At 62.8% G+C, this 115,343-nt stretch carries 100 protein-coding genes and 1 pseudogene (2 of these 101 only partly in view); 28 read left to right on the forward strand and 73 right to left on the reverse strand.

Features of this window, described 5'->3' with window-relative positions; translation table 11 throughout:
• Together gmtZ and gmtX are read left to right on the forward strand one after the other, a co-directional pair.
• Positions 1 to 1,186 carry the final stretch of a gamma-mobile-trio integrase GmtZ gene (gene gmtZ / locus PQU96_RS05350; protein ID WP_272771212.1) on the forward strand. 1,412 nt of this gene lie to the left of the window's left edge, so the window shows 1,186 of its 2,598 coding nt (coding positions 1,413-2,598); its start codon lies off the left edge, out of view; the stop codon is at positions 1,184 to 1,186.
• The gene (gene gmtX, locus PQU96_RS05355) at positions 1,183 to 1,845 is read left to right on the forward strand and encodes a gamma-mobile-trio protein GmtX (RefSeq protein ID WP_272771213.1); all 663 of its coding nucleotides are present in this window, start codon (positions 1,183 to 1,185) and stop codon (positions 1,843 to 1,845) included. Before gmtZ ends, gmtX begins: the two co-directional genes overlap by 4 nt.
• Positions 1,846 to 2,200: 355 nt before the next feature.
• Here gmtX and PQU96_RS05360 read toward each other — a convergent pair whose 3' ends face one another.
• A complete protein-coding gene (locus tag PQU96_RS05360) occupies positions 2,201 to 3,442 on the reverse strand; it encodes an MFS transporter (RefSeq protein WP_272771214.1) in 1,242 nt (413 codons plus the stop codon).
• A gap of 184 nt (positions 3,443 to 3,626) precedes the next feature.
• Positions 3,627 to 4,796, reverse strand: coding sequence for a M20 aminoacylase family protein (locus tag PQU96_RS05365; protein ID WP_189372341.1), 1,170 nt, complete (start codon positions 4,794 to 4,796; stop codon positions 3,627 to 3,629).
• Between the two features lie 125 nt (positions 4,797 to 4,921).
• Between PQU96_RS05365 and PQU96_RS05370 the strand changes: the two genes are divergently transcribed.
• Positions 4,922 to 5,875 carry a LysR substrate-binding domain-containing protein gene (locus PQU96_RS05370; RefSeq protein ID WP_272771215.1) on the forward strand — a complete coding sequence of 318 codons (954 nt, stop codon included), beginning with the start codon at positions 4,922 to 4,924 and terminating at the stop codon, positions 5,873 to 5,875.
• An 83-nt stretch (positions 5,876 to 5,958) separates the two neighbouring features.
• Here PQU96_RS05370 and PQU96_RS05375 read toward each other — a convergent pair whose 3' ends face one another.
• The 20 genes from PQU96_RS05375 to uvrB form a co-directional block, all read right to left on the reverse strand.
• On the reverse strand, positions 5,959 to 6,366 hold the full coding sequence (locus PQU96_RS05375) for a peroxidase family protein (RefSeq protein ID WP_272771216.1): 408 nt from the start codon (positions 6,364 to 6,366) through the stop codon (positions 5,959 to 5,961).
• Positions 6,367 to 6,867: 501 nt separating this feature from the next.
• A complete protein-coding gene (locus PQU96_RS05380) occupies positions 6,868 to 7,593 on the reverse strand; it encodes a YebC/PmpR family DNA-binding transcriptional regulator (RefSeq protein ID WP_272771217.1) in 726 nt (241 codons plus the stop codon).
• A 90-nt stretch (positions 7,594 to 7,683) separates the two neighbouring features.
• On the reverse strand, positions 7,684 to 8,460 hold the full coding sequence (fliR, locus tag PQU96_RS05385) for a flagellar biosynthetic protein FliR (RefSeq protein ID WP_272771218.1): 777 nt from the start codon (positions 8,458 to 8,460) through the stop codon (positions 7,684 to 7,686).
• Between the two features lies 1 nt (position 8,461).
• Positions 8,462 to 8,731, reverse strand: coding sequence for a flagellar biosynthesis protein FliQ (gene fliQ / locus PQU96_RS05390; protein ID WP_272771219.1), 270 nt, complete (start codon positions 8,729 to 8,731; stop codon positions 8,462 to 8,464).
• A 3-nt stretch (positions 8,732 to 8,734) separates the two neighbouring features.
• On the reverse strand, positions 8,735 to 9,478 hold the full coding sequence (fliP, locus tag PQU96_RS05395; RefSeq protein WP_272771220.1) for a flagellar type III secretion system pore protein FliP: 744 nt from the start codon (positions 9,476 to 9,478) through the stop codon (positions 8,735 to 8,737).
• Positions 9,475 to 9,915 carry a flagellar biosynthetic protein FliO gene (gene fliO, locus PQU96_RS05400; RefSeq protein ID WP_272771221.1) on the reverse strand — a complete coding sequence of 147 codons (441 nt, stop codon included), beginning with the start codon at positions 9,913 to 9,915 and terminating at the stop codon, positions 9,475 to 9,477. The genes fliP and fliO overlap by 4 nt, the downstream gene beginning before the upstream one ends.
• Positions 9,912 to 10,358, reverse strand: coding sequence for a flagellar motor switch protein FliN (gene fliN / locus PQU96_RS05405; protein ID WP_272771222.1), 447 nt, complete (start codon positions 10,356 to 10,358; stop codon positions 9,912 to 9,914). Before fliN ends, fliO begins: the two co-directional genes overlap by 4 nt.
• Positions 10,351 to 11,364, reverse strand: coding sequence for a flagellar motor switch protein FliM (gene fliM, locus PQU96_RS05410; RefSeq protein ID WP_272771223.1), 1,014 nt, complete (start codon positions 11,362 to 11,364; stop codon positions 10,351 to 10,353). The genes fliN and fliM overlap by 8 nt, the downstream gene beginning before the upstream one ends.
• A gap of 2 nt (positions 11,365 to 11,366) precedes the next feature.
• Positions 11,367 to 11,900, reverse strand: a complete 534-nt coding sequence (locus PQU96_RS05415; RefSeq protein WP_272771224.1) for a flagellar basal body-associated FliL family protein — start codon at positions 11,898 to 11,900, stop codon at positions 11,367 to 11,369.
• A gap of 153 nt (positions 11,901 to 12,053) precedes the next feature.
• Positions 12,054 to 13,148: a flagellar hook-length control protein FliK gene (locus PQU96_RS05420; protein ID WP_272771225.1), complete on the reverse strand. Its 1,095-nt coding sequence runs from the start codon at positions 13,146 to 13,148 to the stop codon at positions 12,054 to 12,056.
• Positions 13,149 to 13,212: 64 nt separating this feature from the next.
• Positions 13,213 to 13,650, reverse strand: a complete 438-nt coding sequence (gene fliJ, locus PQU96_RS05425) for a flagellar export protein FliJ (RefSeq protein WP_272771226.1) — start codon at positions 13,648 to 13,650, stop codon at positions 13,213 to 13,215.
• A gap of 9 nt (positions 13,651 to 13,659) precedes the next feature.
• Entirely contained in the window at positions 13,660 to 15,054 is a 1,395-nt protein-coding gene (gene fliI / locus PQU96_RS05430) for a flagellar protein export ATPase FliI (protein ID WP_373316271.1), read from the reverse strand.
• Positions 15,038 to 15,637 (reverse strand): FliH/SctL family protein, encoded by a 600-nt coding sequence (locus PQU96_RS05435; protein ID WP_272771227.1) that lies wholly within the window; start codon positions 15,635 to 15,637, stop codon positions 15,038 to 15,040. The genes fliI and PQU96_RS05435 overlap by 17 nt, the downstream gene beginning before the upstream one ends.
• A 193-nt stretch (positions 15,638 to 15,830) precedes the next feature.
• Entirely contained in the window at positions 15,831 to 16,829 is a 999-nt protein-coding gene (gene fliG, locus PQU96_RS05440) for a flagellar motor switch protein FliG (protein WP_189353190.1), read from the reverse strand.
• Complete coding sequence (gene fliF / locus PQU96_RS05445; protein WP_272771228.1) at positions 16,822 to 18,540, reverse strand: flagellar basal-body MS-ring/collar protein FliF; 1,719 nt, start codon at positions 18,538 to 18,540, stop codon at positions 16,822 to 16,824. The genes fliG and fliF overlap by 8 nt, the downstream gene beginning before the upstream one ends.
• Before the next feature lie 60 nt (positions 18,541 to 18,600).
• Positions 18,601 to 18,921, reverse strand: a complete 321-nt coding sequence (gene fliE, locus PQU96_RS05450; RefSeq protein ID WP_272771229.1) for a flagellar hook-basal body complex protein FliE — start codon at positions 18,919 to 18,921, stop codon at positions 18,601 to 18,603.
• Positions 18,922 to 18,950: 29 nt separating this feature from the next.
• A complete protein-coding gene (locus tag PQU96_RS05455; RefSeq protein WP_272771230.1) occupies positions 18,951 to 20,279 on the reverse strand; it encodes a sigma-54-dependent transcriptional regulator in 1,329 nt (442 codons plus the stop codon).
• Positions 20,280 to 20,330: 51 nt separating this feature from the next.
• Positions 20,331 to 21,020 (reverse strand): chemotaxis protein CheB, encoded by a 690-nt coding sequence (locus PQU96_RS05460; RefSeq protein ID WP_272771231.1) that lies wholly within the window; start codon positions 21,018 to 21,020, stop codon positions 20,331 to 20,333.
• 49 nt (positions 21,021 to 21,069) lie between these two features.
• Positions 21,070 to 21,558, reverse strand: coding sequence for a low molecular weight protein-tyrosine-phosphatase (locus PQU96_RS05465; protein WP_272771232.1), 489 nt, complete (start codon positions 21,556 to 21,558; stop codon positions 21,070 to 21,072).
• Positions 21,559 to 21,560: 2 nt separating this feature from the next.
• Positions 21,561 to 23,573 (reverse strand): excinuclease ABC subunit UvrB, encoded by a 2,013-nt coding sequence (uvrB, locus tag PQU96_RS05470; RefSeq protein WP_272771233.1) that lies wholly within the window; start codon positions 23,571 to 23,573, stop codon positions 21,561 to 21,563.
• Between the two features lie 204 nt (positions 23,574 to 23,777).
• Between uvrB and PQU96_RS05475 the strand changes: the two genes are divergently transcribed.
• Positions 23,778 to 24,578: a serine hydrolase gene (locus PQU96_RS05475; RefSeq protein ID WP_272771234.1), complete on the forward strand. Its 801-nt coding sequence runs from the start codon at positions 23,778 to 23,780 to the stop codon at positions 24,576 to 24,578.
• A gap of 63 nt (positions 24,579 to 24,641) precedes the next feature.
• On the opposite strand, the gene PQU96_RS05480 is transcribed toward PQU96_RS05475, so the two are convergent.
• The 5 genes from PQU96_RS05480 to PQU96_RS05500 all read right to left on the reverse strand — a co-directional run bounded on the left by PQU96_RS05480 (position 24,642) and on the right by PQU96_RS05500 (position 30,611).
• The gene (locus PQU96_RS05480) at positions 24,642 to 25,685 is read right to left on the reverse strand and encodes an ABC transporter ATP-binding protein (RefSeq protein ID WP_272771235.1); all 1,044 of its coding nucleotides are present in this window, start codon (positions 25,683 to 25,685) and stop codon (positions 24,642 to 24,644) included.
• The gene (locus PQU96_RS05485) at positions 25,685 to 27,295 is read right to left on the reverse strand and encodes an ABC transporter permease (protein WP_272771236.1); all 1,611 of its coding nucleotides are present in this window, start codon (positions 27,293 to 27,295) and stop codon (positions 25,685 to 25,687) included. Before PQU96_RS05485 ends, PQU96_RS05480 begins: the two co-directional genes overlap by 1 nt.
• Before the next feature lie 127 nt (positions 27,296 to 27,422).
• Positions 27,423 to 28,415: an extracellular solute-binding protein gene (locus PQU96_RS05490; RefSeq protein WP_272771237.1), complete on the reverse strand. Its 993-nt coding sequence runs from the start codon at positions 28,413 to 28,415 to the stop codon at positions 27,423 to 27,425.
• A gap of 199 nt (positions 28,416 to 28,614) precedes the next feature.
• Positions 28,615 to 29,904: a flagellar assembly protein T N-terminal domain-containing protein gene (locus tag PQU96_RS05495; protein WP_272771238.1), complete on the reverse strand. Its 1,290-nt coding sequence runs from the start codon at positions 29,902 to 29,904 to the stop codon at positions 28,615 to 28,617.
• Between the two features lie 8 nt (positions 29,905 to 29,912).
• On the reverse strand, positions 29,913 to 30,611 hold the full coding sequence (locus tag PQU96_RS05500; RefSeq protein WP_272771239.1) for an LPP20 family lipoprotein: 699 nt from the start codon (positions 30,609 to 30,611) through the stop codon (positions 29,913 to 29,915).
• Positions 30,612 to 30,776: 165 nt separating this feature from the next.
• Between PQU96_RS05500 and PQU96_RS05505 the strand changes: the two genes are divergently transcribed.
• The 7 genes from PQU96_RS05505 (at position 30,777) to PQU96_RS05535 (ending at position 38,029) form a co-directional block, all read left to right on the forward strand.
• Positions 30,777 to 31,340 (forward strand): peptidylprolyl isomerase, encoded by a 564-nt coding sequence (locus tag PQU96_RS05505; RefSeq protein ID WP_272771240.1) that lies wholly within the window; start codon positions 30,777 to 30,779, stop codon positions 31,338 to 31,340.
• A gap of 16 nt (positions 31,341 to 31,356) precedes the next feature.
• Entirely contained in the window at positions 31,357 to 31,857 is a 501-nt protein-coding gene (locus tag PQU96_RS05510; RefSeq protein ID WP_272771241.1) for a peptidylprolyl isomerase, read from the forward strand.
• 58 nt (positions 31,858 to 31,915) lie between these two features.
• Positions 31,916 to 32,638 carry a UDP-2,3-diacylglucosamine diphosphatase gene (locus PQU96_RS05515; protein ID WP_272771242.1) on the forward strand — a complete coding sequence of 241 codons (723 nt, stop codon included), beginning with the start codon at positions 31,916 to 31,918 and terminating at the stop codon, positions 32,636 to 32,638.
• A gap of 241 nt (positions 32,639 to 32,879) precedes the next feature.
• Positions 32,880 to 34,547 (forward strand): L-lactate permease, encoded by a 1,668-nt coding sequence (locus PQU96_RS05520; RefSeq protein WP_272771243.1) that lies wholly within the window; start codon positions 32,880 to 32,882, stop codon positions 34,545 to 34,547.
• Positions 34,548 to 34,847: 300 nt separating this feature from the next.
• A complete protein-coding gene (locus tag PQU96_RS05525; RefSeq protein ID WP_272771244.1) occupies positions 34,848 to 37,523 on the forward strand; it encodes an intermembrane phospholipid transport protein YdbH family protein in 2,676 nt (891 codons plus the stop codon).
• Positions 37,520 to 37,696, forward strand: a complete 177-nt coding sequence (locus tag PQU96_RS05530) for a YnbE family lipoprotein (protein ID WP_189372412.1) — start codon at positions 37,520 to 37,522, stop codon at positions 37,694 to 37,696. Before PQU96_RS05525 ends, PQU96_RS05530 begins: the two co-directional genes overlap by 4 nt.
• Before the next feature lie 30 nt (positions 37,697 to 37,726).
• Positions 37,727 to 38,029 carry a YdbL family probable chaperone protein gene (locus tag PQU96_RS05535; protein WP_272771245.1) on the forward strand — a complete coding sequence of 101 codons (303 nt, stop codon included), beginning with the start codon at positions 37,727 to 37,729 and terminating at the stop codon, positions 38,027 to 38,029.
• 223 nt (positions 38,030 to 38,252) lie between these two features.
• Here PQU96_RS05535 and PQU96_RS05540 read toward each other — a convergent pair whose 3' ends face one another.
• From PQU96_RS05540 to PQU96_RS05555, 4 genes are all read right to left on the reverse strand, one after another.
• On the reverse strand, positions 38,253 to 39,596 hold the full coding sequence (locus PQU96_RS05540) for an HD-GYP domain-containing protein (RefSeq protein WP_272771246.1): 1,344 nt from the start codon (positions 39,594 to 39,596) through the stop codon (positions 38,253 to 38,255).
• Positions 39,597 to 39,788: 192 nt separating this feature from the next.
• The gene (locus PQU96_RS05545; RefSeq protein WP_272771247.1) at positions 39,789 to 40,967 is read right to left on the reverse strand and encodes a M20 aminoacylase family protein; all 1,179 of its coding nucleotides are present in this window, start codon (positions 40,965 to 40,967) and stop codon (positions 39,789 to 39,791) included.
• A 22-nt stretch (positions 40,968 to 40,989) separates the two neighbouring features.
• Complete coding sequence (locus PQU96_RS05550; protein WP_272771248.1) at positions 40,990 to 42,210, reverse strand: diaminopropionate ammonia-lyase; 1,221 nt, start codon at positions 42,208 to 42,210, stop codon at positions 40,990 to 40,992.
• A gap of 45 nt (positions 42,211 to 42,255) precedes the next feature.
• The gene (locus PQU96_RS05555) at positions 42,256 to 43,512 is read right to left on the reverse strand and encodes a Zn-dependent hydrolase (RefSeq protein ID WP_272771249.1); all 1,257 of its coding nucleotides are present in this window, start codon (positions 43,510 to 43,512) and stop codon (positions 42,256 to 42,258) included.
• A 143-nt stretch (positions 43,513 to 43,655) separates the two neighbouring features.
• Here PQU96_RS05555 and PQU96_RS05560 point away from each other — a divergent pair, with 143 nt between their 5' ends.
• Entirely contained in the window at positions 43,656 to 44,129 is a 474-nt protein-coding gene (locus PQU96_RS05560) for an Lrp/AsnC family transcriptional regulator (protein ID WP_272771250.1), read from the forward strand.
• 37 nt (positions 44,130 to 44,166) lie between these two features.
• Here the strand turns inward: PQU96_RS05560 and PQU96_RS05565 are convergent, their stop codons facing one another.
• Genes PQU96_RS05565 through PQU96_RS05580 form a run of 4 tightly spaced genes read right to left on the reverse strand, consistent with a single transcriptional unit; the run spans position 44,167 to position 47,718 of the window.
• A complete protein-coding gene (locus PQU96_RS05565) occupies positions 44,167 to 45,003 on the reverse strand; it encodes a sugar phosphate isomerase/epimerase family protein (RefSeq protein WP_272771251.1) in 837 nt (278 codons plus the stop codon).
• Positions 44,996 to 46,243 (reverse strand): NAD(P)/FAD-dependent oxidoreductase, encoded by a 1,248-nt coding sequence (locus PQU96_RS05570; protein WP_272771252.1) that lies wholly within the window; start codon positions 46,241 to 46,243, stop codon positions 44,996 to 44,998. The genes PQU96_RS05565 and PQU96_RS05570 overlap by 8 nt, the downstream gene beginning before the upstream one ends.
• Positions 46,244 to 46,256: 13 nt before the next feature.
• Positions 46,257 to 46,577 (reverse strand): MocE family 2Fe-2S type ferredoxin, encoded by a 321-nt coding sequence (locus tag PQU96_RS05575; RefSeq protein ID WP_272771253.1) that lies wholly within the window; start codon positions 46,575 to 46,577, stop codon positions 46,257 to 46,259.
• Positions 46,578 to 46,632: 55 nt separating this feature from the next.
• On the reverse strand, positions 46,633 to 47,718 hold the full coding sequence (locus tag PQU96_RS05580; RefSeq protein ID WP_272771254.1) for a fatty acid desaturase: 1,086 nt from the start codon (positions 47,716 to 47,718) through the stop codon (positions 46,633 to 46,635).
• A 207-nt stretch (positions 47,719 to 47,925) separates the two neighbouring features.
• On the opposite strand from PQU96_RS05580, the gene PQU96_RS05585 reads away from it, so the two are divergent.
• Positions 47,926 to 48,939, forward strand: a complete 1,014-nt coding sequence (locus tag PQU96_RS05585; protein ID WP_272771255.1) for a LacI family DNA-binding transcriptional regulator — start codon at positions 47,926 to 47,928, stop codon at positions 48,937 to 48,939.
• Positions 48,940 to 49,130: 191 nt separating this feature from the next.
• Here PQU96_RS05585 and PQU96_RS05590 read toward each other — a convergent pair whose 3' ends face one another.
• The 3 genes from PQU96_RS05590 to PQU96_RS05600 all read right to left on the reverse strand — a co-directional run bounded on the left by PQU96_RS05590 (position 49,131) and on the right by PQU96_RS05600 (position 52,119).
• Positions 49,131 to 50,069: a sugar ABC transporter substrate-binding protein gene (locus PQU96_RS05590; protein WP_272771256.1), complete on the reverse strand. Its 939-nt coding sequence runs from the start codon at positions 50,067 to 50,069 to the stop codon at positions 49,131 to 49,133.
• Positions 50,070 to 50,217: 148 nt separating this feature from the next.
• On the reverse strand, positions 50,218 to 51,267 hold the full coding sequence (locus PQU96_RS05595) for a Gfo/Idh/MocA family oxidoreductase (RefSeq protein WP_272771257.1): 1,050 nt from the start codon (positions 51,265 to 51,267) through the stop codon (positions 50,218 to 50,220).
• 42 nt (positions 51,268 to 51,309) lie between these two features.
• The gene (locus tag PQU96_RS05600) at positions 51,310 to 52,119 is read right to left on the reverse strand and encodes a TIM barrel protein (RefSeq protein WP_272771258.1); all 810 of its coding nucleotides are present in this window, start codon (positions 52,117 to 52,119) and stop codon (positions 51,310 to 51,312) included.
• A 355-nt stretch (positions 52,120 to 52,474) separates the two neighbouring features.
• On the opposite strand from PQU96_RS05600, the gene PQU96_RS05605 reads away from it, so the two are divergent.
• Complete coding sequence (locus tag PQU96_RS05605) at positions 52,475 to 53,476, forward strand: LacI family DNA-binding transcriptional regulator (protein WP_272771259.1); 1,002 nt, start codon at positions 52,475 to 52,477, stop codon at positions 53,474 to 53,476.
• A gap of 40 nt (positions 53,477 to 53,516) precedes the next feature.
• Here PQU96_RS05605 and PQU96_RS05610 read toward each other — a convergent pair whose 3' ends face one another.
• The 5 genes from PQU96_RS05610 to PQU96_RS05630 form a co-directional block, all read right to left on the reverse strand.
• Complete coding sequence (locus PQU96_RS05610) at positions 53,517 to 54,254, reverse strand: sulfite exporter TauE/SafE family protein (RefSeq protein WP_272771260.1); 738 nt, start codon at positions 54,252 to 54,254, stop codon at positions 53,517 to 53,519.
• Between the two features lie 155 nt (positions 54,255 to 54,409).
• Positions 54,410 to 55,906, reverse strand: a complete 1,497-nt coding sequence (locus PQU96_RS05615) for a CoA-acylating methylmalonate-semialdehyde dehydrogenase (protein WP_272771261.1) — start codon at positions 55,904 to 55,906, stop codon at positions 54,410 to 54,412.
• A 93-nt stretch (positions 55,907 to 55,999) separates the two neighbouring features.
• Positions 56,000 to 56,797 (reverse strand): 5-deoxy-glucuronate isomerase, encoded by a 798-nt coding sequence (gene iolB / locus PQU96_RS05620; RefSeq protein ID WP_272771262.1) that lies wholly within the window; start codon positions 56,795 to 56,797, stop codon positions 56,000 to 56,002.
• An 11-nt stretch (positions 56,798 to 56,808) separates the two neighbouring features.
• Entirely contained in the window at positions 56,809 to 57,708 is a 900-nt protein-coding gene (iolE, locus tag PQU96_RS05625) for a myo-inosose-2 dehydratase (RefSeq protein WP_272771263.1), read from the reverse strand.
• A gap of 53 nt (positions 57,709 to 57,761) precedes the next feature.
• Entirely contained in the window at positions 57,762 to 59,705 is a 1,944-nt protein-coding gene (locus PQU96_RS05630; protein WP_272771264.1) for a bifunctional 5-dehydro-2-deoxygluconokinase/5-dehydro-2-deoxyphosphogluconate aldolase, read from the reverse strand.
• A 258-nt stretch (positions 59,706 to 59,963) separates the two neighbouring features.
• On the opposite strand from PQU96_RS05630, the gene PQU96_RS05635 reads away from it, so the two are divergent.
• Entirely contained in the window at positions 59,964 to 60,800 is an 837-nt protein-coding gene (locus PQU96_RS05635; protein ID WP_272771265.1) for a MurR/RpiR family transcriptional regulator, read from the forward strand.
• On the opposite strand, the gene PQU96_RS05640 is transcribed toward PQU96_RS05635, so the two are convergent.
• From PQU96_RS05640 to PQU96_RS05665, 6 genes are all read right to left on the reverse strand, one after another.
• Positions 60,730 to 61,647: a DMT family transporter gene (locus PQU96_RS05640; RefSeq protein ID WP_272771266.1), complete on the reverse strand. Its 918-nt coding sequence runs from the start codon at positions 61,645 to 61,647 to the stop codon at positions 60,730 to 60,732. The genes PQU96_RS05635 and PQU96_RS05640 overlap by 71 nt on opposite strands.
• Before the next feature lie 112 nt (positions 61,648 to 61,759).
• Positions 61,760 to 62,785: an ABC transporter permease gene (locus tag PQU96_RS05645; protein ID WP_272771267.1), complete on the reverse strand. Its 1,026-nt coding sequence runs from the start codon at positions 62,783 to 62,785 to the stop codon at positions 61,760 to 61,762.
• Positions 62,786 to 62,867: 82 nt separating this feature from the next.
• Positions 62,868 to 64,421 carry a sugar ABC transporter ATP-binding protein gene (locus tag PQU96_RS05650; RefSeq protein ID WP_272771268.1) on the reverse strand — a complete coding sequence of 518 codons (1,554 nt, stop codon included), beginning with the start codon at positions 64,419 to 64,421 and terminating at the stop codon, positions 62,868 to 62,870.
• Positions 64,422 to 64,483: 62 nt separating this feature from the next.
• The gene (locus tag PQU96_RS05655; protein ID WP_272771269.1) at positions 64,484 to 65,422 is read right to left on the reverse strand and encodes a sugar ABC transporter substrate-binding protein; all 939 of its coding nucleotides are present in this window, start codon (positions 65,420 to 65,422) and stop codon (positions 64,484 to 64,486) included.
• A 388-nt stretch (positions 65,423 to 65,810) separates the two neighbouring features.
• Entirely contained in the window at positions 65,811 to 67,667 is a 1,857-nt protein-coding gene (gene iolD, locus PQU96_RS05660) for a 3D-(3,5/4)-trihydroxycyclohexane-1,2-dione acylhydrolase (decyclizing) (RefSeq protein WP_272771270.1), read from the reverse strand.
• A 162-nt stretch (positions 67,668 to 67,829) separates the two neighbouring features.
• Positions 67,830 to 68,882 carry a LacI family DNA-binding transcriptional regulator gene (locus PQU96_RS05665; protein WP_272771271.1) on the reverse strand — a complete coding sequence of 351 codons (1,053 nt, stop codon included), beginning with the start codon at positions 68,880 to 68,882 and terminating at the stop codon, positions 67,830 to 67,832.
• 254 nt (positions 68,883 to 69,136) lie between these two features.
• Here PQU96_RS05665 and PQU96_RS05670 point away from each other — a divergent pair, with 254 nt between their 5' ends.
• The 5 genes from PQU96_RS05670 (at position 69,137) to PQU96_RS05690 (ending at position 74,512) form a co-directional block, all read left to right on the forward strand.
• Complete coding sequence (locus PQU96_RS05670) at positions 69,137 to 70,036, forward strand: sugar phosphate isomerase/epimerase family protein (RefSeq protein ID WP_272771272.1); 900 nt, start codon at positions 69,137 to 69,139, stop codon at positions 70,034 to 70,036.
• Positions 70,037 to 70,221: 185 nt separating this feature from the next.
• Positions 70,222 to 71,040: a TIM barrel protein gene (locus PQU96_RS05675; RefSeq protein ID WP_272771273.1), complete on the forward strand. Its 819-nt coding sequence runs from the start codon at positions 70,222 to 70,224 to the stop codon at positions 71,038 to 71,040.
• A gap of 89 nt (positions 71,041 to 71,129) precedes the next feature.
• Complete coding sequence (gene iolG / locus PQU96_RS05680; protein ID WP_272771274.1) at positions 71,130 to 72,143, forward strand: bifunctional inositol 2-dehydrogenase/D-chiro-inositol 1-dehydrogenase; 1,014 nt, start codon at positions 71,130 to 71,132, stop codon at positions 72,141 to 72,143.
• Positions 72,144 to 72,367: 224 nt separating this feature from the next.
• A complete protein-coding gene (iolG, locus tag PQU96_RS05685) occupies positions 72,368 to 73,354 on the forward strand; it encodes an inositol 2-dehydrogenase (protein WP_272771275.1) in 987 nt (328 codons plus the stop codon).
• Positions 73,355 to 73,498: 144 nt separating this feature from the next.
• Positions 73,499 to 74,512, forward strand: a complete 1,014-nt coding sequence (locus tag PQU96_RS05690; protein ID WP_272771276.1) for a Gfo/Idh/MocA family oxidoreductase — start codon at positions 73,499 to 73,501, stop codon at positions 74,510 to 74,512.
• A 396-nt stretch (positions 74,513 to 74,908) separates the two neighbouring features.
• Here the strand turns inward: PQU96_RS05690 and PQU96_RS05695 are convergent, their stop codons facing one another.
• The gene (locus tag PQU96_RS05695; protein WP_272771277.1) at positions 74,909 to 75,826 is read right to left on the reverse strand and encodes a LysR family transcriptional regulator; all 918 of its coding nucleotides are present in this window, start codon (positions 75,824 to 75,826) and stop codon (positions 74,909 to 74,911) included.
• A gap of 103 nt (positions 75,827 to 75,929) precedes the next feature.
• On the opposite strand from PQU96_RS05695, the gene aptA reads away from it, so the two are divergent.
• Positions 75,930 to 77,270, forward strand: coding sequence for an omega-aminotransferase AptA (gene aptA, locus PQU96_RS05700; RefSeq protein WP_272771278.1), 1,341 nt, complete (start codon positions 75,930 to 75,932; stop codon positions 77,268 to 77,270).
• Positions 77,271 to 77,327: 57 nt separating this feature from the next.
• Positions 77,328 to 78,821 (forward strand): CoA-acylating methylmalonate-semialdehyde dehydrogenase, encoded by a 1,494-nt coding sequence (locus tag PQU96_RS05705; protein WP_272771279.1) that lies wholly within the window; start codon positions 77,328 to 77,330, stop codon positions 78,819 to 78,821.
• 240 nt (positions 78,822 to 79,061) lie between these two features.
• Here PQU96_RS05705 and PQU96_RS05710 read toward each other — a convergent pair whose 3' ends face one another.
• The 6 genes from PQU96_RS05710 to PQU96_RS05735 all read right to left on the reverse strand — a co-directional run bounded on the left by PQU96_RS05710 (position 79,062) and on the right by PQU96_RS05735 (position 92,530).
• The gene (locus PQU96_RS05710; protein ID WP_272771280.1) at positions 79,062 to 81,191 is read right to left on the reverse strand and encodes an SLC26A/SulP transporter family protein; all 2,130 of its coding nucleotides are present in this window, start codon (positions 81,189 to 81,191) and stop codon (positions 79,062 to 79,064) included.
• A gap of 141 nt (positions 81,192 to 81,332) precedes the next feature.
• Positions 81,333 to 82,013 carry a 3',5'-cyclic-nucleotide phosphodiesterase gene (locus tag PQU96_RS05715; protein WP_272771281.1) on the reverse strand — a complete coding sequence of 227 codons (681 nt, stop codon included), beginning with the start codon at positions 82,011 to 82,013 and terminating at the stop codon, positions 81,333 to 81,335.
• Positions 81,994 to 84,168, reverse strand: a complete 2,175-nt coding sequence (locus PQU96_RS05720) for a CHASE2 domain-containing protein (RefSeq protein WP_272771282.1) — start codon at positions 84,166 to 84,168, stop codon at positions 81,994 to 81,996. Before PQU96_RS05720 ends, PQU96_RS05715 begins: the two co-directional genes overlap by 20 nt.
• On the reverse strand, positions 84,165 to 89,609 hold the full coding sequence (locus PQU96_RS05725; RefSeq protein WP_272771283.1) for a two-partner secretion domain-containing protein: 5,445 nt from the start codon (positions 89,607 to 89,609) through the stop codon (positions 84,165 to 84,167). Before PQU96_RS05725 ends, PQU96_RS05720 begins: the two co-directional genes overlap by 4 nt.
• Before the next feature lie 12 nt (positions 89,610 to 89,621).
• A complete protein-coding gene (locus PQU96_RS05730; protein WP_272771284.1) occupies positions 89,622 to 91,157 on the reverse strand; it encodes a ShlB/FhaC/HecB family hemolysin secretion/activation protein in 1,536 nt (511 codons plus the stop codon).
• 2 nt (positions 91,158 to 91,159) lie between these two features.
• A complete protein-coding gene (locus PQU96_RS05735; protein WP_272771285.1) occupies positions 91,160 to 92,530 on the reverse strand; it encodes a FecR family protein in 1,371 nt (456 codons plus the stop codon).
• Positions 92,531 to 92,743: 213 nt separating this feature from the next.
• On the opposite strand from PQU96_RS05735, the pseudogene PQU96_RS05740 reads away from it, so the two are divergent.
• Together PQU96_RS05740 and PQU96_RS05745 are read left to right on the forward strand one after the other, a co-directional pair.
• A pseudogene (locus tag PQU96_RS05740) lies at positions 92,744 to 92,881 on the forward strand (IS256 family transposase); the annotation flags it as partial.
• A 31-nt stretch (positions 92,882 to 92,912) separates the two neighbouring features.
• Positions 92,913 to 93,185: an MDR/zinc-dependent alcohol dehydrogenase-like family protein gene (locus PQU96_RS05745; protein ID WP_272771286.1), complete on the forward strand. Its 273-nt coding sequence runs from the start codon at positions 92,913 to 92,915 to the stop codon at positions 93,183 to 93,185.
• A gap of 171 nt (positions 93,186 to 93,356) precedes the next feature.
• Here PQU96_RS05745 and PQU96_RS05750 read toward each other — a convergent pair whose 3' ends face one another.
• The 11 genes from PQU96_RS05750 to PQU96_RS05800 all read right to left on the reverse strand — a co-directional run bounded on the left by PQU96_RS05750 (position 93,357) and on the right by PQU96_RS05800 (position 106,630).
• Positions 93,357 to 96,797, reverse strand: coding sequence for a pyruvate carboxylase (locus tag PQU96_RS05750; RefSeq protein ID WP_272771287.1), 3,441 nt, complete (start codon positions 96,795 to 96,797; stop codon positions 93,357 to 93,359).
• Positions 96,798 to 96,926: 129 nt separating this feature from the next.
• A complete protein-coding gene (locus tag PQU96_RS05755) occupies positions 96,927 to 97,976 on the reverse strand; it encodes a proline racemase family protein (protein ID WP_272771288.1) in 1,050 nt (349 codons plus the stop codon).
• Entirely contained in the window at positions 97,973 to 99,451 is a 1,479-nt protein-coding gene (locus PQU96_RS05760) for an aldehyde dehydrogenase family protein (protein WP_272771289.1), read from the reverse strand. Before PQU96_RS05760 ends, PQU96_RS05755 begins: the two co-directional genes overlap by 4 nt.
• A gap of 34 nt (positions 99,452 to 99,485) precedes the next feature.
• Positions 99,486 to 100,217, reverse strand: a complete 732-nt coding sequence (locus PQU96_RS05765; protein WP_272771290.1) for an SDR family oxidoreductase — start codon at positions 100,215 to 100,217, stop codon at positions 99,486 to 99,488.
• Positions 100,218 to 100,234: 17 nt separating this feature from the next.
• Positions 100,235 to 101,473: an NAD(P)/FAD-dependent oxidoreductase gene (locus tag PQU96_RS05770; RefSeq protein ID WP_272771291.1), complete on the reverse strand. Its 1,239-nt coding sequence runs from the start codon at positions 101,471 to 101,473 to the stop codon at positions 100,235 to 100,237.
• A 35-nt stretch (positions 101,474 to 101,508) separates the two neighbouring features.
• Positions 101,509 to 102,510, reverse strand: coding sequence for a 4-hydroxyproline epimerase (locus tag PQU96_RS05775; protein WP_272771292.1), 1,002 nt, complete (start codon positions 102,508 to 102,510; stop codon positions 101,509 to 101,511).
• Between the two features lie 54 nt (positions 102,511 to 102,564).
• Positions 102,565 to 103,440, reverse strand: coding sequence for a 4-hydroxy-tetrahydrodipicolinate synthase (gene dapA / locus PQU96_RS05780; protein ID WP_272771293.1), 876 nt, complete (start codon positions 103,438 to 103,440; stop codon positions 102,565 to 102,567).
• Between the two features lie 66 nt (positions 103,441 to 103,506).
• Complete coding sequence (locus PQU96_RS05785) at positions 103,507 to 104,172, reverse strand: amino acid ABC transporter permease (RefSeq protein WP_272771294.1); 666 nt, start codon at positions 104,170 to 104,172, stop codon at positions 103,507 to 103,509.
• 12 nt (positions 104,173 to 104,184) lie between these two features.
• Positions 104,185 to 104,853, reverse strand: coding sequence for an amino acid ABC transporter permease (locus PQU96_RS05790; RefSeq protein ID WP_272771295.1), 669 nt, complete (start codon positions 104,851 to 104,853; stop codon positions 104,185 to 104,187).
• Positions 104,854 to 104,871: 18 nt separating this feature from the next.
• Positions 104,872 to 105,717 (reverse strand): amino acid ABC transporter ATP-binding protein, encoded by an 846-nt coding sequence (locus PQU96_RS05795; protein WP_272771296.1) that lies wholly within the window; start codon positions 105,715 to 105,717, stop codon positions 104,872 to 104,874.
• Positions 105,718 to 105,787: 70 nt separating this feature from the next.
• Complete coding sequence (locus PQU96_RS05800) at positions 105,788 to 106,630, reverse strand: substrate-binding periplasmic protein (RefSeq protein WP_272771297.1); 843 nt, start codon at positions 106,628 to 106,630, stop codon at positions 105,788 to 105,790.
• Between the two features lie 257 nt (positions 106,631 to 106,887).
• On the opposite strand from PQU96_RS05800, the gene PQU96_RS05805 reads away from it, so the two are divergent.
• The 4 genes from PQU96_RS05805 to PQU96_RS05820 all read left to right on the forward strand — a co-directional run bounded on the left by PQU96_RS05805 (position 106,888) and on the right by PQU96_RS05820 (position 109,755).
• Positions 106,888 to 107,613 carry a GntR family transcriptional regulator gene (locus PQU96_RS05805; protein ID WP_272771298.1) on the forward strand — a complete coding sequence of 242 codons (726 nt, stop codon included), beginning with the start codon at positions 106,888 to 106,890 and terminating at the stop codon, positions 107,611 to 107,613.
• Positions 107,614 to 107,634: 21 nt separating this feature from the next.
• Positions 107,635 to 108,345, forward strand: a complete 711-nt coding sequence (locus tag PQU96_RS05810) for an AzlC family ABC transporter permease (protein WP_272771299.1) — start codon at positions 107,635 to 107,637, stop codon at positions 108,343 to 108,345.
• On the forward strand, positions 108,335 to 108,658 hold the full coding sequence (locus PQU96_RS05815; protein ID WP_272771300.1) for an AzlD domain-containing protein: 324 nt from the start codon (positions 108,335 to 108,337) through the stop codon (positions 108,656 to 108,658). Before PQU96_RS05810 ends, PQU96_RS05815 begins: the two co-directional genes overlap by 11 nt.
• 338 nt (positions 108,659 to 108,996) lie before the next feature.
• Positions 108,997 to 109,755 carry an SDR family NAD(P)-dependent oxidoreductase gene (locus PQU96_RS05820; protein WP_272771301.1) on the forward strand — a complete coding sequence of 253 codons (759 nt, stop codon included), beginning with the start codon at positions 108,997 to 108,999 and terminating at the stop codon, positions 109,753 to 109,755.
• Between the two features lie 81 nt (positions 109,756 to 109,836).
• On the opposite strand, the gene PQU96_RS05825 is transcribed toward PQU96_RS05820, so the two are convergent.
• From PQU96_RS05825 to PQU96_RS05850, 6 genes are all read right to left on the reverse strand, one after another.
• Positions 109,837 to 110,574: a GntR family transcriptional regulator gene (locus PQU96_RS05825; RefSeq protein WP_272771302.1), complete on the reverse strand. Its 738-nt coding sequence runs from the start codon at positions 110,572 to 110,574 to the stop codon at positions 109,837 to 109,839.
• A gap of 15 nt (positions 110,575 to 110,589) precedes the next feature.
• Positions 110,590 to 112,038, reverse strand: a complete 1,449-nt coding sequence (locus PQU96_RS05830; protein ID WP_272771418.1) for an NAD-dependent succinate-semialdehyde dehydrogenase — start codon at positions 112,036 to 112,038, stop codon at positions 110,590 to 110,592.
• Between the two features lie 49 nt (positions 112,039 to 112,087).
• A complete protein-coding gene (locus PQU96_RS05835) occupies positions 112,088 to 113,155 on the reverse strand; it encodes an ABC transporter ATP-binding protein (RefSeq protein ID WP_272771303.1) in 1,068 nt (355 codons plus the stop codon).
• Positions 113,152 to 113,952, reverse strand: a complete 801-nt coding sequence (locus PQU96_RS05840; protein WP_272771304.1) for an ABC transporter permease — start codon at positions 113,950 to 113,952, stop codon at positions 113,152 to 113,154. The genes PQU96_RS05835 and PQU96_RS05840 overlap by 4 nt, the downstream gene beginning before the upstream one ends.
• Before the next feature lies 1 nt (position 113,953).
• Positions 113,954 to 114,838: an ABC transporter permease gene (locus tag PQU96_RS05845; RefSeq protein WP_272771305.1), complete on the reverse strand. Its 885-nt coding sequence runs from the start codon at positions 114,836 to 114,838 to the stop codon at positions 113,954 to 113,956.
• 77 nt (positions 114,839 to 114,915) lie between these two features.
• On the reverse strand, positions 114,916 to 115,343 hold the 3' end of the coding sequence (locus tag PQU96_RS05850; RefSeq protein ID WP_272771306.1) for an ABC transporter substrate-binding protein. It continues 595 nt past the right edge of the window; 428 of the gene's 1,023 nt are visible here — the last part of the coding sequence; its start codon lies beyond the right edge, outside the window; the stop codon is at positions 114,916 to 114,918.

Here is a 115,343-nt window from a genome sequence, read left to right on the forward strand (position 1 = left end):
ATTGGCGCTCGAAGGTCAGGTGCCGTTTCCCATCCTGCAAAAGCTGGTTGGCCACAGCCGCCTGCTGATGACGCTCTACTACACCAAGCCCGGCGCGACGCATGTCCGCGACGTACTGCTTGGTGCCGCCGAGCGACTGGAGGCGGCCAAGGACGCAAGCATCCAGAACTTCTTGCTCGACACCGAGCACAAGGTCCTGCTGGAGCAGGCCATCTGCAACAGCGTACCCTCACTCGCGGCTGCCATTCCGCAGCATCCGGCGGCGCGTAACCCGGTGGGTTGGATGCCGATGCACCACGGACTCTGTCTGGTTGGTGGCAATACCAGCGAGGCTGAAGACAACAGTTGCGTGGGCGGCTGCTACAACGGCGGGCCAAACCTTGGCTCAGCTTCAGCCCCCAAATACGGGCCGGTGCCGGGCGGTAGCCGTAATTGCGTGCGATGCCGCTGGTTTGTGACCGCGCCGCATTACCTGCCGGCACTGGCCGCCCACTTCAACACGCTCGGCTACCACTTCGACGAGGCGCGCAACGCCTGCCTGGCCCGTGAAAATGACCTACAGGCCCTGAAGAAGGACAAAGTCGATGCGGAAGAGGCCGGTCAGCCCTTCGCCCGGCTGGATGCCTACCGGCAGGCTGAGCGGCTGTGGGAGAGCGCGATGAAGCGCTTTAGCGACCTGGCTGAAGACCTGGTGGCCTGTTGGCGCCTCATCGAACGCTGTAAGGCGGCACTCGAAGCACGCAATAGTGACGGCATGCAATTGGTGGCCGCCGGCACCCTCTGCGATGTGCAGACAGTCTTCGAGGAAACCGAGTCGGAGTTGCTGCAACTCGCTGGCGTCTGCGAAAACGTCGAAATCTACCCTGACCTAGAGCCGGGCAAGGCGGTGTTTCGCCGCAGCCAGCTCCTTGATGCCGTCCTCTATCGCGACGATTTGCCACCTGTGTTTATGCTGCTGAGTGAAGACGAGCAGCTACGCGTCGGTAATGCCTTCATGCGCCATCTCGCTACACAGATGAATCCGCAGAACCCTGCGCTTGGCCAGCGTGAAGTGATTGGCCTGATGGATGCGGGCGTGCGCCTCAGTGAGCACTTTGACCTCGACCTTGCCACGCTGCTGCCCGCGTCCAATCGTGCACAAGCGTTCCCGCTCGGGCGCCAGACCCTTCTTGGGAGTGATGAATGAGTAGTAGAACTGATATCCACCCGGATGCGGTACTGGAGTCGCTGCTTTCAAAGGCCGAGCGCTCGAACCGCCGCAACAATCTGACGAGAATGCACGAGCTTTGCCGCAAGCAAAATGAAGCGGGTTCGCGCGACTTCTCGCTATCGGCTATCGGCCGCTTGGTCGAGGCCGAAGGCATCATGAAGGGCCGGGCCCTCTACAACGCCCAGTCTGCCGACTACAAAGCGCTCATCGAAGCCTGGGCAGCCTACGCTGGGCCGCCAGCCCCCAAGCCGACCAAGACACTGGCGAGTCATGATTACTTAATGCGTATCGAGGACCCCGCCATTCGCTCCATCATGCAGGCCATCATCAGCGAGCGAGACAAGCTGAAGGCGCAGCTCAACACCCTCAAAGCCAACACACAGGTGACCGTGGACCGACGCCCGCTGGGTGCCACAGTTTCTGCTGCGCCCGGAATGCAGCCGGTGACCGTGCTCGCGCTATCAGCACAGCTAACACCCTCCGAACGCGAAGCCTTGCAGAAGGCAGTTTCCCCAGCCTATCTGGAAGAACGTGGCCTGCGGGAAGGCAGCCATGGCGAAATCGTTAACGAGCGCGGTCGGACGGTGTTCGAGGTCGGCTTTGCTCGAGCAATTCGCAAGGTGCTGGGTGACTGAAATGATGGCAACTGCCTCCAGGCGAATGCAGGTCTGGGGGGCCCTTTTGGCTGCACGGCTAGTAGTTGCCGTTCAGCAGATTGGCAGAGCAGTCATTTGAACAGCAGCTGCACTCTGATACCTGACGGAAGCCTTACGCGTACAACTCGGCCAAAGCAGACGGTCACAGACATTGTGACTACGTCCGCTTCAGACTTCAAACGGCTGTTCAAAAGAAAAAAGACCGGCGTTGCTTCTCGTGCGTAGACTGAGTACCAAATATTTGCGCGATTAAAGAAGACTCCGCTCTTTAGCCTGTTGCTACAGCCGGTTTACCATCACATCGCTTTAACTGTGAGTCAGCGCGGGCTGCGGCTTACTCGATCGGTCGACCGGCTGTTTCGCGCACCATCGCCCAGCCAATCAGCGACAGCAGCCCGCAGCCGATGACATACAGCGCCGGTGCATTCGGGTTGTCAGTCAGGCGGATCAGTCCGGTGGCGATGAACTGTGCGAAGCCGCCGAACAGCAGCACCCCGATACAGTAAACCAGTGACATGCCGGTAGCGCGTACCCGCCGCGGGAACAACTCGGGCAGGATGACGACCGAAGGCACAGTGTGTAGCACTTGTATCAGCGCCAGGCCGGCAGTGACTGTCAGTAGGGTTGGTAGTGTGGGATGGGCATTCAACAGCACGAATGCCGGATAAATGATCGCCAGCAGGGCCAGGCGGGGCCACAGGATGGACGGTTTGCGCCCGATGCGATCGGAAAGTATGCCTGCCAGTGGTGCCATCAGCATCGATACCACCGCGCCGGTCAGCCCGGCCCACATTGCCAGCTTGAGCGGCATGCCCAGCACCGTGGCGGCATAGTTGGTCAGGTAGTTGAGGATGATGTAATTAGCGGCGGTGCCGCCAATCACCAGCAGGACGCCGGCTACCAGCTGGCGGCGATACGGCCCGAAGACTTCCGCTACGCTACCCAGTCCTTCGGATGCATTGGAGGTATCGGCGGTTTCGTGCAGATGCCGCCGGATGTACAGGCCGGCCGGTACCACCAGCATGCCCAGTACAAACGGAATCCGCCAGCCCCAGCTTTCCAGCGCCTCGGTTGACAGGAAGTTCGTCAGCGCCAGCCCGCACACCGAGCCCAGCAGAATGCTCAGCGACTGGCTGAATAGCTGCCAGCTGCCGTAGTAGCCGCGGGAGTTGTCGTCGGCATATTCGAGCAGCAGCGATGTCGAGGCGCCAAGTTCGCCGCCAATGGCGAAGCCTTGCAGCAGCCGGCCGACCACAATCAGCACCGGTGCCGCCAGCCCGATCTGTGCATAGCTCGGGGTCACCACGAAAATAGCGGAGCCAAGCGCCATCAGCCAGAGCGTCAGCATGAGCGCCGGTTTGCGCCCGGCACGGTCGGCATAGGCGCCGATAACGATACCGCCCAAAGGGCGTGCAGCGAAGCCGACGCCGAACGTCGCCAGAGACAGCATCAGCTGGCCAAAGGCGGAGTCAACCGGGAAGTACAGCCGGCCGATCAGGGTGGCAAAAAAGGTGTAGACGGTGAAGTCGAAGAACTCCAGGCCATTACCCAGGGTAATGGCGGCGATGGAGCGCACGCTGGCGCGCTTTTTGCCCGGGCGGTCGAGTGTGCGTCCGACGGCTTGAGCCGGCGTAGTGAGGCTGGTAGACATGATGGTAAGTTTCTCTTGGTTGACTTGGGGTCACTGCATTCAGGTGCTTTGTAATTGTTATGGTTGACCGGTCGCGGCTCTTTGGCTGATCCGGTCGGGGTAAAACTGATCAGGCCAGAAACTGCTGGGTGAGCTTGACCCAGTAGGTCGCGCCCAGCGGCAGGATTTCATCGTTGAAGTCGTAACCCGGGTTATGCACCATGCAGCCCCCTTTGCCGTCGCCATTGCCGACAATCAGGTAGCAGCCGGGACATTGCTGCAGCAGGTAAGCGAAATCCTCGCTGCCGGTGAGCTGTGTCATGTTGTCGATCAGGCCGTCTTCGCCCAGCCAGTCGCGTGCCACGGCTTTGGCCAGTTCAGTCTCGGCGGCAGTGTTGACCAGCACCGGATAGCGCCGCTGGTAGTCGACCTCTGCCTGTGCGCCGAAGCTGGCGGCCTGGGCTTCGGCCAGGGCGGTAATGCGCTGTTGCAGCAGTTCGCGCACCGCCGGGTTGAGCGAGCGGATCGACAGCCGCATTTCGGCGTTATCCGGAATCACGTTCGGTGCCTGCCCGGCGACGATCGCACCCACGGTGACGATGGCGGTTTCCAGCGGCGGCACATTGCGTGCCACCACGCTTTGCAGCGCCATGGTCAGCGAGGCGCAGACCACAACCGGGTCCACCGCTTCATGCGGCATGGCGCCGTGTCCGCCACAGCCCTTGATTTTGATGATGGCGCTATCCGACGAGGCCATGAAGGCGCCGGGCAGAAAGCCGAAGCGTCCGGTCGGGTAGCCCGGCATATTGTGCAGGGCAAAGACCGCATCGCACGGGAAGCGGTCGAATAGCCCGTCTTCCAGCATTTTCTGGGCACCGGCCAGGCCTTCTTCCGCCGGCTGGAAAATCAGATTGAGCGTGCCGTTGAAATCACGGTTGGCCGCAAGATACTTGGCGGCGGCCAGCAGGGTGGCGGTATGGCCATCATGGCCGCAGGCGTGCATCTTGCCGGCATGGCGGCTGGCGTAGGGCAGCCCGGTGGCCTCGTCAATCGGCAGCGCGTCCATGTCGGCGCGCAAGCCCAGCCGTTTGTCACCATTACCGTTTTTTAGCGTAGCGACCACGCCGGTGCCACCCAGGCCGCGGTGTACCTGGTAACCCCAGGCACTCAGACATTCGGCGACTAGATCGCTGGTGGCAAACTCCTCGAAACCGAGCTCGGGGTGGGCGTGGATCTGATGGCGCAGTTCGACCATCTCTTTTTCGATGGCACGGATGCCTGGCAGGACCGGGTCTGTCATGTTGTGTCTCCTCGTTGCCGCCACAGGAAAGCGGGGCTGCTGAAAATCATCTTAATTGACGATTTTTTGTTTCGGGAGAACCAGTTTTGTTATCTTGATTACCTAAGGTTGTCAGGGGGGGCGAGATGAAACTTCATCAACTGCAGGCATTGGTGGCGATTGCCGATTGCGGCAGTATCCGTGGCGCGGCGCGCCGGCTTGGCCTGTCGCAGGCGGCGCTGACCAAAGCCGTGCGCGAGCTGGAGGCGCAGCAGCAGTTGCCGCTGCTGATCCGGCATGTCAGCGGTGTGACTTTCACGGAGTTTGGTGCGGCGCTGCTTAGCCATGCCCGGCTTGTCGTCGGCCAGCTGGAGCGGGCCGAGGCAGAGCTGTCGCTGCTGCGCGGCCATGCCGAAGGGCGCTTGAGCGTCGGTGTCACCCCCTTTATCGAGCTGACTTTTCTGCCCGCTGTGGTGCGCCGCTTTCGCGCCAAGATGCCGCATGTGCGGCTGGAGCTGTTCGAAGGCTTGTCGGCGGTGTCGCTGCCCAGGCTGCGCAACGGGGAGCTGGATTTTGTCGTCGCGCCCCACATTCCCGCCATGCCGGCACAGGAGTTCGAGTGCGAAGACTTGCTGCTGTACCAGAATGTGGTGATCGCCCGGCAAGGGCACCCGCTGGAAAACAGCAGCTCGCTGCACCAACTGCTGGAAGCGGACTGGGTGGTGAACTACAGCCCGACTTCCTACGAGCCGTTCATGCACAACCTGTTCTGGCAGCATGGCGCGCAGATCGATGAGCAGCGGCTGGTCAGGGCGCATTCCTTGACCCTGCTGCTATCGCTGGTGCGCCATGCCGACATGTTCAGTTACTGCCCCGAGCCGCTGCTGGTGGCGGAGCCGATGCTGGAGTGGATCCGGGTGATGACGCTGGAGCAGCAGTTCGAAACCGGCAAGCTCGGCATCATCAGCCGGCGCGATACCACCCGCAGTGTGGCGGCAAAATGCTTTGTCGATTGTCTGATCCAGGAAATACGACGCTGCGCGCGCTCCGCAAGCGCGGTCGATTGCCGGCTCAGCGAGAAGCTGACGTTGCTGATCTGACGGGGATCTGCCCGGAGAAAAAACAGGGCAAACCATGACCGGGTTTGCCCTGTTCGTTGCAGGTTGGCCGCAGGCGGCGCGGCTTATGCCAGCTCGAAGCGATCCAGGTGCATGACCTTGTTCCAGGCGGCGACAAAGTCGCTGACAAATTTCTGCCCGGCATCGCTGCTGGCGTACACCTCGGCCAGCGCCCGCAGTTGCGAGTTGGAGCCGAACAACAGATCCACTACCGTTGCCGTCCACTTCAACTCGCCGCTGTGGCGATCGCGCCCTTCCAGTACGCCGGCGGTGCTGCCCGGCTGCCACTTGGTGCCCATGTCGAGCAGGTTGACGAAGAAGTCATTGCTCAGCGTTTCCGGCCGCTTGGTCAGAAGGCCATGCGGGGTCTGGCCGCTGTTGGCGTTCAGCGCGCGCAGGCCGCCGATCAACACTGTCATCTCCGGCGCGTTCAGCATCAGCAGCTGTGCCTTGTCGAGCAACAACTCGCCCATGACGCCTTCCAGTCCTGGTGCCGCATAGTTGCGGAAACCGTCGGTCTTGGGTTCCAGTACCGGATACTTTTACGGCTGCTTTCAATATGAAAGCAGTCGTCTTTATTTGGGTAAGCGAAAGACAGCTATGGCCGATGTGCTGCCGCTCAGATAAATCACTGAGCGGCAGCTTTGCTTTCAAAAGGACACGCGTCTGTCGGTGAAGTTGTGCCCGCAGTAGGTCGGTAACGGTCTTGCATCATCAATGTCCAGATGACTGCTTCGGGTCGGCTCGAGACATCCCCTTACAACCCACTTGTCTGGATAAGCGTACGCTGTAATGAAAAGGGCCAGAGTTTCCTCCGGCCCATAAAGTTTGTATGTATTAGGATGTATTCATACATACAGCGCTACACCACCAAGAACGCAGTGTTTACATGGAGCCTAGCTGCTCGCTAGCCTGAATATGTGCCATTAGGGTATAAGACTTCGATAGCAGGTCTTTTTCAATGAGGCACGGGATTACTCGTCCATCACCGCCGAGGTGTAGACATCCTGCACGTCGTCGAGGTCTTCCAGCGCGTCGAGCAGCTTCTGCATGCGCACCGCGTCGTCGCCGGTCAGTTCGGTCTCGTTCTGCGGGCGCATGGTCACCTCGCCCATTTCCGACTTGTAGCCGGCCTTTTCCAGTGCCGCCTTGATGGCACTGAATTCGTAAGGGCCGGTGATCACTTCCAGCGAACCGTCGTCGTTGGTGATCACGTCGTCGGCGCCGGCTTCCAGCGCCGCTTCCATCAGGCCGTCCTCGTCCACGCCCGGCGCAAACACCAGATAGCCGCAGTGCGTGAACTGGAAGGCCACGCAGCCGTCGGTGCCCATATTGCCGCCGTACTTGGAGAAGGCGTGACGCACGTCGGCCACGGTGCGGGTCTTGTTGTCGGTCAGGCAGTCCACCATCACCGCCGCCCCGCCGATACCGTAGCCTTCGTAACGGCACTCGATGTAGTCGACGCCTTCCAGCGTGCCGGCGCCACGGTCAATCGCGCGCTGCACGTTGTCCTTCGGCATGTTGGCATCCCAGGCCTTGTCCACCGCCAGGCGCAGGCGCGGGTTGGAATCCAGGTCCGGGCCGCCCATTCTGGCCGCCACCGTGATCTCCTTGATCAGGCGGGTAAAAATTTTGCCGCGCTTGGCGTCAGCGCGTTCTTTCTTGTGCTTGATGTTCGCCCATTTGCTGTGACCAGCCATAGCAGCCTCAATCGAGTAAAAGTCGGCGGCGTACCGCGTGCACGCCGCAAAATGAATCGGATAACGCAGGGTGCCGATTTTAGCAAAAAGCTAGGGCGCGATCAGCAGCTTGCTGATAAAGCCGAAACCGTCGCGGTAAATCTGCGAGATCGCCGGCTCCAGCAACGGCAGCACCAGGTACAGCGCGATGAAGCCGATCATCAGCGTCAGCGGAAAACCGAAGGAAAACACGTTGAACTGCGGCGCCGCCCGCGTCATCACGCCGATGGCGAGGTTGGTCACCAGCAGGCTGCCGACCACCGGCAGTGACAACCACAGCCCCCACAGAAACAGGTGACTCCCCCACTCCGCCAGCAGGCGCAGCGACAGCGCCGGCACGCTGACGCCGATCGGCATCTTGTCGAAGCTGTCCATCAGCGCGGTGAGCAGGATGTGGTGGCCATCGAAGGCCAAAAACAGCAGCGTGGTGAGGACGGTCAACACCCGCGACACCGCAGGCACCTGCGCCGCGTGCTGCGGATCGAAGAACATCGCGAAGCCGAGGCCCATCTGCGTCGCCATGATGAAGCCGGCCAGCTCCACCGCAGTGATCACGATGCGCATCACGAAGCCGATGATGATGCCGATCAGCAACTGCTGCAGCACGATCAGCACACCGGCCGCCGACACCAGCGGCACTGTCGGCAGCGGCGGCAGCAGCGGCGCCACCAGCAGCGTCAGCAGCAGCGCAAAACCGGCCTTGAAGCGGCGCGGAATGCTGCGCGAGGCGAACAGCGGATCGGCCAGCAGTACGCCGAGAATGCGCGAGAACGGCCAGATGAAATAGGCAACCAGCAGGTTGATCTGGGCATCGCTGATGGCGAACATGTCAGCCGATGGCCAGTGGAATGTTCTGGAACAGCTGCGTGGTGTAGTCCATCAGCGTGGTCAGCATCCACGGCCCAGCCAGCACCAGCACCAGGAACATGGCGATCAGCTTGGGGATGAAGGTCAGCGTCATCTCGTTGATCTGGGTGGCCGCCTGCAGGATGCTGACCAGCAGGCCGACCAGCAGCGACACAGCCAGCGGCGGCGCGGCGACGATGATCAGGATAAACAGCGCATTCTGGATCAGGGTGATGACCGATTCTGGCGTCATGGCCTACCTCCCGCCAAAGCTCTGCACCAGCGAGCCGAGCAGCAGCGTCCAGCCATCGACCAGCACGAACAGCATGATCTTGAACGGCAGGGAGATGATCACCGGCGACACCATCATCATCCCCATCGCCATCAGGATGCTGGCCACCACCAGGTCGATGATCAGGAACGGGATGAACACCATGAAACCGATCTGGAACGCGGTTTTCAGTTCGCTGATCACGAAGGCCGGGATCAGCGTCTTCAGCGATACCTCGGCCGGGGTCGCCGGTGCCGGCGAGCGCGAGATCTCGATGAAGAAGGCCAGATCCTTCTCCCGCGTCTGTGTCAGCATGAACGCCTTCATCGGCTTGGCCGCCTCGGTCGCGGCCTGCTCGAACGACATCCGGTTCTCCGACAGCGGCACCCAGGCATTGGTGTACACCTGGTCCAGCGTCGGCGACATGATGAAGATGGTGAGGAACAGGCTGAGCCCGATCAGCACCTGGTTCGGCGGCGATTGCATGGTCCCCATCGCCTGACGCAGCAGCGACAGCACGATGATAATGCGCGTGAACGAGGTCATCATCAGTACCATCGCCGGAATGAAGCTCAGCGCGGTCATGAACAGCAGCATCTGCAGACTCAGCGAGTAGCTTTGCCCGCCAGCCGCATCCGGCGAACTAGTCATCATCGGCAGGCCGGCAGCATGAGCGCCCAGCGGCAGCATCAGCAGTGCCAGCATGCCCAATCGTTGGTATTTGCTCATGGCGTATCGTTGGATGAAGGTCGGCGGTGTTTGGCCACGGCTGCGGCCAACCATTCGGCAAATGGTGGCGTGGTCGCCGGCGCGGCGGCAGCGTTGGCCGCACTTTCCGGCCGTGCCATGCTGGTCAGCAGGTTGACCTGCTTCGCCGTCACGCCCAGCACCAGCCACTGGCCCTCCAGCTCGACGATCACGACCCGCTCATGCGGGCCGACCATCACGCCACTGACCACCTTGGCCGGCTGCCAGCGCCCGAGCATGCCGCCCATGCTGACACGGCGGAACAGCCACGCGGCACCGACGATCAGCGCCAGCACCAGGCCCAGCGCCAGCATCACCTGCACCAGGCCCCACAAAGGCGAAGTGCCCGCGGCAGCGGCGGGCACGGCAGCGCTGACGGACAGCGGCAGCAACAGCAATACAATCGGCAATCGTTTCATTTCTGCAACCGGCGGATACGCTCGACAGGCGTAATAATATCGGTCAGTCGGATACCAAAACGGTCGTTGACCACCACCACCTCGCCCTGTGCGATCAGGCAGCCGTTGACCAGCACGTCCATCGGCTCGCCGGCCAGACCGTCCAGCTCCACCACCGAGCCCTGCGCCAGCTGCAACAGGTTGCGGATCGCGATCTTGGTTCGCCCAAGCTCGACGGTCAGCTGCACCGGGATATCCAGAATCATGTCCAGATTCTGCGGCGCCGCCTGGCTCTGGCTGCTGCCTGACAGATCCTGGAACAGATTGGTGGCCGGTTTTACCTCGGCGGCAGTGGCTTCCGCCACTTCCTGCTCGGCCATGGCAGCCGCCCAGTCGTCCATGGACACTTCTTCGTCAACCGCTCCGGCAACCGAATCCGGATCAAAACCCTGCTGTTCACTCATCTTCTTGCTCTCCACTCGGCGGCGGCTCAAACAGCTCCTGCGCCCCGGACAGTATCGTTTCCACTTTCAATGCGTAATTGCCGGACACCGTGCCGTAGCTGCACTCCAGCACCGGAATGCCCGACACGTCGGCTACCACCTTCTCCGCCACATCCACCATCACCACATCGCCGACCTTGAGATTGAGGATGTCACCCAAGGTCACCTTGGTCTGTGCCAGAGTCGCGACCAGCTCCACCTCGGCAGCCTGCACCTGATGCTGCATCAGGTTGATCCATCGGTTATCGACCTCGGTACGGTCGGCCTGCATGCTGCTGGCCAACAAGTCGCGCAGCGGCTCGATCATCGAGTACGGCAGGCAGACGTGGAAATCGCCGCCGCCGGCCCCCAGCTCGATATGGAAGGTCGCGGCGACCACCACCTCGGTCGGGGTGGCGATGTTGGCGAACTGGGTATTCATCTCCGAACGCAGGTAGACAAACTCGATCGGGTACACCGGCTCCCACGCCTTCTGGTACTCGGCAAACACCACCTCCAGCATCTTGCGGATAATGCGCTGCTCGGTCGGGGTAAAGTCGCGACCTTCCACCCGCACGTGAAAGCGGCCATCGCTGCCAAACAGGTTGTCGACCACCAGGAACACCAGGTCCGGGTCGAAAATCAGCAAGCCAGTGCCACGCAAGGGCTTGACGTGCACCAGGTTGAGGTTGGTCGGCACCACCAGGTTACGGATGAACTCGCTGTACTTCAGCACCCGCACCGGGCCGACCGAAATCTCGGCATTTCGGCGCAGGAAGTTGAAAAAGCCGATACGGAGGTTGCGCGCGAAACGCTCGTTGATGATCTCGAGCGTCGGCATCCGGCCGCGGACAATGCGTTCCTGGCGGCCGATATCATAGGCTCGCACGCCACCGTTGTCGCTGTCCGCACCGTCGTTGTCCTCTTCCCCGGTCACACCGCGCAATAGCGCGTCGACCTCTTCCTGGGACAGGATCTCGTCAGCCATGATTACTGCAACTGAATGATGAAAGAGGTGAAGAGCACGTTTTCAACCGGTTCTTCTGCCCCGGCATCCATCGACTCGTTGATGATTTTCTTGATCTGCGCCTTCAGCTTGACCTTGCCGTCCGCCGATTGCAGTTCTTCTTCGGTCTTGGCCGACAGCAGCAGGATCAGCGCGCTGCGGACTTTGGGCAGATAGGACTTGAGCGTTTCCTTGGCATGCTCGTCAGCCAGCTCGGCCTGCAGCTCGATCTGCAGCATCGACGAGCCGCCGCTCAGGTTGACGACAAACGGTTCCAGCTTCTCGAACACCGGCGGACCTTCTTTTTTCTCTTTCTTTTCCGGCGCATGCTCGGCCGTGGCATGACTGGCATCGGCACCGGCGGCCGACTTGTTGCTCAGGAACACATAGGCGGCCAGACCGCCCACCGCGGCCAGTACCAGCACCAGCAACACGATGACAACCAAGAGTAGTTTGTTATTGCCCCCTGCCGCGGGTTTGGCTTCTTTAACGTCTTCTTTTTTATCTTTTTCGGCCATGACAATACCTGCTCTCGTTTAAAAGAAATGCTTAAGCCCTATTTTCTCCATTTCTTGTCGAGTTGAACAGCCATTTAGTAGATTTCCGGGGAAACCGCAAGCTGCCTCCTGCTTGCGGCCAACCCTGGGTCAGACTGCGACACGGCCGGCCAATCAGGCCGTTACACTCAGCCCGGACACTGTCGGCGCGGCGGACTCCAGCTCAGCCAGCGGCAATATCGCCTCGGGCTGGCTGCGGCCGCGCTGCTGCTGCGCCTGCTGACCATGCTGTTGCTGACCCTGCTGCTGCGAGGAAACCTGCGCATCGGCCAGCTGCAGGCCGGCCTGCTCCATCATCCGTGACAGCGCCGGCAGGTGACTCTCGATGATGTCCTTGGCCATCAGGTTGGAGGTGGTCACCACGATCTGTGCCTGCTCCTTGTTCATGGAAATCTGGACCTCGATCGGTCCCAGCTTCTCCGGGGTGACATGGAAGCGCGCGGAGTCCAGCTGCCGCTCGACCGCCTTCACCACCTGCTGACCAAAGGCTTCGCCCCACTGCTTGCTGCGATCCATGGTGCCGCCCAGCAGCACCTCCTTCAGCTCCTTGCCCGCGCCGGTGGCCGACAGGTCGGTCGGCAATTCCTGCCGCCCGGCGGCAAGCGCCGGCGGCAAGGTTTTCACTTCGGAGCCGGCCTCGGCTTCGCGCATGGCCAGCCGCACCGCCACCGCGGCGGACAGGCCGTCATCCTTCAACGCGCGCAAAGCCCGCTTGTCGCTGCCGGCGGCGGTCAGCAGACCCGGCAACGGCGGCGCTTTTTCTTGCGCCGCCTCACCGGTCAAGGATGCCAACTCCGTCAGGGCGCCGGCCGTTTCCACGCCCTTGCCTGCCTTGCCCTTGCTGGCGACCTGTGCGGCCAACTCTTCCGCCGCCAGCGCTTCGCCGATGGCAGCAGGATCGGACAACGCGGCGAACGACGCATCACCCTTGCCGGTCATGCCGGCGGACGGATTAACCGCAGCGCCGCCCGGCATGAACAGCCCCCCCAGCAGCGAGGCCGCATCTTGCGTTGCGCGCGGAAGCTGGCCGATGTCGTCCGGCAGCGTTCGGTCGCCAGCTGGCACCACACCCGGCTGACCGAAGGCAAACGCCTGCAGCTGATTGGCAAAGAACATGGCAAACGGGGAGTCCGGCGTGTTGACATAACCCTGACTCGGGGTCGCTGTGCTATCGCTCAGGTTTAAAACGGACTGGACGGTAATGGCCATTTAGACATGCTCCTTGTGGTCGTCGCCTGACAAAAGCATGAATTGTGCCAATCAGGCGGCCGAGCTATTCGTCCTTGCCACGGGCACCGATACGGGCGGCAAATTCGTCCATCTGTTTCTGCTCGGCCTTACGCTGGCGCACGCACAGACGCTCCGCCTCGCGCTCCTGCAGCACCTGGTAGGACTTCAACTGCTTGCGCAGGCCAAGCCAGGCCTGCTTCTCCAGCAAGAAACGCTGCACGCAGCGATCCAGCTCGTGCTGCTGCTGCTGCCGCGCCTCTTCCAGCTTGAGCAGAAACAGGCGCGCATCACGCCACTGCCCGACGCCGAGGCCACGCTGCGCCATGTGCAGCACCCGCTGCTGGTAGTCGGCCAGAAAGGTGTCCACCTGCCGCAGCGTCGCCTCCGCCTGCGCTTGTGCCTGCTGTGCCTGTTTCATGCGCTTGGCAGCCTCGTCCAGCTTGTCTTGGGCCAGCCGGATCAACAGGTCGAATTTGCTCATGGCCTAGCCTTAAGCAGTCAGCACTTGCTCAAGCTGCGTCAGGCAGGAGGCAAAGTCGTGGTATTCGTTCATCGGCTGGGTCAGGAAACCGACCAGCTGCAGATGGCGGCGCATCGCCTCGTCCAGCAAGGGATCGGAGCCGGGCACATAGGCGCCGACGTTGATCAGGTCGCGGCTGCGCTGGTAACGCGAGAACAGCTGCTTGAAGCGGCGCGCCAGGTTGACGTGATGCGGGGTGGTGACGTCGACCATCACCCGCGAAATGGACTGCTCGATGTCGATCGCCGGGTAGTGACCGGACTCGGCCAGCTCGCGGGTCAGCACGAAGTGGCCGTCGAGAATGGCGCGCGCCGAATCGGCGACCGGATCCTGCTGGTCGTCCCCCTCGGACAGCACCGTATAGAACGCGGTAATGGAGCCGGCGCCGGCTTCGGCATTACCGGCGCGCTCGATCAGTTGCGGCAGCTTGGCGAACACCGACGGCGGATAGCCCTTGCTGACCGGAGGCTCGCCGATGGCGAGGGCGATTTCACGCTGCGCCATCGCATAACGGGTCACCGAGTCCATCAGCAGCAGCACGTCCAGGCCCTGGTCGCGGTAGTACTCGGCCAGCGCGGTCGCGTAGGCGGCGCCGTGCAGGCGCATCAATGGCGGTGAATCCGCCGGTGCCGCCACCACCACCGAGCGCGCGAGGCCTTCAGCACCAAGGATGTGCTCGATGAAGTCCTTCACCTCGCGTCCCCGCTCGCCGATCAGGCCGACCACCACCACATCGGCACGGGTGAAGCGCGCCATCATGCCCAGCAGCACCGACTTGCCGACACCGGAGCCGGCAAACAGGCCCAAACGTTGGCCGCGCCCCACCGTCAGCAGGCCGTTGATCGCGCGCACACCGACATCCAGCACATCGCGCACCGGCGAGCGTCGCAGCGGATTCAGCGGCTGACTGTATAGCGGATACAGCGCCTCGGCCAGCGGCTCGGCACCGCCGTCCAGCGGCCGGCCCAGCGAATCCACCACCCGCCCCAGCAGCGACATGCCCACCGGCACCTTGCGCCCCAGCATGCGTACCGTGCCGCCGCTATCGGCCGGCTCGTCATACAGTGGCGGCCGGATCTCGGGCACCGCGCACACGGCAAGCCCCGGCTGCAGGCCGTGCACATTGCTTAGCGGCATCAGGTACAGGCGGTCACCGGCAAAGCCGACCACTTCCGCCTCAGCCTGATAGTCGTCCGACACCATGATCTGGCAGGCACTACCGACCGGCAAACGCAGGCCAACCGCCTCCATCACCAGGCCGGTCACCCGCGTCAGGCGCCCTTCCGTCTGCCACGCCGGCAGCGGCCGCAGCGCCTGCTCGCAACGGCGCAAGAAATCGCGCTGCCGCTCAATCAGCATGCTCATCCGCCAGCCCCAAGCCCTTGCGTAGCAGCTGCAGGCGACTTTCCAGCGTCAGGTCGATGGACGCAGACGGTGTTTCGATACGGCAACCACCGCGCGTGAGCGAGGCATCGGCCTGCCACTGCATGCGCCACTGCGGATACTGCTCCCCCAGAAAAGCCTGCAAGGTCGCCAGCTCATCCGGATGCGCCTGCACTTTCACCTGCGCCACGCTATCGGCCAAGGTATCCAGTGCCTCGGTCAGCAGTGGACGCAACACCGCCGGATCGTGCCGCACCACCTCGCCTATCATTTTTTCAGCAAAGCTGACCGCCAGCGACAATACCTCCTGCGACAGCTGCGCGCCCAGCAGCGACAGTTCCTGCTCGAACGACTGCTGCAACGCGGCCAACGGTTGCCAGTACTGCTGGAACTGCTGCTGCGCCTCGAGCAGTGCCCGCTCGGCGCCTTCGGCTCGGCCACGTTCTTCGCCAGCCTGCATGCCTGCCTGTGTCCCCGCCTGCAAGCCGGCATCGTAGCCGGCCTGCCACGCCTCCTGATGAATCGCCTCCAGCTCGGCTGCGGTCGGGTAAGCGGTCGCGGCCATGGTTTCTAGTGCCGACGTCTCCTCGGACGCCTCCGCCATAATGAGCGAAGCCCCCTCGACAGGGGGCTCCTCCGGCTGAGGCGCGGGCTCCGCCCCGGGCGGCGCCGCGATGTCGGGCGCGGTCGCAGCAGTCCCCAACTCGCTCATGGTCCAGCTGCGCCACTGCCCCAGCGATTCGGCAGGAATGACGTTGTTATTCGACAAGGCCTTCGTCTCCACCTTTGCTTGCAATCACGATCTGGCCTTCGTCGGCCAGCTTGCGCACGATCTTGAGGATTTCCTTCTGCTCGGCCTCGACTTCGGACAGCTTGACCGGGCCTTTCGACTCCAGGTCGTCCCGCAGCATCTCGGCCGCGCGCGACGACATATTGCGGAAGATCTTGTCCTTCAGCTCCTGGCTGGTGCCTTTCAGCGCCACGACCAGCGAGTTGGACTGCACTTCGCGCAGGATGGTCTGGATCGAACGGTCGTCGATCTCGAGAATATTCTCGAACACGAACATCTTGTCCTGGATGCGCTGCGCCAACTCCGGATCGTACTCGCGGATATAGGACAGCGCCGAGGCTTCGACGTTGGAGCCGAGGAAGTTGAGGATTTCGGCTGTCATGCCAACACCGCCGGCCGCGCTCTTCTTGACACGATCGGCGCCGGACAGGAGCTGCGTCAGCACGTCGTTCAGCTCGCGCAATGCCTGCGGCTGCACACCCTCCAGCGTCGCGGTACGGATCAGCACTTCGTTGCGCACCCGCTCCGGGAAGTAGGCCAGGATGGCACTGGACAGGTCCGGGTCCAGGTGCACCATGATGGTGGCGATGATCTGCGGGTGCTCGTTGCGGATCAGGTCGGCCGCGGAGGACGGATCCATCCACTTCAGGCTCTCGATACCGCTGTGGTCGTTGCCCTGCAAGATCTTGTCCAGCAGGTTGGCCGCCTTGTCCGGTCCCAGCGCCTCGACCAGCACGTTGCGCAGGTACTCGTCGGTCGCGCCGAAGTTGGCGCGGGCCGCGCATTCCTCCTGGAATTGCGACACCACCTTTTCCACTTCCTCGTGGCTCAGGTTATTGAGCCCGGCCATGGCCAGGCTGAGTTTCTGCACTTCCTTGGGGCCGAGATACTTGAAGACCTCGATCGCTTCCGCCTGGCCAAGGCTGAACAGCAGTACCGAACTGCGGCGAACACCGACATCACTCATCAGAGCTGATCCATTCCTTGATAATCTGCGCGGCCATGCGAGGGTCAGACTTCACCAGCTCGCGAACATTTTGCATATTAGCCTCGAACACACGGCGCTGGAGCTCTTTTGGCGATGGGTTGTCGCTGTCTTCCTCCGACTCGCTCTCCTCACCCTCTTCGCCCGCAACCGCCAGCAGACGGCCACTGCCGGCCGCGGCCTCAGGTTCACCCACCGGCTCAGGCGGTGGCGGGTTCACCACGTCGCGCATGATAGGCCGCACCACCCCGAACAGCAGATACAGGACAGCCAGCAGCAGCAAGCCGTACTTGAGCAAATCGGCGGCATTGTTGCTGGCGAAGTCCAGCACCTTGTCCTGCACCGTCAGCACCGGTACCGCATCGGCAAAGCTGGCGTTGACCACGTTGACCGAATCGCCGCGCTCGGCATTGAAGCCGACCGCCTCCTTGACCAGATTGTTGATCTGCCCGAATTCTTTTTCCGTCAGCGGCGTGGCCTTCAGCACCCCCTGGTTGTCGGGCACCATCTTGTAGTTCACCACCACCGCCGCAGTCAGGCGCTTGATCACGCCCTTCTGTGCCTTGGTGTGCTGGATGGTCTTGTCGACTTCGTAGTTGGTGGTGATTTCGCGACTCAAGGAACCGGAGGCGGTCCCCATCGGCAAGCCCGACAGCGTGGCTGTACCGGGCGCGGCACCGGGAGGTAGCGTCAGCGGCGCCGACGCCGGCGATGGTGGCTGGTTGGTCAACGCCCCGGGCACGCCGGACGGCAGGTTGGCGTCACGCCCCAGCGTCTCGCTGATCTGCTGACTGCGGGTGGCGGAAGGATTGGGCGTCGAATTGGGACGGAAGCTCTCCGAGGTCTGCTCCGACTCGGAAAAGTCCACGTTGGCCGTCACCTGTGCACGGGCATTGCCCTTGCCGAAAATCGGTTCGAGTATGGTTTCGACCCGCTTGGTGTAGTCGGCCTCTATCTGGCGTACATAGTCCAGCTGCCGGCGATCAAGCGAGCCGTTATTCTGGTCCGGCACCGTGGACAGCAAATTACCGTCCTGATCGACGATAGACACATTGCGCAGCGGCAGGTTGGGCACCGAGCTGGACACCAGGTGCATGATGCCGGCAATCTGCCCGCCGTCCAGGATCCGCCCCGGTCGCAGGGTCAGCATCACCGATGCCGTCGGCTGCTGCTGGTCGCGCACGAATACCGACTGCTTCGGCATCGCCAGATGCACGCGCGCACTCTCCACCACGGCAACCGCCTCGATGGTGCGCGCCAGTTCGCCCTCGATCGAGCGCTGGTAATTGACCTGCTCGGCAAACTGGCTGATGCCGAACTTCTGCTTGTCCATCAGTTCGAAACCGACGCCGCCGGCCTTGGGCAAACCTTGCGTCGCCAGCTTCAGGCGGGTTTCGTAAACGCGCTCGCTCGGCACCGAGATCACCCCACCGTCACCCAGCTGGTAGGGCACATTCATCTGCTGCAGCGCGGCGGTGACCTGGCCACCATCACTATCGGCCAGACCGGTAAACAGTACTTTGTAGGGAGGTTCGCGATTGAACACCAGCAAGGCAAGCGCGATGGACAACACTGCGGCGATGGCAGTGAAGAACAGGATTTTCTTGTTATTGGGAAGGGCATTGAAACGAGCCAACGCTTCGTTGGCACGCCCCTTCCAGGCAGGCGCAGTTTGATCGACCAATTCAGCCATACAGTGGTTATTTCATTATTGATCTTACCGCCGCAGGCCCGAAGCTCGAAACGAACGGCGCTACACTTGCGTATTCATGATTTCCTGATAGGCCGAAACCAGCTTGTTGCGGGCCTGAACCATGGTCTGGAAGCTCAGACTTGCTTTTTGCATCGACACCATGACGTCCTGGATGTTAACGCCGTCCTCACCCAGTTCAAACTGCTTTTGCAGCTCAAGCGAAGTGCTCTGCACCTGGTTGACCTGCTCCAGCGTGCTCTTGAGTACATCGGAAAAATCGACTTCGGGAGCGGTCTTGTCTACCGCAGGCGCCTGACCCGCGGCCAGCGACGACATGGCGCGCAGTTCACCCAATAGCTGATTGATACCCTGCGTGGACATAGTAACCTCTTGCAGTGAGGCCGGTGGCGTCAGGCCGGACCGGCGTCTTCTTCACGATAACGTTGCAGCTTGTAGCGCAACGTCCTTTCGCTAATGCCAAGGCGTTCTGCAGCCAGTTTCTTGACGCCGCCGCACGCCTGCAGCGCATCAAGAATGTGACGCTTTTCTACCGCTTTCATGTCCAGATCGGACGCTTCGGCGACGCTGCCGCTTACCTCTGGCAGCACCACTGTCGATGGCGACAGCATCAGATCGACGGCAGAAACTTCCGGCCCGGCGGCAAGAATTGCCGCCCGTTGCATCACATTATCCAGCTCGCGGATGTTACCTTCCCAACTATAGGCCGTCAATTCACGCTCCGCGTCCTTGCCCAGGGTCAGGCGCGACTTGGAAACGGCATTAGCATACTTATCCAGCAATTTTCGCGCCAGCGGCAAGATGTCTTCGGTGCGGTCGCCCAGCGCCGGCACTGCCAGCGGAAATACGTTGAGGCGGAAAAACAGGTCTTCGCGGAAGCGACCGGCCGCGACTTCCTCCTGCACGTCACGGTTGCTGGTGGCCAGCACGCGGATGTCCAGCTTGATGGTGCGCGTGCCGCCGACACGCTCCACCTCGCGCTCCTGCAGCACACGCAACAGCTTGGCCTGCAATAACAGCGGCATTTCGGTGATTTCGTCGAGCAGGATGGTGCCGCCCTGCGCCTGCTCGAACTTGCCAGGCAGCACGTTGGCCGCACCGGTGAAGGCGCCCTTCTCGTGACCGAACAGGGTCGACTCCAGCAGATTGTCGGGAATCGCCGCGCAATTGACGGCGACAAACGGCGCCCCGCCACGCCGCGAATGGCGGTGAATGAAGCGGGCCAGCACTTCCTTACCGGCGCCGCTGGGGCCGCTGATCAGCACGCTGGCGTCGCTGGGCGCCACCTGCCGCGCGATGGCCAGCAAGCGCTTCATCGGCGCGGAATAGGCCAGCAGCTCTTCGTCGCCTTCGGGCTCCGGCAGCAGATATTTTTCCACTTCCGCAATCAGCTGCTGCGGCTCGAACGGTTTCAGCAGGTAGTGGCTGGCGCCGGCGCGCAGCAGGTCGATCGCGCGCTCGATCACGCCATAGGCGGTCATCAGCACGAAGGGCAAAGCCGGATAGGTGGCCTTGACCTGCTGGAACAGGGTGTAACCGTCCATCGGCTGCATCTGGGCGTCCGACACCACCAGGCCGACCGCGTTGTCGCGCAACACCTGCAAGGCGGACTGGCCGTCCGCCGCCTCCAGCACCGCGTAACCGGACAGCACCAGGGTATCGACCAGCGCTTCGCGCAGGTCGGCATCATCTTCCACAACCAGGACAGGCAAATATTTCATGGGTAACCGAATACTATTCAAGACAGGAAGGCACAAGGAGCGGATAACGACTCAATCATGATGCTGGCGCTGCCCGCACAGCGCCACCAGGCGCGCGGCAATATTATTGAGCGGCAATACCTCGTGTGCGGCGCCGAGTGCAATCGCCTCCTTGGGCATGCCGAACACCACGCAGGACGCCTCGTCCTGCGCGATATTGTGGGCGCCGGCCTCTTTCAGCTCGCCCATGCCGGAGGCGCCATCGCGCCCCATGCCGGTCAGGATCACGCCGATGGCATTGCGGCCGACAACGTTGGCCGCAGCACGGAACATCACGTCTACCGATGGCTTGTGACGGTTGACCGGCGGCCCCTGGTGCAAACCGATCGCGTAGCCGATGGTACCGGCCGGTTTGAGCAGCAGATGGGAGTGCCCCGGCGCGATATAGACCACGCCCGGCAGCAGGCGCTCGCCGTCTTCCGCCTCCTTGACCCGCAGCTTGCACAGCGAATCCAGCCGTGCGGCGAAGGACTTGGTGAACATTTCCGGCATGTGCTGGGTGATGATGATAGGCGGCATCTGCTCCGGCAGCGCGCTCAGCAGCACCCGCAGCGCTTCGGTGCCGCCGGTGGACGATCCGATGGCGATGACCGCCTGGCGCCCCAGCGCCGCCCGTCCAGGCTGGCGCGGCAAGATGGCGTCGGCACTGTGACTGGGTGCGACTTCCAGCGGTTTGAAATCCAGCCCTTCCCTACGCGGCATGACCATGTTTTCCCCTTGTGGCGGCGCCAAAGCGCGGCGTCAGGTTTTGTTATATTGCAGACAACTGCGCGCTGGCCTTGTCCAGCCAGCCGCGCGACGCCTGCTCCAGCAGGGCGAATACTGTGTCAAAACCGGCCTCCCCACCATAGTAGGGGTCCGGCACCTCGGCATCCGCCAGCATCAGCGCCAGCTCGCCCGGCCAGTCCGCCGGCATCAGCCGCCGCAATTGAGCCAAGTGATCGTAACCGGCGACCAGGATCAGATCAAACTGCTGCCAGTCTTGCAGCTGGAACGGCCGCGCCCGCAAGGCGCGCATGTCGACACCGTGACGCAGCGCCGCCGCCACCGTGCGCGGGTCCGCCGTTTCGCCGGCATGCCAGGCCGAGGTACCGGCGGAATCAATCTCGATCTGCGCCGCCAGGCCGGCGCGGCCAACGTCACGCGCAAAGATGGCGTGCGCGGTCGGCGAGCGGCAGATGTTGCCGGTACAGATGAACAGCACCCGGAAACGGGCGGATGACAGGACTTTGTTTTTCATGATTACAACGGATTGATCCACGCTTGCTCTTTTAATACTTTCAACTGATCACGCAGGCTGGCGGCTTTTTCGAATTCGAGATTGCGCGCCGCTTCCAGCATTTCCTTTTCGAGGCGCTTGATTTCCTTGGCCAGCGCTTTTTCATCGAGTATCACCGTGGACAGCGCGCTCTTGCGTTTCGAGATACCGGCATTATCGCCGTAAACGCCGTCGATCAGGTCGCGCACTTTCTTGTTGATACCCTGCGGCACAATACCGTTGGCCGCATTAAATGCCAATTGTTTATTTCGGCGGCGCTCGGTTTCATCGATGGCCCGCCTCATGCTATTGGTAATTTTATCAGCATAAAGAATGGCGCGACCCTGCAAATTACGCGCTGCACGGCCGATGGTTTGAATCAGGCTGCGCTCGCTACGCAAAAAACCTTCTTTATCGGCATCCAGAATCGCCACCAGCGACACCTCCGGAATATCCAGCCCCTCGCGCAGCAGGTTGATGCCGATCAGCACGTCGAACATGCCCAGGCGCAGGTCGCGGATGATCTCCACCCGTTCCACGGTGTCGATATCGGAGTGCAGGTAGCGCACTTTCAGCCCGTGCTCGGTGTAGTAGTCGGCCAGCTGCTCGGCCATGCGCTTGGTCAGCGTGGTCACCAGCACCCGCTCGTCGCGCTCCATCCGCAGGCGGATTTCCGACAGCAGGTCGTCGACCTGCGTCGCCACCGGCCGGATCTCGATCTCCGGATCCACCAGCCCGGTTGGCCGCACCACCTGCTCCACCACCTGGCCGGCGTGCGTGGTCTCGTAGTCGGCCGGCGTGGCGGACACGAAGATAGTCTGCGGCAGCAGGCGTTCGAACTCGTGGAATTTCAGCGGCCGGTTGTCCGCCGCCGACGGCAGGCGGAAGCCGTACTCGACCAGGTTCTGCTTGCGCGCGGCGTCGCCCTTGTACATCGCGCCGACCTGCGACACGGTGACGTGGCTCTCGTCGATGAACATCAGCGCGTTCTTCGGCAGGTAGTCGATCAGCGTCGGCGGCGCATCGCCCGGCGCGCGGCCGGAGAAGTGGCGCGAGTAGTTTTCGATGCCCTTGCAAAAGCCCATCTCGTACAGCATTTCCAGGTCGAAGCGGGTGCGCTGCTCGATGCGCTGCGCCTCCACCAGTTTGCCCTCCTTCTGGTACCACTCGATGCGCTCGCGCAGCTCCAGCTTGATCTGCTCGCAGGCGCGCAGCACGGTGTCGCGCGGCGTCACGTAGTGGCTGCCGGGATAGACGGTAAAGCGGCCGACACGCTGCTTGGTGGCGCCGGTCAGCGGGTCGAACAGGGTCAGCGTTTCGATCTCGTCGTCGAACATGCTGACACGCACCGCCAGCTCGGCGCTCTCCGCCGGGAAGATGTCGATCACGTCACCGCGCACGCGGAAGCCGCCGCGCGAGAAATCGACGTCGGCGCGGTCGTACTGCATGGTCACCAGCCGCGCGATAATGTCGCGCTGCGCGATGGTCTCGCCCTCCTTCAGGTGCAGGATCATCTGGTGGTATTCGGACGGGTCGCCGATACCGTAGATCGCCGACACGGTGGCGACGATGATGCAGTCCGGCCGCTCCAGGATGGATTTGGTCGCCGACAGCCGCATCTGCTCGATGTGCTCGTTGATGCTGGAATCCTTCTCGATGAACAGGTCGCGGCTCGGTACATAGGCTTCCGGCTGGTAGTAATCGTAGTAGGACACGAAATACTCGACCGCATTCTCGGGGAAGAACTCGCGCATTTCCGCGTACAGCTGTGCGGCCAACGTTTTGTTGTGCGCCATGATGATGGCCGGGCGGCCGGTGCGGGCGATGACATTGGCCATGGTGAAGGTCTTGCCGGAACCCGTCACCCCCAGCAGGGTCTGGAATGACAGACCGTCCTCCAGCCCCTCCACCAGCGATGCAATCGCCGTCGGCTGGTCACCGGCCGGCGGAAATGGCTGGTGCAAACGGAACGGACTTTCCGGAAAAACAATATTCATCGACATTCACCCATTCGTCACGCCAATGATGGCTGGTCCAATTGTTTTTCATGGCATAAACAGAAAATCAATCCGGACAAATCCACTCTGGCGATTTAAAATAAAATCTGTTTTATTGCGTCACTCACCACGCATCGGAGCCACAAAAAGATGCTAAAGAATTTATTTGTTGCTTGCGTGCTGGCGCTTGGCAGCGGTGCTGTCATGGCCGCCCAGCCGACAAGCTATCATCCGTCGGAAGCCGCACAGCCGCAATTGAGCTCGCACTCGGTCGCCATCGTCGACGGCCGTACCGGGCAGATGGTATTCGAAAAGAATGCCCGGCAAAAGTTGCCGATCGCCTCCATCACCAAGCTGATGACCGCAATGGTGGTGCTAGACGCCGGCCTGCCGCTGGACACGCCGATGACCATCGGCGAAGAGGAACTCGACCGCCTGAAGAACACCGGCTCGCGCTTGGCCGTCGGCTCCACGCTGACGCGTCGCGAAATGCTGCTGCTGGCGCTGATGTCGTCAGAAAACCGTGCCGCGGCCGCGCTGTCGCGCTACTACCCCGGCGGCCGTCCGGCGTTCATCGAACGCATGAACCAGAAAGCGCGCGCCATCGGCATGCAGAACGCCAGCTTCTACGACTCGACCGGGCTGGACGTGCGCAACAGCGCCACGGCGATGGATCTGGTGCGCATGGTCAAGGCTGCCAATCAGTATCCGCTGATCCGCCAGTTCACCACCATGACCGAGTACACGGCGCAGCCTACCCCCACTCGCACCCTGCACTACAAGAACAGCAATGCGCTGGTACGTGAAGGGCAGTGGCAGATCGATCTGTCCAAGACCGGTTTCATCAACGAAGCCGGCGGTTGCTTGGTGATGGAAGCCGAAGTCGGCAGCCAGAAGCTGGTCTTCGTGCTGCTGGCCGCCAACAGCTCGGCGGCGCGGGTGCGCGACGCGCGCTCGATCAAGAACTGGCTGGAATCCAATCCGCAAACCTGGCTCGCGGGCTGAACCGCACCAAGGTTGGCCGCAAGCAAAAACCCGGTGCCTGGCACCGGGTTTTTTCATGGCCGTTCAGCGCGCAAAGGCAATCAGGTGGTCCAGCTCCAGGCGGATGCCGATCGCCTCGCCGATGGCGTGGTTGTGATGGCTGGGCACCTGCGCCAGCACCTGCTGCCCGGACGGCAGCTGCAGCGTGTACATGAACTCGGAGCCCATGAACACCTTGCCCCTGACGGTGGCGGTCAGCGCGCTGTGGTCGTCGTGCACCACGTCGTCCGGACGCAGCAGCACGTCCACCTCTGCGCCGACCTGGTAGGCCAGCGGCGTCAGGCTGCAATACTCGCCCACCTCCAGCGTCACGCACTGCGGCCCGCTGATCACCGCCGGCACGAAGGCGCCCTGGCCGATGAAATCGGCGACGTAGCGGCTGACCGGCTCGTGGTACAGCTGGTAGGGCGACGCCCACTGCTGCAGGTGTCCCTCATGCATCACGCCGACCTTGTCGGCCATCGCGAACGCCTCCTGCTGGTCGTGCGTCACCATGATCGCGGTCATGCCCTGCTCTTTCAGGATGCCGCGCACCTCGTGCGACAGGCGCTGGCGCAGGTCGACGTCGAGGTTGGAAAACGGCTCGTCCAGCAGCAAGAGCCGCGGTCGCGGCGCCAGCGCGCGTGCCAGCGCCACCCGCTGCTGCTGACCGCCGGACAGCTCGTGCGGATAGGCACCGGCCAGTGCAGACAGGCCGACCACCTCCAGCATCAGCCCGACGCGCGCCTTGCGCTCGGTGTCGGCGAGGCCGCGCAGGCCGAAGCCAACGTTGGCCGCAACGTCCAGATGCGGAAACAGCGCATAGTCCTGGAACACCATCCCCACCGCGCGCAGATGCGCCGGCTTGCTGTACCCCGGGGCGGCGATACGCTCGCCGTTGAGGCGGATCTCGCCGCCGCGCAGCGGCTCGAAACCGGCGATGCAGCGCAGCACCGTGGTCTTGCCGCAGCCGGAGCTGCCCAGCAGGCAGGCGATCTCGCCCTCCGCCAGCTGGAACGACATGTTATCGATCACCGGCTTGCCGGCGTAGGCCTGGCTGACCGCATGCAACTGAAGCAAAGCATCCATCAAGCAACATCCTTTTGACGTGACAACAGCAAGGTGGGAATCAGACCGACCAGCACCAGCACCACCGCCGGCAACGCCGCCTGGTCAAACACCCCTTCCGACGTCAAACCGTAAATCCTGACCGCCAGCGTGTCCCAGCCGAACGGGCGGGTCATCATGGTGATCGGCATCTCTTTCATCACATCGACAAACACCATCAGCACCCCGGTCAGCAGGCCGCCCTGCAGCAGCGGCAGGTGCACGTGGCGCAGCAGCGTGAAGCCGGAATAGCCGAGGTTGCGCGCCGCCTCTTCCTGGCTGCGCGTGATGCGGTTCATCGCCGCGTCCACCGCCGAGTAGCCGACGGCGAGAAAGCGCGACACGTAGGCCAGCAGCATCACCGCCAGCGTGCCCTTGAGCACCGCGGTGACATCCTGGCCAGCGAAGAAGTGCTCGATCAGCACATTGTCCAGCCAGGCAATCGGCACGAAGATGCCGACCGCCAGCACGGTGCCCGGTACCGCGTAGCCCAGCGTCGCCACCCGCGCCAGCAGCCGTACCAGCGCACCACCGTCACGGCGGCGGGCATAGGACAGCAGCAGAGCGATGCCGACGATGATCAGCGCCGCCATCATCGACAGCATCACCGAGCGCAGCGCGTAGCCGAACAGCGCCTCGTTCCACTCCTGTTCCAGCGCGCCCCACGACCACACCAGGAGCTGGCCGAAGGGCAGCACGAAGGCCAGCACCAGCACCAGCAGCGCGTAGCCGCTGGCCAGCCAGGCCCGCGCGCCGGCCAGCCGCAGGCGCGGCAGTGGCGCGGCGCGGCCGGCCTGCACATAGGCGCGACGGCCGCGCGCATACTGCTCCAGCGCCACCATCACAAAGATCAGCGCCACCAGCAGCGACGCCAGCTGTTTGGCGGTATCCAGCGAGAACAGCGAGAACCACGCCTTGTAGATGGCGGTGGTGAAGGCATCGAAGTTGAAGATCGACACGGTGCCGAAATCGGCCAGCGTTTCCATCAGCGCCAGGATCAGGCCGCCCATGATCCACGGCCGCGCCATCGGCAGCGCGATGCGCCAGAAACCGGCGCTGCGCGACAGGCCCAGCGTCTGCCCCACTTCCAGCGCACGGCGGCCCATGGTGGAGAAGGCGTTGCGCGCCAGAAGGTAGACGTAGGGATAGAAGGCGAGGCTCATCACCAGCACCAGGCCACCGGTGGAACGGATGGGCGGAAACCAGCGCGTATTGTCGAAGTGCTCGCGCAGCAGGGTCTGCACCGGGCCGGAAAAATCGAACAGCCCGACCTGGGCGAAGGCCATCACGTAGGCCGGCATCGCCAGCGGCAGCATCAGCGCCCAGTTGAACTGCTTGCGGCCCGGAAAATCGTACACCGCCACCAGCCAGGCCAGCGGCACGCCGAGCAGCAGCACGCCGGCGGCCACGCCCAGTACCAGCCACAGCGTGTTGTTCAGCAGTTCCGGCAACGCGTAGTCGAGCAGGTGCTGCCAGATCACCGGATCCGGCGTCAGCGACGAGAACACGATCACGGCAAGGGGAATCAGCGTCAGCAGGCTGACCAACAGGGCGACAAGCGGCCAGCGCCAGCGTCGGAAAACGGATGGCATAGAAAAGGACAGGCGAAAATCAAAAGGCGGATTATCCGCCTTTAGCCCCTGTGGCTCAAACGGCATGCACGGACCTCGCAAAGAAAAAAGGGCGCCACGGCGCCCCCGGTTTCACCCCGCGACGGGATTACTTGTAGCCGACGCGGTCCATCAGCATCACGGCTTCGGCCTGTTTCGAGCCGGCCACCTTGACGTTGATCAGGTTGTGCTTGAAGTTGCCCCACGACGCCACCAGTGCATCGGCCTTCACTTTCGGGTTGGCCGGATACTCGTAGTTGACGTCGGCGAACATGTTCTGCGCCTTGTCGGACGACAGCCACTCCAGCAGTTTCACTGCACCCTTCACGTTCTTGGCATAGCGCACGACACCGGCGCCGGACACGTTGACGTGGGTGCCCTTGCCAGCCTGGTTGGCCCAGAACGGGCTGACCGGGAAGCCCGGGTTCTTGGCCACGATGCGGCCGTAGTAGTAGGTGTTGGCCAAGCCGACATCACACTGGCCGGCGGCAATCGCCTCCAGCACCGCGGTGTCGTTGCCGAACGGGGCAGTCGCCAGGTTGTTGACCCAGCCCTTGACCATGCGCTCGGTGGCTACCGGGCCGATATCGGCGATCATGGTGGCGATCAGCGACTGGTTGTAGACGTTCTTCGAGCTGCGCAGGCACAGTTTGCCCTTCCATTTCGGGCTGGCCAGGTCTTCGTAGGACGCCAGCTGCGCCGGCTTGACAGTGTTCTTGTTGTAGAAAATGGTACGGGCACGGACCGACAGGCCGAACCAGTTGTTGTCCGGGTCGCGCAGGTTGGCCGGAATGTTGGCGCTCAACACCGCCGACTTGACCGGCTGCAGCAGGCGCATGTCGTCGGCTTTCCACAGGTTGCCGGCGTCCGTGGTCATGAAGATGTCGGCCGGGGAGTTGCTCCCTTCTGCCTTCAGGCGCTCCATCAGCGGGCCTTCCTTGTCGGAAATGACCTTGATCGCAACACCGGTTTCCTTGCTGTACGCGTCGAACAGCGGCTTGATCAGCTGCTCGGCACGGGAGCTGTACACCACGATTTCTTCCGCGGCGGCGGATCCGGCGAAGACAGCCAGCAGCGAGGCAAGCAATACCTTTTTGTTCACAGTCACACTCCTTTAAAGCCCGTTGTCAGGCATGGCATCGATGACCGGGATTGTAATAAAGACAAGAATCGTTATCAACATCAATTTGCAACGGGCTTGATTCAGGTCAGGGGGCACAGAGGGCGGGCACCGCCGGGTCAGACCAAGGTTGGCCGCAATGCAGCGGCTTGCGGCCAACCTTGGCGGCATGCGGCGCGGCTCAGCGCCGCACCGGGAAGCGCACCCAGTCGCCGGTCTCCACCGTGCCGCGGGCATTGCGCAGCAGCGCCACCGCCAGCCGCGGCTGCACCTGCAGCAGCTCGATATCGCCGATCACCCGCTCCGGCAGCCCCAGCACCACGCCGTCGCCACGGCGAATCTCGGTCCGCGGCTGCTGCTTGTAGACGATGAGACGATCGGCACTGGCCAGCCCGTCCAGCGTGCCGGCGCCCAGGTAGACGCGGTCGCCATCCACCCGCACCACCCGCGCCGCAAACGGCAGGCAGTGCATGGTATTCGCCAGCTTGCCGGCAATCCCGTCCAGCAGCGTCGCCACGCTGCGACCGTAGTCGTTCTGCTGGAAGCGGCTGAGATCGAAGACACGCAGCGAGCTGTCGTGCACCGCGCCGTGCGCCGTCGTTTCCGCTGTGGCCGTGGCCAGCACGCCGCCGGTCAGCGCGTCGTACAGCCAGTATTCGACGGCGAAGCGGCGCTCCACCGGCACCACCCGTGCCGAGGCGCCGAACAGGCCGGCCAGCGGCCCGTTGTAATACACCCCGGCCTCGCTGCCGCTGGCGCCACCAAACGCGCCCAGCCGCGGCTCCTTGCGGGTGACGGCGGTATCGAGCACCCGCCCGGCCAGCACGAACTGCACCTCCTCGCGACGGCCGATGTCGCGCACGGCGTCGCTGGCCTGCCACGGCTCCTGCACCTTGCCGCCGGGGAACAGAGACACGTTGCCGGCATCCAGCGCGCGCACGTCGCGCAGCGCATTCAGCCGCCGCGACAGCTCGGTCGGCAGCCAGGTCGCGAGATTTCCGAGGTCGCCGGCATCCTGCGGCTGCGGCACCTCGAAATAGGTGCTGACCAGCCGCCGGGTCAGGAAACGCCCGGCCGGTGTCGCCGGACGGGCGCAGGCCTGGCTGGCGGCGGAAGCGGCAGCCGGTTCGGCAACGGACACCGGCTCCGCGGTATCGACCTCCACCGTGACAAACAGTAGCCCGTCGCGCTGGCTTTCCTGCAACACGCGCGGCGTGCCCGGCAGCGTCAGCGGGCCGGTCATGCTCGATTCGGTCAGCTCGCCGTTATCGAGTCGCGACGTAGCCTGCAGCGTGCCGGCGTGGGTCATCGCCATTTGCCGCACCGCGTCCTCGATCGCCTGCTGCCGCGCCACGACGCGGCCGGACTCCAGCGAGGCGACGCCTTCGGCACGATACACCTCGGCCACCGCCGGCCCCGCCAACAAAAACGCCGCCCACAGGGCGGCGTAACAGAATGGTTTAGTCTTCATCTGCGCCGTCAATGCGAAACATAGTAGTCGCCACCGTAGACACAACCGCTGTCGGTACAGCCCAGCTTGCTGCCGTCGGCGGCAGGCAGCACCCGCGCCGCGGTCGCCACGTTGCCGGTGGTCACCAGCGCGCTACGATAAGCCTTGAAGAAGCCTTCGTCCAATACCACCTCGCCGATGGTCTCGCTGCTGCCGTCGGCCTTGAACTCGGTGGACAGCAGCCGCACGCCGCGCAGGTAGGCATCGACGAACACGCGGTAGCTGTCGTTGGCCGCAATCATGTTGCCGACGGTACTGCTACCGGACAGCTTGAAGCCCTGCACCTGCTCTGCCACTGCGCGATAGGCATCCAGCTGCGAGGCGCGCATCGCCAGCAGGCGACGCTGCACCGGCGACAGGGTACGGCTGGCCGGCGGCGCGCCGTAGCCGACCACGCGGATGCGCAGTGCATTGTACTTTTCCGCCTCCTTGGCGGCCGGCTCGGCCAGCGGGCCGACATAGCCGCCGCCCATCATCACGCCGCCCTGGGTCATCACCGGCTGCCGGGAGATGCCCGGCTGCTCGTGGCTACCCGCCACCGCAGGCGCATCGGCAACCACCATCCAGCCTTCGCCGCCCGCCTCCTGCGCCACCGGCGCCGCGGACGAGGCGCAGGCCGTCAGGGACACCAGAGCCAGCAGACTTGTTGCCATAACCGTTTTTTTCATTACGTTCTCCGCCTACTGATTACATTGCATGTCGTGTTATTGCGTCATCGGTTTATCGGCCGCTGCCGCACAATCTTTAATGCATGGCTGCCGTCCGCGCCGGCTGGCACATCGCCGCCGGCCTCATGGTAAACTGCGCGCCTCAACTCTCCGGAAACCATGGCCATGAAGAAGATTGCCGCCCTCGCCCTGCTGTTGCTGCCGCTGCTGGCCAGCGCCGCGCCGAAAGTGGAGCTGCAGACCAACAAGGGTCTGATCACCGTCGAGCTGGCGCCGCAAAGCGCGCCCAAGACCGTCGACAACTTCACCCGCTACGTCAAGGCCGGCCATTACGACAACACGGTGTTCCACCGCGTGATCGACGGCTTCATGATCCAGGGTGGCGGTTTTACCATCGACGGCGGGGCGCTGTCACAAAAACCGACACGCGCACCGATCGCCAACGAGGCGGACAACGGCCTGAAGAACGTGATCGGCAGCATCGCCATGGCGCGCACCAACGATCCGCACTCGGCGACCTCGCAATTCTTCATCAACCTGGTCAACAACGACTTCCTGGACTTCCGCAGCAAGACGCCACAAGGCTGGGGCTACACCGTGTTCGGCAAGGTGACCGCCGGCATGGATGTCGTCAACCGCATTGCCAAGTCGCGTACCGGCTACATCGGCGGCATGCAGGATGTGCCGATGGAACCCATCGTGATCCAGAAAGCCACTTACAAACCCTGATCCCCAAGGACCCATCATGATCAAACTGACTACCAACTTCGGCGACATCACGCTGGAACTGTTTGCCGACAAGGCCCCGAAAACCGTCGCCAACTTCGAACAGTACGTACTGGACGGCCACTACGACGGCACCATCTTCCACCGCGTGATCAACGGCTTCATGATCCAGGGCGGCGGTTTCACTGCCGACATGAAACAGAAAGACACCCGCGACACCATCGAGAACGAGGCCAACAACGGCCTGTCGAACAAGACCTACACCGTGGCCATGGCGCGCACCCCGGATCCGCACTCCGCCAGCGCCCAGTTCTTCATCAACGTGTCGGACAACGATTTCCTCGACTTCCGCAGCGAAACCATGCAGGGCTGGGGCTACGCCGTATTCGGCCAGGTAGTGGCCGGCCAGGACGTGGTTGACCGCATCAAGGGCGTGAAAACCGGCCGTGCCGGTGGTCACCAGGACGTGCCGGTCGAGCCGGTGATCGTCGAAAAAGCCGAGATCGTGGCTGCCGCCTGATCCCGTTCACGCAAGACCCGGGGCCGCTGCGTGCGGCCCTTATTCATGGTGCCGCACGATGGCCATACACCTGATCTCCGATCTGCACCTGCACGCCGACGCGCCGTGGCTGGGCGAATTGTTCCGGCGCACGCTGCGGCAGTGGGCCGGCCATATCGACGCGCTGTACATCCTGGGCGACCTGTTCGAGTACTGGGTCGGCGACGACGATGACGACGCCTTCGCGCTGGACATGGTCGCGGCGATGCGCGAGTTCAGCCGCCACACACCGCTGTACGTGATGCACGGTAACCGCGACTTCCTGCTCGGCGCCGGCTTTGCCGCGGCCAGCGGCGCCACGCTGCTGCCCGATCCGCACCCGCTGCAGGCCTGCGGCCATCGCTACCTGCTCAGCCACGGAGACGCACTGTGCGGCGACGACACTGCTTACCAGCAGTTCCGCGCCATGGTGCGGCAGCCGGCCTGGCAGCAGGCCTTTTTGCACAAGCCGCTGGCGGAGCGCCACGCCATCGCCCGCCACATTCGCGAACAGAGCGAATCGCTCAAGCAGCAGGATGGCCCGAGCGAAATCAGCGACGTGACCGACGACGCCGTCGTCGCCCTGCTTGCGGCCAACCCTGGCTGCACGCTGATTCACGGCCACACCCACCGTCCTGCCGTCCACCGCCATGCGCTGCCTGACGGCGAGCGTATGCGCTGGGTAATCCAGGACTGGCACGACGGCCGCGCCGGCTACCTGCGCCTGGACGAGCACGGCGTCTCCGCCCACCCGCTGTCGTAAACCCCGCCTGCCACAAGGTTGGCCGCAACGTCTGTCCGGCGTTGCGGCCAATTTTTTGTCTTTCCCTTTGTTTTCAGCGACTTGACAACGTTCTTGAGGGTTAACCCGCAAGGGCAAGCCCCCAATGACACGGCTTGACGGCTGCCGCTAAAGTTCGCGCACGGCACATAGAGTCTCGCGCAAGCGCCTGCCATCAGGCAGCCGCCTCAGGACCGCGCATCACAATAAGGAGAGTTACAACATGTGGTCACACGTTTACGATCCGCTAGGCAACCCGTGGCTATCCACGCTGGCCGCCAGCATCCCGGTCATCGTCCTCCTGGGCGCGCTGGGCATTTTCCACGTCAAGGCGCACAAGGCCGCGCTGCTGGGCCTCGCCACCTCCTTGTTGGTGGCAGTCGGCATCTTCGGCATGCCGGCGGACATGGCGGCCAGCGCCACGCTGCTGGGTGCGGCCAACGGTCTGCTGCCGATCGGCTGGATCATCCTCAACGTGATCTTTCTGTACCAGCTCACCGAGCGCAAAGGCCAGTTCGCCATCCTGCGCGAGTCGATCTCCGGCATCACCACCGACCGCCGCCTGCAGCTCTTGCTGATCGCGTTCTGCTTTGGCGCCTTCTTTGAAGGCGCCGGCGGCTTCGGCACCCCGGTCGCGGTAACCGGTGCCATGCTGATCGGTCTGGGCTTCTCGCCGCTGGCTGCCTCCGGCCTGTCGCTGATCGCCAACACCGCGCCGGTTGCCTACGGCGCGCTGGGCACCCCGATCACCACCCTGGCCAAGGTCACCGGCCTGGACGTGCTGCAGGTGTCGGCCATGGTTGGCCGCCAGATGACCATCTTCGCCATCATCGTGCCGTTCTGGCTGCTGATCGCCTTCTGCGGCTGGCGCAACACCCTGCGCATCTGGCCAGCCGTGCTGGTGGCCGGCCTGTCGTTCGCCATTCCGCAGCTGATCGTGTCCAACACCATGGGGCCGGAGCTGGTGGCGGTGATCGCCTCAGTTTGCTCCATCGCCACGCTGGTGGGCTTCCTGAAAGTGTGGAAGCCGAAGGAGATCTACACCTCCACCGCCGGCACCATGGGCGGCGAAGCGGCCAACGGTGCCAAGGCCATCATCGCCGACAAGCATCACGGCTACAGCAGCGGCGAGGTGATCCGCGCCTGGCTGCCGTGGCTGATCCTGTCGGTGGCGGTGTTCGCCTTCGGTTCGCCGTCGGTGAAAAAACTGCTGGACAGCATCTTCACCCTGGAAATCCAGTGGCCGGGCCTGCATAACCTGATCTACAAGATGCCGCCGGTCGTGACCGAGCCGCACCTGGAAGCCGCCATCTACAAGTTCAACCTGCTGTCCACCACCGGCACCGGCATTCTGGTTGCCGCGCTGATCTCGGCGCTGATCATGGGCTACCGCCCGCTGCAGATGCTGAAGGTGTACAAGGAGACCTTCTGGTCGCTGCGCTACTCGCTGATCACCATCGTGGCGATGCTGGCACTGGGTTACGTGACCCGCTTCTCCGGCGTGGACATCACCCTCGGTCTCGCGTTCTCGCACACCGGCGTGTTCTACCCGTTCTTCGGCACCCTGCTGGGCTGGCTGGGCGTGGCGCTGACCGGCTCCGACACCGCGGCCAACGTGCTGTTCGGCGGTCTGCAGAAAGCCTCGGCGCAGCAGCTGGGCCTGTCGCCGATCCTGATGACGGCGGCCAACTCCTCCGGCGGCGTGATGGGCAAGATGATCGACGCGCAGTCCATCGTGGTGGCCTCCACCGCCACCCAGTACTACGGCAAGGAAGGCATCATCCTGCGCTTTGTATTCTTCCATTCCCTCGCCCTGGCCTGCCTGGTCGGCCTGGTCGTCACCGCCATGGCCTACCTGCCACCGTTCACGGCCCTGGTCATCCACCCGTAAACGCCATGCTGGCGACACGGTAGCGGGCAACACGCCGCTACCCCGCACGACAACCACCTGCGCCCTTGCCGCAGGTGGTTTTTTTTCGCGTATAGCGCATCGGCCACGGCCCCGCCGCGATCGCGCCCTTGCCTCAGCCACACATGGCGGTTCAGCCGCGGCAACGGTGCCGTATATACTCCAGTCATTAATGCTTCACGGCATACGCCCGGTCATGGCCCGGCCAATTGCCGGACCATTCCGCCGCCGCCCTCCCCGGGGTGGCCGCAACAGCAGACCAGCCCCACCGCCAGCCCGAACATGACCGACACAGCCACCACGCCGCCCACCGCTCCCGCCACCCACCGCTGGCGCCGCCGCCTGCTGCTTGCCTTGCTGCTACTGGCAGCACTGATCGCCGCAGCAGTGACCGGCTCCCGCTGGTGGCTGCAGCAACAGGGGATACAGCTGCAGGGACTGGGCTGGCAAGACGGCGGTGCCACCGTCGTGCAATGGCAATGGCGGCAGCAGGACTGCGTCGCCGTAGAGGGTCGCGGCCTGCGCATCGCGCGCTGGCAGCCGCTCACCATCAGCCTGCAGCAGCTGAAACTGCGATCCTGCGCCCCACCCGGCCCGCGCCAGCTGCCGACGCCGCCCCCCGCCGGGCTGCCGCCGTTCACCCTGCGCATCGCCAGCCTGCAGGCCCCGGCCTTGCCGGCGCTGACCATCGCCGTCACCCAGCAAAACGAGCGCTGGCAGGCCCAGCTTCAACAGGGCGCCGACAAGCTGGCGCTGGGCTACCGCCGCGACAGCGGCCAGTGGCAGGCACAGGGCACGTTGGCCGCAGCGCGGCTGGCGCCACAGCTGCTGGGGTACTGGCAGCTACAGGCCCGTGGCCGCTGGCTGCCTGGCCAGCTGCAAGCCCGCGTGCAGGCCGATGGCAAGCAGCTGGGCTATCAGGGCGAGGCCCGCCGAGGTGACGCCCGGCTGCTGGCCACGCTGCACAACCGCCAGTGGCAGCTGGATGCCACGCTGCCGCAGGCGCTGCCGCTGGCTGCCGGCTGGCTGCTGCAACCGCGCCGCGCGCTGCGGGCCAGCGGCGATCTGGACGGCGTGCACAGCCTGCAGGCCGACCTGCTGGCCAGCGGGCCGCAGGGCAAGCTGCGGCTGCAACTCACGCCGCAGGATCACAGCCTGCAACGCGGCAGCGGCCTGCTGCAGCTGGATGGCAAGAACCTGCACGCCCGCATTCCGCTGCAATGGGCCAAGCGCCAATTGACGCTGGCCGCCGGTGAGGCCCGCCTGCCGCAGGGCGTGCGCCTGAGTTGGCCGCAAGCGTGGCAACTGCCGCTGAGCGCCAGCGGCAGCAGCCGCCTGCCGTTCCGCCTCGATTACCAGCAGCTGCAACTGGCCAGCAACGACGGCACGCTGCTCTGGGGCGATGGCCGCTGGCAGTGGCAAGGCGGGCTGGCGCTCTCCGGCCGCCATGCTGGCTTGCGGCTGGCCGGCCAGTGGCGCGGCCAGCTCGATCCACAAGGCGCGCACGGCGCCCCGCTGCAACTGAACGTCAGCAAACCGCAGCTGACACTGGCGATCAGCCTGCCGGTCAACAGCATCGACCCGCGCCAGCCGCGACTGAACGCGAGCTTCGCCGGCCACTACCAGGACTGGCCGCTCAAGGGCACCTTGGCCGCACAGCAACAGGGCAATGGCTGGCAAGGCAGCCTCGCCGCCAGCAGCCGCCTGCCGTTCTACAGCAAAGGCGGCGCGCTGCAACTGGCGGCCAACTGGCGCGGCAGCGACGGCAAGTGGCAGCTGGATGGCGGCAGCAAGCTGGACATCGCCGAGGGTATCGTCGGCAACGTGCTGCTCAAGCCGCTGAGCCTGCAAACCGCCAGCGCGCTGCTGACTGACGGCAACAGCGCCCACGGCCAGCTGACGCTGAACAGCGGCGGCGCCGTGGCCAGCCGCTGGACGCTGCCGGCCGCCAGCGGCACCCTGCAGCTGGATGGCGAACGGGCCAGCGCGCAGCTGCAACTGCCGGCCTGGCGCAGCAAGCTGCAGCTGACAGCAAACCGCCACGGTGCAGGGGGCAGCGGCAGCGTACAGCTGGATACGCCGCTCACTGCCGCCATGAGCCGCGGCCTGGGCGTTACCCTGCAGCAGGGACAAGTGGCCGGCAAGCTGCAATGGCAGTGGCAGAAACAATGGCAGCTGGACGGCGACGTACAGCTGAACGACGTGGCGCTGGACTGGGGTGGCATTCTCGCCAACGGCGGCCATGGCCGGCTGACGTTGGCCGCACGCCCGGACCGGTTGCAACTACAGAGCGACGGCCCGCTGCAGCTGGCGCAGCTCGATGTCGGCACCCTGCTGCAGGAGGTGTCGCTCACCCTGCGCTCTGACCTGAAAGACTGGCAGCTGGGCTCCGTGCACGCCAAGCTGCTGGGCGGCAGCCTGCAGGCCGACAGCCTGCACTGGCCATCCAGCGCCTTCCAGCCGGTTACCGTGCAGCAGCTGGACCTGGCCGCCGTGGCCGCGCTGCAGAACGATCCGCAGCCCACGGTACAGCTCACCGGCCGCGTCGGCGGCACCCTGCCAGTACAGCTGCTGCCCAGCGGCATCGCGCTGCAGGATGGCCTGCTGCGCAACGAGGGCGAGCTGACCCTGCGCGTGCCGGCCAGCGCCGGCGTCAATGCCATGGCACAATCCAACCGTGCCGTGCAGCTGGCACTGGACATGCTCAGCGAGCTGGACGTCAACGACTTCCAGGCCCGGCTGGCCATGCAGCAAAGCGGACTACTGGATGCCCGGGTGACGCTGAAAGGGGTCAATCCCAAACAAAACCGCCAGCCGGTTGTTCTGAATTACAGCCACAGTGAAAATGTGCTGGAACTGTTACGCAGCCTGCGTATCGGAGATGAAATATCCCGCCGTGTACTCAGCCGCAAACAAGCGGCCGCCACGCGCAACCCCACACCGGAGACTTCGCCATGAAACCCGTCTGGCTGATACCGCTCCTGGCACTGGCCGCCTGCACCCCGCGGGTAGCGCTGGAAGTGCCCAAGGAGCCCATTACCATCAACCTCAACGTGAAGATCGATCACGAAATCCGCCTCAAGGTGGAAAAAGACATCGACAACCTCACCACCGACAGCGGACTGTTCTAGGAGCACAGCATGAAAACGGCAGCAAGATGGATGGCAATTGGCCTGCTGGTCTGCAGCAGCCTGGCAATGGCACTGGACGTGGGCGGCGCCAAGGCGCAAGGCCTGGTCGGCGAACAGCCGGATGGTTACCTGGGCGTGGTGAAGGCCACCCCGGAAGCGGTCTCGCTGGCGGCGGACATCAACGCCAAGCGCCGCGAGGCCTATGACGCCATCGCCAAGAAAAACGGCACCACGCTGGATCAGGTCGCCACCCTGGCCGGCCAGAAAGCCATCGAAAAAACCCCACCCGGCAGCTACGTCAAGGCGCCCAACGGCCAGTGGGTGAAGAAGTAAGCCCCACTCCACCCGGCGGACATCAGGCCGCTCACCCGGATCACTACCATGGCCGCAAGCGCCGGTTCCCTGCCCTTACGCAGGGTACTGGTATTTGCGGCCAACCTTTGGGGCTGTTGATCCCCATTGCACGGGGAACGGCCCACACGAATAAGGTGTTGCTACCCGTACAGCCGCCCGAAAAAACCAAGCGGCACGCCCGCAACGGCGCACCGCGCGTCACTCAGACAGCCCCCTCGGCGCGCAGCACCCGCTCCAGCGCGGCAAAGCACTCCGCGTCGATGGCGCTGTGCAGGTGCTGGCGCATGATGTCCAGCGTTTTAGCCACCGGCGTGGCCGGGTGGTAGGGGCGCTCGGCGTTGATGGCGTCGAAGATGTCGGCGGTGGTGATGATGCGGGTTTCCAGCGTGATCTGCTCCGCTCGTAGCCCGCGCGGGTAGCCGCTGCCGTCCAGTTTTTCGTGATGCGCGCCGGCCACCTGCGCCAGCTCGGCAAACTGCGTGATGCGACGCAGGATATCCTCGGTGTAGCCGGCATGGCGCTGCACCGCCGCCCATTCGTCGCCATCCAGCCGCCCCGGCTTGTCGAGAATGGTATTGCTCACCCCAAGCTTGCCCACGTCGTGCAGCAGCGCGCCACGCTTCAGCCAGCGCCGGCGCGCGGCATCCATGCCCAGCTCGGCGGCAATGCGGTCGGCGTAATGCCCCACGCGCTGGCTGTGGCCAGCGGTGAACGGGCTCTTGGAGTCCACCACCTGGCCAAAGCCTTCGGCGATTTCGTCCAGATAATCCTCGTCCAGCGGCACCATGCAATGCGCCGGTTCCAGCGCCAGCACCGCCGTATCGATATCGTCGGCCTCCAGCTGCTGCCAGAACGCCGCGTTGTCGCGCAGGCTATGCACCACGCGCACCAGCGCGGGGTCGAACCAGCCACTCGCGCGCGTCGCCACCTCGGCCAGCGCCGCCTGGCGGCCGTGGGTGATGTGGAACACATCCAGCACCTGCGCCAGCAGCGCGATGCGGGCATTCAGCGGAATCGCCTCGCCCTGCAGGCCCAGCGGGCGGCCGGAGCCGTCCCAGTGCTCGTCCAGCGACTGGATGCCGCGCGCCACGTTTTCATTGAAGCGCAGCTGGCGGGCGATATCGGCCCCGCGGTGGCAGCGGGTGTTGATCAGCTCGTCCGCCATCTCCTTGCCGTGGCGCAGCACATTGAGGATGGATTTCACACGCTGCGGCCAACTGCCGGCATGGGTGCCGGTGTTGCTGAACACGAAGCCCAGCATCTGCGGCAGGCTGGCGCCCACCAGTTTGAAATCCTGCTTGAACTGCCGATCGTCGGTGAGATACAGCTCGCAGATGCGCGACGCATTGCTGCTGCAGCCCAGGTCTTTCAGCAGGATGGCGTAGTACAGCTCCCACAGCTGCTGCTCGTTCAGGCCGATGGCGGTGCCGATGTGCATGCCGATCCAGCAGCTGCGGATGCAATGCCCTTCCGGCTGGCCTTCGGTGATGTCCAGCGCGTAACTGAGCGAGCTGATGAGTTCCGACAGTTTCAGGGTGGTGGCCATGCGGTTTCCGGATGAAAGGAGTCGGTCGCTGCGGCCAACGTTGGCCGCACGACAATGCCGTGCAGGATGCGATAAAAACGGCAGCGGCGATAGCCATCGGCAAGCCGGCTTCCATAGAAAACCCGTAATGCATCAAACACAACCGCCATCTGCCGGACATCCGCAACGGCACGACAGACGGTGCCGCGCCGACTAAACACCCGCCACGCCGGCCTCCCCCGCCAGCGCCAGCCTGGCCAGCTCGGCAAAGTAACGGGCGCCGGTGGTCAGGATGGCATCGTTAAAGTCGTAGCCCGCGTTGTGCAGCGGCGTCGCGCCCGCCTCGCCGGCGATGCCGTTGCCGATGAAGATGAAATTGCCCGACACCTGCTGCAGGAAGGCACCGAAGTCTTCGGAAATCATCATCGGCGTCACGTTGTCGTCCACCTGCCGGCTGACTGTTTTCGCCGCCGCTACCGCCAGCGCCACGTACTCGGGCGAGTTCACGGTCGGGGCAAATTCGTGGGTGTAGCTGAATTCGCAGAGGGCGCCGTGGGCGCGGCAGATGCCTTCGGCCAGCTCCCGCATGCGTCTGGCGAGCAGCGCCTGGATGTCCGGGCTGTAGCTGCGCGTGTCGCCGCGAATCACCACCTCGGACGGAATCACATTGCGCAGGCCGTCGGTGACGAACTCGGTGCAGGACACCACCGCCGGCTGGCTGGGGTCCACGTTGCGCGATACCACCGTCTGCAGTGCCAGCACGATTTCGGCACCGATCACCAGCGGGTCGATGCCCATGTGCGGCCGCGCGGCGTGCGTGCCGCGGCCGTGGACGCGGATAACGAAATTGTCCTCGCTGGCCATGATGCCACCAGCGCGGGTGGCGAAGCTGCCGGCCGGCATGCCCGGCATATTGTGGGCGCCGAAGATGGCGTCCACCGGAAAGCGCTCAAACAGCCCGTCCGCCATCATTGCCTTGGCGCCGCGACCGTGCTCCTCAGCCGGCTGGAAGATGAAGCGCACGGTGCCGTTGAAGTCGCGCTGCTCGCTCAGCAGCCGCGCCGCGCCCAGCACCATGGCCATGTGGCCGTCGTGGCCGCAGGCGTGCATCTTGCCGGCGGTGCAGGAGGCATGCGCGCGTTCGGGCACGTTCTCCTGGATGTGCAGCGCGTCCATGTCGGCACGCAGGCCGATCACCGCCGCGCCGTCGCCGGCCCTGAGGTTGGCGACAATGCCGGTGCCGCCGATGCCGGTGTGCACCTCCAGCCCCATGTCGCGCAGCTGCTGGGCGACAAAGGCGGCGGTGTTCACCTCCTCGAAACCGGTTTCCGGGTGCCGGTGCAGATGGTGGCGCCAGGCCACCAGCTGTTGTGACAGTGCTTGTTCGGACATGTTGTCTCCTCCGGTAAGCGGCTTACTGTGCATGATCGGCCAGCCAGCGTGCCTGGCGTTTGGCCACACTGCTGGCCGACTCCCCGACCAGCGCCTCGTACACGCCGGGTGCGGTGGCGCCTTCGGTGTTGACCACCAGCACCCGCGACTGAGCATTCAGCCCGACCGCCGTACGCCGGGCCGGGTCCGCGGCCAGCACCTGCAGTCCGGCCAGACCGGCGGCGCCGGATTCGCCGGCGACGACGGGCACGTCGCGCGGCGAGCCTGCGGCCAACGTTTGCATCGCGCGCACCGCGTCGTCGTCATGGATGGTGAGGAAATCGTCGATCGCCTGCTCCAGCACCCGCCATGCCAGCGGCGAGGTCTCGCCGCAGGCAAGGCCGGCCATCACCGAATCCACCGAGCCGGCGGCGCGGGCGGCGCCCCCCTGCAGCGCACTCTGGTACAGGCAATCGGCCTGCTCCGGCTCCACCACGATGAAGCGCGGGCGCTGCTCGCCGTAGTGCTGCCACAGGTAGCTGGCCAGCCCCGCCGCCATGCCGCCGACCCCGCCCTGCAGCAGCACATGGGTGAACGGCTCGGCCTGCTGCACGTCCAGCTGCTCGATGATCTCGGCGGCGATGGTGCCGTAGCCCTGCATCACGTCGCGCGGGATGGCCTCGTAGCCGTCGTAGGAAGTATCGGACACCACGTGCCAGCCGTGCGCTGCGGCCAACCTCGCCGCCTCGGTCACCGATTCGTCGTAGTTGCCGCTGATGCGCACGATACGCGCCCCGTAGGCGGCGATGGCGTCTTCGCGCTCCGCGCTGACGTGAGCGTGCAGCACGATCACGCACTGGCAGCCCACGGTCTGGGCGGCGGCGGCCAGCGCGCGGCCGTGGTTGCCGTCGGTGGCGCTGATCACGGTGATGCCGCTGACCTGGCCGCGATTATTGCCGCTCAACAGCTGCGCCGGGTCCAGCGCCGGATTCAACCGTGCCAGCAGGCGGATCAGCGCGGCCGGCGCGCCCAGCGCCTTGAAGCTGCCAAGCTCCGAGCGGAAGGATTCGTCCTTGACCGCCAGTTGTGCGATGCCCAGGCGGCCGGCCAGCTCCGGCAGCCGCCACAGCGGCGTGGCCTCGCGGCTCAGACGCTGCCACGGCGCCAGCCAGCGGCGGCTCTCATCGGCGGCGCGGATATTGAGGATGGTTTGCAACGAGTCGGGGTAGGCACCGTGATTGGCCTTGGGGTTGTGGGTCAGCATATGCAGGGTCTCCGGGGCAATGGTCGGAATGAATGGGATAGCGGGTCAGGCAAGCAGGCGCTTGAGCACGACATCGAGCAGCACCTGCGCCCCCTGCAGCAGCTGGGCGTCGTCGGTGTGTTCGCGCGGGTTGTGGCTGATGCCACCGTGACTGGGGACAAAAATCATCGCGGCGGGCGCGATGCGGGCGATCATCTGCGCGTCGTGGCCGGCGCCGGAGGTCATGCGCAGGCAGCTCAGGCCACGGGCGGCGGCAGCCTGCTCGACCTCGGCCACCAGCGGCTCGGCAAACGGCACCGGCTCGAAACGGGCCAGCCGTTCGCTATGGATACGAACCTGTTCCTGCTGCTCCAGCTCCACGAGGTAGTCGCGCAGCGCCTGCTCGGCCGCCTGCAGCCGGCTTTCGTCCGGGTCGCGCAGGTCTACCGTCAGCTGTGCCTTGCGCGGAATCACGTTGATCAGGTCCGGCTCGAAGTGCAGCGAGCCGACGGTGGCCAGCGTGGTACCGGACTGCACCGCCAGCTGGCGCACGAAGGTAACGATGGCAGCAGCGGCGAAGCCCGCATCGTGGCGCAGGTGCATCGGCGTGGTGCCGGCATGGTTGGCCTTGCCCTGGATGGTCAGCTGCTGCCAGGAGATGCCCTGCAGGTTGGCCACCGCGCCAATCTGCACGCCTTCGGCCTCGAGCACCGGCCCCTGCTCGATATGCAGCTCCAGGTATTCGTGCGGCACGATGCTGCCCGTGGCCAGCTCGCCGGCGTAGCCGATGCGTAGCAACTCGTCGCCCAGGCGCGTGCCATCGGTGCCGATGCTGTCCAGCGCCGCCTGCAGCGGCAGGCCACCGGCGTGCACCAGCGAGCCCATCATGTCCGGCTGGTAGCGCACGCCCTCCTCGTTAGTGAAGGCGGCCACGGTGATCGGACGGGACGGCAGCACGCCCGCCTGGCGGAAGGCGCGCACCACGGCCAGACCGGCCAGCACGCCGTAGCAGCCGTCCAGCGCACCTGCGCTTTTTACCGTATCGATGTGCGAGCCCAGCATCAGCGGCCGGGCATCCGCACCAACGTTGGCCGCAAGCAGGGTGCCGAAGATATTGCCGATCTGGTCGATCTGGACGATGAGTTCTAGTTCCTGCATCCAGCGCACCAGCTGGTCGCGGCCGGCTTTTTCGGCATCGGTCAGCGCGATACGGGTGCGACCGCCCGATTCCGGCTCGGCACCAATCTCGCCTAGCGCCCGGATCTGGCGCAGCAGGGTGTCGCCATCGAGGGGCAGTGTGTCCATCCGTGGGGTCAGCAGCATGTTTCGTCTCCAGAGGGCCAGCATAAGGGCGGGCCAGTAGCGAAATAATATTGCTGAACAGCCGTGAATTTTTCTTGATAATTGGGGATTGATAGCAAAAATATTGCGTTTATGTACAGACAGCTGCAAACGGGAGCAAAGCAATGAACAACCAGCTAGATAGCTATGATCTGAGACTGCTGGCGGCGATCCAGCAAGACGCGCGCACGCCGCAGAACGAGCTGGGCGAAGCGGTGAACCTTTCCACCGCCGCGGTGAACCGCCGCCTCAAGCGGCTGGGAGAGGAAGGCGTGATCGAGCGCTACACCGCGGTGATCGCACCGGATGCCGTGGGCTACGGGCTGACCATCATCGCCACGGTGGAAGTGGAAAGCGAGCAGATCGACCAGCTGGACGCGACCCGCCGCACTTTCACCGCCTGCCCGCACGTGCAGCAGTGCTACTACACCGCCGGCGAGTGGGACTTCGTGCTGGTTTTCGTGGTGCAGCACATGGAGCAGTACAACGAGCTAACCCGCAAACTGTTTTTCGGCAACGCCAACGTGAAGCGCTTCAAGACCCTGGTGGCAATGAGCCGCGACAAGGTGGGCCTGACGCTGCCGCTAGGAGAGGACTGATCGTGGCGGCGGTTCACGCCGGCATTGGACTGCCCCACTACACCGTCACCTCCCCCCACAGCTGCTCGACGATCGCTTTCAGCTGCAGCGACTCCTGCCAGCGGTCGGTGATGTCCAGCCCGTCGGCGCCGGTGATGGCATACGGCGCCGGCCCCAGCTCGCAGGTGAAGCTCAGCGTATCGTCCGCTAGCGCGCGGGCGCGCCAGCTGTGCATGCCGTAGCGCCACCAGTGCTGGAATTGCTGCAGCCACGGCTGGTGCTGGGCAAAGCGCAGCGGCACCTGCACCTGATGACCGTTGGACACCCGGCCGTGAAACCCCCAGCTGTGATCCAGAATGGTGTGCATCTGTTGCTGGTCTAGCGCCGCCGGCGGCAGCGGCAGTTCGCGCGCCACCACGTAGTGCGACAGGTCGGCCAGCAGCTTGAGGTTGGGCAGCTGCTGCAGCACGTCCAGCGTGAACAGCAGGTCGTTGGTCAGCCGGTAGCGGTGGGTTTCCACCAGTACCGGAAAATCCACCTGCTCCGCCAGCCGCTGCCAGCCTTCCAGCACGCGGATCGCCTCGCGCAGCGTGCGCGGGCGCAGGTCGGCCTGGATGGTGATGTGGTGGCAGCCGAATTCGCTGCCCAGCTCCAGCGCCGGCTGCAGGCCGTCGATGTCGGTCGGGAACACCTGGCCTTCGGCCTGCAGACCCAGCTCTCTGGCAGTCGCCGCCAGCCGCTGTACGTGCGCGCGCTGGTAGTAGTGGTCGGTAAAGCCATCGAAGCCGGCGGCGGCCAGCTGCTGCAGGTTGTCCTCCACGCTGGCGGTGTGGCCGTGGGGATGGATGCGCTCCATCGCCCACATCGATTGAAAGATCAGCAACTGCTTAGACACTGGCCACTCCTTTGAGCAGGGATTTCAGGCTGCTGGCCGGGTCGGCCAGCGCGGCGGCGGGCAGCGGCTTGCCGCTGCGGATCAGCATCTCCGCCAGCTTGATGTCGCGGGCGATGCTGTTGTCGGCGCCCCAGCCGCAGGCGCCCTGCAGCCGCTCCGCCGCATCGAGGTAGAACAGCAGCAGGCCGTCATCCGGCAGCGCGCGGGTCACACAGTTGGCCGCAGCCTGCAGCTGGCCGGCCAGTTGCAGGCTGTGGTCGAACTGGTCGGACCAGAACCACGGCAGCGCGGCATAGGCGTCGTCGGCGCCCAGCAGGCTGCGCGCCACGTGGCGGCCCTGTTCCTCGGCATTGCGCCAGGTTTCCAGCCGCTGCGGCTGGCCACTGACGGGGCAGGGAAACTCGCAGGCATCGCCCACCGCGTAGATGTGCGCATCGCTGCTCTGCAGTCGGCTGTCGACGCGGATGCCGTTGCCCACCGCCAGCCCGGCGGCGGCGGCCAGCTCGGTGTTGGGCTGGATGCCGATGCCCACTACCACCGTGTCGCAGGCCAGCAGCTCGCCATCGGCCAGCTCCACCGCGCTGACGCTGCCATCGCCGCGAAAGGCCGCGATCTGGCAGCCAAGGCGCACTTCCACGCCGCGCGCCCGGTGCAGCGCCAGCAGCTTGGCGGAAATCAGCGGTGGCAGCGCGCGTGCGGCCAACCTGTCGCCGGCTTCCAGCACGGTGACCTGGCAGCCCTGCTGACGCGCACTGGCGGCCACTTCCAGGCCGATGAAACCGCCGCCGACCACCACCAGCCGCTGGCCGGCCTGCAGCCGTGGCCGCAGTGCGGCGGCATCGTCCAGCGTGCGCAGCAGCTGCACGCCGGCGAGATCGGCACCCGGCAAGCTGGCCTGGCGTGCACGACCGCCGGTGGCCAGCAGCAGCTGGTGATAGGGCAGCGTGCGGCCATCGTGCAGGGTGATCTGGCGCTTGGCCGGGGCAATGGCGCTGACACGGGTGGCGCTCAGCCGCTCGATGGCCAGCGTCTGGTACTGCTCGGCGCTGCCGATGTGGCAGGCGTCCGCCGGCTGGCTGTCCAGCAGCAGTTGCTTGGACAGCGCCGGACGTTCATACGGCAGGTGCGGCTCGTCGCCGATCAGCAGCAGCTGCCCGGCGTAACCCTGTTCGCGCAGGGCCAGCGCGGCGCGGCCGCCGGCATGGCCGGCGCCGACGATGATGATGGGGGCGGTATTCATGGCGCGGCTCCGTTCAGGCGTCGGCCAGCGCAATCCACACCCGGCCGCCTTCCAGCTTCACCGGGTAGGTCTGCAGGTTCACGCATACCGGCGCGCCCAGCGCCTTGCCGCTGCGGTAGTCGAAGCGGCCGTTGTGCTTGGGGCATTCGATGATGTGGTCCATCACCAGGCCGTCGGCCAGATGCACCTTCTCGTGGGTGCAGGTGCCGGCGGTGGCGTAGAACTGGTCGTCCGGCGCGCGGTAGATGGCATAGGTGCGGCCGGCGTGGTCGAAGCGCAGCACGTCTTCCTGCTCGATGTCGTCGACATCACAGGCGTTGATCCATTGGCTCATGATGGGGCTCCTCTGTGTTGGCGGCGCCGGCGCTGGCCGGCACGGTTGTCTGGGGTCAGGCGTAGCTGCGGACGGCTTCAGGGTTGGCCGCAACGTTGTGGCTGGCCGGCAGTGGCGGCAGCTGGCGCGGGATGGTGTAGCCGGGGTCGCTGCGCTGGCGCCACAGCGCCGGGATGATCTCGCGGTAGGCGTGCAGCAGGCCGGGGTGGGCCGGCGGGCATTGCTCCTGGATCAGCGCGTGCAGCTTGGGCAGGTTGTAGAACGGCACCATCGGGAACATGTGGTGCTCCACGTGGTAGTTCATCTTCATGTACAGGAAGGCGAACAGCGGGTTGAAGATCACGGTGCGGGTGTTCAGGCGGTGGTCCAGCACGTCCTCGGCGAGGCCAGCGTGCTGGGTGATGTTGAACACCTGGGTCAGCGGCGAGCCGTAGAAGCGCGGCAGCACCACGAACATGGCCGGCAGGATGCTGCCGCTGTAGATGCAGGCGGCGATGGTGGCGGCAAAGATCAGCGTGTGCACCTGGCTGGAGCGGATCATGCGGCCGATTTCCGACGCCGGCACGAAGGAGCGGGTGGCGCTGCTCACGCTGCCAAAGGCGTGGCGCACGGTGCGCGCCAGCTCGATGCTGCCGGACTTGAGGAAGAAGAAATCGGCCAACAGCCCGGCCAGTTTTAACGGGCGCGGAAAGGCGATTTCGCGGTCGTTGCCGACGATGATGGTGTCGGTGTGGTGGCGGGCGTGGCTCCAGCGCCAGAACACGGTTTCATGCAGAGCCAGGAAGGAGGTGAGCTGGAAGAAGAAGGTATTCAGCCAGCCGGTGCGGAACGGCGTGCCGTGCGACAGCTCGTGCGAGCCGTGCTCGCCGGCGGCATACAGCAGGCCGTACAGCAGGAAGGCCGGCACCGCCCACGGCGTGCCCCAGGCGTGAAAGGCCAGCACGCCGCTGCCGATCAAGAGCGCCAGCCAGCTGCCCAGGTATTTCAGCGCCTGCCAGTCGTCGCGCTGCATCAGCTGTTTCATGGTCTTGCGGTCTACCTGGCAGGCAAACCACTGTGCCGATACCAGGCCGCGCGCGGCGGCCTGCTGGCCGCAGGGGCCATCGAGACTGTAGTCCCGGATTTGCTTGTTATCCATCATTTTCTATCATTCTCCGATGTGTGGTGTCGTGATGCACCTGCTGGCGGTTGCTTGTTGGCAATCAAGTGGCTGCAGGGTGTAATCGAGTATAATCAGCCAGCGCCAGCGTACAATCCTGCCGCTTCACTTGGCATCAATAGCTCTCATTGGCTGCTGGAAAGTGAATGATAGAAACTATCAAGATAAGGCAAGAAAATGGGACCGACAATGACGGATGTGGCCCGCGAGGCCGGGGTGGGGGTAGCCACGGTGGACCGGGTGATCAACAAGCGCGCCAGCGTCAGCCAGGAGACGGCGGAACGTGTACTGGCGGCGGCGGAGAAGCTGGGCTTTCGCCGCACCGGGCTGATCCGCGATCGCATCGACGAGCGCACCGCCGGCTACCGGCTGGGCTTTATCCTGCAAAAGAGCAGCACCCATTTCTACAGCGAGCTGGGCAGCGTGCTGGAGGTGGCAACCCGGACGCAGATGCAGCCTGCGGGCAAGGCGTTGGTGGCGTTTCTGGACGAGCTGACGCCGGAGCAGGTGGTGGCCAAGCTGTACGAGCTGAGCAAGAAGGTGGACGCCATCGCGCTGGTGGCGGCCGATCACCCGCTGGTCAGCCAGGCCATTGACGACATCAGCGCGCGCGGCATCCCGGTGTTCGCGTTGATTTCCGATCTCACCGCCGACAGCTGCAGCGGCTATGTCGGTATCGACCACCGCAAGGTTGGCCGCACCGCGGCGTGGGCGATTGCCGAGCTGGCGCCGGCGCCGGGCAAGGTGGGGGTGATCGTCGGCAGCCACCGCTACCTGTGCCAGGAACAGAGCGAGATGAGCTTCCGTTCCTACTTCCGCGAGTTTGCGCCGCAGTTCCAGCTGCTGGACACGCTGATCAGCCTGGAAGACATCCACCTGGCGCAGTCGGCGACGCTGGAATTGCTGAAGCGGCACCCGGACCTGACCGGTATCTATATCGCCGGCGGCGGTATCGAGGGCGTGCTGCAGGCGCTGAAGGACGGCAACCCGCCGCCGGGGCTGGTGACGGTGTGCCTGGATCTGACTGCGGTGACGCGGCAGGCGCTGATCGAGCGCCGCGTCAACATGGTGCTGTCGCATCCGCAGGAGTGGCTGGCCAGCCGGCTGGTGGAGGTGATGGTGGCAGCGATTCAGAGCAAGGCCACCCGTGGCTCGCTGCAGAGCAGCCTGCCGTTCATCACCTACACCCCGGCCAACGTGTAGCGGCCCCGTCCGCCGGTCTTGCCCGCGGATGGCCGCCACAGTGCGACGTTCGACAGCCACAAAAAAGGGCACCCAACGGGGTGCCCAAGCTTACCAAGCGGGAGACAACAACTGCTGACGACCGCGCCACACCCGCCACTACGCAACAATGCGTTGCCGCATTGCCGCGCGGGCGGTCATGGCGCCGCTCGTCAATTACGACTCTGGTAGTTCTTGTAGTTGGCCGCGGTCACCAGCTCGTACGGCACCCAGATCATGCTGGGCACCTTCTCGCCGGCGGCCAGCCGCAATGCCGCATTCACCGCGCCCTTACCCTGCGCCGCGGCGTCCTGGAACACCGTCACCTTCATCTCGCCGGCCTTCATCGCACTCAGCGCATCCTGGGTGGCGTCGATGCCGGCCACCACCATCTTGTCCAGCTTGCCGGAAGACTTCAGCGCCTGGATCGCGCCCAGCGCCATCTCGTCATTGTTGGCCACCACGGCATCGAACTTCAGGCCGGCGGTCATCCAGTTCATCACCAGGTCGCGGCCTTCGGTGCGCGACCACTTGGCGGTCTGCTTTTCCACCACCTTGATGCCGTTGCACGGCGCCTTGGACATCACTTCTTCCGCATACTTGGTGCGCAGGCGGGCCTCCTGGGTAGCCAGGTCGCCCATCATGATCACCACACTGCCCTTGCCGTTCAGCTGGCGGCACACCTCTTTCATCTGGATGGTGCCGGACACCGAATCATCGGAGCCGACAAACGCCACTTTCGGCGGCAGGGTCTTGTCGGTGGGCATGCGGTTGACGAACACCAGCGGGATGCCGGCCGCCTGCGCCAGCTTGGTGATCTTCGGCGTAGTACTGGTATCCACCGCGCTGACCACGATGGCATCCACCTTCTGCGCGATGAAGTTCTGCACCTGGCTGATCTGGCGGCCAACGTCGTTCTGCGCGTCTTCCAGCTGCAGGTTCACCCCCTTCTGGCTGGCGGCATAACTCTTCATGTTGTTGCGCAGGATGGTGAGAAAATTATTGTCGAAAGTGGCCATGGTCACCCCCAGACGGGCGGCGGAGGCCGGCATGGCCTGCATGGCGAGGGAAACCAGTACCACCGAACCTGCATGCTTGATGAAACGTTTCATTGGTGTATCTCCTGTGTTTTATTAATACCACCGCTACCTGCCGCCTTCCCGCAGGAAGACCGCCGGCAAATGACGCTGTTTCAGACTGCTGTTGCCTTACCCGCCGCGGCACGGCACTTGCTGTACGCCCGCCACGGCCGGTTGTTCATCACTGCTGGATTGCTGCCGCCTGGCCGCGGATCTCGGCCAGCGCCACCGGACGGCGCTCGGTCACCGAGGCGATGCAGGCCAACGCAATTTCCAGCGCCGCCTTGGCATCCGTCCCGTCCGGGCCGCTGTTGCGGCCGCTGCGCACCGAGGCAACAAAGGCGTGCAGCTCGGCGGTGTAGCCGTCGATGAAATGGTCGGTGTCCAGCCGCCAGGTATCGTTGGACACGCCATCCTTGTCGAACAGCGTCATGCTGGAGCGGCGCACGTCGCCCATGCTGATCATGCCACCGGAGCCGAACACCTCACCGCGGATGTCGTAGCCGTACGACGCGCAGAAGTTGGCCTCTGCCACCGCCACCGCGCCGTTGTCGAAGCGGATGGTGACCACCGCGGTATCCAGAAAGCCCTTGTCCCGGAAGTCCGGACGCACCAGCGCGTCGGCCACCGCGTACACCTCGGTCGCCCGGGCGCCGGCATTCAGCCACAGCAGGGTGTCGAAGTCGTGGATCAGGGTTTCGAAGAACACGGTCCACGGCGGAATGCGTGCCGGGTCGCCCCCGAACGGGCCCGGGTCGCGGGTCAGCGAGCGCAGCAGCTGCGGCGTGCCCACCTTGCCGGCCGCGATCGCTGCCTTGCCGTCGGCAAAGGCGCGGTCCCAGCGGCGGTTGAAGCCTACCTGTAGCGGCACGCCGGCCTCGCGCGCCGCGGCGATGGCCAGCTCGGCATCCGCCAGCGTCAGTGCCATCGGCTTTTCGCAGAACACCGCCTTGCCGGCGCGGGCGGCGGCCACGGCCAGGTTGGTATGGAAACGTGCCGGCGAAGCGATGATCACCGCCTCGATCTCCGGGTTGGCCAGCAGTTCATCGACATCGGTATAGGTCAGCGGGCATTCCAGCTGGTCGGCCAGCCTGGCGGCGGCACCCGGTGCCGGGTCGGCAATGGCGGCCAGGGTGGCGTTCTTCAGGCGACGGGCAACGATCTCGGCATGCGAGGCGCCGATGCGGCCGGCGCCAATCAGCGCCACGGCTACAGGTTTGGTGGAAGACATGTCTCACTCCTTGTTTTGTGGGGGATGAATGCAGCAGCCAGCTCAGAGCGGCAGCGTGAAGGCGTCGCGGAAGCGGCGCAGCGCCAGCTCGTCGTCGCCGGAGGCAAACGCTTCCAGGCCGATGCTGCCGCGGTAACCCAGCGCGTGCAGCGCCCGGGCAATGGCCGGATAGTTGATCTCGCCGGTCCCCGGCTCGCAGCGGCCGGGCACGTCGGCGACCTGGATTTCGCCGATATGCGGCAGCGCCTTGCCCAGCAGTTCGATCAGGTTGCCCTCGCCGATCTGCGCGTGATACAGGTCCAGCATCAGCTTGAGGCCGGGGCGGTTCACCGCCGCCACCAGCGCCAGGCAGTCCTCGGCGCGGGCAAACGGCACCCCCGGGTGATCCACCGCGGTGTTGAGGTTTTCCAGCACGAAGGTCACCCCTTCGCGCTCGCCCAGCTCGGCCAGTTGCGCCAGGGTGTCGCGCGCCTGCAGCCACATGGCACCGCTGACGTGGTGCGCCGGCTGCACCGGCAGGCCCTTGTTATCCAGCCCGGTGCCGTGCAGGTTCAGCCGGGGAATGCCCAGCGCCTTGGCCACCGGGATCGACTCGCGCGCAGTGTGCAGCAGCTGCTCGGCGCCGGCGGCATCGGCCAGCGTGCCGCGGATATAGCCGGTCATCGAAGAGAAGGTGGCGCCGGTACGGGCCAGCGCATCGATGTCGTGGCGGGTCCAGTCCCAGATTTCCACCTGGAAGCCCAGCTCGTGAATGCGGTGAATACGCTCCACGATAGGCAAATCGCGAAACACCATTTCGGCACATACGGCCAGCGTGAACGGGCTGGCTTGCTGCTGATCCTGACTGCTCATCTCTTTTCTCCACTGTGGGTTCGGTTCTGCGGCCAACCTTCTGGCTGCCGCCATACTGCAAGTTGCTACCGGTTGCAAAAATGACTACACCTGTAACGGCCGCGCTTGCCATCCATTGCGGCAAGCACATGGCTGCACGCCATTACGGCTAACCCGCCAATTTGCAACCGGTTGCAAACCTGGACGTAGCAGACGCCATCAGCACTATCCATCTGCCGCCGTCCAGCCAAACACTACGACCAAGCCGCTTTGCTACCGGTTGCAATAGCGTTACATTAGTAGCCGCTTCGGCACAAAGTCAAGAAATAATTTTCTTTTAAAATTACAATCGGAAAATAAATTTCAAGGAAGCAACATGAGCAAATCCAGCCGCGCCACGGCCGCCGATGTGGCCCGTGCCGCCGGGGTGTCGAAATGGACGGTTACCCGTGCCTTTACCCCCGGCGCCTCCATCGCCGAACACAGCCGCGAACGCGTACTGCAGGAAGCCGCCAAGCTGGGCTACCGCCCCAACCTGCTGGCACGCAGCCTGGCCACCAAGACCACCAATCTGGTGGCGATCCTGGTGGACGACTTTGCCAACCCCTACAAGCTGCCGGTGCTGGAAGTGCTGACCCAGGCACTGCAAGCCGAGCAGATGGCCGCGGTGCTGATCAACATCAACCAGCACTTCGATCACCTGTCCGCCATTCTGGACGCCGACCAGCGCCAGGTGGACGCGGTGATCCTGGTTGGCACCGACTTCAAGGATGAAGCGTTGAAACTGCCGACCCTGCCGGCTTCGCGCCCACCGCTGTACGTGCTGGCGCGGGAAAGCACCATCGCGCACATTCCGGCGGTGTCCTGCGATGCCAGCACCTCGATGGCGGCGATCAACCAGCACCTGTGGCAGCGCGGCTACCGCCGCCCCGGCTTCATGTCCGGGCCGCGCTCGCTGTCCACCGCGCTGGGGCGGCAGCTGCATTTTTCCGCCTTCTGGCAGCAACAAGCCGGCACCACGGTGCCGGAGCTGGCCGCCGGCAGCTACGACCGCCATGCCGCAGCGCAGGTGTTGCGCGATTACCTGCAGGCTACGCCGGCAGGTGAACGCATCGACGTGCTGATGTGCGAAAACGACGCGCTGGCCATCGGCGCCATCGAAACCGCACGCCACGAGTTCGGCCTGCGCGTGCCGCAGGATCTGGCCATTGTCGGCTACGACGGCGACGAGTTGGCCGCATCGCCATCGTTCAATCTCACCAGCTACCGCCAGCCCCTGCCGGAGATGGTGGCGGCGCTGATCAACATGCTGAAAGGCCGCAGCGAAGCGCGCTCGATCAACCTCCCCGGCGAGCTGCTCATTCGCGGCTCGACCTAGCACCCGCGCAAGTGCGGGCGCACGCAGACCAGGGCGCAGGTTACCAATGCCGGGCCCCGTCGACGATCAGCTTGACCCCGGCCAGCAACAGGCCGGCATACGACACCCGGTAGAACCACTGCCGTTGCAGGCGGCCCGCCAGATAGACCCCCAGCAGCACCCCCGCGATGCCAACCGGCAGCAGCGCCAGCGCCAGGCGCATGTTGCCGCCGGAGAGCAGGTTCATCTGGTAGTACAGCGGCCACTTCATCGCATTCACCATGAAAAAGAACACCGCGCTGGTGCCGGCCAGATGGCTAGGCGCCATATTGCGCGCCAGGCAGTACATCATCATCGGCGGCCCACCCGCATGGCAGATGAAGCTGGCAAAACCCGACAGCACCGACATCAGCCAGGCGAGCGGGCGCCAGCGCCAATCGCCCCCCCCGGCGGGCAGCAGCCGCTGCAGCAGGAAGCACAAGGTCATGGCGCCGACCAGCACCGACACCACGGCCAGGCTCACCACGCTGAGCAGCAGCCAGCCCAGCAGCACACCGCACAGCCCCGCCGGCAGGCAGTGCTTCAGTACCGCGCCATCCACCGATTTGCGCAATGAATACACGCTGACCAGGTCCATCACCAGCAGCAGGGGCAGCATCACCGCCGCCGCCTGCGTGATCGGCATCGCCAGCGCCATCAGCGGCGTGGCAAAGGCGCCGAAGCCATTGGCAAAGCCGCTCTTGCTCAACCCCATCAGCAGCACGGCGGCAAGGGCGGCCGGTAGCAAGTCAGCGAACATGGCTTCCGCCTTTCATCGTGTCAGGGCATGGCGAGACATTGCCACGCACCGTCATGCCGCGTGCCCCGGCCGTTGCCGGCGGGCAGCGCAGTGAAAAAAATAGCCACCCCGCAGGGTGGCAAAAACACAAACGCCTTGGGAGAGTCGCGTGAGGTTTACTTCATCGTGGGCATCGCGAATTCGGCACCGGCGCGGATGCCGGTCGGCCAGCGCGTGGTCACCGCCTTCATGCGGGTATAGAAACGCACCCCTTCCGGGCCGTGCATGTGGTGGTCGCCGAACAGCGATGCTTTCCAGCCGCCAAAGCTGTGGAAGGCCATCGGTACCGGCAGCGGCACGTTGACGCCAACCATGCCGACCTGGATGCGGTGCACGAACTCGCGCGCCGAATCGCCGTCGCGGGTAAAGATGGCGGTACCGTTGCCGAAGGCGTGGTTGTTGATCATGTCCACCGCCTCGGCAAAGCTGTCCACGCGCACCACGCACAGCACCGGCCCGAAGATTTCCTCCTGGTAGATGGTCATGCCGGTGCTGACGTTGTCGAACAGGCAGCCGCCGAGGAAGAAGCCGTCCTCGCAGCCCGGCACGGAGAGGCCGCGACCGTCCACCACCAGTTTGGCACCCTCTTCCACGCCGCGGGCGATATAGCCGCTGACCTTGTCCAGATGGGTACGCGTCACCAGCGGGCCCATTTCCGACTGCGGATCGTTGCCGGGGCCGACTTTCAGTGTCTTGAGGCGGGTTGCCAGTTTTTCCACCAGCGCGTCGGCGACATTGCCGACCGCCACTGCCACCGAGATCGCCATGCAACGCTCGCCGGCAGAGCCGTAGGCGGCGCCCATCAGTGCGTCGACGGTCTGTTCCAGATCGGCGTCCGGCATCACCACCATGTGGTTCTTGGCGCCGCCCAGTGCCTGCACGCGCTTGCCGTGGCGGGCACCGGTTTCGTAGATGTACTGCGCAATCGGGGTGGAGCCCACGAAGCTCACCGCCTGCACGTCCGGGTGGGTCAGCAGGCCGTCCACCGCCAGCTTGTCGCCCTGCAGCACGCCGAACACGCCATCCGGCAGGCCGGCTTCTTTCAGCAGCTCGGCAATCAGCAGCGCCGCCGACGGGTCACGCTCGGACGGCTTCAGGATGAAGCAGTTACCGCAGGCCAGCGCCACCGGGAACATCCACATCGGCACCATGGCCGGGAAGTTGAACGGGGTGATGCCGGCGACCACGCCCAGCGGCTGGCGCATGCTCCAGGCATCGATGCCGCGGCCAACCTGTTCGGTGTACTCGCCCTTCAGCAGATGCGGAATACCGCAGGCGAATTCCACCACTTCCATGCCGCGGGCGACTTCGCCCAGCGCATCGGAGTGCACCTTGCCGTGCTCGCTGGAGATGATGGCGGCCAGCTCGTGCTGGCGCGCTTCCAGCAATTCCTTGAACTTGAACATCACGCGGGAGCGGCGCAGCGGCGAGGTATCGGCCCAGGCCGGGAACGCGGCCTTGGCGGCGGCGACGGCTGCGTTGACATCGGCGTTGTCGGCCAGCAGTACGTCGGCTTGTGCCTGGCCGGTGGCCGGGTTGTACACCGTGCTGGTGCGGCTGCTGTGACCGGCGGTTTGCTGGCCGTTGATGTAGTGGCTGAGGATGCGGTTCATGTCGTTTGTCCTGTACTGGCGGGCAATACTCTGCCCCGGCAGCCCGCGTGCGGGTCTGCCTGTGGTCGTGTTCTTAGATCGTGGGGGTTCGGTTTACGGCTTGGCGATGATCCACTCGTGCGCCGGGTCGTTCTTGAAGCACCATTCGCGCTTCGGACCGGCCATCACGTTGAGATAGTAGGACTCGTAGCCGTAGGGCACGGACACCGGGTGGTAGCCTTCCGGCACCATCACCACGTCGTGGTCTTCCACCGCCATCGACTGGTCGATGCGGCGATCGTCGGTGTACACGCGCTGGAAGGCAAAGCCCTGCGCCGGGTTCAGCCGGTGGTAGTAGGTTTCCTCCAGCACGCTTTCTTCCGGCAGTGCGTCGCGATCGTGCTTGTGCGGCGGGTAGCTGGAGGAATGGCCGGACGGGGTGCGCACCTCCACCACCAAGAGGCAGTCGGCTGGCGCGGTCTGCGGCAGGATGTCGGTCACGTAGCGGGTGTTGGCTTCCTTGCCGCGCACGCTGCGCTGCATGCTGTCCGGGGTGATCAGCCGTGCCGGATGGTTGCCGGCGGACGGCGCCGAGCAGAACGCCACCTCGGCATTGCTCTCGGCGGTGACTTCCACCGCCACGCCCGGCGGCGCGTACACCGCGTACGGCGCCATGTCGTCGAACACGCTCTGGCGCTCGCCCAGGTGCGTCCACTCCTGCTCGCCCACCTTGACGCTGGCCTTGCCGGCCAGGATCACCACACAGCACTCGCGGCCCGGCTGCTGCCACACTTCGCGTTCCTGTGCGGCCAACCTGACGGCGCGAAAACCGACATGGGTCCAGCCCGCCGACGCCGGGGTCACGTCCACCAGCGGTTTGCCCGCCTGGTCCGCCTTAACCAGCAAATTCATGCCATCTCTCCTCAGGACAGGCCGGCAACCAGCCCGGACAAGGTTTGGAAGCCCTTCTGCGCGTATTCGTAGCTCGGCGCGATGGTCGGGTCCTGCTCCGCCTCTACCACCAGCCAACCCTGGTAACCATGCTGCGCCAGACGGGCGAGGATGGGGCCGAACTGGATGTCGCCGTCGCCCGGCACGGTAAAGGCGCCGTTGAGCACCGACTGCAAAAAGCTCCAGCTGCCGTTGCGGGCGCGGCGCAGCACTTCGGCGCGCACGTCCTTGCAGTGCACGTGCACCACGCGGTCAATGTGCTTGTTCAGTTCGGTCAGCGGGTCGCCACCGGCAAAATACATGTGGCCGGTATCGAACAGCAGGCCCACGTCCGCGCTGGTCAGTGCCATCAGCTTGTCCACGTCGGCCGGGGTTTCAACGAACGCGCCCATGTGGTGGTGGTAGGCCAGCTTGATGCCGCGCGACGCCAGGTGGGCGGCAAAGGTGTTCAGCTTGGCGGCGTACTGCTGCCAGGCTTCGTCGCTGGTAAAGGTTGGCCGCTTGTACAGCGCGGTGCCGATCTGACCCTGGATGGAGCCGCCCACCTCGCCGTACACCATCACCCGGCAGCCGCTTTCCACCAGCAAACGCAGGTGGCCTTCCACCGCAGCGATTTCTTCCTCGGCGGAACGCTCGGCCAGGTAGCCGGAATACCAGCCGGATACGCATTCCACGCCGTAGGGCTCCAGCACCGCTTTCAGCTCTGCCGCGGTGCGCGGAAACTTGTTGCCCAGCTCGAAGCCCTGGTAACCGATCTCGCTGCCTTCTTGCAGGATGGTATCCAGCGTGGTTTCACCGCCCAGCGACGGCAGGTCATCGTTGCACCAGGAAATCGGGTTGATGCCGATCTTTACCTTGAAAGTGGAAGTCATAGTGTTGTCCGTGTCTTTGCTTGCTGTTGTCGTTGGCTGCCGTGGTGGCGTGCTTACTGCTGGGCCTGGCGGCGTTGCGCCTGCCAGATATCGATCAGGGTTTCAAAATTGTGACGGGCGGCGGCGATCAGGCCGGCATCGTCGATCTCGCCGGCCAGCCAGCGCTGCGACGGTTCCTGGAACAGCGTGCGGCCAACCATGAAGCCGCGGCAGCTTCTGGCATGGCGGGCCTGCTCGAAGCCCTTGCGCAGCTCGCTGACCGGTGCGTTCAGCCCCAGCAGCACCACGCCGCGGCAGTACGGATCGCGCTGTTCCAGCAGCTGGTCGACCTGCTCCCACTGCTCGGCGCTCATCGATTCCAGCTTCCACCATTCCGGGTAGATGCCCAGGTTGTAGAAGCGTTTCAGCGCGCGCAGCACGGTGTCCGGCTGTTGCGGCAGCTTCCTGGACGGGATCACCTCCAGCAGCAGCTCGTGGCCGCTGAGCTGCGCCATCTGGTACACGGCGCGCACCTGCGCCTCCTGCTCCAGACGGTTGCCGACTTCGTCGTCCGGGTGGTACTGCACCAGGCACTTGATGATGTGTTCCTGTGGCCAGATTTCCAGCCGTGCCGCCAGCGCGCGGCCATGGTCGAATTCCAGCGGATTGGAGCCGGGCAGCTCGATCGGGCGGCCGATCCACCAGCCGCGGCCGGTGGCGGCGTACATCGCGTCCTCGCCGTAGCGGTCGTCGACCAGGATGCCGGTGCGCCCCTGCAGGCCGCTGGCGGCCTCGGTCTGCGCCACCGCCTGCACCAGCAGCGTTTTCAGCTGCGAGATACGGCTCTCCGGCACGCCGTTCTGCCGCGCCAGCTCGAAGAACTGGTTACGATGGTCAAAGGCGAACACGCACAGGTTGTCCCACTGCTTGCGCTTGACGCTGACGCGGTGCAGGCGTGTGAGCGTGGCATCCTCGCCCGGGCGCAGCGGCGTTACCGGCAGGCCCAGGAAGTAGTCCAACTCTGCCGGGGTCGGCATCGCCACCGAGCAGCCGTGGCGCGATACCACCAGCGCGCCGCAGGCGTTGGCGGTGCGGCAGGCGTCGCCGTAATCGCCACCGCGAAGCCATACCGACAGGAAACCGGACAGGAAGGCGTCGCCGGCGCCCAGCACGTTCATCACTTCCACCTGCGCTCCGCTGATGGTGAAGGCGTCGTCGATGTCGGTCGGGATGTCGCCGGTAATCACCGCGCAGCCCAGCGGGCCGCGCTTGACCACCAGCACCGCCTGCGGCGCCAGCTCGCGCACCACCTGCAGGCAGTCCAGCAGCGCCGGCTTGCCACCGGCGATCAGGAATTCTTCTTCGGTACCGACGATCAGGTCGAACAGCGGCAGTACCGATTGCAGATGCGCGCTGACGGCATCGTCGGCAATGAAGCGCTGCTCACCGTCGCCGCGGCCGGTCAGGCCCCACAGCACCGGACGGTAGTCGATGTCCAGCACGGTGCGCACATTGTGCTGGCGGGCAAAGCCCAGCGCCTTGTGGCTGGCGGCGTTCACCTTCTCGGTGGACAGGTGGGTGCCGGTGATCAGCAGGCTCTTGCTGCTGGCGATGAAGGCTTCGTCGATGTCGTCTTCGCTCAGCGCCATGTCGGCGCAGTTCTCGCGGTAGAACAAGAGCGGAAAGGTGTCGCGGTCCTTGATGCCCAGCAGCACCATGCCGGTCAGGCGCTGTGCGTCGACCTTCACCTGGCTGATGTCACAGCCTTCCTTCTCCAGCGTTTCCAGCAGGAAACGCCCCATCTGCTCGTCGCCGACCCGCGACAGCATCGCCGATTTCAGCCCCAGGCGGGCGGTGCCGAAGGCGATATTGGCAGAGGAACCGCCAAGGTATTTGGCAAAGCTGCTCGCATCCTCCAGACGTGCACCCAGCTGGCGGGCGTACAGGTCAACTGCCAGTCGTCCCAGGCAAATCACGTCGAGGTTACGGTCGGGTGCAAAGGATGTCTGGTTTTGCATGGTGTCGATTCCGTTGGTTTCAGGAGGTCAGTGGCACCGGCTCCGGCGTCTGCGCTGGGGAGTCGCCGTTGGCTACTGTCTTGCAACAAGATTAATCCTGCCCCGCCATGAATGCAACTTTTTTTTCGTATTTATTTTCTACTAGAAATTAATTTCTGAAATATTTTTTTCAAAACGCCAGCTTTCGTTTTAAGATGTAACCATCAACCTACAAGGTAAAAACAGCATATGAGCAACGGAATCACTGCCGATCAACTCATGCAGCGCATTTCCGAAGAGTACGAAGGCCTCAGCAAGCAACTAAAAGTCATCGCCAAGTACATCGAGGAACACCGCAACACGCTGGTGCTGGAACGCATCACCGACATCGCCCAGGCCTGCGAAGTGCAGCCGTCCGCCATCGTGCGCTTTGCGCAACGCTTCGGTTTCAGCGGTTTCAGTGACATGCAGGCGCTGTTCCGCGACTCGTTCGCGCCGGTGCAAAGCAACGTCAACAACTACCAGAAGCGCATCCGCACCGTGATCGCCAGCCAGAACACGCCGCTGTCCAACACGGAGCTGACGCAGAGCTTCCTCTCCGCCTGTCAGCAGGGGCTGGAAGAGCTAAGCCAGTCGCTGGATCCGGCGGCGATCGACGCCGCGGTGGAGCTGCTGCACAAGGCGGAAAATATCTACGTGGTCGGCGTGCGCCGCATGTTTCCGATCGCATCCTATGTCTGCTACGCGCTGCAGCACACGCAGAAGCGGGTGCACCTGATTTCGGGCCTGGGCGGCATGTACCACGACCAGGTGCGCAGCATCCGCGAGAACGACCTGATGATCGCGATCAGCTTCCAGCCCTACGGCCGCGAGACCCGCTACTGCGCCCGCGTCGCGGCGCAGAACAAGGCCAAGCTGCTGGTGATCAGCGACAGCAAGATGAGCCCGCTGGCGCGCAACGCCAGCACCGTGCTGACGGTCAAGGAAGGCACCGCCTTCGCCTTCCGCTCGATGAGCAGCACCATCAGCCTGTGTCAGGCGCTGTTCATTGCCCTGTCTTACCGGCTGGAACTGGTGATTGAAGAGACGCAGGACGCCGGGGCTTATGACGACTGACCAGGATGGCGGCCAGGATCAGGCCGGCGCCTAGCCACTGCTGTCCCGTCATCACCGAACCGAACCACCAGCTGGCCAGCAGCGCCGTCCACACCGGCTCCAGCAGCAGGATGAAGGCGGCACGGGCGATCGGCATCCTGCCCTGCCCCCAGTTCTGCAGCAAAAAGCGCAGGCAGGTCGCCAAGAGGATGCTGGCCAGCAGCCAGTGCCCGCTGGCCAGCAGCGCCGGCCACGACCACGCCTCGCCCGGCACGCTCCCCACCAGACACATCACCCCCACCATCAAGAGCTGCAGTGCGGTGGCCGGCAGCGCCGGCACCCGCGCCATGAAGTGGCTATTGAGGCTGAGATAGGCGGCGGAACACAGCGCGAAGGCCAGGAACAGCCAGTCCGACGCGTGCAGCCCGCCGCCGGCGCACAGCGACATGCAGGCCATGCCCAGCCCAGCCAGCGCCATCGACAGCCACGCCGCCCGGCTCAGCGGCGTCCCCAGCAGCAGGCGGCTGGCGAATGGCGCCAGCACCACCCCCATGCTGCAGATGAAGGCCGCCACCCCGAGGTTGCTGCTGTGCTGCAAGCCCTTGATCCACAGCATCATCGACACCCCGAACAGCAGGCCGCAGCCCAAGGTTGGCCGCAACGCCCGGCGCGGCAGCACGGCGCCGCGCCAACGGCTCAGCAAGAAGAGCAGCAGGCCGGCCGTGCCGAAGCGCAAGCCCATGAACAGCAGCGGCGGCAGCTGCTGCAATACCTGCTTCGAAAACAGCCAGCCGCTGGCTGCCAGCAACGTTACCAGTAGCAGCACTGCATCCGCCGCCGCCACCTTGCCCACCCTTGCCTGATCCAAGAACACTTACCCGCAAAAACCCCGCCGCGGCGGGGGGTAGCAATGACAAAGGCCCGGGGAAACCCGGGCCGCGTACAAGGTTGGCCGCAATGCGGCCAACCTTGAAAAACGATCAGCTGCGGCGATGACGCTGACGATACTGGTCGGCGACCACTGCCACCACGATGATCACACCTTTGACGATTTCCTGATAGTAGGCGTCGATGCGCAGGAAGGTGAAGCCGGAGGTCACCACCCCGAGGATCAGCACGCCGATCACGGTGCCGGTGATCTTGCCGAGGCCGCCGTTAAGCGAGGTGCCGCCGATCACTGCCGCCGCAATCGCGTCCAGCTCGTACATCATGCCCATGCCGGCCTGACCGGACACGGCGCGGGAGGAAGTCACCACCCCGGCCAGACCCGACAGCAGGCCCCCCACCGCGTATACCAGCACCATATGGCGGGCGACGTTGATGCCGGACACCCGTGCCGCGGCGCGGTTGGCGCCAATGGCGTAGGTGTACTTGCCGTAGCGGGTGTAGCCGAGGATCACGTGGAACAGCGCTGCCACCCCGAGGAAGATCAGCACCGGGGTGATGCCGCTACCGATTTCGGCGTAGCTGTCGGACAGCATGCTGATCGGCTCGCCTTCGGTGTACCACTTGGCCAGACCGCGTGCGGTCACCATCATCCCCAGCGTCGCGATGAACGGCGGGATCGCGGTCTTGGCGATGACGAAGCCGTTGAGCAGGCCACAAGCCAGGCCCACCACCAGGCCGGACAGCAGCGGCACCACCATTGGCAGGTCAGTCAGCGACGGGAACACCGCACGGCCAAATTCCGAAGTCTGCGCCAGACTGGCCGACACCATGGCGGTGAGCGCCACCACCGAGCCGGACGACAGGTCGTTACCGCCCATGATGATGATCTGGGTCACGCCAACGGCGATGATGCCGATCACCGACACCTGCAGGATCATCACCAGCAGGCGATCCTTGTTGGCAAGAAAGCTCTGTCCGACCAGGAACCAGCCCAGGATTTCGAAGATCAGCGCCACACCGAGCAGCACCATGAAAATCCGTGCTTCGGCAGGGATCCTGAATTTGCTCAGCGGCCCTTTGTCGAGCTTGTCGATCGTGCCGGTATTCGCGATAGCCATCGTTCCATCCTCCATGTTTGTCTTGTGGCACTGCGTGCAGTGCGTAACTTCTTCAGTTGTCGTTCGCCAGTGCCGGGCTCACTTAACGGGCAGCCAGTTGCATGATGCTGACCTGGTCCGCTTCGCTGCGGTCCAGAATGCCGGTCACCCGTCCTTCATGCATCACCATCACGCGGTCGCTCATACCCAGCACTTCCGGCAGCTCCGACGAAATCATGATCACGGCCAGACCCTGCCCGGCCAGTCTGGAAACCAGGCGGTGGATCTCGGCCTTGGCGCCCACGTCGATGCCGCGGGTCGGTTCGTCCAGGATCAGGATGCGCGGGTTGGTCAGCAGCCAGCGGCCGATCAGCACCTTCTGCTGGTTGCCGCCGGACAGGTTCTCCACCCGCTCGTACAGCCCCGGCGCCTTCACCCGCAAGGTGGCGGACATGTTCTCGCACAGCTCGTTAATCGCCTTCTGGCGTACAAAGCCGGCGGTCATGTGATCGTCGTTCAGCACCGCGATCTGCATGTTTTCCAGGATGCTGAGGTTGAGGAAACAGCCGGTGTCCTTGCGGTCTTCGGTGAGGAAGGCCATGCCCTGTGCCATCGCCACCTGCGGCGAATCGACGCGCACCTCCTTGCCGAAGATGGTGATGCTGCCGCTGCTGGCCGGGGTCACGCCGAACAGCGTCTCCGCCACGTTGCTGCGGCCGGAACCGATCAGGCCGGCGACGCCCAGGATCTCGCCCTGGCGCACCTCGAAACTCACGTCACTGAACACGCCGTCCAGCGTCAGGCCCTGCACTTTCAGCGCCACGTCGCCGATCTTGGCGGGCTCCTTGGGGAACATGTCGGTAACCTCGCGGCCAACCATCATGCGGATGATCTCGTCGCGCTCCAGCCGTTCGGTCTGCATGCAGCCGATGTAGCGTCCATCGCGGAACACCGTCACTTCGTCGGCGATCTCCGACAGCTCGTTCATCTTGTGGGTGATGTAGATGATGCCCTTGCCCGCCGCGCGCAGCTCGCGAATGATGCGGAACAGGTGCGACACCTCGTGCTCGGTCAGCGCCGAGGTCGGCTCGTCCATGATCAGCACGTCGGAGTCGTAGGACACCGCCTTGGCGATCTCCACCATCTGGCGTTCGGAAATACTCAGATCAATAATGTTGCTTTCCGGATCGAGATCGATCGAAAGCTGTTGCAGCAGATCGCGCGTCATCTGGTTCATCCGGCCGTGATCGACCATACCCAGACGGTTCAGCGGCTCGCGGCGAATCCAGATGTTCTCGGCGACGCTCATGTACGACATCAGGTTCAGCTCCTGATGGATCATGGCGATACCCTGCTCCAGCGCATCCAGCGGCGACTTCAGCGCGATGTCGCGACCACGCAGGCGGAACACCCCCTTGTCCGGCGGCTGTACGCCAGCCAGGATTTTCATCAGCGTGGATTTGCCGGCGCCGTTCTCGCCCATCAGCGCATGCACGGTGCCCGGACGCAGGCGGAAGGAGGCATTATCCAGCGCCACCACACCCGGAAACGTCTTGCGTACACCTTCCACTTCGATCAGCAGGGTCGCTTCCGGCTGTGATGCTGCTGCGGCCTTGACAGCCGCGGCGCCAACTTGCTCTGGTGCTAAATTCAACATGACTCGTGTTCCTTTGCAGCGCCGCGGCGGGTCGCCTGCCCCCGCCGCGGCAACACAGACAATCAGTTACGCGCTTCGTAGGATTTCAGGTTGGCCGGCGTCACCAGCTCGAACGGGATGTAGTTCATCGGTGGTACCTTCTCGCCGCGGCCGAGCTTCAGCGCGGTGTCGATGGCGCCACGGCCCTGGCCGGCGGCATTCTGGAACACGGTCACCTTCAACTCGCCCGCCTTCATCGCGGTCAGCGCGTCGCGGGTGGCGTCCACGCCGGCAACGATGGTGCCGTTCAGGCGCTTGGCGGATTTCAGTGCCTGGATCGCGCCCAGCGCCATTTCGTCGTTGTTGGACACCACCGCGTCAAATTTCACGCCGGCGCTGAGCCAGTTCATCATCAGGTCGCGGCCTTCGGTGCGCGACCACTTGGCGGTCTGCTTCTCCACGATCTTGATGCCCTTGCACGCCGGGGAGGCGATCACGTCTTCCACGTCCTTGGTGCGCATGCGGGCGGCCTGGTTGGACAGGTCGCCCATCATCACCACGATGTTGCCCTTGCCGTTCATCTGACGGCACACCTCTTTCATCTGCAGGGTGCCAGATTCCACCTCGTTGGAACCGACGAACGCCACCTTGGCCGGCAGCACACGGTCGGCCGGCAGGCGGTTCACGTACACCAGCGGGATGCCGGCTGCCGACACCATCTTGGTGATCTTCGGGGTCACTTCGGTATCCACCACGTTCACCACGATGGCGTCCACGCGCTGGGCGATGAAGTTCTGTACCTGGGAGATCTGACGACCGATGTCGTTCTGCGCATCTTCGAACTGGACGCTGACATCCTTCTGGCTGCCGGCGTGCGACTTCATGCTGTTGCGCAGTACGGTCAGGAAGTTGTCGTCGAAGGCCGACATGGTGACGCCGATCTTGGCGGCAGAGGCAGGCATGGCGGCGGTGGCCAGTGCAACGAATACGGCAGAACCAGCAAGCTTGGTAATACGTTTCATCGGTGTGTCTCCTGTGTTTTTTTGATTTGCTACCGGGCCGCTGATTGCCGTGCCAGTGGCAGACAAGCCCGGTAGCGTCTTCGGCAAATCCGTGTTGCCAAATCCGTATTGCTACGATAAGTGTTGCCGCCGACAATTGCAAATAAAATTTCACATAAAAATTTAAGTAGAAATTTATTTCTACAAAGCCGCCACACCGTGCTTCGTGCCTCGGACGACCCGCCCACCGGCAGCGACACAAAACAGCCGTCTTCCCCATCGCGACAAGCGCTTGCGGCCAACCTTGACGGGGCAAGGTTGGCCGCAAAAAACAAGCGGGCCGCCCATCGCTGGGCGACCCGCCTCGCGGGACAAGACGACCGTCAGTCGCCGACACTCAGGCGCCCTCTCAGACGCGCTGCTTTCGCACCGCCTCCTCAAAGCGCTCGCGTGCCGCGTTCACCTCGCTGCGCTCCGATACCTCGGGAATGCCCACCTGCCACCAGCTGCCGCCTTCCGGCGTGCACTGCGGGCCGTCCACCTGCAGGCTGATCAGATAGCTCTTCTTCGACGCGCGCGCGCGCTGCATCGCCTCGGCAAACTCGGCGACGGTATGCACCGTCTCCGCCTCCGCCCCCAGCGAGCGGGCGTTCATTTCGAAGTCGATGGTCGGCGCGCCGTCCGGCCCGGTCAGGCAGTGCTCGTACATATTGTTGAACTGCACCCCGCCGCAGGCCTGCTGCAGGCGGTTGATGCAGGCGTAGCCGGCGTTGTCCAGCAGCACCACGATGATCTTGTGCCCCAGCATCACCGAAGTGGCCAGCTCGTTGTTGAGCATCATGTAGCTGCCGTCGCCCACCATCACGATCACCTCGCGCTCCGGCTGCGCCATCTTGGCGCCCAGGCCGCCGGCCACTTCATAACCCATGCAGGAGTAGCCGTACTCCATGTGGTAGCCACCCGGGCGGCTGGTGCGCCACAGCTTGTGCAGCTCGGCCGGCAGGGTGCCCGCCGCGCACACGACAATATCGTTGGCCGCAGAATCGGCCGCCGACGCCTGCACCGCACCGATGGCCTCGGCATAGGTCGGCAGTGCCGCGCGCGAGCTGACCACGATCTCGGCCACCTGACGACGCCAGGCGTCGCACAGGCGACGCGCCTGCGTATCCCACGCCGCCTCGCTGTGCCAGTCGCCCAGCGCGGCGGACAGCGCCGTCAGGCCAGCGGTGGCATCGGCCTGGATGCTGCAGCCGCCCCACTTGATGGCGTCGAAGGTGTTGACGTTGATCGACAGCAGTTTGGCCTGCGCGTACAGCGTGTGCGAGCCGGTGGTGAAATCCTGCAGCCGGGTGCCGACCGCCAGCACCACGTCGGCGTCCTGCGCCAGCGCGTTGGCCGCCGGCGAACCGGTGACGCCGATGGAGCCGGCCAGCAGCGGGTGATCCCACGCCAGCGCACCCTTGCCGCCGTGGGTCTCGCCCACCGGAATGCCGTGCTTGTCGGCAAACCGGCGCAGCGCGGCCACGCCGCCCTGGCTGTACAGCACGCCGCCGCCGGTGACGATCAGCGGCCGCTTGGCGTTTTTCAGGATCTCGGCCAGCTCCGCCACTTCGGCGGCCTCGGCCGGCGGCTGGCGGAAGCGGATGGTGCGTTCGTTAAAGAACGATTCCGGCCAGTCATGCGCCAGCGCCTGCACGTCCTGCGGCAACGCCAGCGTCACCGGGCCACACAGCGCCGGGTCGGTCAGGTAGGCGATGGCGCGCGGCAGCGCGGTCAGCAGTTGCTCCGGCACCACGATGCGGTCGAAATAGCGCGAGACCGGGCGCAGGGTGTCGGCGGCGGACACGCCACCGTCGTGGAAGTCTTCCACCTGCTGCAGCACCGGGTCTGGCGCGCGGGTGATGAAGATGTCGCCCGGCAGCAGCAGCATCGGCAAACGGTTGACGTGCGCGGTGGCCGCGGCGGTCACCAGGTTGTTGCAGCCGGGCCCGATCGAGGTGGTCACCGCCATCATGCGGCGGCGGAAGTGCGCCTTGGCATAGGCGGCGGCGGCCAGCGCCATGCCCTGCTCGTTGTGGGCGCGGAAAGTCGGCAGCGCGTCGCGCATCGCGTACAGCGCCTCGCCAAGACCCGCCACGTTACCGTGGCCGAAAATGGCCCACACCCCGCCAAAAAGCTGCTCGCGCGTACCGTCCTCTGCCTCCACATACTGCGCGGCCAGATAGCGCACCAGCGCCTGGGCCACCGTCAAGCGTACTGTCTTCACCTTTGTCTCCTTGTCCATGCGGCCTGCCGTGGGCCGTTACGCCGCCGTCAGCGTGCGGCTACCTGCTCACGATATAGGAACGGCGTCATTTTGCAAAATATTTTCTTAAATTTAAATCAATAGAAATTAATTTCGCAACGCCGCTTGCGCCTGTGCCAGCCATCAGCCCAGATAAGGCTGCTGTCCCATGTTCTCCGGCAGATACAGCCGGAACTCGCCGGCCGCCGACGCCGCGGCATCCGCCGGCGCCATCTCCAGCGCCGCCAGCACATGCTGCAGCGCGCGGATGGCCTGCGTGTCCGGGTCCTGGTCGATCACCACGTCCAGCAGCCCCTGCTGCATATACAGCCGGTGGTCGTCGGAAATCTCGTGCGTCACCCAGCACACCTTGTCCAGCGCAAAGCGCCGCAGCGCCGCCTCAATACCGGGCGAACCGGCCCCGGTATTGTAGATGCCGGCAATCACGTCGCCGCGCTGGAAGGCCTGGCTCACCGCCCAGTAGCACTTGTCCGGATCGTCGTGGGTTTCGCTGCTGTGCGCATCGCATTCCAGCTCCGGAAACTGCGCCGCCAGCACATCGCGGCAACCGCTGCTGCGCTCGATGTGGCCACGGTAGTCGCGGCGGCTACTCAGCAGCAGGATGCGGCCAACCTTGCGGCACAGCCGCCCCAGCAGATAGCCGGCAGTGCGGCCGGCGGCGTAGTTGTCGATGCCGACGTAAGCCGCGTCCGGCACCTCGTCCACCCGCGTCACTACCATGGCGATATGCTCGCCGCGCGCCCGTGCCTGCTGCAGTGCCAGCCGCACCGCGGGCGTGTCCGGTGCCGACACGATCAGCGCCTGGCGCTGGTGCCGGCGCTGGGTGATGGCGCGCAGCAGTGCCGCCTCGTCCTGGTCCGGCGTCCAGATGCGGTGCACCACCAGCCGCTTGTCCAGCATCGCCACCCCGCGCTGCAGCGCCAGATTGAGGCGCTGGAAGAACGGCGAGCGGTTGTCCGGCAACACGATATCGATGTGGATCAGCCCGTGCCGCGTTTCCGGCAACAGCCGCGGCACGCCCAACTGGCGCGCCGCGGCCACCACCTGCGCCCGCGCCCGTGCCGACACGCTGCCGCGCTCGTTCAGCACCCGGTCCACGGTGGCAGTGCTGACACCGGCAAGCTCAGCGATTTCGATAAAGCGCGCGCTTTTCTTGCGGCGGGGAGGTGTATCCATGCGTGCTTCCCTGGTAATGGTGGTGGCGTCATGCAACGTTGGCCGCATGCCTTCCGGCGCGGGCGGCCAACACTTTTTTCCATGTTACGGACAAACCGGCTCCGGATGCGCCTGCGGCTTATCCGGGCCACCACCCATTTTGACGATTTATCGTCAACAACAGTGCTGCCATTTCTGTTGACGGCCTCTAGATTTAGCTAACACCAGCCCCCGACACAGGGTGTGGCCAACACTAAAAACCGGAGGAGACCATCATGAAAATTGCACTCGACCCCTATATGTACCGCCACCTGCCGCTGCCGGAGCTGGTGAAGAAAACCGCCGAGCTGGGCTACGACCAGATCGAGCTGGCACCGCGCGCCGACTTCCTCGACTGGTGGGTGATGCCGCGCGCCCACAAACAGCGCATCGCCGAGTTCAAGCGTGCGTTGCGCGACCATGGCGTCGGCCTTTCCACCCTGCAGCCGATGTACCGCTGGGCCAGTCCGTTCGAGGACGAGCGGCAGTGGGCGATGAAGTGCTGGAAAAAAGCCATCGAAGTGGCGGTGGAAATGGACTGCCGGCTGATGATCTCCGAATTCGGCCGTGGCGCCTCGCCGGAGCGCTCGGTCGGCCAGGGTGCCGGCGCCAACACCAAGGAAATGTGCGAGGCCGCGTGGTGGCGCTCGATGGAAGAGCTGCTGCCGATCTTCGAGCGCGAAGACATCACCCTGTCGGTGGAGCCGCACCCGGAGGACTGGGTGGAAACCCTGGCCCCGGCGCTGGACATCGTGCGCGTGCTCGGCTCGGACAAGGTCAAGCTGTCCTACATCGCGCCGCACACCTTCTACTACGGCGACGACATGGCCGCCATGCTGCGTGACGCCGCGCCGGTGCTGGCGCACGTGCGCGTGGCCGACACCTTCAACCACAAGGCCAGCTCGCAGCTGCGCTACATCGTCAACCCGCCGGGATCCAGCCACATCCGCGTGCACCAGCACCTGAACATCGGCGAGGGAGAGATCGACTGGGACGTGTTCTTCGCCACCCTGGCCGAGATCGGCTTCGACGGCGTGCTGTCGTCCTGCGTGTTTGCGTGGGAAGAACGCGCCGACGAGTCCTCGCGCTTCATGCGCAAAGAGATCCAGCGCTACCTCGACAAGTACCAACGCTAAGGCACCACTCACAAAACCCCTGATGCTGCGTTGCGCCGCCTTGTCGTACTAGTTGTACTGCCTGCGGCGGCGCGCCTTGCCTCAGCCATTGCATTGGGTTTTGTGAGCCGTGCTCTGTTTAGACCTCCCCGTGCCGCCACGGGGCTGGCCCCGCTTTGCCCGAAAACCAGAAGGAGACACCGAACATGAGCCGCATCGACTTTGCCATCAACCGCATCAGCGCACCGCGCCTGTCGTTCCAGGACTACCTGGCCATGTGCCAGCGCCTGGGCGTATCCACCATCGAGATCCGCAACGACCTGAACGGCGTGGAAATCAGCGACGGCACCGACCCGGCCGCCATCCGCGACGCCGCGCAGGCCGCCAACATCCGCATCCGCTCCATCAACGCGCTGTACCCGTTCGATGTATTCGATGCCGACCTGCAGGCGCGCGCGGTGAAGCTGGCCGCCTACGCCCGCGACTGCGGCGCCGAGGCGCTGGTGATGTGCCCGCTCAACAGCTGGGAAGACAAGCGCAGCGCCAGCGAGCGCTACCGCGACCTGGTCAGCGCGCTGAAGCAGCTGCGCCCGATCCTGGACGACCACGGCATTACCGGTCTGGTGGAACCGCTGGGCTTCGAGGAATGCTCGCTGCGTCGCAAGTCCGACGCGGTGAAAGCGATTTTCGATGCCGCCGGCGAGCGCCACTACCAACTGGTGCACGACACCTTCCACCACCACCTGTCCGGCGAAGACATCTTCTATCCGGAGCTGACCGGCCTGGTGCACATCTCCGGCGTGGAATCGACCGAGCTGGCCGACAACCAGATGCGTGACGGCCACCGCGTGCTGGTCGGTGATGCCGACCGCCTGGGCAACCTGCGCCAGCTGGCCATCCTGCTGCAGCGCGGCTACGACGGCGTGGTGTCGTTCGAGCCGTTCGCCGCCGAGATCATGGAAGCGGCCGACAGCGAGGCGCTGCTGCGCAGCAGCATGGACTACATCCGCCACTCGCTGACCTGAGCCGCAACACAACAAGGTTGGCCGCAAGCGCTGCGGCCAACCTTGACCCGACAGCAACAACACCAACAACCACATAGAGAGAACAGATCATGACACTGCAAATCGGCGTAATCGGCACCGGTGCCATCGGCCAGGACCACATCCGCAGAATCACCCAGGCGCTGTCCGGCGCCCGCGTGGTGGCGGTGAACGACATCAACCCGCAACAGGCACGTGACACCGTGGCGCGCTACCAGCTGGACGCCATCGTGCACACCGATGCCCATGCACTGGTGGCCGACCCGGCGGTACAGGCGGTGCTGGTGACCTCCTGGGGCCCGACGCATGAAGAGTTCGTGCTGGCCGCCATCGCCAAGGGCAAGCCGGTGTTCTGCGAGAAGCCGCTGGCGGTGACCGCCGAAGGCTGCCGCCGCATCGTCGACGCCGAAATCGCCCACGGCAAGCGCCTGGTGCAAGTCGGTTTCATGCGCCCGTACGACGCCGGCTACCGCGCGCTGAAAGACGTGATTACCAGCGGCAAGATCGGCGCGCCGCTGATGCTGCACTGCGCACACCGCAACCCGACGGTGGGCGACAGCTACACCACGCCGATGGCGATCACCGACACCCTGATCCACGAGCTGGACGTGCTGCGCTGGCTGCTGGACGACGACTACGTGTCCGCGCAGGTGGTGTTCCCGCGCAAGACCAGCCACGCCAGCTCGCACCTGGCCGACCCGCAGATCGTGCTGCTGGAAACTACCCGCGGCGTGCGCATCGACGTGGAAATCTTCGTCAACTGCCAGTACGGCTACGACATCCAGTGCTCGGTGGTGGGTGAAAGCGGCATTGCCAACCTGCCGGAGCCGGTCAGCGTGCTGCTGCGCAGCGAAGCGCGGCTGGGCACCACCATCCTCACCGACTGGAAACAGCGCTTCATCGACGCCTACGACGTGGAACTGCAAGCCTTCATCAACGGCATTCGTGACGGCCAGCTCACCGGCCCGTCGGCCTGGGACGGCTACGCCGCCGCCGTGGCCGCCGACGCCTGCGTCAAGGCACAGGAAACGCGCCAGGTCGAAACCATCAGCATGGGCGAGCGCCCGGCGTTCTATCCGCGCTAAGCGATAAAACCGCCGCCGGCTGCCGCGCGATCCCTGTCAGGGTGACGGCGGCCGGTGCGCTGTTGCGTGACAGGTACAAGAAACAGCCAGTCAAAATTTTCTATTGAATTACTATTTGAGAAATTTATTTCTAAACATATACTGCGCTGACAACACAGGCCCACCCGCAACGGGTGTCAGCGCAGAATGGTCTGCGCGAGGCTGATAATTTCCCGGAGACCACCATGATCGACGTAGCCCTGTTCGGCGCTGGCCGTATCGGCAAGATTCACGCGGCCAACCTGTTTGCGCACCAAGGCGTGCGCCTGAAATACGTGGTGGATACCCACGCCCCGTCCGCCGCCGCGCTGGCCGAACAGTACGGCGCCAGCGTGACCGACACCGACACCGCGCTGAACGATAGCAGCGTCGGCGCCGTCATCATCGCCAGCAGCACCGACACCCACGCCGAGCTGATCCTGCGCGCCGCCGGCGCCGGCAAGGCCATCTTCTGCGAGAAGCCGGTCGATCTGGATCTGGCCCGTGCCCGCGACTGCGCCGCCGCGGTGGCTGCGGCCAAGGTGCCGTGCCTGATCGGCTTCCAGCGCCGCTACGACCCGACCTTCGCCGCGGTGAAAGCGCGCATCGACGCCGGCGAGATCGGCAGCCCGGAAATGCTCATCGTCACCAGCCGCGACCCGGGCGCTCCGCCGGTGGACTACATCAAGCGCTCCGGCGGCATCTTCAAGGACATGCTGATCCACGACTTCGACATCTGCCGCTGGATCCTGGCCGATGAGGTGGTAAGCGTGCACGCCAGCGCCAGCGTGCTGACCGACCCGGCCATCGCCGATGCCGGCGATGCCGACTGCACCGCGGTGACGCTGCGCACCAGGAGCGGCCGCCTGTGCCAGATCAACACCACCCGCCGCGCCGCCTACGGCTACGACCAGCGCTTCGAGGTGCAGGGCAGCCTCGGCATGCTGCAGGCCGGCAATCACCGCCCGACCGAAGTGACCGCCTTTGGCAACAAGCAGGTCAGCACCGACCTGCCGGAACACTTCTTCCTGGAACGCTACCAGGCCGCTTACGCCGGCGAGATGGCGCACTTCTTCCGCGTCATCACCCAGGGCGAAACGCCGCGCACCACGGTGCAGGATGGCGTGAAGGCGCTGGAACTGGCCGACGCCGCCACCCGCTCGTGGCAAGAAGGCCGCGTCATCGCCCTGTAAATCATTGCCATACCTGCTTGCAACCTCAGACAAGCCCGGAACTGTCGCGTGACAGCGGCCTGCATAGCCGCTCATGGACGATAGGAACGGCAGCGCCGCGCTTGCCGCAAGCAAGGCTGGCACCCAATGCATAAGGACAGACCCGTGACTACAGTACGTATCGCCATCGTCGGCCTCGGCCGCCTCGGCCGCCGCCATGCGGCCAACCTGCAACAAACCCACGGCGCGCAACTCGTTGCCGCCTGCAGCCCGGTCGCCGAGGAACGCGACTGGGCCGCCACCGCCCTGCCCGGCATCACCCTGTATCAGGACTACGACGCGGTACTGCAAGACAGCAATGTCGATGCAGTATTCCTGGTGACCCCCACCTCGCTGCACGCCGAACAGATCATTGCCGCGCTGAAGGCCGGCAAGCACGTGTTCTGCGAAAAGCCGCTGGCACTGAACGTGGAAGACTGCCTGGCGGTGGAGGAAGAAGCTGCGCGTCACCCGCAGCTGAAAGTGATGATCGGCTTCGTACGCCGCTTCGATGCCAGCTACCGCGACGCCGCCGACAAACTGGCCGCCGGCAGCGTCGGCCGCCCCTACCTGTTGCGCTCGCAGACCTGCGACCGTAACGACGAATCCGGCTTCTTCGTGCGCTTCTCCGCCAGCAGCGGCGGCATCTTCATGGATTGCAGCATCCACGACATCGACCTCGCGCGCTGGCTGCTGGGCAACCCGCAACCGAAACGGGTCTGGGCCACCGGCACCAATGCGCTGCACCCGGCGCTGGCCGAGCACCAGGACGTGGACAACGGCGTGGCAATGTGCGAGTTCGAAGGCGGCCAGCTGGCCTGCTTCTACGCCTCGCGCACCCAGGCCCACGGCCACGAGACGCTCACCGAAATCTTCGCCACCGAAGGCCGCCTGACGGTGGGCGCCAACCCGCGCGCCAACCGGGTGGAAATCAGCGATGCGCACGGCGTGCGCAACGAATGCGTGCAGGACTTCTACCAGCGCTTTGCCGAGGCCTTTGTCACCGAGGCACAGGTTTTCGTGGACACCATCCGGGAAAACCGCCCATCGCCGGTCACGCTGGCAGACGCACGCGAAGCCACCCGCATTGGCCTGGCCATCACCCAGGCGTTCCGCAGCGGCGAGGCGGTCAGCCTGTAACGGTTTTGTTGCAGCAATTGGGGCTTGTGTACGTCCGGTAGCATGACGGCGTGAGCAAGCCCCTCCCTCTCCCTGGTACGAGACCCGCAACGAGCACGCCTACAAGCAGTCCCTCACGCAACGAGGGCAGCGACGCCTCCGGCTCGACAAAAAATGAACGGGTTGGCGCCAGCCACAGGAGAACTGGCGTGCGACGGTGAGGGTGCACTGCAACTGCTGCCAGAGGGCGAAACACCGCAACACCAGCAGAGCATCACCGGCGACACACGGGACGTAGCCGCCATCGCCAAGCTGCTGCGCCAAACCGTCCGCCCAGGCACGCCCGCAACGGCGCGCTACGCATCAGTTAAACGCCCCCTTGTAAACGCCCCCTTGACGCTCAGCGCCCGCACCGTCTCAGTCGCTGCTGACCGCCAGCTCGTCCAGGAATTTCTCCAGCACCAGATTGGGCCGTCGCCCCTTGCGCGTCACCACCGTCAGCGGCACCTGGTAGTGCAGCTGCTGCGGGCGGATGGCGCGCAGCTTGCCCTGCGCCACCCAGCTGGCGGCAAAGTGGTCCGGCAGGTAGCCGATGTAGCGCCCGGTCAGGATCAGGAAGGCGATGCCCTCGCGGTCACTGGCGGTGGCGCTGCCGCTGAGCTGCTGCTGGCACTGCTGCGCCTCCGGTGGCAGGCGAAAGCCCGGTATCACCGCCGGCGCGGCGGCGATGTCGGCGTCGCTGATATCGGCATCGGTCCGCTCGAACAGCGGGTGGCCCAGGCCGCAGTACAGCAGCGAATGCTCGTCGTACAGCGGGATGTAGTCCAGCCCGGCCAGCGGGCTGACCAGTGGCACCACGCCAACGTGCAGCTGGCCGTCCAGCACCTTCAGCTCGATATCGCTGGGCGTCATCATGCCGATATTGATGCGCACCCCCGGCCCCTGCTCGCTCAGCGCGCGCAGCGCCTGGGTGATGCGCATGCGCGACTGCGTGACCAGGTTGTTGACGATGCCGATGTTCAGCTCGCCGCGCAGCTGCTGGTGCAGCTGATTCACCTGGCTGCGGAAGCCTTCGATGGCCGCCAGCAGGCTCTGGCTGGCGTGCAGCACCTCGCGCCCCTCGTCGGTCAGCGCAAACCCGGCACGCCCGCGCTGGCACAGGCGGATGCCGAGGCGCTTTTCCAGATCGCCCATGTGCAGGCTGATCGCCGAGCGGCTGATGCCCAGCACGCTCTCCGCCGCCGAGAAGCCACCACACTCGACCACGGTCTTGAACAGGCGCAGCAGGCGGATATCGAAATCGCTGACCTGGCCCAGGGATGCCTTCTTGTTCATGTTTTAAAAACACTCAACTTGACGTGAGAAAGATGTGATTTAACTCATATTTAATCCTGGTGCAAGATAGCCTCATCAACACAGCGCTCACAGGAGCCACGCCATGAACAGCAGCAACGACCAATTTTCCGTCAGCGATCTGAATCTCGATGCCCAGTGGATGCCGTTTTCGGCCAACCGCGCGTTCAAGCGTGATCCGCGCATCATCGTGGGCGCCGAGAACAACTACTTTATCGATGACAAGGGCCGCCGCATTTTCGACAGCCTGTCCGGCCTGTGGACCTGTGGCGCCGGCCACAACCGTCCGGAAATCCAGGAAGCAGTCGCCCGCCAGCTGGGCACCCTGGACTACGCACCGGGCTTCCAGTACGGCCACCCGCTGGCCTTCCGCCTGGCCGACAAGATCGCCGGCATCATGCCGGACGGCCTGAACCACGTGCTGTTCACCGGCTCCGGCTCCGAATGTGCCGATACCGCGGTGAAGATGGCCAAGGCCTACTGGCGCCTGAAAGGCCAGCCGAGCAAGACCCGCTTCATCGGCCGCGCCCGTGGCTACCACGGCGTGAACATCGCCGGTACCGCGCTGGGCGGCATTGGCGGCAACCGCAAGCTGTACGGCCAACTGATGGATGCCGACCACCTGCCGCACACCCTGCAGCCGGGCATGGCCTTCACCAAGGGCATGGCCGAAACCGGCGGCGTGGAGCTGGCCAACGAACTGCTGAAGCTGATCGAGCTGCATGACGCATCCAACATCGCCGCGGTGATCGTGGAGCCGATGTCCGGCTCCGCCGGCGTGATCGTGCCGCCGCAGGGCTACCTGCAGCGCCTGCGCGAGATCTGCACCCAGCACGGCATCCTGCTGATTTTCGACGAAGTGATCACCGCCTTTGGCCGCATGGGCAAGTGGACCGGTTCCGAGTACTTCGGTGTGACCCCGGACATCATCAACACCGCCAAGCAGGTGACCAACGGTGCCATTCCGCTGGGCGCCGTGATCGCCTCCAGCGAGATCTACAACACCTTCATGCAGCAGGGCACGCCCGAGCACATGATCGAGTTCACCCACGGCTACACCTACTCCGGCCACCCGGTCGCCTGCGCCGCCGGCCTGGCCACTCTGGAGCTGCTGCAGCGCGACCAGCTGATCGAACAATCCGCTGCGCTGGCACCGGTATTCGAGGAAAAACTGCACAGCCTCAAGGGCAGCCGCCACGTGGTGGACATCCGCAACTGCGGCCTGGCCGGTGCTATCCAGCTGGCCGCACGCGATGGCGATGCCGCCATCCGCCCGTACGAGGCCGGCCTCAAGCTGTGGCAGGCCGGTTTCTACGTACGCTTTGGCGGCGACACCCTGCAGTTCGGGCCTACCTTCAACACCACCGCGCAGCAACTGGACACCCTATTCAACGCCGTCGGCGATGTACTGAACCAGACCGCCTGATAGCCCCCTCCCCGCACGGGGAGGCAACCGATTTTTTGTATCCCGGAGAGTAATGACATGACTACCGTCGCCCATCTGATCAATGGTGAATTCGTCACCAACGTTGGCCGCACCGCCCCGGTGTTCAACCCGTCCATCGGCGAGGCCGTGCGCCAGGTGGCGCTGGCCGACCAGGCCACCATCCAGGCCGCCATTGATGCAGCCAAGGCCGCGTTCCCGGCCTGGCGCAACACCCCGCCGGCCAAGCGTGCGCAGGTGATGTTCCGCTTCAAGCAGCTGCTGGAAACCAACCGCGACAAGATCGCCGCCATGATCAGCGAAGAACACGGCAAGACCATTGAAGATGCCATCGGCGAACTGCAGCGCGGCATCGAGAACGTGGAATACGCCTGCGGCGCACCGGAACTGCTGAAAGGTGAGTACAACCGCAACGTCGGCCCCAACATCGACAGCTGGAGCGACTTCCAGCCGCTGGGCGTGGTCGCCGGCATCACTCCGTTCAACTTCCCGGCCATGGTACCGCTGTGGATGTACCCGCTGGCCATCGTGTGCGGCAACTGCTTCATCCTGAAGCCGTCCGAACGCGACCCCAGCTCCACCCTGTTCATTGCCCAGCTGCTGCATGAGGCCGGCCTGCCCAAGGGCGTAATCAACGTGGTGCATGGCGACAAGGCCGCGGTGGATGCGCTGATCGAGGCGCCGGAAGTGAAGGCGCTGAGCTTTGTCGGCTCCACCCCGATTGCCGAGTACATCTACTCGGAAGGCACCAAGCGCGGCAAGCGCGTGCAGGCTCTGGGCGGTGCCAAGAACCACGCAGTGGTGCTGCCGGATGCCGATCTCGACAACACCGTCAACGCCTTGATGGGCGCGGCCTATGGCTCCTGCGGCGAGCGCTGCATGGCGATTTCGGTAGCGGTGGCGGTTGGCGACCAGGTGGCCGACAAGCTGGTAGAAAAACTGGTGCCGAAGATCGCGGCGCTGAAGATCGGTGCCGGAACCTCCTGCGGCCTGGATATGGGCCCGCTAGTCACCGGTGCGGCGCGCGACAAGGTGAAAGGCTATATCGACAGCGGCGTGGCCCAGGGCGCCACACTGGTGGTCGATGGCCGCCAGCTGTCAGTGCCTGGCTGCGAATCCGGCTTCTTTGTCGGCGGCACGCTGTTCGATAACGTGACCACCGACATGACCATCTACCAGGAAGAAATCTTCGGGCCGGTGCTGTGCATCGTGCGCGTCGGCAGCCTGGAAGAAGCAATGCAGCTGATCAACGACCACGAGTACGGCAACGGCACCTGCCTGTTCACCCGCGATGGTGAAGCCGCGCGCCTGTTCTGCGACGAGATCGAAGTGGGCATGGTCGGCGTCAACGTGCCGCTGCCGGTACCGGTGGCCTACCACAGCTTCGGCGGCTGGAAGCGTTCGCTGTTCGGCGACCTGCATGCCTACGGCCCGGACGGCGTGCGCTTCTACACCAAGCGCAAGACCATTACCCAACGTTGGCCGCAACGCGCCAGCCACGAGGCGTCGCAGTTCGCCTTCCCTAGCCTGTAATTGACCCTTCTGTTGTTGTTGCTCTGCGTTGACACCCTTACCGGCTTGGGATCCGGTAAGGGTTTTTTTACGCTCTGCCAGACTCGGCCGCTTTATCAGGCCGCCAATGATAGGCTGCGGCATGGCAAAAGGCGGCATGCCGTGCTGAGTGCTCTCCAGACCTGAACTACGATGCGTTTACCCAGATGATCATCCGAGATCCGACAACTACCCAGCGACATCGGGACTTGTCCGTAAACGCTAAGAAGAAGCCAAAGTGATGGATGCATTTCCATCTACAATTCTAGAAGCAAGAATTGCAGCCACGAATTTATGAAGCTGTATTGCCAGCACAGGATTCTCAAACTCCAGCTTTCTTAGGTTAGCTGGTGTAATTCGCCAAATTTCTACTTGGTCATTTGCATAAACATTTGCCACAGCACATCCATTTAGGTAATAACTTATTTCACCCAGAATTGTGCCACTGGTGAATTTTTTAACTCGCAAATTTCGTCCATCGGCCAAGGTGATACGTACGCTGGCGCTTCCGGCCATTAACAGTAAAATACCTTTGGTGGGTTCACCCTGTCGGATAATCAACTCTCCTGCCTGATAGTTGTGCGGATCAACAAATGGAGCCAGTGCCGCCATATCAGTCAAGGAATGTACCTGCTGCTCAGGAGCATACTTTGCAAGGTAGGCATCCTCTGCAAACTGAACAGCCAAATCCAGGCTTTTTACAAATCGCACCCCCTGTTTTTTCAACACATAGAGCTGGGTAAGCAAGGTTCTAGAACAGCCAGAAAACTTGATACTTCCCCCCGCCTCATACCACCAGTCAGCCAACTTTCCCAGCATCGCCACCGCAGTTGCATCTACACCCTTTACATGCCGAAAATCCACCACCAGCACTTTTCCAGTCACTCCCGTGCTTGAATGCCTGATTTTTTCGGAAAGTTGCTGCGCTCCACCAAAGAACAGAAAGCCTTCAACGATATAAACGCTTAGCCAATCTGAGGAGGTCAATAATTGTTGCTGCTCCTGTGAACGGCTGACACGGCTCCTGAACGTCTTAGCATCCAGCTTGTACCTAATGGCATCCAGTCGGCTATATTCAATCAGGAAAATAATAGAGGCGAACACGACACCAACGGCAGCCCCTTCAACAAACCCGCTAAAACAGATCACTCCAGCCACTACCAGCACGATACCGATATCGGTCTTTCTTACACTGGCCTGTGCCTTGTGATAGGTATCCAATATTAAGCTAATGCCGAAGAAAAGCAGCAATGCGGACAGAACAAAAACCGGAAGAATGGAAATCAGCTCACCGGCAAAGAATATGCCCAGCAGCATCACTGCTGAAATCACATAATTGGAAAACACCACATTCTTCGAAAGAGCACGATTGAGCAGAGTATCGCCGATAAAAGCGACATTCGGCAGGCTCCCCAGCATACCACCGAGCAAATTACCGGCACCATGCACCAGCAACTCGCGATTTTCCTCCACGTCCTGCTTCAGCGCCTGTTCCAATGTCACCATCTGCAGCAATGCTGTTATTAATGCCACCACGGCAACCACGATCATGGTTGGCATCGATGACATTACAATGGAAAAATCGGCACGAATCAGCTCATGCCACAGGGCAGTAAAGTTGATCTCGACTCCAGCTTGTCCGGCAGGGAACAGTAGCTTTGCTGCGACCAATGCATCCCGGTCTTGGCCGGTCAGTAATACACACCCGAAAAACAGCGCAATGCTTGCAATGACAAGCACGGGGAAGACGTAGGGTGAGGTATATTTTCCCGGCAGCCACACCAACAATCCGGCCAACAACAATGCCGGCAACAGCTGTGGCCAATGCAGCCAGAGTGCCGCCCAGCCTGCCCCCCTAGTGAAACTCAATTGCTCGTCTGCGGCCAACCCAAGGCCGGCAACCAACAGCAATACGCCAGACCCCAGGATGAAACCACTGATCACCGGCTGGGGTATATAACGCACCACCTTGCCCAGTTTGTACTTACCGAATAACAGGAAAATAAAACCCACCATCATGGTGGTCATGAACAGGTGCAGGGCAATATAAACGGTCTGTGTCATGGCGGACAAAGAACCAATAGGCAATGACGTCAACAATCCGGCAAGGATGATCACCGAAGACTCATCGGGCCCGATGACAACCCCTTGCTGCTGGCCAAATTTCGCCACGATCAGTGTTGCCATGGCGGTACCCAGAAGCATCATTGCCAAACCAACCGGCACAAAACCCGCCGCTCCTCCACGATAAAGCAGCGCGGCATAGGCAGAAATAATGGAGATGCCGATGACACCTAGCAATCCACCGCTAAGCAGCGGTGAACAATAATCAAGCAGTTTATTTTTATTCATGCCTCACCCGAGCGTTATAATTTTATTTTTATATAACAACATAATTATCTATATTCGCAACATGTAGTCGCTGAAAAAAGCCAGGCAAGCCACCGTGCAGTTCTCTTGTTATCTGCTCTTCGACACCCGGCTTCATATGCGTCACAAAAAAAAAACCATTTCCCCATCATCAACTCCTCTGACAAATTCGACAAAGCTACCAGAGTAAGTGTGACGAGCAAGGATAGACACAGCAGCCTGCTCTTGTGGAAACGCACACTCCATTACCACCATATCCAGCTTGCCCAAGGTTTTGACTTGATAGATATAGTCGGCACTCACACAGGTGTCACCGGTTAGCAATATCCTTGATGTCCCGCTATTAATAACATAGCCAGTGGCAGGCACCGAATGATCTGCCGCAAATGGCGTAATCGTCAGCCCCGTTACTTCCAGCTCACCATCCAGCGGCAGCCAGCACAACGTAGGACTCTCTGCGGAAGGCAACACTGAAAAATCCGGCCAGATGACATCGTTAAACAGATGTTGCCGGACAGCCTGCAAGGTGGGGGCCAGACCATGCACCACGATAGGGCGCACCCGCTTGCCACATACCATGTCTGCAAGAAACGCCAAGCCACAGACATGATCCAGATGGCTATGCGTCAGGAACACATGATCAATTTCCAGCATCGCCTCTGCCGATATCTGGCCGACGCCGGTGCCAGCGTCGATCAGCACATGCGCGCCCAGCAGAAAGGAAGTTGTCTCGCAACCTGGTGACAAGCTGCCGGCCGCCCCCAAAAATCTTAATTGCTGCATATTATTTTTCTGTTTGCTCAAAAATGCCGTCCCACTGCATCGGGGGCTTTGCGATCAAACCCGCCACCCGTTGCCGAAATGCCTGATACAGCCCATCTTCCGGCGCCTCGGCCACAAGCCGCGCCAGCTCCTGATCTGCGGCCATAAACTCGCCACGACGGTACATCGCCAGTGCCCGGCCCCATTGCTCAAGCTGCGCCACTGCCGGAGTCCCCGCAGGCAACGGCTGCCAGATCGTCACATCCCGGCTCTTGCCTTTGACGCGCACTCTATCCACCTCGCGCCAGCAGACATCAGCACAAGCCAGTCGGGTGCGCTCACCGCACAGAATGGGTACGCCATACTGCTTGGTCAGGCCCTCCAGGCGTGCGGCCTGATTAACCTCATCACCCAGCACGGTATAGGCACGGCGAAAATCGGAGCCCATATTGCCCACCGTCATCGGACCGCTGTTCAAGCCAATACCGATCGACAGCTGCGGCCAACCCCGGCGGGAAAATTCTGCATTCAATCCGGTCAGGGTCTCCACCATCGTCATCGCGGAGTGGACAGCGTGCTGCGCATGATCCGGATCCGCCAGTGGCGCCCCCCAGAACGCCATGATGGCATCACCAATATATTTATCGATGGTGCCTTGCGTCTGCTGCACATGCCGGGTCTGCGCTGACAGGTAGGCATTCATCATGGCCGCCAGCGCTTCCGGCGCCATGCCCTCTGAAATCCGGGTGAAGTTGCGCACATCGCTAAATAGAACTGTCATCTCGCGCCGCTCACCTTGCATCTGTGCCAGAAACTGCTCCGGCGCATCCGCCATCCGGTCCACCAGCACCGACGGGATGTAGCTGCCGAAAACAGAAGACAACTCGCGCCGACGCCTCGCTTCACTGACAAAGCCCCATATCGCATGCACCAGATACAGCATGACTACCTGCAGGACCGGCACGGTGACCGGGACTGCCAGATGCTGCTGCCACCACCACCAATTCGACAGCACCAATACCGCTAGCAGGCACAACGTTAGCCCACCAGCCATCATGGGTGAGCACCGGTTAAACAGCCATGGCAACAGCACTCCCAGCAGCAGTACCGCCAACAGCAACCAACCGCTGACATCCGGCTCGGCATAGAGCGCCCCCTGCAGGGCAGCATTCAGCAGATTGGCGTGTATCTCCACTCCGGGATAAACCTGTCCAAATGGCGTTACCCGCAGATCCATCAGCCCCGGCGCGGTGGTACCCACCAGCACCAGCCTGCCTTGCAAGCGCGCAGGATCAATCCGTTTTGCCAGTACATCAGCAGCGGAGTAGTAAGGAAATGATCTGGCTGGCCCGACATAGGGCACCGGTATCGTGGCATGGCGGCCTAGGGGAAAGACCATTTTGCCAACCGATAGCGCCTGCAGCTGTCCACTCTCGGCAAATACCGGCAGCACGGGTTCGGCACCGGATAGCCGGCGCAGCATGGCAAGTGCCAAGGTGTCGTAGTAATTGCCCTGATACCCTACCAACAAGGGTATACGCCGATTCACGCCATCGGCATCCGCCCAGCTATTGAAATGCCCCGCCGCTGCGGCCGCCTGTTGCAGGGCCACGAGATTGGCACCAAAGCCAGAGGCTGCCAGTGCCTGGACGTCCGGCGCTACCGCCACATCAAACACTGGCTCTGGCAACGCGCCCGTGCGCAGCGCCCCTTGGCCGGAAGTATCGAAGTAATAGCCCATTACCACGGGGTTTTGTCGCAACGCCTGAGCCAGTTGCGCGTCCTGCCGCGCGTCCCGCAATAACCCTGCCAGCTCCGGCAGCGGCTGACGCCGGGCCAATGCGGCCAACCTTTCTACCAGGGGGTTATCCCCAGGCTCCGCAAACACAACATCCAGCCCGATCACCCCCACCCGGTAGTGCTGTCCCAGCGTATTCAGCAAGGCCGCCACCGTGGCGCGTGGCCAGGGCCACTGACCAAGCTGTGCCAGACTACGCTCATCGATATCCACCACCACGACCCGGTCATCGACAGAAACAGGATGCGCCAGTGTCAACCTAACGTCATACCACCAGCCATCCAGTCGGGTCAGGGCGGAAATCGGTAGCCAGCCGGTAACATGCAATACCAGGAGGGCGGAGATCAGTCCCTGAACAAACCAGCGCCAGTACTCCCCTCTTGGTACTCGCCACCTCACTGGCAAATCTCCAGTTCCTTGCGTCCCTCACCCAGCTCCGGCTCAGCCACACTGCCAACCAACAGCCAGTCCTGCGCGCGTCTGGCCACACGAACCAATGGCAGGTAATCATCAAACAGCACCTCCGCTTGCGCCTGCATGGTTTCCATTGCAGCAGGCATAGCTGGCAATGTCGGACTTGCCGGTGGTGACACCACTCCTGCTGCCCACGCCACATTCAGCGAAGCGCCTCCCAGTGTCGACTGATAATTACTGGTGGGCATGTTGATAGCCGAGAAATTGCCACTGTGCGACTGATACTGTATCAGCGGCAAATTGAAGGCCGAAGAAGGCGTGAAGCCCCCCCAGGAAACGACATTCATGGTGCCAGCCAGATTGGCCTGTCCATTCACAACAATACTGTCATAGGCACCGGCGCCTACTCCGCCCAATTCCATATTCAGCACGGAAGAAGCATTCAGGGTCAGATTTCCGTTGATCACCAGCGAGCCCGGTGAATACCCCACCGCAAAGGTGCCACCATTACTACTTACATTGCCGTTGATGGTGCCCGAGCCTCTCAACACACCACCGTTCAGTGTCAGCATGCTGGTGCCAATACTCGCGGCGTTGCCGCTACTTCCCAGCTGCACCACGCCACCAGACTGGGTCAACCCGCCCAGAAAGCTGGTACTGCCGCTCAGGTTCAGCGTACCGGCATTGGTAAACACCTGGTTAAAAACGGTACCGCTGCCGATATTCATTGTTCCGGCGTTGCTAAGTGCGCTGGTCACCGTTCCGCCCGCAATATCCAGCGTACCCTGGTTGACCATGGCACCGCTGTTTTGCCAGCTGACCGTGCTACCCACTGGCCGCTGCAATACCCCACCTGCCTGCATCGTCAGTGCACCAGCGCCTTCATAACTGCCGCCAGACAAGGTAAAGTTGCCGCCCACCGACAAGGTGCTGTCATTAATGAACTGCCCGCCCTGCAGGGCCAGAGAGGTCCCGGCCCTCAGCGAGGAGGCTCCTGTCAGCATCAGGCTGCCGCTCTTCAGCGTCAGCGAGCCATCCGGCAATGTCAGGTTGTCAAAGGCCAGGTTCAGGCCGTCAACCACCCGGTTACCATTGCCCGAAAACACAAACTGGCCACCATTCACAAACGCCAGGCCACCCGGCCCACTCACGATCTTGCCACCGCCCCAGGAGAAAGTGCCGGTATCTGTAGTCAGGCTTTGGCCCGAGGCAATAGTCAGCACCCCATTCTGCTGTCGGGTATTGGTCGCCCGCGACGATGCGCTCACCAGCAGGCTGCCACTATTATCCAGGTTATTAATAACCGCATTACTCAGCGTCAAGCTACCACTGTTGCTGAGAGTGCTACGCCACTGCGTACCTAATAAGGTAGCGGTTCCCTGGTTATCCAGCGAGAAGTCGGCACTCTGATTCGTTCCAGTCAACACACCCTGGTTCACCAGCTTGCCAGTACCCCCTAGCCGAAATGTCGACAGGTCCAGCGTTGAGCCTGCGGCCAACGTTACCCCGCTCCCGCTCCCCCCCACAGCCACGCTGGCTCCGACATCGCTGGCAAAACTGCCGCTACCCGATAACTGCACGCCATCCTGCAGCGACCAGCTACCCGATTTGAACAACAGGCGGCCAGCGGTGGTAAAGCTACCGTACTGGCTACCCCCACCGTTGAGCGACAATTCACCGCTGGCAACGATCAACTGGCCTCGGTTTTCCACCCCACCCACGCTGCGATCACCCGTAGTCTGTAGCTGACTACCAACCGCCAGCGTAAAGTTGCCGCCACTGCCCGGAGCTGCCAGACTCAGGCGCGAGCCGGCACCCACTTGCACGTTACCGGCAAAATCCACGCTACCACTCTGGCTGGACAAGCTTGCATCGCCGTTCACCACGACGGTTCCCAGCCAGTGCTGGCCAGCCCCGCCAGAGATATCGCCAGTCAGCTGAAACTCCCCCCCGGATTGCAATAGACTGCTACCTTCTGCCAGCGTCAATGTACTGCCTTGTTGGGTGAGCGGTGCCGCCAGTTGCCCTACTGCCTGAGCAAGCGTTGCATTACTGAAGCTGGTGCCATATAGCGTCACCTGATTGGCCGCCAGATCCAGCTGGCCAAAATTGATATCCGCCTTGTTCTGGTAAATAGCCGCAGCCTGATCGGTATACGCCATCCATACCGAGCCATTGCTATCCGGCAGCAGCATGTAATAGTGATTGTTCGCCCCGCTGTAGGCCACACCCTTATCCTGCCCGTTGACGGCAAAGCCCACGCGCTGGCCACTGGCCCCGGAAATCGCCCCTTCCAGCACTACCGGCGCCGAAACATACTGCCAGGCGAGATACGGCATGCTGCTGCCCTCCAGCACACGCCAGCTACCGCTTGCGGAGAAGTCCCACCCGCTGAAGTTGGCCGCAGACTTCATCTGTGCGGTAGTCAGGCCGCTACCGCCAGCGCTGATACTCAGGTCGGAGGCTTCGGTGTTCCAGTAAGCATTGTTAACCGTGCCGACATTACTGCCAATCAGCCCCCCCACACCACTGTCACCCCGTACAAAAGCATTCGCGTAGACCTGTTCAACACGACCTTCGCTGTACCCTACGGCACCACCGACAGTGGTATTACCAATGACCATCCCTTGGGTGTAACTGCTAACCAGGGTCGTCTCCGTGCCCTCAAGAGAACCGACCAGCCCCCCCACATTCTCGTTACCCTTGACACTGGCATTGGTCACACTAGTGCTTATGCTGAATATCCGATCCCAACGGCTTAACTGGCGACCAGCAAGACCACCCACAAAGTTGTTACCAACCACACTGTTACTTGCCTGGCTCTGGCTAATATTGGCAATACTTTCTCCGGCCAATCCACCCACATAATCATTACCCACTACGCTGCCAGTGGCCTTGCTAGCCGTGATATGCCAATAACTACCGCCTGCAACACCCCCAACGTAGTCATGCCCGGTAACACTGCCACTGGCCTGGCTTTGGCGGATATCGCCGAAACTTTTCCCTGCCACCCCGCCAACGTAATCAATACCGGCCACGCTGCCACTGGCCACGCTCTCCCTGATTTCCCAATCGCTACGACCGGCAATACCGCCAACATAGTTATTGCCCGTCACACTGCCGCTGGCCTGGCTTTGGCGGATATCAAGCGCACTGGCCCCGGCCAAACCACCGACATAATCATTACCGACCACGTTGCCACTGGCCTGGCCGCCGATGATGCTGCCGTTATACTGATTACCGACCAACCCGCCTACGTAGTCATGCCCCGTCACAGCACCGGATGCCTGGCTGCCGCTGATGTTATTACTCTGGTACCCGACCAGCCCGCCCACGTAGTCATATCCCGTTACGTCTCCGCTGGCTTGACTGTTGCCGATGCTGCCGTTGTACGCGAGATCTCCTGAGAGTCCGCCAACGTATCTATGGCCAGCCACCAACACACTGGCTTGACTGTCATTGATGATGTCGCCCGAGCCAACCACGCCACCGACATAGTTCTGTCCAGTGACCTCGCCACTGGCCACGCTGTTACTAATGCTGCCACCCACGCCAACCAAACCGCCGACGTAGTTGTTACCTTGGACAATCACACTAGAGTGACTATTGCTGACGATTCCCCACCACGCAGAATGACCGACCAGCCCCCCCACCTCATCTTGGCCCGAAACAATGCCGCTGACCCGACTATCGGTGATAGAGCCATCGTTCTGCCCAACCAGCCCACCAACCGAATCAAGCCCCATCACACTTCCGGACACAGCCACATTCCGGATATGGCTGTCTGTACCAGCATAATGAGCAAGCGCTCCCAACGAATTCGCGTCAAGATCGGCAATGGCCACGGCGTCAAGAGACAAGTTCTGGATGTCCCCCTGACTTTCAGCTAACAAAGCAACCATCTGTCCAGACAGCGTGTGCCCCAACCCTTCCAGCACCGCCCCGCTGGCCAAACCCTGGCGTGTACCAAATACAGCATCAAGGGAAAAATCGGCCGCAATGGCATAGCGTCCGGTCGCGGCAATGCCGCCACTAGCCGCTAGTTGCCCCTCAAGCTCACTCTGGTTACGGATCAACTGGTACGCATTGCCAGCAATGCTGAGGCTGGCGCTGCTGCCGGTGAGATCGAGCTTGCCGTCCTGACCGATTAGCAGCTGTCCACCTGCGCCCGGGGTAATCACGACACCAGCGGAATTTCCACTGGCGGCCACCTGCTGATTAATGGCGACATTGCGTTCGGCTTGCAGGGTCAACGTAGTATTGGCCGACCAGGCAACGCTATCATTGACCAGCAGGTCTCCATTACCGGCATTGCCACCGGCAACACTGCTGAGGGTAATGTTGTTTTGTGCTAATTGGCCGGATAGCGCTGTGCCGGTGATATCGCCACCGCTGGCCGCCACCACAAAGTCGTTCGGGTCGATCAGCCAGTTACCGGTTTTACCGTTGGCCGCACGGGTATCCACGTTGATACCCGCCAGCTGCACCTGCTTGCCCGAGGTTTCGATAAAGCCGCCATCGCCCGACTCGCTGCCACCGCGGGCACTGAGGCTGCCATGTACCGCGGCAGTCTGCGCCGCTACCAGCTCGATACGCCCGCCATCGCCTTGTGCCTGGGCATCCGCCACCAGCGTCGCCCCCTGGTCCACGGTGATATTGTCTGCGCGCAGGACAATGTGGCCGCCGTCTCCCAGCTCCGCACGGGTGGCCTGCAAATGGCCGGAGTGGCGGATGGTGCCGGCGAAGATACCTGCCGCGCCATTGACTACGTCCAGCGTGCCCAGATTGAGCACACTGTTTTCCGGCGCCGACAATTGGTAGCGCAGTGCCGGGGAGGCCAGGTCAACCAGTTCGACGGTCTGCCCGGCGGCCAGCAGCAGGTTGCCGTTTTCCTGCCGGATGGTGCCGCTGTTGGTCAGCGACGAGGCGATCAGCGCCACATCGCCCTTGACGACCATGTGCCCGTTATTCTCAATCGTGCCACCGTTACCGACAAAGCGCAGGCGGTCAGCCAGAAAATCGGCATCACTAATATTGAGGGTAGAGGCGATAAAGCCGGCAGTGTCAATCTGGGCACCCTGACCAAACACAACACCATTCGGGTTAATCAGGAACACCCGACCATTGGACTGCAGCGAGCCGAGAATCTGGCTGGGATCGCCACCGGTTACCCGGTTGAGAATGGCGCTACTGGCAGAGGGCAGGTTCATGTGCACCGCTTCGCCGTTGGCAACACTGAACTGCTGCCAGTTGATCACGGTTTTGCCGCTGCTGGCATTGACCTGCAAGAGGTTGGCCGCAGGCTGGCTGATGATCGCCGAGCCGCTACTCACTTGACCACCAGTCGGCACGGCCTGTACCTGAGAGAAAGCTGCCGCCAGGGCGATAACCAGTGCGCGCGGCTTGAACTGGGGATGACGTGGCATGATGGAATCCTGTCAGAAACGGGCTGTGGCCAGAACGTGAGCACGCCAGGTACCAGCCTGGCTATTGGGGGTGTCGGTCATCGGGCGGGCGAGGTCAATCGATACGCCATACTGGCGATTAGGTTGCCAGCGCAGGCCAGCCCCCAACCCGAGCAGGTGCTGGTGACTAATTTCCTGCGCTTGTGGCTGCAAACGCCGCGTACTGCCGGAATCGGCAAATAAGACCGCTCGCAGGCCGCTAGCCAAGAGTGGCGTCCACGCTTCCAGCGCTACCGAGTGTCCCTGATCGCCAAAGGCCTCACGCTCCTCGTAGCCGCGCACGCTCTGGCTACCGCCAATACCGAACTGCTCGCCGGGAACCAAAGGCCGTCGGCTGTACTGTGCTTGCAGCCGGCTGAGCACACTCCAGCCGGCTGACAATGGAAGCTGATAGTCAATGCTGCCGCGCCAGGCCTGCCAATTGGCATCGGCCCCGTGCCGGTTGGCCAGATGATGGGCATCGTCGTTGTCGTTGCCTCCGGGCAGGTTGTGTGACCAGTCCAGCGCAAGCGCCAGCCTGCTGCCCTTGCCTTGCCAGACGCCAAACCAGCCAAGCGTCAGCGGCGTGGTGGTGACATCGGCGCCCAGATTGGCCTGATCGAACATCACTTTGTTGCCATAGGCTTTGTAGTCCAGCCCCAGTTTGACGCCATGCTTGAGTTGGCCAAGCGGCAGCAAGTGTTTGGCCAGTGCTACGCCGGCATAGTCCCCACGGCCGGAGACATCAAAAAAACCGCCAACCGTGCCCGAATCAACATCCGAATGCACGGCATAGGCTGACACGTCGGTTGCCCAGCGATATAAAGGCCATTTCCACGACAGACCAAACTGGGCCACATCCCGATGATGCTGGTCTGGCGAAGTGGTATAGGAAACGGTTAGCTGCTGGTCGGTACCGGCCAGTGCAGAGGTGTGCCAACCTGCACCCAGCCGCCAGCGGCCGGTGGCATCGTTGCCGGTATTTTGCAGGCTGCTCCAGAAAGACGATGGCGGCCTGTCTTCAACCTGAACCGTCACATCGATGGCTTCCCGCACACGGCTTTCAGACAGGGTCAGTACCGCCTCGTGGGCAGGATGGTCATTGAACTGGGCCAGGTTACGGGCAAGCTCCCGGGTATCAGGCGTCAGGCCCGGCTGGAGCACCGGAAACGATGCTGCAAGTTGCTCGCGGCTAAAGTAGTTCTGCCCGCTGTAGCTGACGCTACCCAGTGGCATCATCACCAGTTTCAGTGAGACAGTATCGGTTAGCGTCTGTGGCGGCAGAATCACCCGGTAGAAGCGGTGACCACTTGCGGCCAACCTTGCCTGCAGTGCAGCCGCAGCCTGCTGCAGGCTGGCAACTGTCTGCTGCTTGCCAGTAAAGGGCTGCAGTGTTTCACGCACGGCCTCGTCATTCAGCGGGTTGCGGCCATCGAGCTGGTAGCCAGCGACATCAAATGCCAGCTCGTTAGCACTGGCAAGATCAACAGTTGCCAACAAGATCAGCAAGGAAAGTACGGCGTGCTTCATGGTTAGCGAATGGTGCATTGGGCTGGGGTAGTAACAAACTGGCTACGCAGCTGCACCCGCATTTTCATGAGGGTAGCCAGCTCGTCGAAGGTCTCGGGATAGGGAAACGGGTCATCCGCCAAGGTGGCGGGCACCTTGTGCAGCTTGACCGGCACCCCTCCGTCCAGCGGCGCATAGGCCGACTCGCCCGGCAGGATGCGGACCGCACCACCACCTTGCGCCAGTTCAACCTCTCCGGATCGTACCCAGCTATACAAACCGGGCAGTAGTACGTCTTCAGTGTCGTCAAAACTGCCCGGCACCTGGTCCGGCCGTGGCACGTCAGTGTCGGCCATGAATGATGGCACCGAGGCCAGATACTGGCTGGCCCCAGTCCCGGCCTGCATCGCCAGCACCTGCCCGGTGCGCACCAACTGCTGGTACTTGCCGGCGGAGACCTCGATGGCGCCATGCCAGACATAGGCAAACAGGCGCTCACCTTGTTTTGGAGGAGTTGCTGCGATAGAGGAGTCTTGCTCGGCAAGGTCATCCGACAATACGGAGGTAGCCGCACATTGATCGTGACAATCGAGATCAAAACCGGTCCCGCGAATACCGACGACTGCGGTTGCGACCTGCACCTTGTAAGCCGACGGGTTTTGCTTACCGATACCGCCAGTGGCTACCCGGGCCGCACCCTTGACCAGCTGCAGTAGTGCCTGTCCTGCCTGCCCTTTCTTGTAGAGCCACTCCTTAACAGAAAAGCTACTCTTAGGTGCAATGCTCACCTTGCTGCCATCAGAAAAAGCCAGTACTACAACTGCTCCAGTCTCGGTATTAATAGTGTCCCCGGCAGCAATGCCGGAGCCATTAGCCAGAACCCGCTCACCCACCATTGCCATACCACGGCTGAAAATCACGCGTGCTATTACGTCTGCGCTCGGTGCAGCACAATCATCAGCCCCCCGACACAATCTTGCATCAAAGGCGGTGCCACGGATGCCAAGTGTGGCGGTAGCCGTCTGGTACTTGACCCGCTCCGGATTCGCCTTGCCAATGGCTCCCGTCACACTGCGCAAGCCCCCTTGCAAAAGGGTGTGCGAAACACTTGCTGGACTGTAGTGGTTGATCCGCAGACTGCTCGCTGGGCGCAAAGTAGTCTTGGCTCCGTCCATATACTCAATAACGGCAAAGCCCTTGCTGTCTGTGCTGATGGCATCTCCTTCCGCCAGCACACTGCCTTTGGCCACAATACGCATCTCCCCATGCGCGGATTGCACCGTTACCAAGCCCTGACTGAACAACAGCCGGGCCACTGAGTCAGCCGCCACTGCACTGCATGCTCCAGCCATGAAGCTCAGCAATAACGCCACGCGAAGTAACTGAGCTTTCATGCACGGGATGCCAAAAAATTATCAATGACTTGCATTTAATCACGAAAAAATCGCAATAGCTATTGAATGTCATTCTTTATGCAATTTATTTACAATAAATATTGTATTTTAAATAAAATACAAAAAATAATTATGCCATAAATATTCAAATAACTAGGCACCCCAGAAAAACCTTCATCATAAATGGAATTATTTCATCACGACTGGGGGTGATTCCCGAGTGACGACGCGCTACTCAAGTTCTTCTATCTGGCGCTCCGAAATATCAGCCAGAAATGGAGCCTGTCAATTCGTGATCGAGAAGCGGCGCAGACTCGTTCTATCATCCAATCTGGCGACAAACTGACGTAGCACTAATTCAAAAACCGCCCCAGACATGGTCATGGTGCGCCATGCCATCAATGGTATGGCACCACAACTGTGGGGCGCGGGTACGCCTCCGTTGAACCGGTCTTCGGGATATATGGAGGGGAGAGAGCGCAGCGTGCAAGGCTCGTTCAACGACACGCCACACGAAAACGAAAAAACACTCGCCTTCAGCGTACTCGCCGATATCCGCCCGCAAATTGAGACCCTGCCACTGGAACAGGCAAACGAGGCGTATCAACGCTTGCTACAAGGAGACGGCAAGTTCCGGATGGTGCTGGAATGCTGATTTCAGGCTGACCATCACATGCCCACTCACCACATGGCATGCAATCAAGATCGTGCGGCGCTCCACCCGGCATAGGTAGAACCCGGTAGGGGACTACTCACTACCGGCGAACTACCAGCAGTGAGTATCCTCGCTACAAATGCTTGGGCCAAGCGTTGGCCCCGCCCTAAATTACTGAAAAGTGAGCAATAGATCCTTGTTGCCAATCCGCTTGCCCGATGCCACCAGCACCTGCTGGATCACGCCATCGCGCTCCGCCTTGATCGCCACTTCCATCTTCATCGCCTCGATCGTTAGCAGCGTGTCGCCCTGCGCCACTGTCTGCCCCGGCGCCACCAGCACGGTGCTGACCATGCCCGGCATCGGCGCGCCGACGTGGTGCGGGTTGTCCTCCTCCGCCTTGGGCTGCGCGCTGGCCGCTTCGGCGCCGGCCTTGGCCACCTTGATCACCCGCGCCTGGCCGTTCAGTTCGAAGAACAGCTTGACGTGGCCATCGTCGGTGTCGGCACGACCCAGCAGCTGCACGATCAGCGTCTTGCCGCGTTCCAGCTCGATGCAGACTTCCTCGCCTTCCTTCAGGCCGTAGAAGAAGGCGCTGGTCGGCAGGATAGACACGTCGCCGAAGCGGGCGCTGTGGGCGGCAAAGTCCTTGAACACCTTGGGGTACATCAGGTGCGAGGCCAGTTCCTGCTCCGTGCAGTCGCGGCCCAGGCTTGCGGCCAACCTTTGCTGCTCGGCCGCCAGGTCCACCGCTGGCAGCAGCGCGCCGGCACGCTTGGTCAGTGCCATTTCACCCTTCAGCACCTTACGTTGCAGCGCCTCCGGGAAGCCGTGCGCCGGGTAGCCCAGCTCACCCTTGAACAGCGACACCACCGAATCCGGGAAGTCGATCGCCCGTTGCGGGTCGGCCACCTGTGCCGGGGTGAGGTCGTTGGAAACCATGAACAGCGCCATGTCGCCCACCACCTTGGAGGTGGGGGTCACTTTCACGATATCGCCGAACAGCAGGTTGACCTGGGCGTAGGCCTCGGCCACTTCCGGCCAGCGCGCTTCCAGCCCCAGCGAGCGCGCCTGTTCGCGCAGGTTGGTGACCTGCCCGCCCGGCATTTCGTGGTGGTACACCGCGGCGGTGCCGGCACGCATGTCGGCCTCGAACGGCGCGTAGCTGCGGCGCACCTGTTCCCAGTAATCCGACAGCTGCTGCAGCCCTTGCGGGTCCAGCCCGCTGTCGCGCGGCCCGCCGGCCAGCGCGGCCACAATCGAGCCCATGTTCGGCTGCGAGGTCAGCCCGCTCATGGCGTCCAGCGCCGCATCCACCGCATCGACACCGGCATCGATGGCGGCCAGCACGCTGGCGGCGGCAATGCCGGAGGTGTCGTGGGTGTGGAAGTGGATTGGCAGGCCGACTTCCTGCTTCAGCGCGCTGACCAGCGCCGACACGGCGCGCGGCTTGCAGATGCCGGCCATGTCCTTGATGGCGATGATGTGGGCGCCGGCCTGCTCCAGCTGCTTGGCCATGTCCACGTAGTAACGCAGGTTGTAGCGCGGGCGGCTGCTATCGAACAGGTCACCGGTGTAGCAGATGGCGGCTTCGCACAGCGCGCCGGATTCGCGCACCGCGTCCATCGCCACGCGCATGTTGTCTACCCAGTTCAGCGAGTCGAACACGCGGAACAGGTCCACGCCGCCGGCAGCGGCCTGCTGGATGAACTGGCGTACCACGTTGTCCGGGTAGTTGGTGTAGCCCACCGCGTTGGAGGCGCGCAGCAGCATCTGCAGCAGGGTGCCGGGCACCGCTTCGCGCAATGCGGCCAACCTCTGCCACGGGTCTTCCTGCAGGAAGCGCATCGCCACGTCAAAGGTGGCGCCGCCCCAGCATTCCAGCGACAGCAGCTGCGGCGCCAGCTTGGCGTAGTACGGCGCAATCGCCAGCATGTCGGCACTGCGCATGCGGGTGGCAAACAGCGACTGGTGTGCGTCGCGCATGGTGGTGTCGGTGATCAGCACCTGCGGCTGTTCGCGCATCCACTGTGCAAAGCGCTCGGCACCAAGTTCCTTGAAGATGTCGCGGCTGCCCTTTACCACTGGCGCCGGGCCGGCAAGCACCGGCAGCCGCGGCTGTGCCGGCAGCGGGCTGGGGTGCTGGCGGCCAGCCATTTCCGGGTTGCCGTTGACGATGATCTCGCCGAGGAAGCTCAGCAGCTTGGTGGCGCGGTCACGGCGGGCGGAGAAGCGGAATAGCTCCGGGCTGGTATCAATAAAACGGGTGGTGCACTGCCCGGACACGAACAGTGGGTGGGTGATGACGTTCTGCAGGAACGGCAGGTTGCTGGACACGCCGCGGATGCGGAATTCGCGCAGCGCGCGGTGCATGCGGGCATTGGCCTCGGATGCGGTGTGGCCCCATACCGTCACCTTCACCAGCAGCGAGTCGTAGTACGGGGTGATCACCGCGCCGCCGTAGGCGGTGCCGCCATCCAGCCGCACGCCGAAACCGGCGGCACTGCGGTAGGCGGTGAGGCGACCGTAGTCGGGGGTGAAGCCGTTCTCCGGGTCTTCGGTGGTGACGCGGCATTGCAGCGCGTGGCCGCTCAGGCGGATATCGGCCTGCGCCGGCACGAAGCTTTCCTCGCTGCCGATGCGTGCACCTTCCGAGATGCGGATCTGCGCCTTGACGATGTCCACGCCAGTGACCGCCTCGGTAACGGTGTGCTCTACCTGGATACGCGGGTTGACCTCGATGAAGTAGAACTGGCCGCTGTCGGCATCCTGCAGGAATTCCACCGTGCCGGCGTGGGTGTAGTCCACCTGCCGCGCCAGCTTCAGCGCGGCGGCGCACAGTTCGCTGCGCTGCTGCTCGCTCAGGTACGGCGCCGGGGCGCGCTCCACCACTTTCTGGTTGCGGCGCTGCACCGAGCAGTCGCGCTCGAACAGATGCACCAGGTTGCCGTGCTGGTCGCCCAGCACCTGTACCTCCACGTGGTGCGCGCGGCGCACCAGCTTCTCCAGGTACACCTCGTCGTTGCCGAACGCTGCCAGCGCCTCGCGCCGTGCCACGTCCATGGCATCGGCCAGCTCGCCTTCGTGCTCCACCACGCGCATGCCGCGGCCACCACCGCCCCAGCTGGCTTTGAGCATCAGCGGGTAGCCGACGGCTGCGGCCAACGTCTTGGCTTCGGCCACGTCATATGGCAGTGCACCGGTCGCCGGCACCACCGGCACGCCGGCGGCTTGCGCCAGTTCGCGCGCCGCCACCTTGTTGCCCAGTTGGCGCATCACGTCTGGCTTGGGGCCGATGAAGGTGATGCCGGCAGCGGCACAGGCTTCGGCAAAATCCGGGTTCTCGGACAGAAAGCCGTAGCCGGGGTGAATGGCATCGACACCGGCCTCTTTGGCGATGCGGATGATGTCCGGAATGTCCAGGTAGGCGGCGATGGGCTTCTTGCCGGCACCGACCTGATAGGCTTCGTCAGCCTTGGTGCGGTGCAGGGCGAGCTTGTCTTCTTCGGCGTAGATGGCGACGGTGCGAATGTTCATTTCGCTGGCGGCGCGCATGACACGAATGGCGATTTCGCTGCGGTTGGCGATCAGGATGCTGCGGATAGTGTTCATAGTAAGAACCACACAAAACCAGTATCGGAAAAGGAAACAGCGTCAGGCAGCCTGCGCATGGCAGACTCAAAAATGGCGAACGCACAAGCGTTCGCCATTACCAGCGGCGTCTACAGCCAGGGCGCTTGCTTACTGCAAATCGCCCACCAGCGGCCCCCAGGTGTCGGACAGCGCAAACCCCTGCAGGAACGGGTCGTTGTCATCAATACGCAGCCGCTCGGTGCCATACACCCAACCACGCCCGGTGATGCGTGGCAGGATGGCCGGACGGCCGCCAACCTCGGTCGTTGCCAGCACTTCCGCGGTAAACTCACCACCGATGATGGAACGCGACACCTGCTTGCCCCCCACCTCAATCAACCCACGCGCAAACATGGTGGCCAGGTTGGCCGAGCTGCCGGTACCACAGGGCGAGCGGTCCACGCGGCCGGGCTTGAGCGTGGTGCAGGTCCGTACCACACCATCTGCCTCCCAGCCACGGAACATCACGTAGGCGATTTCATCCACCCCCGGCAATTCTGGGTGGCTCACCTGAATCTGCTGGTTCAGCAGCGACTTGAGCGCCATGCCGGTTTCCATCAGCTCACGGGCATTGCCCGGCGCAATCGTCAAATCAACCTGCTCCGCATCGACAATGGCGTAGTACACGCCGCCAAAGGCGATGTCGGCGCGGATGGTGCCCCAGCTCTCGGTAATGATCGGAAAATCCAGCACCTCGACAAAGCAGGGGATGTTGTCGAGACTGACGGACAGACACTGGCCATCGCGACACTGTGCGCGGGCGGTGATCAGCCCGGCCGGGGTATCCACCCGCACGATGGTTTCCGGCTCGTGCATGGCGACCCGCCCGGTTTCCAGCAAGGCGGTGACCACGCAGATGCAGTTGCTGCCGGACATCGGGTGCGCCCTGTCCGCCTGCAGCACGATGAAGCCGGCATCGGCCTCCGGATGCACCGGTGGCAGCAGCAGATTCACCGACATCTGTACCGCTGCACGGGGCTCGAAGGTGACAAAGCGACGCAGGCTGTCGTCCACCTGGTTGATGTAGTTCATCTTGTCCAGCAGCGTGGCACCGGGAATCTCCGGCGCGCCGCCGACAATCACCTTGCCGATCTCGCCTTGGCAATGGACTTCCACCAGATCGATGGCGCGGCTCCAGTTGAGGTTGTGCTCGCTCATTTGATGTACCACCCCCACGGTTGCTCGCTGTTGTAGCGGGTGATCTGCTTGGTTTCCAGATAGTTGTCCAGACCCCAGCGTCCCAGCTCGCGGCCGATACCGGACTGCTTATAGCCGCCCCACGGTGCCTCGGTGAAGGTCGGCTGCGAGCAGTTGATCCACACGATGCCGGCGCGCAGGCTAGCCGCCACCCGTTCGCAGCGCGCATCATCGGCAGACATCACCGCGGCAGCCAAACCGAAGCGGCTGTCGTTGGCCAGGCTGATGGCCTCGGCTTCGTCGGCAAACGGCTTGACGCACACCACCGGGCCGAAGAACTCCTCGGTCCAGGCGCGGCTATCCAGCGGCACATCGGCTAGGATGGTCGGCTCCAGGAAGTAGCCCTTGTCGAAGCCGGCCGGCTGCTTGCCGCCGGTCACCACGGTGGCACCGGCACTACGCGCCTCTTCGATCCCTGCCAGCACCTGGCTCAACTGGCCTTGGGATACCAATGGCCCCAGCAGAACGCCCTCTTCCAGCCCGTTACCGATAGTGATCTTGCGGGTTTCTTCCACCAAACGGTCCAGCAGCGGCTGGTACAGCGCCTGCTGCACCAGCACGCGCGAGGTTGCCGAGCAGACCTGGCCCTGGTTCCAGAAAATGCCGAACATGATCCACTCGACGGCTTTTTCGATATCGCTGTCGTCGAACACGATAAACGGCGACTTGCCGCCCAGCTCCAGGCTGACCCGCTTGATATCGCGTGCCGCGGCGGCCATCACGGTGGAGCCGACCGGGCCGGAGCCGGTAAAGGCCAGCTTGTCCACGCCCGGGTGGTCGATCAACGCCTGGCCGGCCTTGGCGCCGGAACCGGTCACCACGTTCAAGACGCCGGCAGGCAATTTCACCTCATCGGCAATGGCAGCCAGTTCCAGCGAGGTCAGGGAGGTCAGCGCGGCAGGCTTGAGCACCACGGTGCAGCCTGCGGCCAACGCCGGCGCCACTTTCCAGGCGGCCATCAGCAGCGGGTAGTTCCACGGAATGATGGCACCGGCCACCCCCAGCGGCTCACGCACGGCCTTGGAGGTGAAACGGCCATCTGGCAATTCGATCGGCTCCAGCGGGTTGGTGTCCAGCTCTTCCGCCAGCGTCGCATAGTATTCAAAGCAGCCGGCGGCATCGCCGACATCCCACTCGGCTTCCGGCAGCGGTTTGCCGTTGTCGATGGATTCGAGGCGGGCAATTTCGCCCAGTCTGGCGCGGATACCGGCGGCGATGGCGCGCAGGTAATAGGCACGCTCGCGACCGGACATCTTTGGCCATGGGCCATGATCGAAGGCGGCACGAGCGGCCAGCACAGCTTCATTCACATCCGCCTCGGACGCGGCAGGTACCTGCTGGATGAGCTCTTCGGTCGCCGGGTTGATTACGTCAAACGTGCCACCGTTAACCGGAAGTTTCCAGGCACCGTTGATATACAGTTTGTTTCTCATCATGTTCTCCGCAAAGTCTTTGAAGTTATTGAATTGCTCACACGTGGCGGGTCAGGCCGCCATCAACGCGAATGTTCTGACCGGTGATATAGCCGGCATCGTCGGACAGCAGGAAGGCGGCCGTCTTGGCAATCTCGGCCACCGAGCCGATGCGCCCCATCGGGATGGTTTCGCAGATGGCCGGATTGTGGTCCAGGCTGTCGATGTAGCCGGGCAGCAGCGCATTCATGCGGATGTTGTTGTCGGCATAGCGGTCGGCGTACAGCTTGGTATAGGCAGCCACCGCCGCGCGGTAGGCGCAGGACAGCGGGAACTTCAGCGTCGGCTCGTGGGCGGCAAAGGTGGTGATGTTTACCCACGCGCCCTTGCCCTGCTGATGCATCAGCGGCGTCACCAGCCGCGCCATGCGCACCACGCTCAGCAGCATCAGGTCGTGGCCCACTAGCCAGTCTTCATCGCTGATCTCCAGCAAATCGCCCTTGGGTGGATGGCCGGTGTGGGTCACCACGGCATCGATACGGCCATAGCTATTCACTGCCAGCTGCACCAGCGCCGCCAGGTCCTGTGGCTCAGTCACCGAACCACTCATACCGACTGCGCCCAGCTCTGCGGCCAACCTTTGTGCGCTTCCGGACGGCGACATCAGCACCAGCCGGTAGCCACGGCCGTGCAGCTCGCGGGCGATCGCTTCGCCCATGCCGCGGCCCGCGGCGGTAATGACGGCAACGGGTCGATGGTCATTGCCGGATTTGATGGTTTCATTCGTCATTACGCGTACTCCCTGCATTAAAAGCGGTCAACACGGTACGGCGTCATGTCGACAGGCGGCGTCTGCCCGGTGAGCAAATCAGCCATCAGCCGGGCGGTGGTCGCCGAGTAGGTCAAGCCCAGGTGACCGTGGCCGGCGGCATAAAACACCCCCCCGACCTTGGCAGACGGGCCGATGACCGGGATGGTGTCCGGCAAGGCCGGGCGGTGTCCCATCCACTCGGACGCACCTTCGGCCTGCAGCTGCGGCAGCGCAATCTGCGCCCGTTTCACCAACACCTTCGCGCGGCGGTAGTCCGGCGCGGCGTCGAGGCCCGCCAGTTCCACGGTACCGCCGACACGGATGCCACCGGCGGTGGGTGTCACCATGAATGCCTTGGCCTGCCAGATCAGCGAGTGCTTGAGCGCAATGCCGGGCACCATGATCTGGGTGTGGTAGCCACGCTCGGTTTCCATCGGAATGTTTTCGCCGATCAGCGCGGACAGCCGGCCGGTATAGGCGCCGGCGGCCAGTACCAGTTCGCTGCATTCGATGCGCTGCCCGTTGTCCAGCACCACGGCACGCACCTGGCCGTTCACGGTATCGATGTCGCTGACCGCCCCCTGCCGTACCAGGCCGCCCATCTGCTGGAAGGTGGCCACCAGTGCCAGTACCAGCTGGTACGGGTCGCGAACGAACTTGTTGGTCGGGAACAGCACTGCCTTGCTGATAACCGACGAGATGGCCGGCTCCAGTTCGCGCAGCTCTTCGCGGCCAACCTCGCGGGTGTGGAAGCCGAAGCGGTTCGATAGCTCGATATGCTCAAGGTCTGCCGCGTATTCGGCATCGTTGGCATACAGGCTCAGGCAGCCGTTTTCACTCAGTGCATCCGACATACCCAACGCCTCCAGCATCGGCAGCAGATCGTCGTAGACCCGGCGGCACAGCACCGCGCCGGCCTGCTCCAGCTCGGCTACTTTTGATGGCCGCCCGGCAGCGAGAAAGCGCAGCATCCACGGCAGCAGCTTGGGCGCGTAGCCTGGGCGCAGGCGAATCGGCCCTTCCGGATCGGTCAGCCAGCCCGGGATCTTGGCCCAGGTACTGGGCCGTGAAATGGGCGGAAACTCGGTTACCGCGATGCTGGCCATATTGCCAAACGACGCCCCACGCCCCGGGGTATCCCGGTCCACCAGCACCACATCCTTGCCCCGTCGCTTAAGCTCAAAGGCAATGGCCGCCCCGACAATACCCGCACCTACAACCACCGTACGACTCATGTTGATTACCCTTCCAGTCCGCTAGCGTCTGCCGCTCAATCAATCAGGAAGCCGTCTGCATACGGCTCGTTGCTGTCCACGAAAATGGTATTCAGCGCCGTGACATAGGCCTGCCCTTCCACGCTGGGGCGCACGCCCTGCAGCGGGCCGACCTGCACCTCCTGCTCGATGCGGCCAATGAAGCGGCCACCGGTCAAGCTCTGGTGCACGAATTGCTGGCCCATCTTGAGCAGGCCCTTGCTGGCCCGCTGCGCCACCCGCGCCGAGGTGCCGGTGCCGCAGGGCGAGCGGTCCACCAGATGGTCGCCGGCAATCACCACGATGCGATTGTTGTACTCGCCGCTCTCGTCCGGCCCACTCCACAGGCAATGTTGCAGGCCCTTGATCGAGGCGATTTCCGGGTGTTTAACCTCCACCGCCTTATTCACCGCCTGCTGCACGGCGCGACCGTAGCTCAGCAGTTCGGCAATGGAGAAGTCCGTGATGTCGCGGAAGTTCGGCTGCTGCTCGACGATGGCGTAGAAGTTGCCGCCATAGGCCACATCTACCTTCAGCGCGCCAAGACCGGCAATATCGATCTCCACGCCCTGGTACAGCAAGAAGGACGGCACATTGGTGAACTTGACCGACTTGACCTTGTTGCCAACCAGCTCGTAGTTGGCCTCCACCAGCCCGGCCGGAGTTTCCACCCGTACTACGCCCGGCGTTTTCGGATGCACCAGCCCGTGTTCGATGGCAAAGGTCACCGAGCCGATGGTGGCGTGGCCACACATGGGCAGGGATGCCGAGGTCTCGATGAAGATCAGCCCCATGTCGAAATCGTCGGACGATGGCGGGTACAGCAGAGTGCCGGACATGAAGGCATGTCCGCGCGGCTCCATGGTGAGCGCGGTACGGATCCAGTCGAAGTGCTGCATGAAATACTCGCGCTTCTCGGCCTGGTTATTACCCTTTAGATAGGGCGCACCACCCACCACCATCCTTACCGGCATGCCCGCCGTATGTCCGTCGATACAGAAAAATGTGTGCCGCGCCATGGTTTATCCATTCATAGTGAAGATGGGCGACCATACGGCCGCCCATCGGATTGCTTACTCGGAGAGGGCAGAGAATGCCTGCTTCAGATCTTCTTTTTCCGCAGCCGACAGCGGCAGCAGCGGACGGCGGGTTTCGCCTACCGGGAAGCCCACCAGTTCGCAGCCGTACTTCACCTTCTGTACGAACTTGCCGGACTCCAGGCTGGCCATGACCGGGAACATCTTGCGCATTTCGTCCTGCGCACCCAGCAGGTCGCCGGCATTGAACTTGTTATAGAAGCTGACTACCGGGTCGATCATGAAGTTGGCCGGGCCGCAGATCCAGCTGGTGGCGCCCCACATGAAGAAGTCCAGCGCCTGGTCATCGCTACCGCAAGACAGCTGGTACTTGTCGCCATAACGCTTGTTGATTTCGATGGCGCGCAGCAGGTTGCCGCTGCTTTCCTTGATGGCGATAACGCGTGGGTTGTCGGCGAAGGCATCCATGGTTTCAAAGCCGACCTCCACACCAACGCGTGGTGGGTAGTTGTACAGCACCAGCTCCACGTCCACCGCATCCAGTACCGCGTCGTAGTGGGCAATCAGCTCTTCCTGGGTCGGCAGCGCGTAGTACGGAGGCGCCAGCAATACCGCGTCGTAGCCCATCTTCTTGGCAGTTTCGGTATTGGCGATCACATCGCGGGTAGAACCCGAGTTGGTGCCGGCAATCAGCAGTGCGCGGTCACCGACTACTTCTTTGACACAGCGCAGCACGTCGGCACGCTCGGCTGCGGTCATGGCGTAGTATTCGCCAGTCGAACCCAGCGGCACAAAACCGTGCACACCACGTGCAAGCTGGTACTCGACCAGTTTCTCCAGGGTTTTGAAATCAATATCACCATTCTGATCAAACGGTGTAACCAGTGCCGGAATAATACCTTTCAGTTCCATCGACTATAACTCCTGTAATTAACACAACTACCTACCCTGTTTTAAAACAAGGCTCTTGAAAACCCGTCAGATTGCCAGTTTGGCCAGCATTTTTCTCTCAACCACAGTCACTGCGCGGGTAAGCGGGAAAGCTACCACGAAGTAAATCAGCGCCACCATGGTCAGCACTTCCACCGGTCTGGCGATATTGCTGGAGATGTTTTGTCCAACAAACATCAGGTCCGCCATGCCCACCGCCGATACCAGCGCACTTTCCTTGAACAGACTGACAAAGTTGGAAAGCAGTGTGGGAATCGCCCGTAATATTGCCTGCGGCAAAATTACGTACAGCACTTGCGATATCCGGGACAAACCCAGCGCAATACAGGCATCGATTTCTTCCTTGCGGATCGATTTAAGCGATGCGCGGAATGTCTCGCTGGTAATGGCCCCGGTATAAAGTGTCAGTGAAAGCGTGGCAGCAACAAAATTCGAGATATCCGTGCCGATTGCAATTGGCAAACAGAAGAAAAACCAGAACAGTTGAATCAGTACCGGCGTGCCGCGGAAAAACTCCACATACAGGGTACTGATCCAGCGCAACGGTTTGATCGACGACACCCGGGCCAGGCTCACGAAAAACCCGAGTGCACTGCCAGCTGCCGCACACAGCAGCGTCAGCTTCAGCGTCAGCCCCAGCCCCTGGAGAAGTGCCTGCCAATAACCCAGTACAATCGAAAAGTCGTAGGTCATGTTTGCGCTCCTTTAGCGGCTGGCCACTTCCCTGCGCCGCTCAATGGCTTGCACCAGCTGGGCGATAGGGAAGGAAATGGCAAAGTAAATGACGGCAATCAGGGTGAAAGTCTCAATCGGCCGGTAGGTGGTGGTTGCCAAGGCCTTGCCCTGATACATCAAGTCCTGAATCGCCACGATCGCCACCAGTGCCGTCTGCTGGAAGATGCCGATACCGTTGGTAATCAGCACCGGTACCGAGGAGCGAACCGCATGCGGCAGCACGACATAAAGCACGCGTTGCAGCGGGCTCAATCCCAGCGCGATACCCGCATCGTGTTGCTCCTTCGGCACGGACTGGATTGCGGCACGGTAGGCCTCCGCATTGAATGCCGTCAGGTTCAGGCCCAGTGCCAGAATCCCCATCGTGATCGACTCCAGATAGACATCAAACAGGATAGGCACACAGTAGAAAAACCAGATGATCTGGATAATGGCGGGCGTACAGCGGAAAAACTCCACAAACAACATGGCCGGAATACGCACTACCTTCAGCTTGCTCATGACCAGCAGTGCGACGATAAAACCGAACGTCACGCCGATAAGGTTGGCCGCAATAGTGAGTTCGACGGTTATTCTCAAACCATCCAGCAACTCGTCGTAGCCTTGGGATAGGCCGGAAAAATCAAAACTGTAAGACATTTGATTCACCTATCGCTGCTAGATATGGAAAACCCGGTTCAGGAATTCCCGTGTTCTTTCATGCTTCGGCGCATTGAATATTTCATCGGGAGTCCCCTCTTCCACCACCACGCCACCGGCACAGAAAACCACTCGCGAAGCGATATTTTTTGCGAACCACATATCGTGAGTCACAATCATCATCGGCATGCCCTGCTCGGCAAGCTGCATGATGACCTGCTCCACTTCCGCCACCAGTTCCGGATCGAGTGCGGAGGTCACTTCATCGAACAGCATCAGCTTCGGGTCCAGCATCAGGGCGCGCGCAATGGCAACACGCTGCTTCTGGCCACCGGACAGCTGATTGGGATACGCATTGGCTTTGGCGCCCAGGCCAAAACGCGTCAGCAAGGCCATGCCCCGTTCTTCGGCGGAGGCATTGCTTTCGCCGCGCACTTTTCTTGGTGCCAGCGTCAGGTTCTGCAGAATCGTCAGGTGGGGAAACAGGGTGTAATGCTGGAACACCATGCCAATCTGTTTGCGCACGTCCAGATTGATCTTGGTTTTCTGCTTGCTTTCGTCGGCGCAGATATATTCCTGGCCGGCAAAGTTGACCGAGCCGCTATTGACTTCTTCCAGGCCCATCATTACCCGCAGCAGGGTGCTTTTACCGCCGCCACTTGGCCCGATGACAACCAGGCGTTCGCCCGCCGCCATATCCAGATTCAGGCCCTTCAGTACCTGCACAGTAGGGCTATAGCTTTTGTGCAGATTGCTGATGCGCACCAGTGGTTGACCCGATACGCCTGCTGCAGCGGTTTTGTACTGACTGCCGGCAGTGGCAAATTCCTGCGTTGCGGTTTTATTGCTCATGATCTTGTTCATAGTCGTTACAACCTCTTTACTACGAAGGTGCCGGGCAAATGCTGCGGCACGCAGCATTTGCCCCTCTGCTTTACTTGCCGGAGGCAAGCGTCTCTTGCACTGCCTTCTTGATCAGAGCGTTGACGTAGCCGGAGGAAACCTTTTTCTTCAGATAGGCGTTCAGCATGGCGACATCGTCAGGGCTGGTATTCTTGCGAATGCCGAATGCCACTTCCTGTTTGGCCAGGGCCGGATTGGGAACAAAGGTCTTGGCCCAGTCGCCATGGGATTCAGAGAAGATCCAGTTGGTATCGGAGGCATCGGCGATGAAGTCCGCGCGACGCGAGCTCACGGCCATACGGGTCTCGTCGATACCAGGCAGGCGCATGATCTGTGCTTGCTTAAGCACCGCGGAAACGGCCTTGTCCTGCGAGGTGCCAGACATTACCGCCACCACAGCACCCGGCTTGTCGATATCGGCAATCGAAACCAGCTTCTTGCCGACCTTGGGGTTGGTCTTGTTGTAAACGAAGGACACTTCGTAGTTGGAAGCGGCAGAAGAGAAGCCGATGGCTTTTGCACGCTCGGGAGTGTTGTTCAGCGCGACGGACATGTCCCACTTGTTCGCCTGCAGACCGGCAACGATGTTGTCCCAGGTGGTATCGACGAACTGGACTTTCACCTTCAGTACGTTCTGGCCGAAATCGCGACACAGATCGGCAAAAAAGCCACTGTAATTGCCGGTCATCGGATCGCGCATCACGTACGGCGGCGCCACAGCCGCACCACAGCGCAGCACACCGGCCTTCTTGACGTTGGCCCATAGCGGCTCGACCTCCTCCGCCTTTGCAAAACCGGAAGCACCTAGCGCGATGGCGATGGCAGCGATGGCCGAGGTGCGCTTGAACATTTTGCGTGCAGCTACTTGGTACATAGTTGCTTCTCCTAACTCGTTTGTAGATAGATCCACACCTGCCGGTGTGTCTGGGCTAACAACTAGCTTTTATTTGTTATTGTCGACATCGTGACGACAATGTGACGACGATTGATTTTTACCGCAGGCAATCTCATGGTGTCAACACTAAAATACACAGTGTCGACAAGTGTGTGGTTTTGGTACTATAGCTAGAGAGGTGTCAGCAGCATGGGGCTGTTTGTGACAGGCTTGAGGCACTACCGAAGGAGACCAGGATGGAAATCGACACCAAACGCACGAAGGGTTCAAGCTCCAGAAACGTGTACGACGCGCTGCGTACCGAGATACTGGAGCTGAAGCTGCCACCGGGGCAGCTACTGGATGAGACCAGCCTCGCCGACCGCTTCGAGCTGTCGCGCTCCCCGATCCGCGAAGCGCTGATCCGCCTGGCGGCGGACAATCTGGTGGTGACCCTGCCCAACCGCAGCACCATCGTGGCACCGCTGGAAATCTCCGCCTTCCCCAAATACGTGGAGGCGCTGAGCATCGCGCAACGAATCTGCACCCGGCTCGCCGCGGAGCTGCGCAGCGAACAGGATTTGCTGATCATCGCGAAACGGCAGAAGCAGTTTGAAGCCGCCGTCCGCTCCGGCGACCACCTGGCGATGTCGGAAACGAACAAGAATTTCCATCTGGCTATCGCGGAAGCTGGCCGCAACCCTTATCTCACCGCGTTCTATGACCGGCTGCTGGATGAGGGCCGCCGCATGCTGCACCTGCATTTCGAATATCTGGAAAGGACCAATGACGGGTATCTGCTGACCGACGAGCATTCGCAGTTGCTGGAAGCCATCCGCGACCAGGATGTGGAGTTGGCGGACCGCCTGGCCATGGATCACACCCGCCAGTTCCGTGACAACTTCCTGCACTTCATGAAAGAGAACTACGCCAGCGATATGAATCTTGGTCTCGACATGCTGAGCGGCATTGCCCTTAGTTGAATTTCGCTTATCCGTTGCGACATGAATAAACAGTCTTTCTGGCATGCGGCGCGAGCCGGAATGCGGGACTACACGCCACCTGCCATTGGTCTGCTGCCCTGGGCTACCGCTACCGGCATGGCCATGCACGGCGCCGGGCTTTCGTTTGCCGAATCAATGGGCATGAGCATCATCGTGTATGGCGCCACCGCACAGCTTGGCACTTTGCCCTTGCTGGTCAGCGGCGCATCGTACTGGCTGATTTTCTGCACCGCCCTGATCCTGAACCTGCGCTTTCTTATCTTCAGTGCCACCCTGTCACCGGTCTTTTCCGGAACCCGGCGCAGAGTCCGCTGCCTGGCCGGCTACCTGATGAGCGATGGCGTGATGGCGGCCTTTTCCGCCAGGCTACTGGCCGAGCCGGACAAGGACAAAAGACTGGGACTGTATTTTGGGCCGTCGCTCATGAACTGGGTGATCTGGCAGCTTTTCACCGTGATCGGCATCCTCGCCGGTGCCTCGCTTCCGGGTCACTGGCCGATCGGCTTTCTGGCCACCATTTCGCTGCTCACCCTGACTACCCCGATGGTCAGTAATATGCCGATGGCCGCAGCGGCCGCCGTCACCGCCGCCGTCCTGATCGTGCTGCACACCCTGCCGTTCCGGCTCGGCTTCCTGCTGGCGATCATAGCCGGCATGCTGGCGGGCTATGTTGTGGAGCAATACAGCCGGAAGGATCGACATGCTGCATGACACTGCTGCACTCTGGTTCGCCTTCATCGTGATAGGCCTAGCCACCACGCTGCCACGTAGCAGCTTCTTCATGGCGCCAAAGAAATATCAACCGTCACAACACAGCTATGCGCTGTTGAAGTACGCCCCCATATCGGCGCTGACCGCCATCATCATTCCCGACGTGCTGTACGTCGATCAGACCGTGCAACTGCTGAATCCGAAAATCCTGGCCGCCCTCTGCACCGTCCTGACAATCCTCATCACCCGCAATCCCTGGCTACCGTTCATTATCGGCACGAGCGCCCTGATCCTCCTGCAAAGCCGCCTCTGACGGCCAAGGCACAACGCATCGTTGAACCGCCGGCACCTTGTGCGATCACCGCGCACGGGCCGAGCCCGAAAACATAATGAAACCAGCCCTCATGAGCATAAGGCAGACACGACTCCCGGCTGCCCCTTCACGCCGCAAATCAGTTTGGCAAAGAACAACCTTAAGGTTAGGAATATAAAATTTAATTTACCAAAACCATGATGCAAGCTAATGTCATAAAAAATTCGCGATAGCTAAAGACTTGTCCTCTGAAAATTTGCGGCCAACATGCCGCCATACGGCAGGACGACATTAGCGACCGCGCTTAAAAACGGCACAGTTCAATCAAAGGAAATGTTTTGGAAAAAGCTCTGGAAGGAAAAATAATTCTTGTCACCGGCGCAACCGGTGGTATTGGTGCGGCTATTGTTGAGCAGTTAGCCGGCCATGGGGCATGGCCGATAATTCATTATGGCCGTGACAAGACAGGGGCAGAGAAACTGCTTTCCCGGATTAATGGGCAAGGTAGCATCGTGCAGGCAGACTTGTCTTCCGGCAATGGTGCATTCGATCTCTGGCATAAGGCGAGAGAAGTACACGGTCGTATTCACGGCCTGGTCAACAATGCCGGCATTCGCACGGAAATTTCTATCGACGCCTCGCCAGAAGAATGGAAAACCGCTTGGGCAAAAGAATTTCAGATCAATTTCTTTGCCGCAGCAGACCTATCCAAAGAAGCAATCGGGCATTTTAAAAAGTTCGGCGGCGGTCACATCATCAATATTTCCAGTCGCGCCGCACAGCGTGGTTATGTTGGCGAGGCCCTGCCTTATGGGGCCAGCAAAGCAGCACTCATCAACTTAACAAAGTCCATCGCCCGTTCTTATGGACAGGATGGTGTGGTATCCATTGCCATTGCACCTGGTTGGGTGAGAACCGAGATGGCAGAGGCCTTTATCGCCACACACGGAGAGGCCGCAGCGGTAGCTGATATTCCGATTGGCCAGATGGCAATGCCATCGGATGTCGCCCAGCTTGTTGCCTTTGCTCTCCGACCATCTCAAGCTTCACTTAACGGATCTACCATTGATTTCAATGGTGGCAGCTACATCCGTTAAACAAGCCGGGACGCTATAAGAAAAATGGCTGCACCCGATAAGGATGCAGCCATTCCAATGTCAAAATTACCTCGAGCCGTTTTATTTGGCGTGAGCAATTGAGTGACTCGACGTATCTCCGGAAGGAGCGTCAGCTAGTGTCATTTCTGCCAATTTTTTGGCCGCAATATCCCCCACACGACGGATATGCGCCACCGAAGCATCGTGTGCTGCCTGCGCATCACGTCGGCGCAATGCACTCACCAGCAGCTGCATTTCCGCAGCAGCCTCGGCTGCCCGCCCAGTAGATCCGATCGTCATGGCCCGCAACCGGTTGATACGGGCATTGAGTGACTGCACGATTTCCCACGCCATGAACTGGCCGCTGCCCTCGAACATCAGTTCGTAGAAGTCCGAAGTCCGCGCCAGCACCCCCGAAAAATCGCTGCGACCAAACGCCGCCTGGATTTCATCGTTGATGGCGGCCAGGCGCTCGATTAGCGCATCATCCGCCCGCTCGGCACACAAACGGGCAGCATGGCCCTCAAGCAAAGCGCGGATCTCGTAAATCTGAGAGGCTTTTTCTGCATCCAGCGACGCCACCACCGGTCCTTGGTGCGGAATCGATTCGACCAGCCCTTCTGTTTCCAAATGGCGCAGCACCTCCCGCACGATAGAGCGGCTGACGCCCAGCTCTTCACACAGAGAGCGCTCGACCAGCCGTTCACCCGGTTTGAAATAGGCGCTCAGGATCGCATCGCGCATTTTTTCTAGTGTTAATTCGCGCAGCGTTTTGACGCTGCGATCTATTTTCAGGGAACTGCTAGCCTTGGATGACATGTTTCATCTCCTAAATTAAATGCCGCCAAGACAGAGGTACTTGATTTCGAGGTAGTCCTCGATACCGTAACGCGACCCCTCACGACCACAACCAGATTGCTTGATGCCGCCAAACGGCGCCACTTCCGTCGAGATCAGCCCAGTGTTGACGCCGATCATGCCTGCCTCGATGGCTTCTGCCACGCGCCAGATACGGCCGATATCGCGACTATAGAAATAGGCTGCCAGGCCAAACTCGCTCGCATTGGCCTGGACAACCACGTCCTGCTCATCACGGAAACGGAACACTGGCGCAACCGGGCCGAAGGTTTCCTCTTGCGCGACTTTCATGCCCGCAGTGACGTCCCGCAGAATGGTCGGCTCGAAAAAGGTGCCCCCCAGCGCATGCGGTTTGCCACCGGTGACGACCTTGGCACCCTGCGCCAGCGCATCCGCAATATGGGCTTCAACCTTGGCCAACGCCTTGACATCAATCAGCGGTCCCTGGGTCACCCCCGGCTGCATGCCGTTACCGACTTGCAGCGCCGCTACCTGCTGGCTCAGCTTGGCCACGAAGGCATCGTACACTCCGTCTTGCACATAGAGCCGGTTGGCACATACGCAAGTCTGGCCGGTATTACGGTACTTCGACACCATGGCGCCTTCCACGGCGGCATCGATATCGGCGTCATCGAAGACGATAAAGGGAGCATTACCGCCCAGCTCCATGCTGACCTTCTTCACCGTATCGGCACATTGCCGCAGTAGCAGCTTGCCCACCCCGGTGGAACCGGTGAAGGTCAACTTGCGCACCAGCGGGTTGCCAGTCAGCTCGCCGCCGATCGCCACCGGGTCACCGGTGACGATATTGATCACTCCGGGTGGAATACCGGCCTCTGCGGCCAACCTTGCCAGCGCCAGTGCCGACAGCGGCGTCTGCTCCGCCGGCTTGGCGACGACGGTGCACCCCGCTGCCAGTGCCGGCGCGATCTTACGTGCCAGCATGGCATTTGGGAAGTTCCACGGCGTAATTGCCGCCACCACCCCGACCGGCTGCTTGATGGTGAGCAGGCGCTTATCGCCCTGTGTCGCCGGAATCACATCGCCGTAGATGCGCTTGGCCTCTTCGGCAAACCACTCGATATAGGATGCCCCGTAGGCTATCTCGCCGCGAGCCTCCGAAAGCGGCTTCCCCATTTCTGCCGTCAGCAAATTCGCCAGCGGGTCGATGTGTGCCATCACCAGATCAAACCAGCGACGCAGATAGCCGGCCCGCTCCTTGCCAGTCAATGCCCGCCACGCCACGCCGGCACGCTCGGCGGCCGCGATAGCCTGCCGCGTTTCTTCCGCCCCCAGGCGCGGCACGGTCGCAATCTGCTCACCGGTCGCCGGGTTATGTACTGCCAGGCGTGCCGGCGCATCTACCCACTGCCCGTCGATGTAGCAACGCTCCAGCAACAGCTCGGTTTCATTCAATAGTTTCATACCTAACCCTTCAATGGCAGCTAGCTGCCACCCGCTTGATTGGACTGCCTCAGGCAAAAACGTGTCCGTGCTGTGTATCCCACTCCAGTACGGCAGAGGAGCCAATGCACAAACCCTGCCCGTCACGTACCGCCATCCGCACCGCCAATTCCTGATTCCACGGGGTCTGCACTGCGAAGTGCATGCTGTCACCCAGGTAGGTCATGTCGCGCACGGTGACCGCCAGCTCTTGACCAACAGCCGTGCCCGGACGGATGCGCATTTGCTCCGGGCGCACCATCAGCGTGCCATCACTGCCGGAAGCAAAGGCACTGGCATCGCCCTCTACCGCCTGACCATTCGGGAACACCGCCCGCGCCCGGCCGCTCCCCAGCTTCTCCACCTTGACCGGCAGGAAGTTGGAGTTGCCGATAAAGCCGGCCACAAAACGGGACGTCGGCCGCTCATACAGCTCCTCACCCGTGCCAACCTGCTCGATCTTGCCCTGGCTGAACACGGCGATGCGGTCCGACAGACGCAGCGCCTCCTCCTGGTCGTGTGTCACGTACAGGATGGTGACGCCGGTTTCCTGGTGGATACGGCGCAGTTCGAACTGGATTTCCTCTCGCAGCTTCTTGTCGAGCGCGGACAGCGGCTCATCCATCAACAACAGCGGCGGGTCGTAGGCCAGCGCGCGGGCGATAGCCACCCGCTGCTGCTGACCACCGGACATCTGGCCCGGCAGGCGATCGCGATAGCCGCCCAGGTGCACCAGCTCCAGCATCTTGTCCACCTTGGCCTTGATCTCGGCCTCCGGACGACGACGCACGCGCAGCGGGAAGGCCACGTTCTCGCCCACTGTCAGATGCGGGAACAGGGTATAGCGCTGGAACACCATGCCGATATTGCGCTGGTTCGGCGCCACGTCGAGCAGGGATTTACCATTCAGCAGTACCTGGCCCTCGGTCGGTTCCTGAAAACCGGCCACGATGTACAAGGTAGTGCTCTTGCCCGAACCGGACGGCCCAAGAAAGGTCATGAATTCGCCCTGTTTTATATCGAGCGAGACATGGTCGATGGCCACAACCTGATCGTAGGTCTTGCGCAAGCCACGAATCTGCAGGAAAGGGGTTGTCATGAGCGTGTACCTTTCTTCAAGAGAGAAGCCAGCAGCATCAGCACGATGGTGAATGCCACCAGCAGGGTGGATGCTGCAGCAATGACCGGGGTCAGATCCTGGCGCAGCGTGCTCCAGATCAGTACCGGCAAGGTTTGCAGGGTGGGACTGGCCATGAAGATGGACAGCACGACCTCGTCCCACGAAATAAGGAAAGAAAATATCGCGGCGGCAAACATGCCCAGCCGGATGGCTGGCAGCGTCACACGCCACTTCACTTCCAGTGGCCCGGCACCACAGATCATGGCGGCGTCTTCCAGTGCCGGATCAAAGCTCTGCAGCGAGTTGCCGATGGTAATGATGGAGAACGGCAGTGCGATGATCAGATGGCCGATGACAAAACCCGTCAGCGTGCCGGTCAGCCCCAGCTTGAGAAAGAAGGCATACAGCGCCACCGCCAGCACCACGACCGGCAGCACCATCGGTGTCAGGAAAAACGCCTGCAATGCACTCTTGCCGAAGAACTTGCTGCGGGCCAGCCCCAATGCGGCCAACAGTCCGAGCACCACCGACAACACGGTAACGATCACGGCGACCTTGGCACTGGTGAACAGCGAGTTCAGCCAGACCGGGTCGGTCAGCAATTGCTCGTACCACTGCAGTGTCCAGCCCGGCGGTGGAAACACCAGCCATTGGGAGTCTCCGAACGACAGTGCGGCAATGAATAGGATAGGCAGCAGCAGGAACAGCATCACTACAACCCCGATAGCGACCAAAATCCAGCGCCAGAAACCCAGACGATCATAATCAAGCAACATGTCAGCGATCCCCCATTCCACTGCGCCCGCCACCCAGGTAGCGCAGCTGTACAGCGTACAGACCCAGCGTCACCACCAGCAGCACGAAGGCCGCGGCGCCAGCCAGACCCCAGTTCAGCAGCGACTGCACCAGCTGGGCGATCAACTCGGCCAGCATCATGTAGCCCGTCCCCCCCAGCAATGCCGGCGTAACGTAGTAGCCCAGCGACATCACGAATACCATCAAGGCGCCTGAGGCGATGCCGGGCAGGGCCAGCGGCAGCAGCACCAGGCGCAGAGCCTGCCAGCGGCTTGCTCCACAGATGGCAGCGGCACGCAGCGTGGAGGGGTCGATGGCACGCAAGGTGGCATGCAACGGCAGCACAAGGAATGGCAGCATGATGTAGGTCATGCCGATGGTGACGCCGATCAGGTTGTTGACCAGCGTCAGCGGCTCGTCGATCACGCCGATGGCCATCAACACCCGGTTCACCAGCCCGGTCTGCTGCAGTAGCACCATCCAGGCATAGGTTCTGGCCAGCAGGTTGGTCCACATCGACAACAACAGGATTGCGAACATCACTTGCGACCAGCGTTTGGGCATGATCGCCAGCAGCCAGGCGGTAGGAAAGCCGACCAGCAGGGTAATCAGCGTGACCACACCTGCCACCATGAAGGTATTGAAGAACACCCGGACATAGGTTTGTGAACCCAGCAGCTCAACGTAGTTTTGCAGCCCGGGGACGGGCTCCATGATGCTACGCAGCAGCAATGCAAGAACCGGTACCAGAAAAAACACGGCCAGCAGCAATAGCACCGGAATCAGTAGCTTTATGCCACGCGCCCCGGGTCCTAGCTTGAAGCGGCGGCGTACCGGCACAGTGGTGGAACTCAAAGCAGTTGACATGACAACTCCTAAACAACTCGATAGCTAGACAGGCCGGTGGCGAAGCATCGCTGCGCCACCACCGGCATTACCCCCTATTACTGGGTCTGCCAGGCGTACCAGCGCTTGGCAATGGCATCACGGTTATCGGCCCAGTACTTCATGTCGAGGTTGATCTGCCCTGCCACATGCTGGTCAGGCAATGTCTTGACCACGGCGGGCGTCATTTTGGACTTGGCCTGCGGGTTGATCGGTGCGTAGCCGGTGTCGGTAGCAAACTTGGCCTGCGCTTCCGGGCTGGTGGCATAGGCCAGGAACTTCATCGCTGCGGCCTTGTTCTTGCTACCTTTCGGAATCACCAGCATGTCGGCGGCGGTCAGGTTCTGGTTCCACGACATACCCACCGGAGCGCCCCCCTTCTGCAAGGCGCTGATACGGCCGTTCCAGAACATGCCGATCGATGCCTCGCCAGAAGCCAGCAGCTGTTGCGACTGCGCGCCACCACTCCACCACACGATCTGGCTCT

This window comes from Vogesella margarita (assembly GCF_028548475.1).
GTDB classification, from domain to species: Bacteria; Pseudomonadota; Gammaproteobacteria; order Burkholderiales; family Chromobacteriaceae; genus Vogesella; species Vogesella margarita.

Excerpts from the sequence above, each read along its gene's own strand:
- PQU96_RS05845 (WP_272771305.1), bottom strand. The coding sequence starts at position 114,838 with ATGTCAACTGCTTTGAGTTCCACCACTGTGCCGGTACGCCGCCGCTTC.
- PQU96_RS05580 (WP_272771254.1), bottom strand. The coding sequence starts at position 47,718 with ATGATGGATAACAAGCAAATCCGGGACTACAGTCTCGATGGCCCCTGC.
- iolG (WP_272771275.1), top strand. The coding sequence starts at position 72,368 with ATGATCGACGTAGCCCTGTTCGGCGCTGGCCGTATCGGCAAGATTCAC.
- fliG (WP_189353190.1), bottom strand. The coding sequence starts at position 16,829 with ATGAGTGATGTCGGTGTTCGCCGCAGTTCGGTACTGCTGTTCAGCCTT.
- PQU96_RS05745 (WP_272771286.1), top strand. The coding sequence starts at position 92,913 with ATGGTGCGCCATGCCATCAATGGTATGGCACCACAACTGTGGGGCGCG.
- PQU96_RS05735 (WP_272771285.1), bottom strand. The coding sequence starts at position 92,530 with ATGAAAGCTCAGTTACTTCGCGTGGCGTTATTGCTGAGCTTCATGGCT.
- PQU96_RS05500 (WP_272771239.1), bottom strand. The coding sequence starts at position 30,611 with ATGAAAAAAACGGTTATGGCAACAAGTCTGCTGGCTCTGGTGTCCCTG.
- PQU96_RS05770 (WP_272771291.1), bottom strand. The coding sequence starts at position 101,473 with ATGAGTCGTACGGTGGTTGTAGGTGCGGGTATTGTCGGGGCGGCCATT.
- PQU96_RS05510 (WP_272771241.1), top strand. The coding sequence starts at position 31,357 with ATGATCAAACTGACTACCAACTTCGGCGACATCACGCTGGAACTGTTT.
- PQU96_RS05710 (WP_272771280.1), bottom strand. The coding sequence starts at position 81,191 with ATGAATAAAAATAAACTGCTTGATTATTGTTCACCGCTGCTTAGCGGT.
- PQU96_RS05630 (WP_272771264.1), bottom strand. The coding sequence starts at position 59,705 with ATGCAAAACCAGACATCCTTTGCACCCGACCGTAACCTCGACGTGATT.
- fliM (WP_272771223.1), bottom strand. The coding sequence starts at position 11,364 with ATGGCTGACGAGATCCTGTCCCAGGAAGAGGTCGACGCGCTATTGCGC.
- PQU96_RS05505 (WP_272771240.1), top strand. The coding sequence starts at position 30,777 with ATGAAGAAGATTGCCGCCCTCGCCCTGCTGTTGCTGCCGCTGCTGGCC.
- PQU96_RS05460 (WP_272771231.1), bottom strand. The coding sequence starts at position 21,020 with ATGCCGCGTAGGGAAGGGCTGGATTTCAAACCGCTGGAAGTCGCACCC.
- PQU96_RS05465 (WP_272771232.1), bottom strand. The coding sequence starts at position 21,558 with ATGAAAAACAAAGTCCTGTCATCCGCCCGTTTCCGGGTGCTGTTCATC.
- fliJ (WP_272771226.1), bottom strand. The coding sequence starts at position 13,650 with ATGAGCAAATTCGACCTGTTGATCCGGCTGGCCCAAGACAAGCTGGAC.
- PQU96_RS05765 (WP_272771290.1), bottom strand. The coding sequence starts at position 100,217 with ATGACGAATGAAACCATCAAATCCGGCAATGACCATCGACCCGTTGCC.
- PQU96_RS05730 (WP_272771284.1), bottom strand. The coding sequence starts at position 91,157 with ATGAAGCACGCCGTACTTTCCTTGCTGATCTTGTTGGCAACTGTTGAT.
- PQU96_RS05790 (WP_272771295.1), bottom strand. The coding sequence starts at position 104,853 with ATGTCTTACAGTTTTGATTTTTCCGGCCTATCCCAAGGCTACGACGAG.
- PQU96_RS05485 (WP_272771236.1), bottom strand. The coding sequence starts at position 27,295 with ATGCCATCCGTTTTCCGACGCTGGCGCTGGCCGCTTGTCGCCCTGTTG.
- PQU96_RS05785 (WP_272771294.1), bottom strand. The coding sequence starts at position 104,172 with ATGACCTACGACTTTTCGATTGTACTGGGTTATTGGCAGGCACTTCTC.
- PQU96_RS05750 (WP_272771287.1), bottom strand. The coding sequence starts at position 96,797 with ATGAACACTATCCGCAGCATCCTGATCGCCAACCGCAGCGAAATCGCC.
- PQU96_RS05555 (WP_272771249.1), bottom strand. The coding sequence starts at position 43,512 with ATGCTGCTGACCCCACGGATGGACACACTGCCCCTCGATGGCGACACC.
- PQU96_RS05525 (WP_272771244.1), top strand. The coding sequence starts at position 34,848 with ATGACCGACACAGCCACCACGCCGCCCACCGCTCCCGCCACCCACCGC.
- PQU96_RS05495 (WP_272771238.1), bottom strand. The coding sequence starts at position 29,904 with ATGAAGACTAAACCATTCTGTTACGCCGCCCTGTGGGCGGCGTTTTTG.
- PQU96_RS05520 (WP_272771243.1), top strand. The coding sequence starts at position 32,880 with ATGTGGTCACACGTTTACGATCCGCTAGGCAACCCGTGGCTATCCACG.
- PQU96_RS05575 (WP_272771253.1), bottom strand. The coding sequence starts at position 46,577 with ATGAGCCAATGGATCAACGCCTGTGATGTCGACGACATCGAGCAGGAA.
- PQU96_RS05545 (WP_272771247.1), bottom strand. The coding sequence starts at position 40,967 with ATGTCCGAACAAGCACTGTCACAACAGCTGGTGGCCTGGCGCCACCAT.
- PQU96_RS05665 (WP_272771271.1), bottom strand. The coding sequence starts at position 68,882 with ATGGATACACCTCCCCGCCGCAAGAAAAGCGCGCGCTTTATCGAAATC.
- iolE (WP_272771263.1), bottom strand. The coding sequence starts at position 57,708 with ATGACTTCCACTTTCAAGGTAAAGATCGGCATCAACCCGATTTCCTGG.
- PQU96_RS05595 (WP_272771257.1), bottom strand. The coding sequence starts at position 51,267 with ATGTCTTCCACCAAACCTGTAGCCGTGGCGCTGATTGGCGCCGGCCGC.
- PQU96_RS05670 (WP_272771272.1), top strand. The coding sequence starts at position 69,137 with ATGAAAATTGCACTCGACCCCTATATGTACCGCCACCTGCCGCTGCCG.
- fliI (WP_373316271.1), bottom strand. The coding sequence starts at position 15,054 with ATGAGCATGCTGATTGAGCGGCAGCGCGATTTCTTGCGCCGTTGCGAG.
- PQU96_RS05415 (WP_272771224.1), bottom strand. The coding sequence starts at position 11,900 with ATGGCCGAAAAAGATAAAAAAGAAGACGTTAAAGAAGCCAAACCCGCG.
- PQU96_RS05435 (WP_272771227.1), bottom strand. The coding sequence starts at position 15,637 with ATGGCCGCGACCGCTTACCCGACCGCAGCCGAGCTGGAGGCGATTCAT.
- PQU96_RS05375 (WP_272771216.1), bottom strand. The coding sequence starts at position 6,366 with ATGGGCGAGTTGTTGCTCGACAAGGCACAGCTGCTGATGCTGAACGCG.
- PQU96_RS05615 (WP_272771261.1), bottom strand. The coding sequence starts at position 55,906 with ATGAACCGCATCCTCAGCCACTACATCAACGGCCAGCAAACCGCCGGT.
- PQU96_RS05835 (WP_272771303.1), bottom strand. The coding sequence starts at position 113,155 with ATGACAACCCCTTTCCTGCAGATTCGTGGCTTGCGCAAGACCTACGAT.
- aptA (WP_272771278.1), top strand. The coding sequence starts at position 75,930 with ATGAACAGCAGCAACGACCAATTTTCCGTCAGCGATCTGAATCTCGAT.
- PQU96_RS05605 (WP_272771259.1), top strand. The coding sequence starts at position 52,475 with ATGAGCAAATCCAGCCGCGCCACGGCCGCCGATGTGGCCCGTGCCGCC.
- PQU96_RS05560 (WP_272771250.1), top strand. The coding sequence starts at position 43,656 with ATGAACAACCAGCTAGATAGCTATGATCTGAGACTGCTGGCGGCGATC.
- PQU96_RS05475 (WP_272771234.1), top strand. The coding sequence starts at position 23,778 with ATGGCCGCCCAGCCGACAAGCTATCATCCGTCGGAAGCCGCACAGCCG.
- PQU96_RS05795 (WP_272771296.1), bottom strand. The coding sequence starts at position 105,717 with ATGAACAAGATCATGAGCAATAAAACCGCAACGCAGGAATTTGCCACT.
- fliE (WP_272771229.1), bottom strand. The coding sequence starts at position 18,921 with ATGTCCACGCAGGGTATCAATCAGCTATTGGGTGAACTGCGCGCCATG.
- PQU96_RS05695 (WP_272771277.1), bottom strand. The coding sequence starts at position 75,826 with ATGAACAAGAAGGCATCCCTGGGCCAGGTCAGCGATTTCGATATCCGC.
- gmtX (WP_272771213.1), top strand. The coding sequence starts at position 1,183 with ATGAGTAGTAGAACTGATATCCACCCGGATGCGGTACTGGAGTCGCTG.
- PQU96_RS05830 (WP_272771418.1), bottom strand. The coding sequence starts at position 112,038 with ATGAAACTATTGAATGAAACCGAGCTGTTGCTGGAGCGTTGCTACATC.
- PQU96_RS05540 (WP_272771246.1), bottom strand. The coding sequence starts at position 39,596 with ATGGCCACCACCCTGAAACTGTCGGAACTCATCAGCTCGCTCAGTTAC.
- PQU96_RS05655 (WP_272771269.1), bottom strand. The coding sequence starts at position 65,422 with ATGAAACGTATTACCAAGCTTGCTGGTTCTGCCGTATTCGTTGCACTG.
- PQU96_RS05650 (WP_272771268.1), bottom strand. The coding sequence starts at position 64,421 with ATGTTGAATTTAGCACCAGAGCAAGTTGGCGCCGCGGCTGTCAAGGCC.
- PQU96_RS05825 (WP_272771302.1), bottom strand. The coding sequence starts at position 110,574 with ATGTCATCCAAGGCTAGCAGTTCCCTGAAAATAGATCGCAGCGTCAAA.
- PQU96_RS05455 (WP_272771230.1), bottom strand. The coding sequence starts at position 20,279 with ATGAAATATTTGCCTGTCCTGGTTGTGGAAGATGATGCCGACCTGCGC.
- PQU96_RS05635 (WP_272771265.1), top strand. The coding sequence starts at position 59,964 with ATGCAGCGCATTTCCGAAGAGTACGAAGGCCTCAGCAAGCAACTAAAA.
- PQU96_RS05600 (WP_272771258.1), bottom strand. The coding sequence starts at position 52,119 with ATGAGCAGTCAGGATCAGCAGCAAGCCAGCCCGTTCACGCTGGCCGTA.
- fliR (WP_272771218.1), bottom strand. The coding sequence starts at position 8,460 with ATGTTCGCCATCAGCGATGCCCAGATCAACCTGCTGGTTGCCTATTTC.
- PQU96_RS05755 (WP_272771288.1), bottom strand. The coding sequence starts at position 97,976 with ATGAGCGAGCACAACCTCAACTGGAGCCGCGCCATCGATCTGGTGGAA.
- PQU96_RS05705 (WP_272771279.1), top strand. The coding sequence starts at position 77,328 with ATGACTACCGTCGCCCATCTGATCAATGGTGAATTCGTCACCAACGTT.
- PQU96_RS05530 (WP_189372412.1), top strand. The coding sequence starts at position 37,520 with ATGAAACCCGTCTGGCTGATACCGCTCCTGGCACTGGCCGCCTGCACC.
- fliP (WP_272771220.1), bottom strand. The coding sequence starts at position 9,478 with ATGAGCAAATACCAACGATTGGGCATGCTGGCACTGCTGATGCTGCCG.
- PQU96_RS05675 (WP_272771273.1), top strand. The coding sequence starts at position 70,222 with ATGAGCCGCATCGACTTTGCCATCAACCGCATCAGCGCACCGCGCCTG.
- PQU96_RS05590 (WP_272771256.1), bottom strand. The coding sequence starts at position 50,069 with ATGAAACGTTTCATCAAGCATGCAGGTTCGGTGGTACTGGTTTCCCTC.
- PQU96_RS05775 (WP_272771292.1), bottom strand. The coding sequence starts at position 102,510 with ATGGCGCGGCACACATTTTTCTGTATCGACGGACATACGGCGGGCATG.
- PQU96_RS05380 (WP_272771217.1), bottom strand. The coding sequence starts at position 7,593 with ATGGCTGGTCACAGCAAATGGGCGAACATCAAGCACAAGAAAGAACGC.
- fliF (WP_272771228.1), bottom strand. The coding sequence starts at position 18,540 with ATGGCTGAATTGGTCGATCAAACTGCGCCTGCCTGGAAGGGGCGTGCC.
- PQU96_RS05805 (WP_272771298.1), top strand. The coding sequence starts at position 106,888 with ATGGAAATCGACACCAAACGCACGAAGGGTTCAAGCTCCAGAAACGTG.
- PQU96_RS05840 (WP_272771304.1), bottom strand. The coding sequence starts at position 113,952 with ATGTTGCTTGATTATGATCGTCTGGGTTTCTGGCGCTGGATTTTGGTC.
- PQU96_RS05420 (WP_272771225.1), bottom strand. The coding sequence starts at position 13,148 with ATGGCCATTACCGTCCAGTCCGTTTTAAACCTGAGCGATAGCACAGCG.
- PQU96_RS05760 (WP_272771289.1), bottom strand. The coding sequence starts at position 99,451 with ATGATGAGAAACAAACTGTATATCAACGGTGCCTGGAAACTTCCGGTT.
- PQU96_RS05480 (WP_272771235.1), bottom strand. The coding sequence starts at position 25,685 with ATGGATGCTTTGCTTCAGTTGCATGCGGTCAGCCAGGCCTACGCCGGC.
- PQU96_RS05515 (WP_272771242.1), top strand. The coding sequence starts at position 31,916 with ATGGCCATACACCTGATCTCCGATCTGCACCTGCACGCCGACGCGCCG.
- fliN (WP_272771222.1), bottom strand. The coding sequence starts at position 10,358 with ATGAGTGAACAGCAGGGTTTTGATCCGGATTCGGTTGCCGGAGCGGTT.
- PQU96_RS05810 (WP_272771299.1), top strand. The coding sequence starts at position 107,635 with ATGAATAAACAGTCTTTCTGGCATGCGGCGCGAGCCGGAATGCGGGAC.
- PQU96_RS05535 (WP_272771245.1), top strand. The coding sequence starts at position 37,727 with ATGGCAATTGGCCTGCTGGTCTGCAGCAGCCTGGCAATGGCACTGGAC.
- fliO (WP_272771221.1), bottom strand. The coding sequence starts at position 9,915 with ATGAAACGATTGCCGATTGTATTGCTGTTGCTGCCGCTGTCCGTCAGC.
- PQU96_RS05585 (WP_272771255.1), top strand. The coding sequence starts at position 47,926 with ATGACGGATGTGGCCCGCGAGGCCGGGGTGGGGGTAGCCACGGTGGAC.
- dapA (WP_272771293.1), bottom strand. The coding sequence starts at position 103,440 with ATGGAACTGAAAGGTATTATTCCGGCACTGGTTACACCGTTTGATCAG.
- iolB (WP_272771262.1), bottom strand. The coding sequence starts at position 56,797 with ATGAATTTGCTGGTTAAGGCGGACCAGGCGGGCAAACCGCTGGTGGAC.
- PQU96_RS05550 (WP_272771248.1), bottom strand. The coding sequence starts at position 42,210 with ATGCTGACCCACAACCCCAAGGCCAATCACGGTGCCTACCCCGACTCG.
- PQU96_RS05365 (WP_189372341.1), bottom strand. The coding sequence starts at position 4,796 with ATGACAGACCCGGTCCTGCCAGGCATCCGTGCCATCGAAAAAGAGATG.
- PQU96_RS05815 (WP_272771300.1), top strand. The coding sequence starts at position 108,335 with ATGCTGCATGACACTGCTGCACTCTGGTTCGCCTTCATCGTGATAGGC.
- PQU96_RS05570 (WP_272771252.1), bottom strand. The coding sequence starts at position 46,243 with ATGAATACCGCCCCCATCATCATCGTCGGCGCCGGCCATGCCGGCGGC.
- PQU96_RS05800 (WP_272771297.1), bottom strand. The coding sequence starts at position 106,630 with ATGTACCAAGTAGCTGCACGCAAAATGTTCAAGCGCACCTCGGCCATC.
- PQU96_RS05370 (WP_272771215.1), top strand. The coding sequence starts at position 4,922 with ATGAAACTTCATCAACTGCAGGCATTGGTGGCGATTGCCGATTGCGGC.
- iolG (WP_272771274.1), top strand. The coding sequence starts at position 71,130 with ATGACACTGCAAATCGGCGTAATCGGCACCGGTGCCATCGGCCAGGAC.
- fliQ (WP_272771219.1), bottom strand. The coding sequence starts at position 8,731 with ATGACGCCAGAATCGGTCATCACCCTGATCCAGAATGCGCTGTTTATC.
- uvrB (WP_272771233.1), bottom strand. The coding sequence starts at position 23,573 with ATGAATATTGTTTTTCCGGAAAGTCCGTTCCGTTTGCACCAGCCATTT.
- PQU96_RS05645 (WP_272771267.1), bottom strand. The coding sequence starts at position 62,785 with ATGGCTATCGCGAATACCGGCACGATCGACAAGCTCGACAAAGGGCCG.
- PQU96_RS05725 (WP_272771283.1), bottom strand. The coding sequence starts at position 89,609 with ATGCCACGTCATCCCCAGTTCAAGCCGCGCGCACTGGTTATCGCCCTG.
- PQU96_RS05610 (WP_272771260.1), bottom strand. The coding sequence starts at position 54,254 with ATGTTCGCTGACTTGCTACCGGCCGCCCTTGCCGCCGTGCTGCTGATG.